This is a genomic window from Streptomyces sp. O3, from assembly GCF_054788135.1.
Genome location: NZ_JBTVYK010000025.1, coordinates 1 through 94,188, shown reverse-complemented (window position 1 = coordinate 94,188; position 94,188 = coordinate 1). Strand labels below are relative to the sequence as shown.

Below are 94,188 nucleotides of genomic sequence, written 5' to 3'. Positions count from 1 at the left end.
CCCCCCCCGGGCCGCCCCGGGCCCCGGGGGGGGGCCCCGGGCCTCCCGCCCCCGGCCCCCACCGCTGTGGCCGTCCGGGCTCAGCCCTGCGTGTCGAACTCCGCCCGCAGCTCGTCTCTGAGCGAGCGTTGGAACGCGGTCACCAGCGCCTGCACCACCAGCGGCTGCATATGCGCGGACAGCGACTTCATCGCCTCCACATGGCGCGGGTCCGACTCCCGCTCCCGGTAGGGGGCCCAGACCTGGTCGCGGAACAGTCCGGCCAGCTCGTGCGCCGCCGACCGGGCGTGCTCCAGCAGGACCGTACGCGAAGCGAGGAGCGTCTCCTGCGCGATCGGCACGTCAAGCAGCTGCACTCCCAGCCGCAGCAGCCCCGGATCGACCCGGAAGGCGTCCGGGTCGTCCGTCCGGGTGATCGCGTCCATCGCGGCGAGCCGGTCCAGATCCTCGTCCGTCAGCGTGCGCCCGGCACGGCGGTCGAGCTCCGCGCGGCTCGCGTCCTCCACCGCGTCCGGGGCCCAGGCCGCCACCAGAGCCCGGTGGATGGCCAGGTCATGCGCGCTCAGATCGGGCGGCAGCCGCTCCATGTACCGCTCGATCGCCGCCAGGGTCATGCCCTGGTGCTGGAGCTCCTCTATCAGCGCCAGCCGGGACAGATGGTCCTGGCCGTAGCGCCCGACGCGGCGCGGGCCGATGTGCGGGGGCGGCAGCAGCCCCCGCGTGCCGTAGAAGCGGATCGTGCGGACGGTGACTCCGGCGCGCGCGGCCAGCTCGTCGACTGTGAGCGTCGGCTCCTCGATGTCCGTCGTCATGGCAGCGTGCGCCTCCCGGATCGTGCGTTCATACGGTGCAACAGTATTGCTGTCTCACCACTGTTGTGAAAGTGCCCCGGCTGCCGGCCGGGAGTGCCGGGCAGCCGGGGCGGGGCGCGCGACGCCGTGACTACCGCACCGAACCGATCACCGGGTAGTGATCACTGAGGTTGGTGTACGTGTAGTCCTTGCCCCAGCTGGAGACCGTCCAGGGCGCGGACTCCTCCTTGATCACCTCGTTGTTCCAGCCCGCCGGGCGCGCGTGCCCGGCGCGGTGCAGGACGTAGTCCAGGTCCTCGCTCGGCTCGTCCGGGTAGCGCTCGGCGGAGATCGAGTTGTCCAGGGTGTCGAAGGAGTACGGGACCCCGGTGCGGGAGTCCGGGTCGGCGAAGCCGCCGTCGGCCAGCATCGAGGCGTACTCGGCGCTGTGCGAGTCCACATTGAGGTCGCCCGCGACGATGACCTGCTCGCTCGCCGGGATGTTCTTGCCGTCCAGGAAGGCGTCCATCGCCTTGAACTGGCGGCTGCGCATCTCGGCCGCCTCGCCCGCGTCGCAGCCGGGGTCGGTGGACTGCGCGTGGGTGCCGACCACGTGCACCCGGCTGCCGTTCACGTCGAGCACCGCGTAGGCGAAGCCCTTGTTGGACCACCAGTCCGCGCCGCACGCGTCCTTGTAGACGTACTGCTCCTTGTGCACGATCGGCCACTTGCTGAGAATCGTCACGCCGCCGTCCTCGGGCGTCATGGACGAGTAGGAGCCGCCCGTGGCGTCCCAGCCGGACTTGCTGCGGCCGACGACCGGCGTCTGGTGCGGGTACGCGCCCGACGCGTTGTCCATCAGCGCGTCCGACGAGGAGTTGTCGAACAGCTCCTGGAGCACGACCACGTCGTTGCCGCCGAAGAAGCCGGTCTTGGGTATCTCCGCCGCCCGGTGGTCCTGGCCCCAGTTCGGGTACAGCGACTTGCTGAACAGGAAGGCGTTGTACGTCAGAACCTTCAGCTCCGGGGTCGCGTCGGCGGCCGCCTGGGCGGGGGCCGCGCCGACGAGGGCGGCCCCGGCGACCGTGAGCGCGACAGCGGAACCGCAGACGCGGCGAAGGACGGAATGGGACACGGATGCTCTCCCGATCATTCGGTGGGGGACGGATGCGAGCACATCAAACCAGCCAGAGTTACTTCCTGGTAGCCCTTGGGTGCCGCGGACCGAACGCCAGGTGTCCGGCGGGCGACGCTATGGGGTGTCGCATACTGGAGGTCCCCGTATGCGACTGTTTTCGGCCTTTTCTCGCGCATCGGGTACGGCGAAGGGGACGCACCCCGTGAACGGCAGCCAGCCCCGCGCCGCGGGGCCCGCCCCGCCCCCGCCCGGCGGCCTCCTGTGGGACCGCGCCGGGGACATCCGGGTCCTGCTCACGCTGCCCGCCGCGTTCGTCCTCCAGGTCGCCCACCCGGCCGTCGGCGCGGGCGTGGACGCCCACTCGGCCTTCCGTGCCGACCCGTGGGGGCGCGGCGAGCGCTCCCTGCGCTCGCTCCAGCTGTGGGTGTACGGCGGCGAGGCCGCGGCCGCGGAGGGGCGGCGGCTGCGCGCCCTGCACCGCACCGTCCGGGGCGTCGACAGCCGGGGCCGCCGCTACCACGCGCTGGGGCCCGCGCCCTACGCCTGGGTGCACGCCACCGGCTTCCCCGTCGCCCGGCACGCCTACGGCTATCTGTACCGTCCCCTCCGCACGGCGGCGGCCGACGAGCGGCAGCTGTACGCGGAGTGGCTGCGGGTCGGCCGGATACTCGGCATCCGCGACCGGGACCTGCCGCAGACGGTCGAGGAGTTCTGGCCGTACTACCGCAGGACGCTCGCCGACGAGCTCGAAGCGACCCCGGTGGTCCGCGAACTGCTGGCCGTCGACCGGCCGGTGCCCCCGCCGGACCGCGGGCCGTGGGCGCTGCGGCTGCCGCTGCGCGCGCTCTGGCCGCTGCTGTGGCCAGCGCTGGCGCGGCTGCGGCGGTTCCTCGCGGTGGGACTGCTGCCGCCCGACGCGCGCGAGGTGATCGGCCTGGCCTGGACGGACCGCCAGGAGCGTCGGCTGCGCCGCTTCGGGCGGGTGGTGCGGACTCTGGTGCCGCTGCTCCCGGAGCGGCTGCGCTACCTGCCGCTGGCCCGCGCCGCGCGGGCCCGCCACCGCGCGAGCCAGCCCCCGCCCACCGGCTGAGGCGCTTAGGGTCTGTCCGGCGGATCAGGCCGCCCCTTGCCTGGCGGTGCGCTTCTCCGCTCACCAGGCGTGATCCGCCGGACAGGGCCTAGCGGGCGGCCTCCCCGCTCTCCGCGGGCCTGCGACGCCGCGGTGAGGTCCCGTACGGGGGCGACGGCCGGGCCGTCGGCGGGCCGCTCGCCCCGTCGGGGTGGCTCACCTGCCCCGCTTGGGGTCGACGAGGCCCGCCTTGCGCAGCGCGTCCGCCATCGCGCTGTTCGCCGGAGCCGCCGCCTGGCGGCCGCCGCCGCGGGACGCGTCCCCGGAGCCGCCGCCACGACGGCCCCCGCCGCGCTGGGCGGGCGGACGGCCGCCGCCCCCGCCGCCGCCACGCTCCCGGCGCTGACCGCCCTTGGCGGACCGAGCGCCCTTCTGCCCGTCGCCGCCGGACGCGGCCCGGTCCGCCGCCTCGTCGTCCAGCCGCAGCGTCAGCGAGATCCGCTTACGCGGGATGTCGACGTCCAGCACCTTCACCTTCACGATGTCTCCGGGCTTCACCACGTCCCGCGGATCCTTCACGAACGTCCTGGACATCGCCGAGACGTGCACCAGGCCGTCCTGGTGCACCCCGACGTCCACGAACGCGCCGAACGCGGCCACGTTCGTGACCACGCCCTCCAGCACCATCCCGGCCGCCAGGTCGCCGATCTTCTCCACGCCCTCCTTGAAGGACGCCGTCCTGAACGCGGGCCGCGGGTCCCGTCCCGGCTTCTCCAGCTCCCGCAGGATGTCCGTCACCGTCGGCAGGCCGAACGTGTCGTCCACGAAGTCCCGCGGCTCCAGCGCGCGCAGCGCCGCCGTATCGCCGATCAGCGAGCCGACCGCACCGCCCGTCGCCCGCGCCATCCGCCGCACCACCGGGTACGCCTCGGGGTGCACGCTCGAGTAGTCCAGCGGATCGTCCCCGCCGCGGATGCGCAGGAAGCCCGCGCACTGCTCGTACGCCTTCGGACCCAGCCGCGCCACGTCCTTGAGCGCCTTGCGCGCCGTGAACGGGCCGTTGGCGTCGCGGTGCGCCACGATGTTCTCGGCGAGTCCCGCGCCGATGCCCGACACCCGCGCGAGCAGCGGCGCGGACGCGGTGTTCACATCCACCCCGACGCCGTTCACACAGTCCTCGACGACCGCGTCCAGGGAGCGGGACAGCTTCACCTCGGACAGGTCGTGCTGGTACTGGCCGACCCCGATCGACTTGGGGTCGATCTTCACCAGCTCGGCCAGCGGGTCCTGGAGCCGCCGCGCGATGGACACCGCGCCGCGCAGCGACACATCCAGCTCCGGCAGCTCCTGGGAGGCGAACGCCGAGGCCGAGTACACCGAGGCGCCCGCCTCCGAGACCATGACCTTGGTCAGCTTCAACTCGGGGTGCTTGCCGATCAGTTCACCGGCGAGCTTGTCCGTCTCGCGCGAGCCCGTGCCGTTGCCGATGGCGATCAGCTCGACCCCGTGCTCCTTGGCGAGCCGCGCCAGCGTGCCCAGCGCCTCGTCCCACTTGTTGGCCGGGACGTGCGGGTAGATCGTGTCGGTGGCCACGACCTTGCCCGTCGCGTCGACCACGGCGACCTTCACGCCCGTACGCAGACCGGGGTCGAGCCCCAGCGTCGCGCGCGTGCCGGCCGGGGCGGCGAGCAGCAGATCCCGCAGGTTGGACGCGAAAACCCGGACCGCCTCGTCCTCGGCGGCCGTCCGCAGCCGCAGCCGCAGGTCGATGCCCAGATGCGTCAGGATCCGGGTGCGCCACGCCCAGCGCACGGTGTCCAGCAGCCAGGAGTCGGCCGGGCGGCCGCGGTCGGCGATCTGGAAGTGCCGGGCGATGACGTCCTCGTACGAGGAACGGCCCTCCGGCGCGGCGTCCGGCTCCTCGGGCTCCAGGACCAGGTCCAGGACGCCCTCCTTCTCGCCCCGGAGCATCGCGAGCACCCGGTGCGACGGCAGCTCGGTGAACGGCTCGGCGAAGTCGAAGTAGTCCGCGAACTTGGCGCCCTCGGTCTCCTTGCCGTCCTTCACCCTGGCCGCGAGCCGCCCGCGCGTCCACATCCGCTCGCGCACCTCGCCGATCAGGTCCGCGTCCTCGCTGAACCGCTCGGTGAGGATCGCCCGCGCGCCGTCCAGCGCGGCCTGCGGGTCCGGGACGCCCCGCTCGGCGTCCACGAACGCCGCCGCGGCGGCGAGCGGCTCCACGCCTGGATCGCCGAACAGCCCGTCGGCGAGCGGCTCAAGCCCCGCCTCGCGGGCGATCTGCGCCTTGGTGCGGCGCTTGGGCTTGTACGGGAGGTAGATGTCCTCCAGCCGAGCCTTGGTGTCGGCGGCCTCGATCCGGGCCCGCAGCTCGTCGGTCAGCTTGCCCTGCTCGCGCACCGATTCGAGGATCGCCGCACGCCGGTCCGCAAGCTCCCGCAGATAGCGCAGCCGCTCCTCGAGCGTGCGCAGCTGCGCGTCGTCGAGCAGCTCGGTCGCCTCCTTGCGGTAGCGCGCGATGAAGGGCACGGTCGACCCGCCGTCGAGCAGCTCGACCGCCGCCCGCACCTGCCGTTCCCGGACGCCGAGTTCCTCGGCGATCCTGCTCTCGATGGACGCCACGCTGGCTGGCAGTGCTGATGTCACGATTTCCGTACCGCCTTCTCGCTGGGCTTGCTGCGTCAGCATTGTGGCAGGTGGCACCGACAACGGGGGATCAGCCCCGTCGCCGGTGCGCCGGATCGGCCCTGCCAGCGCTGTCAGCCCGGTCAGCCCTTGCCGAGGAGATCCGCGGGGAACGCGCCCGCCTCCAGCGCGGTCCTGACGAACCCGGTGCCCAACGCGGTGAGCCGCTCGACGCCCGCCGCCCCCAGATGCTCGTACGGCGCCGCGTCCAGCCGGTCGGTCGTGAGCTCGACCTCCTCGCGCAGCTCGGCCCCCGCCACGGTCAACTCGCCGTCGGCGTCCAGCACACCACGCGCGCGAAGCCGCTCGGTGGCCGCGTCCCAGTCCCGCTGGGTCCAGCCGCGCGTGGCGAACACCCACTTGGGGGTGATGCCCTGGCCGGTCGCGGTGTGGGTCCGTATCGCCTCCAACGGGTCGAGCCCCGCCGTCAGCAGGGCCACCAGGTGTCCGTCGCCGCGGTGCTCACGCAGCAGCGTCGCGGCGTGCCAGTAGGCGAGGTGCGGCGCGTCGGGCACCGGCAGATCGGCGTGCGCGGCGTACAGCGGCCGGGCGTGGCGGGTGCACGCCTCGGCGGCGCGCAGGGCGAGCCGGGCGGCCTCGGCCATCTCGTCCGACGCGACGGTCTCCTCGCCGAGCAGACGCCGCAGCGTCGTGTCGGCGGCACGGAGCCGGGCGTCGATCACGGCCTCGGGCGAGGTGGTCCGCCACACCGCCGGGACGACCTTGGCGATCGTGTCGTAGGGGTAGTTGTAGAAGGCGGCCGTGACCGCGCCGGGGCCGACCTTGCCGAGCACGGCGGCCCGCCCGACGAACGCGGCGGCCCTGGGGTCCTCGACACCGGCCGAAGCCAGTTCCTTCTCGTAGTCGGGGGAGAAGTACACGAAGGCGTGCAGCGGGTTGAGCACGTGATGGCACCGACGCCCGGCGTAGGCGGGAAGTGAAGTCATACCCGCACGGTACCGACTGGTAGGTACGGCCGGAAGACCGCGGAGCGGCGGCCCGCCCGGATGGCAGGAAAGGTGGGGTACTCGTCATTGCGGCCATCCAGCGCACTCCCCAAGAATCGACGGCATGGCGAAGGCCCCGGCACCGCACACCGTTCTGATCGTCCTCTTCGACGACGTCCTGAGCCTCGACGTCACCGGCCCCATGGAGGTCTTCGCCGGTGCGGCGAGCGCCGTCGGCGACGCGGACGTCCCGTACCGCGTCCGCACCGCCACACTCGACGGCGCTCCGGTCCGCGCCTCCAACCGCCTCACCCTGGCCCCCGACCACCGACTCGCCGACGCGCCCGCCGCGGACACCCTGCTGGTGCCCGGCGGTCCGGGCTCGCTCGACCCGGACCCCCGGCTGGTGGACTGGCTGCGCGCGCACGGGCCCGAGGCGACCCGCCTGGTGTCGGTCTGCACCGGAGCCGTCCCGCTGGCCGCCGCCGGTCTGCTCGACGGGCGCCGGGTGACCACCCACTGGGCGTACAGCGACCAGCTCGCCCGCGCGCACCCCGAGGTCCACGTCGACCCGGACCCGATCTACGTGCGGGACGGGCACCTTGCGACCTCGGCCGGAGTCACCGCGGGCATCGACCTCGCGCTGGCCCTGGTCGAGGAGGACCTGGGGCGCGACGTGGCGCTCACCGTCGCCCGCTACCTGGTCGTCTTCCTGCGCCGACCGGGCAACCAGGCCCAGTTCAGCGCCCAGCTCGCCGCGCAGACCGCGCGGCGCGAGCCGCTGCGCGAGGTCCAGCGGTGGATCGCCGAGCACCCCGCAGCCGATCTGTCGGTCGAGTCCCTGGCCGCCCGCGCCCGGCTCTCGCCCCGGCACTTCGCCCGCGCCTTCCAGGCCGAGAGCGGCATGACACCGGGCCGGTACGTCGAGCGCGTACGCCTGGAACAGGCCCGCCGTCTCCTGGAGGACTCCACGGACGGCGTCGAGCGGATCTCCCGCTCCTGCGGCTACGGCACGCCTGAGGCGATGCGCCGTGCCTTCGTCAAGACGCTGGGTTCGTCCCCGGCCGAGTACCGCCGCCGCTTCCGCCCGGCGGACTGACGCCCCACGAAAAACCCACGAAAGACCCACGAAAGACCCACGAAAGGAAGTCATGCAGATCGCGATCGTCCTCTACGACGGCTTCACCGCCCTGGACGCCGTCGGCCCCTACCAGACGCTCAACCCCCTGCCGGACGCCGAGACCCTGTTCGTCGCCGAGCAGGCGGGCCCCGTCAGGGACGACAGCGGGCGGCTCAGCCTCATGGCCGAGAAGTCGCTCGCCGAGGTGCCGCGGCCCGACATCGTGGTCGTTCCCGGCGGCCCGGACGCGCCGGTCGGCGACGAAGCGCTCCTCGACTGGCTGCGGGCCGTCGACGCCACCACGACCTGGACGACATCGGTGTGCACCGGCTCGCTGCTGCTCGCGGCCGCCGGGCTGCTCAAGGGCCGTCAGGCCACATCGCACTGGCTGGCGCTCGACGCCATCGCGGCGTACGGCGTCGCCCCGACCGGGCAGCGGGTCGTCTTCGACGGCAAGTACGTCACCGCGGCCGGAGTCTCGTCCGGCATCGACATGGGCCTGACCCTGGCCGGGAAGATCGCGGGCGACCAGCACGCCCAGGGCGTCCAGCTCATGATCGAGTACGACCCGGAGCCGCCGTACGACGCGGGCTCACCCGAGAAGGCCCCCGCGGCCCTGGTGGAGCGGTTCCGCGGGGAAGGCGCGGCCGTCTCCTAGGCCCTGTCGACGGGGTCGGCCGGGCCCGCGGTCCACTGGAACCGCGGGTTCCTGCGCTCCAGGAACGCGGCGACCCCCTCCGCGGTGTCGCCGCTGCCGCGCGCCTGCTCGGCCCAGTGCGCCGCCCGGTCCGCGCGGCCCGCCGCGAACTCCTTGGCGGCGGCCTGGGTCAGCCGGGAGCGGCTGAGCAGCGCCTTCGCGAACTCGCCCACCCGCTTGTCCAGTTCGCCCACCGGCAGCACCTCGTCTACGAGACCGGTGCGCAGCGCGCGTTCGGTGCCGATCAACTCGGCCGAGAACAGCAGGTACTTGGCGGTGGCGGGGCCCACCAGGGACACCAGCCGCCGGGTGGAGGACGCCCCGTACACGATGCCGAGCTTCGCCGGGGTGACCCCGAACGACGCCCCCTCCTCGGCGAACCGCAGATCGCACGCCGCGGCGAGCTGGCACCCGCCGCCCACACAGAAGCCCCGCACCGCGGCCAGCGTCGGCTTCGGGAACGCCGCCAGCGCCTCCTCGGCCCGTACGGCCAGGTCCTGCGCCTCGTCCGCCGACGCGCGCAGCCCGGAGATGTCCGCGCCCGCGCAGAACGTGCCGCCCGCACCGGTCAGCACGAGCACCCCGACGGACGGGTCGGCGGCCAGCCCGGTCAGCAGCGCGGGCAGCGCCCGCCACATGTCCGCGGTCATCGCGTTCCGCCGGGCCGGGTGGTCGATCACGACGGTGGCGATCCCGCCGTCGACGGTGTGCCGCAGTCGCGGTCCGGTGAGCTCCGTGTGCGCCATGCGCGGGATGCTATCCGCACGCCCCGAACGTACGATCAACAAGGGGCCGCACTCCAGGTACCGCGAGGAGGCGCTATGACCGGGCGCACCGCTCCGGGCGTGAAACTGCGGCGAAGTTTCGGGCGGCTCACGCTGCTGGGCGTCATCCTGGCCCTGGCCGGGCTCGTCGGCCTCGGCTATGCCGCCTTCGCCACCTTGACCTCGATGCTGCTGTTCGGCTGGCTGCTGCTGGCAGGCGGCGCCGTCGGCCTGCTGCACGCCGTCCAGTCCCGCGGCACCAGCTTCTTCTGGCTGGGCGTGGTGGTCGCCGCGCTGAACCTGGCCGCCGGTGTGGTGCTCATCAGACACCCCGAGGGGTCGGCGGAGGCGCTGACCATGTTCGCGGCGCTGCTCTTCCTCACCGGCGGCGCCTTCCGGCTGGTCGGCAGCGCGGTGGTGCGCGGCCCGCAGTTCGGCCTGACCCTGGGCCAGGGCGCCTTCGGGCTGCTGCTCGGACTGCTGGTGCTGTTCGACTGGCCGGACAGCAGCCGCTATGTGATCGGCGTCTTCTTCTCGCTGGCGCTGCTCTTCGACGGGCTGGGCCTGATCGCCACCGGCGCGCTGGGGCGGCGCGTGGTCGACCAGCTCACCGAGGAAGCCGAGCAGGCCGGGGAACCCGAGGAACCCGAGGAACCCGAGGAACCCGAGGAAAACACAGAACCGGCAAAGCCCGTGAATCCGGAACAAGACGAGCAGGATGAGTCGCGCCCCTGACGCTGCCACACAGCGGCGATCAGAAGGCGTCGATAGTCAACGAGTTCCGGTCACTTCCGTGGTGCGCGCCCGCACGTTCTCAGACTCGACGGTGTGGTGACTATCGAGCGTAGAGGCGGCGACCGGACGATGGACAACGGCGGTGGAGTCCCAACCGAGGCCCCAACCGGCCAGACCGCGCGAGGGCAGACGGTCGCGGCCCGGCCCGCGCCGGGGCCGCTGCCGTACGAAGGCGTCTGGAGGTTCACCGCGCCCGCCGTCGAAGCCTCCGTGCCGCAGGCCCGGCACGCCGTACGCGACCTGCTCAGCCGCCAGGGCGTACCGGCCCGCGCCGACGTCGTCCACGGACTGCTGCTGATCGTCTCGGAGCTGGTCACCAACGCCGTACGGCACGCGGCCCTGCTGTCCCCGACGATCGCCGTCGAGGTGGCGGTGGGCGCGGAGTGGGTGCGGGTCGCGGTCGAGGACGACCACCCTTACCGGCCCAAGGCCCTGGAGGCGGACCAGGGCCAGACCGGAGGGCGCGGGCTGCTGCTGGTCCTGGAGATCACCAAGGAGGCCGGCGGGGTCTGCGACGCCGAGCACACGGCGAGCGGCGGCAAGGTGATCTGGGCCGCCCTGCCCCTCGAACCGCGCCAGTGAACCACCGAACCTGAACCGCCGCCGCCAGGCCGCCGGCCGGCCCGCCGCCAGCCCCGCTACCAGCCCGCCGACGGGCCCGTCAGCTCCTTGATCGCGGGCCGGGCCGAGTCGAGCACCGTCATGAACCACGCCGAGAACGGCCCCGTCTCGTGCCGGACGGCGAGCTCATCCGGCGTCACGAACGCCGTCTCGCCGACCTCTTCCGGGTCGGGCCGCAGCGGAGACTGCACCATCCCCACGAAGAGGTGGTTGAACTCCTGCTCCACCAGACCCGAACGCGGGTCCGGGTGGTTGTAGCGCACCGTGCCCGCCTCGGCCAGCAGCGAGGGCGAGACCCCCAGCTCCTCGTACGTCCGCCGCGCGGCCGCCGCGAACGGCGCCTCGCCCGGATAGGGGTGCCCACAGCAGGTGTTCGACCAGACGCCGGGGGAGTGGTACTTGCCCAGCGCGCGCCGCTGGAGCAGCAGCCGCCCCCGCTCGTCGAAGAGGAACACGGAGAAGGCCCGGTGCAACTGGCCGGGCGCCTGGTGGGCGGCGACCTTCTCCGCGGTGCCGATGGTGTTGCCATCCTCGTCGACCAGTTCGAGCAGGATCGTGTCCGCGGACCCGCTGGCCTCGGTGTTCGCAGCGGTGGCTGGTGTGATCGGCATACCCATCCTTCGCGTTGGTCGTCGAGCCTCAAGTCTGCCGTACGAATCCGGAGCTTTCGGCACCTTCGGCCACCCGCGTGTACCCGTCCACGACGGCGGGCCGGTACCGCGGGCCACCCCGTCAACGCCGAAGGCCGCCGGATGACTGATCATGCCCCGCGGAGCCCCTCCGGAACCGTCGAACACCGGCGCGAGCACGGCCCCGTACGGGGCGCGGGGGGACGCGCGGGACACGGCGGACGTGGGGGGGGGACACCGTCAGTGGCACAGCCCCGGCTCGTGCTCGGCGTGACCGCCGGGCTCCAGCTGGAAGGTGCAGTGCTCGACGTCGAAGTGGTCCCCGAGGCAGCCCTGGAGCTCGTGCAGCATCTTCTCGTGACCGACCGAGTCCAGTACCTCGGCGCTGACGACCACATGCGCCGAGAGCACCGGCATACCGGAGGTGATCGTCCAGGCGTGCAGATCGTGGACGTCCTCGACGCCGGGAAGCGCCACTATGTGCGCCCGCACCTCGGCCATGTCGACACCCTTGGGAGCGGCCTCCAGCAGGACGTTCAGCGTCTCCCGCAGCAGCTTGACGGTACGCGGCACGATCATCAGGCCGATCACCAGCGAGGCGATCGGGTCGGCCGCCTGCCAGCCGGTCAGGATGATCACGGTCGCCGAGATGATCACGGCGGCCGAGCCCAGCGCGTCCGCCAGCACCTCCAGGAAGGCCCCCCGTACGTTGAGGCTCTCCCGCTGGCCGCGCATCAGCAGCGTCAGCGAGACGATGTTCGCGACCAGGCCGATGGCGCCGAAGACGATCGCGAGGCCGCCCTTGGTCTCGGCCGGGGTGATGAACCGCTCGATCGCCTCGTACAGCACATAGCCGCCGACGCCGAGCAGCAGCAGACAGTTGGCGAGCGCCGCGAGGATCTCCGCGCGGGCGAAGCCGAAGGTGCGGTTGCGGCTCGGCGGCCGGTTGGCGAAGTGGATCGCCAGCAGCGCCATGCTCAGACCGACCGCGTCCGTGGCCATGTGCGCCGCGTCTGCGACCAGGGCCAGCGAGTCCGCCATGATCCCGCCGACGATCTCCACGACCATCACGGTGAGCGTGATCGACAGTGCGATGCGCAGCCGCCCCCGGTAGCGGGCGGCGGCCGTGCCCGACGTGGGTGGTGCGGCGTGGCCGTGATCGTGGCCGGCTCCCATGAATGCCCCTTCGGTCCCGTTTTCCGGTCTGGTGATTCCTCGGGTGACTCCTCGTGCGTGTGAGCCAGTGAACTACGGGGTGGGGGTATTGGCAACACGGCACTGAACACCGTTGTCATGTGCCCTGACCTGCGGAAATGCCCGCAGGTCAGGGCCTCGTGGAGATCACCGGCCAAGGCCCCGCCGCAGGGCGCGGTTTGTGGTGCGCGCTCTTGATCCACGATGATGGCCGGGCATCGTGCCGGAGCAGGCGCAGATGGTCAGGGCGTAAACGGCCGGTGAACGCGGGCGTCCGAACATCCGATAGCCTCTGCCGAAGCCTCTGCTGACGTGCCGCCCGGCCGACCGACGCCGGGGCACGCCCCCTCGCGCACGTCCGACGCCGCCGCACGCGTGTCGGCCCTCCAAGGAGTGAGTTCGACTGTCGACCGCCATCCTCACCGGTACTCCGGTCTCCGGCTCGCCGCTCGAGGGTGACCTGCGGGACCTGGGCTTCGACGTGCGGGTCGCCGCCACCGCCGAGGACACCGCGGCCCTGGTCGCCGCGGCCCCGGCGAACGAACGCGTCGCGGTCGTCGACGCCGCGTTCGTCGGACACACCCACGCGCTGCGGCTCGGACTCACCGACCCCCGCTTCCCCGCGTCCGCCATCCCCGGCGCGGTGACCGTCCAGCCCGCGGCCCGCCAGGCGCTCACGCGCGCGGTACGCGCCGCCACGGGCGAGGGCGCGCGCGACGGCGGCGCCATAGCGGTGCGCACCCTCGCCGACCGCCTCGCCCAGGAGCTGGCCGCCGACGGCACCGAGGTGCACCGCCCCGAGCTCGGCGCCCTGGTCGCCACGGTCCCCGCCGACCCACAGGCCCTGGACGAGGCTCAGCGGGCCGTCGCCGCCGTCGACGACGAGGCGGTACGGCTGCGCGGCGCGGTCAAGTCCAGGGACGGCTTCTTCACGACCCACTGCGTCAGCCCCTACTCGCGCTATCTCGCGCGCTGGTGCGCCCGCCGCGGCCTCACCCCGAACCAGGTCACCACCGCCTCGCTGCTCACCGCGCTGATCGCGGCCGGATGCGCGGCGACCGGCACCAGGACGGGCTTCGTCGCGGCCGGTGCGCTGTTGCTCCTCTCCTTCGTCCTGGACTGCACCGACGGGCAGCTCGCCCGCTACTCGCTCCAGTACTCCACACTGGGCGCCTGGCTGGACGCCACCTTCGACCGCGCCAAGGAGTACGCCTACTACGCGGGCCTCGCACTCGGCGCCGCCCGCGCGGGCGACGACGTATGGGCACTCGCCCTGGGCGCGATGGTGCTGCAGACCTGCCGCCACATCGTGGACTTCTCCTTCAACGAGGCCCACCACGACGCCACCGGCGCCGGTGAATCCGTCACGGGCAGCCCCACCGCGGCGCTCTCCGACCGGCTCGACAGCATCGGCTGGACCGTGTGGCTGCGCCGCATGATCGTGCTGCCGATCGGCGAGCGCTGGGCGCTGCTCGCCGTGCTGACCGCCCTCACCACCCCGCGCATCACCTTCGTCGCCTTGCTGATCGGCTGCGCGTTCGCCGCCTGCTACACCACGGCCGGACGGCTGCTGCGCTCGCTGACCCGCCGGGCGACCCGCACCGACCGGGCCGCCGCCGCTCTGGCCGATCTCGCCGACAGCGGCCCGCTCGCCCAGCTCTGCGCCGCACGGCTCGGCGCGCTCGCCCGCGCGCTGCCCGCCTTCACGGCCCCCGCCGTCGCGCTGCTCGGCGGCGGCGTCCTGGTCGCCGTCGCCGCCTTCACCGACTTCGGCGGGCCCTGGCCGGTGCTCGCGGCGCTCGGCTACGCCCTCGCCTCGGGCCTCGCGGTCGCCGCGCCCCTCAAGGGGGCGCTGGACTGGCTGGTCCCGCCGCTGTTCCGGGCCGCCGAGTACGGCGCCGTCCTGGTGCTCGCGGCCAGGGCCGAGGTGAACGGGGCCTTGCCAGCGGCTTTCGGACTGGTGGCCGCGGTCGCCTACCATCACTACGACACGGTGTACCGCATTCGCGGCGGCGCCGGCGCGCCCCCGCGGTGGCTGGTGCGCGCGATCGGCGGGCACGAAGGCAGGACGCTCGCGGTCGCGGTCGCCGCCGCCCTGTTGCCCGCACAGGACTTCCCCGTCGCGCTCACGGCTTACGCCGTGGCCGTGGCACTGCTGGTGCTCGTCGAGAGCATCCGCTTCTGGGTGACCGCCCACAGGCGCGGAGCACCCGCCGTACACGATGAAGGAGAACCCGCATGATCGGCCTCGTCCTTGCGGCAGGCGCCGGACGGCGTCTGCGTCCGTACACGGACACCCTGCCCAAGGCCCTGGTGCCCGTCGACGGCGACACCACCATCCTCGACCTGACCCTCGGCAACTTCGCCGAGATCGGTCTCACCGAGGTCGCGATCATCGTGGGCTACCGGAAGGAGGCCGTCTACGAGCGCAAGGCGGCCCTGGAGGCGAAGTACGGCCTCAAGCTCACCCTCATCGACAACGACAAGGCCGAGGAGTGGAACAACGCCTACTCCCTGTGGTGCGGCCGTGACGCCATCGCGCACGACGTGATCCTCGCCAACGGCGACACCGTGCACCCGGTCTCCGTCGAGAAGACCCTGCTCGCCGCGCGCGGCGACGGCCAGAAGATCATCCTCGCCCTGGACACCGTGAAGCGGCTCGCGGACGAGGAGATGAAGGTCGTCGTGGACCCCGAGAAGGGCGTCCAGAAGATCACCAAGCTGATGGACCCGGCCGAGGCCACCGGCGAGTACATCGGCGTCACGCTCATCGAGGGCACCGCCGCCGCCGAGCTCGCCGACGCGCTGAAGGCCACCTTCGAGCGCGACCCCGACCTCTACTACGAGGACGGCTACCAGGAGCTCGTGAACCGCGGCTTCAAGGTCGACGTCGCGCCGATCGGCGACGTCAAGTGGGTCGAGATCGACAACCACGACGACCTCGCCAAGGGCCGGGAGATCGCGTGCCAGTACTGACGAGGCTCATCCCCTCGCCGGTCGTCGTCGACATCAACGCGGGCGCCCTGGACGGCCTGGCGAACGTGCTGGCCGACCAGCGCATCTCCGCCGCGGGCAAGCTGGCGATCGCCATCAGCGGCGGCTCGGGCCGGGCCCTGCGCGAGAAGCTCGCGCCGTCCCTGCCCGGCGCCGACTGGTACCCGGTCGCCGACGGAACCATCGACTCGGCGGTGCGGCTCGCCGACGACATCAAGGGCAAGCGGCGCTACGACGCCGTGGTCGGCCTGGGCGGCGGCAAGATCATCGACGTGGCGAAGTACGCCGCGGCGCGGGTCGGCCTGCCCATGGTCGCCGTGGCGACCAACCTCTCCCACGACGGCCTCTGCTCGCCCGTGTCCATCCTGGACAACGACAACGGCCGCGGCTCCTACGGCGTCCCGACGCCGATCGCGATGGTCATCGACCTCGACGTCATCCGGGACGCCCCGGTGCGGTTCGTGCGCTCCGGCGTCGGCGACGCGATCTCCAACATCTCGGCGATCGCCGACTGGGAGCTGTCCCACCAGGTGAACGGCGAGTCCGTGGACGGCCTGGCCGCCGCCATGGCCAGGACCGCCGGTGAGTCCGTGCTGCGCCATCCGGGCGGCGCGGGCGACGACGAGTTCCTCACGGTGCTCGCCGAGGCGCTGGTGCTCTCGGGCATCGCGATGTCGATCAGCGGGGACACCCGCCCCTCGTCCGGCGCCTGCCACGAGATCAGCCACGCCTTCGACCTGCTCTACCCCAAGCGGGCCGCGAGCCACGGCGAGCAGGTCGGCCTCGGCGCGGCCTTCGCCATGCACCTGCGCGGGGCTCGCGAGGAGTCCGGCCTCTTCGCCGACGTACTGCGTCGCCACGGGCTGCCGGTGCTGCCGCAGGAGATCGGCTTCAGCCCGGACGAATTCGTCAAGGCGGTGGAGTACGCCCCCCAGACCCGCCCCGGCCGCTTCACCATCCTCGAACACCTCGACCTGTCCACCGACCAGATCAGGGACGCATACGCCGACTATGCACAAGCCATCGGTAGCTGAGCTCCGCCCGGTCGTTCACCCGCCGGGTGTGAAGGACCGGCGCAGCGGCGAACACTGGGCCGGACGCCTCTACATGCGCGAGCTGTCGCTGCGCGTGGACCGGCACCTGGTGAACACCCGGATCACGCCCAACCAGCTGACCTACGTGATGACCCTCGCGGGCGTGCTCGCGGCCCCGGCCCTGCTGGTGCCGGGCATCGCGGGCGCCCTGCTCGGCGTGCTGATGGTGCAGCTCTATCTGCTGCTCGACTGCGTGGACGGCGAGGTCGCCCGCTGGAAGCAGCAGTTCTCCCTCGGCGGGGTGTACCTGGACCGGGTCGGCGCGTACCTGTGCGACGCCGCGGTCCTGGTCGGCTTCGGGCTGCGCGCGGCCGACCTGTGGGGCGAGGGCCGCATCGACTGGCTCTGGGCGTTCCTCGGCACCCTGGCCGCGCTCGGCGCCATCCTGATCAAGGCCGAGACCGACCTCGTCGGCGTCGCACGCCACCAGGGCGGGCTGCCGCCCGTCAAGGAGGCGGCGTCCGAGCCGCGCTCCTCCGGGATGGCGCTGGCCCGCAAGGCCGCCGCAGCGCTGAAGTTCCACCGCCTCGTCCTGGGCGTCGAGGCGTCCCTGCTCATCCTCTTCCTGGCGGTCCTGGACACGGTCAGGGGCGACCTGTTCTTCTCCCGGCTCGGCGTCGCCGTGCTGGCGGGCATCGCCCTGCTGCAGACCGTGCTGCACCTCGTGTCCATCCTCGCCTCGAGCAGGCTCAAGTAAGGACGGAGCACCCGTGAGTACGGACCAGCCCGTGAGTACGGACCAGCCGCTGAAGGTCGGCGCGGTGATCATCACCATGGGCAACCGCCCCGAGGAGCTGCGCGCCCTGCTCGACTCGGTCGCCAAACAGGACGGCGACCGGATCGAGGCAGTCGTGGTCGGCAACGGCTCCCCGGTCCCCGAGGTGCCCGCGGGCGTACGCACCGTCGAGCTGCCGGAGAACCTCGGCATCCCCAGCGGCCGTAACGTCGGCATCGAGGCCTTCGGCCACGCTGGCCAGGACGTGGACGTGCTGCTCTTCCTGGACGACGACGGGCTGCTGGCGAACACCGACACCGCCGAGCTCTGCCGCGAGGCGTTCACGGCCGACCCGCGGCTTGGCATCATCACCTTCCGCATCGCCGACCCGGACACCGGCGAGACCCAGCGCAGGCACGTCCCGCGCCTCGGGGCGTCCGACCCGATGCGCTCCTCGCGGGTCACCACCTTCCTGGGCGGCGCCAACGCCGTGCGGACTCGGGTGTTCGCCGAGGTCGGCGGGCTGCCCGACGACTTCTTCTACGCGCACGAGGAGACCGACCTGGCCTGGCGGGCCCTGGACGCCGGCTGGCTGATCGACTACCGCTCCGACATGGTGCTGCACCACCCGACGACCGCCCCGTCCCGGCACGCGGTCTACCACCGGATGGTCGCCCGCAACCGCGTCTGGCTCGCCCGCCGCAACCTGCCCGCGCCGCTGGTCCCCGTGTACCTCGGGGTCTGGGTGCTGCTCACCCTCGCCAGGCGTCCCTCACGGCCCGCGCTCAGGGCGTGGTTCGGCGGTTTCAAGGAAGGCTGGACCACTCCGTGCGGGCCCCGGCGCCCCATGAAGTGGCGTACGGTGTGGCGTCTGACCAGACTGGGGCGACCTCCTGTCGTCTGACAAGCTCGTGTCTGAGAGCATTCGGGCCACCACCCCTTGGCCCCGGTTCGCCGCGCGCGAACCGGCAGCGCATCTGAAGACGAAAGTTTCCACTTGTGAGTGAGACAACGCATGACGGCGGTGTCGCGGTGACCATGCCACCGTCGCCCGATGACGGGCTCTCCGGCGCCGAGCTGGCCGCCAAGTACGGGCTGAGCCAGAGCGGCGCCCGACCCGGTCTGCTCGACTACGTCCGCCAGCTGTGGGGGCGTCGCCATTTCATCCTCGCGTTCTCGCAGGCGAAGCTCACCGCCCAGTACAGCCAGGCCAAGCTCGGCCAGCTGTGGCAGGTGGCGACCCCGCTGCTGAACGCCGCCGTCTACTTCTTCATCTTCGGCCTGCTGCTCAACGCCCGCAGAGGCATCCCGCACGATATCTATGTGCCGTTCCTGGTGACCGGCGTCTTCGTCTTCACGTTCACCCAGTCTTCCGTGCTGGCCGGTGTCCGGGCGATCTCCGGAAACCTCGGTCTGGTGCGCGCGCTGCACTTCCCGCGGGCCGCGCTGCCGATCTCGTTCTCGATCCAGCAGCTCCAGCAGACGCTGGTCTCCATGGGCGTGCTCGTCGCGATCATGATCGGGTTCGGCATCTACCCCGCCTGGTCGTGGCTCCTGGTGGTGCCCGCCCTCGTGCTGCTGCTCGTCTTCAACACCGGACTCGCGCTGGTCTTCGCCCGGATGGGCAGCAAGACGCCCGACCTGGCGCAGCTGATGCCGTTCGTGCTGCGTACCTGGATGTACGCGTCGGGCGTGATGTACTCCATCCCCGCGATGCTCGCGGAGAAGGAGAGCGTGCCCGGCTGGGCCGTGGACGTCCTGCAGTGGAATCCGGCCGCGGTCTACATAGACCTGGTCCGGTTCGCGATGATCGGCGACTACGGCGCCGAGTACCTGCCGCCGCACGTCTGGACCGTCGCGGTGGCCTGGGCGTTGCTGGTCGGCGTGCTGGGCTTCGTGTACTTCTGGAAGGCAGAGGAGCGGTACGGCCGTGGCTGAGCAGACAGCGGGCGCGCGCGTCCCGACCGTCATCGCGGACGGTCTGCACATCGTCTACCGGGTGAACGCGGGGCGCGGCGGCAAGGGCAGCGCCACCGCGGCGCTGCACCGCATCATCCGGCGCGGCGAGTCCCCCGGCGTGCGCCAGGTGCACGCGGTCAGAGGGGTCTCCTTCACCGCCTACCGCGGCGAGGCGATCGGTCTGATCGGGTCGAACGGCTCCGGAAAGTCCACGCTGCTGCGGGCCATCGCCGGGCTGCTGCCCGCCGAGAAGGGCAAGGTCTACACCGACGGCCAGCCCTCGCTGCTTGGCGTGAACGCGGCCCTGATGAACGACCTGACCGGCGAGCGGAACGTCATCCTCGGCGGGCTCGCGATGGGCATGACACGCGAGCAGATCAAGGCGCGCTACCAGGACATCGTCGACTTCTCCGGGATCAACGAGAAGGGCGACTTCATCACCCTGCCCATGCGCACCTACTCCTCCGGCATGGCCGCCCGCCTGCGCTTCTCCATCGCGGCCGCCAAGGATCACGACGTCCTCATGATCGACGAGGCGCTGGCCACCGGCGACCGCAAGTTCCAAAGGCGCTCCGAGGACCGGATCCGCGAGCTGCGCAAGCAGGCCGGAACGGTCTTCCTGGTCAGCCACAACAACAAGTCGATCCGGGACACCTGTGACCGGGTGCTGTGGCTGGAACACGGCGAACTGAGGATGGACGGCGCCACCGACGAGGTGCTCAAGGAGTACGAGAAGTTCACCGCGAAATAGGCGGGCCTGGGACAGGCCGCCGCCACCGCCCCGCCGGTTAACCACTAGCGGGGCTTTTCCTTGGTCAACTACGCTCCGTGCGGGGAATGTTGGCATCACTGGGGGTGTTGTCGTGACGCGTGGAGCGACCCCGTCACACCGGCCGGGGCTGGACAACGTAAGCTGGATCAGTCAGCGGCGTGTCCGAAATGGGGCGTATTAGGTGGACGGTGTAGAACGGGAGACATGACGGCAATGGCTACGGAAGACTCCCAGCTCCGCGAGGCTTTCGCCGTCCGCGGCCCAGGCAGCGCACGGTGACGGGGAGCCGAGTGGCGGGCTCCGGCGTCCAACCGCGCGCGACGCTCGACAAGGCAGCCGACGAGAACTTCCCGGTGGCCCCCTTCTTTCTGCCGCGCGCCTGGCGTGCCGATCTGATCGCCGTATACGGCTTCGCCCGCCTGGTCGACGACATCGGCGACGGCGATCTCGCCCCCGGCGATGCCGACGCCCGCGCGCTGGGAGTGTCCCTCCAGGTCGCACAGGGTGCGGCGGGCGTCACGGCCGCCGAGAGCGGGGCGGACCGGCTGGCGATGCTGGACGCTTTCGAGACCGACCTGCTCCGCGTCTTCGACGGCGCGGACGACTCCGGCGGCCCGAGCGACTCCGGCGGCCCAAGCGGCGGGGCGCCCCGCCACCCCCTGCTGCGAGCCCTGCGGCCGACCGTGCGACGGCACGGACTGACCCCCGAGCCCTTCCTCGCCCTGATCGCGGCCAACCGCCAGGACCAGCTGGTCAGCCGCTACGAGACCTACGACGACCTGCTGGCGTACTGCGAGCTCTCCGCCAACCCGATCGGCAGGCTCGTCCTGGCGATCACCGGCGCCGAGAGCCCCGAGCGGACGCGCCGCTCCGACGCGATCTGCACCGCCCTGCAGATCGTGGAGCACCTCCAGGACGTCAGCGAGGACCTGGCCAGAGACCGCGTCTACCTTCCGGCCGAGGACATGAAACGCTTCTCGGTCACCGAGGCCGACCTCGCCGCCCGCACCGCGAACGCGTCGGTGCGCGCACTGGTCGCCTACGAGGCGGAACGCGCCTGGCGCCTCCTGAATGAAGGGACCCCGCTGGTGGGTAGCGTGCACGGCAGGCTCAGACTGCTGCTCGGCGGATTCGTGGGCGGGGGGCGCGCGGCCCTGCGAGCGATCGAGGCCGCGGGACACGACGTACTTCCCGGACCGCCGAAGTCCAGCAAGGCACGGCGGCTGCGGGAAGTGGGCGCGGCGCTGCGAGGAGAGGGGTGAGCGACGCAGTGGACGGCAGGACCCAGGTGTCCGCGCCGGTGCAGGCCGCGTACCGCTACTGCGAGGCCGTGACCGGGCAGCAGGCCCGTAACTTCGCGTACGGCGTCAGACTGCTGCCCCCGGCCAAGCGGCGCGCGATGTCGGCGCTGTACGCCTTCTCGCGGCGGGTGGACGACATCGGCGACGGCGTCCTGGAACCCGAGGTCAAGGCCGCCCGCCTGGGCGACGCCCGTGCGCTGCTCGGGCGGGTGCGCGCGGGCGCCGTGGAAGAGGACGACACGGACCCGGTGGCGGTCGCCCTCAGCCATGCCGCGCGGCGGTTTCCGCTGCCGCTCGGCGGACTGGACGAACTCATCGACGGCGTCCTGATGGACGTACACGGCCGTACCTACGAGACCTGGGACGACCTCAAGGACTACTGCCGCTGCGTCGCGGGCTCCATCGGACGCCTCTCGCTCGGCGTGTTCGGTACGGAGCCGGGCGCGCGGGACGTCGAACGCGCCTCCGAGTACGCCGATACGCTCGGCCTGGCCCTCCAGCTCACGAACATCCTCCGGGACGTCCGCGAGGACGCCGACGGCGGACGCACCTATCTGCCCGCCGACGACCTCGCCAAGTTCGGCTGCTCCGCCGGGTTCTCGGGCGCCGAGCCGCCGCCCGGCGCGGACTTCGCGGGCCTGGTGCACTTCGAGGCGCGCCGGGCCCGTGCCCTGTTCGCCGAGGGCTACCGGCTGCTGCCCATGCTGGACCGGCGCAGCGGCGCCTGCGTCGCCGCCATGGCCGGGATCTACCGCCGCCTGCTCGACCGGATCGAGCGCGAGCCCGAGGCCGTGCTCAGCGGCCGGGTCTCGCTGCCGGGCCGCGAGAAGGCGTACGTCGCCGTGCGCGGCCTCACCGGCTTCGACGCCCGGCACGTCTCCCGGCTCTCCGCCCGGAGGGCGTCATGACCCGCCCCGAGACGCGCGGCCGCCCCGACAAGCGGCGGGCAACCCTCCGCCGCCCGACCGCGTCCCCCACTGCGACGGCCCGCCCCGTGATCTTCGGCGGCGGGGCCGAAGGGGAGGGCGTATGACCGCGTACGAGAACCCGTCGCGCGCCCCACGACGTGAGCCTGCCCGCACGACGTCCGCCGTGGTCGTCGGCGGCGGGCTCGCGGGGATCACCGCGGCGCTCGCGCTGGCCGACGCGGGGGTCCGGGTGACGCTGCTCGAAGGGCGGCCGCGGCTCGGCGGACTCGCCTTCTCCTTCCAGCGCGGCGAACTCACCGTCGACAACGGCCAGCACGTCTATCTGCGCTGCTGCACGGCCTACCGCTGGTTCCTGGACCGCGTGGACGGCGCCGCGCTCGCCCCGCTGCAGCACCGCCTCGACGTGCCCGTACTCGACCCCGAAAGCCCGGTCACCACGGCGAACGGCCGCGGGCCGCGGCTCGGACGGCTGCGCAGGACCGGGCTCCCGGTGCCGCTGCACCTGGCCGCGAGCCTGTCGACGTACCCGCACCTCTCGCTCGCCGAGCGGGCGGGCGTGGGACGCGCCGCCCTCGCCCTCAAGAACCTCGACCCGGCCGACCCCGCCCTGGACGACCAGGACTTCGGGAGCTGGCTGGCCCGCCACGGCCAGTCGCCGCGCGCCATCGAGTCCGTATGGGACCTGGTCGGCGTCGCCACGATGAACGCCACCGCGGACGGCTGTTCGCTGGGCCTGGCCGCCATGGTCTTCAAGACCGGACTGCTCTCCCAGCCCGGCGCCGCCGACATCGGCTGGGCCCGTGTGCCGCTCGGCGACCTGCACGACACCCTCGCCCGCAAGGCGCTGGACCGGGCCGGGGTACGGACCGAGACCCGCGCCCGCGTCACCCGCGTCGGCCGCGGCGACGACGGGCGCTGGCGCGTGGACACCACCGCCGAGCGCCTCGACGCCGACGCGGTGGTGCTCGCCGTACCGCAGCGCGAGACGCACGACCTGCTCCCCGACGGCGCGCTCGACCACCCCGGCGCGCTCCTCGACATCGGCACCGCGCCGATCCTGAACGTTCACGTCGTCTACGACCGCACGGTACTCAGGCGGCCCTTCTTCGCCGCGGTCGGCAGCCCCGTCCAGTGGGTCTTCGACCGCACCGACACCTCCGGACTGCGCGGCGGCGGCCAGTACCTCGCGCTGTCCCAGTCCGCCGCCCAGGACGAGATCGACGCACCGGTCGCCGCGCTGCGCCAGCGCTACCTCCCGGAGCTGGAGCGGCTGCTGCCCGCCGCCCGCGGCGCCGGCGTACGCGACTTCTTCGTCACCCGAGAGCGGACGGCGACGTTCGCCCCCACGCCCGGCGTGGGCCGGCTCAGGCCCGGCGCCCGCACTCGGGCTCCGGGCCTGTACCTGGCCGGCGCGTGGACGGCCACCGGCTGGCCCGCGACCATGGAGGGCGCGGTACGCAGCGGCAGCGAAGCCGCCCGAGCCGCCCTCCTCGCACTCGGTCGCCCCCATGACCATCTTTTCCAGGAGGCGGCATGAGCAGCAGCACCCGTACCGGACCAACCGGACCAAGAGGATCCAGAGGAGAGAGTGTGCCGCCAGTGCCTTCGGCCCCCACGGCTACCGACGCCGCAGAGGTGACCGCGCTTCTCGAGCGTGGCCGGACCATGGCCACGCCGGTCCTGCGCGCCGCCGTCGACCGGCTCGCGCCTCCCATGGACACCGTCGCGGCCTACCACTTCGGCTGGATCGACGCCGAGGGGCGGCCGTCCGCGGGCGACGGCGGCAAGGCCGTACGCCCCGCACTCGCCCTGCTCTCCGCCGAGGCGGCCGGAGCGGCTCCGGAGGTCGGCGTACCCGGCGCGGTCGCCGTGGAGCTCGTGCACAACTTCTCGCTGCTGCACGACGACCTGATGGACGGCGACGAACAGCGCCGCCACCGGGACACCGTCTGGAAGGTGCACGGACCCGCCCAGGCGATCCTGGTCGGCGACGCCCTGTTCGCCCTCGCCAACGAGATCCTGCTGGAGATCGGCACCGTCGAGGCGGGCCGCGCGACCCGCAGGCTCACCACCGCGACCCGCTCCCTGATCGACGGCCAGGCCCAGGACATCTCCTACGAACACCGCGAGCGGGTCTCCGTCCTGGAGTGCCTGGAGATGGAGGGCAACAAGACCGGCGCCCTGCTGGCCTGCGCGGTGTCCATCGGCGCGGTGCTCGGCGGCGCCGACGACCGCACGGCGGACGTGCTGGAGAAGTACGGCTACCACCTCGGCCTCGCCTTCCAGGCCGTGGACGACCTGCTGGGCATCTGGGGCGACCCGGAGGCCACCGGCAAACAGACCTGGAGCGACCTGCGCCAGCGCAAGAAGTCGCTGCCCGTGGTGGCCGCGCTCGACGCGGGCGGCCCGGCCTCCGAGCGGCTCGCCGAGCTGCTCGCGGCCGACGCCAAGAGCCCGGACTTCGACTCCTTCTCGGAGGAGGAGTTCGCCGCCCGCGCCGCCCTGATCGAGGAGGCCGGCGGCCGCGACTGGACCGCCCAGGAGGCCCGCAGGCAGCACACCGTCGCCCTGGAGGCGCTGGACGCCGTGGACATGCCGGACCGGGTGCGGGCCCAGCTGACGGCACTCGCCGACTTCGTCGTCGTACGGAAGAGATGATCGCCATCCACCTCATATGCGCTTCTTCAGGGGGTGACCGCACGCCCCCCTAGCAGTCGCCGCCTACGCCGTCCGCGTCAGCCGGTCGACCGCACACCCAGCAGCACGCCAACTGCACGAAGGGGAAGCCATGACAGCGACGACCGACGGAAGCACCGGAGCCCCGCCGCACCGGGCGCCATCGGCCAGCGAGACCACGACGGCGCCCGCCGCCGACGAGCAGGCGCGGCGGGCCGCCGAGCGGGCGATCGACTTTCTCCTCACCCGGCAGGACACCGCGGGGTGGTGGAAGGGCGACCTGGAGACCAACGTCACCATGGACGCCGAAGACCTGCTGCTGCGCCAGTTCCTCGGCATCCGGGACGAGCGGACCACCCGCGCCGCCGCGCTCTTCATCCGCGGCGAGCAGCGCCCGGACGGCGCCTGGGCCACCTTCTACGGCGGCCCCGGCGAACTCTCCGCCACCGTCGAGGCCTATGTGGCGCTCCGGCTGGCCGGTGACGCGCCGGACGCCGCGCACATGGCGAAGGCCTCCGCCTGGATCAGGGCGAACGGCGGCATCGCCGCCAGCCGGGTCTTCACCCGGATCTGGCTGGCCCTGTTCGGCTGGTGGAAGTGGGACGACCTGCCCGAACTGCCGCCGGAGCTGATCTACCTGCCCGCCTGGGCGCCGCTCAACATCTACGACTTCGGCTGCTGGGCGCGCCAGACCATCGTGCCGCTCACCATCGTCTCGGCCAAGCGCCCGGTACGCCCCGCGCCCTTCCCGCTCGACGAACTCCACACCGACGCCCGTACCCCCAACCCGGCCAAGCCCCTCGCCCCGATGGGCAGTTGGGAAGGCCTCTTTCAGCGGCTCGACAAGATCCTGCACGGCTACCACCGGGTCGCGGTGCGCCCGCTGCGCAAGGCCGCCATGCGGTCCGCCGCCCGCTGGATCATCGAGCGGCAGGAGAACGACGGCTGCTGGGGCGGCATCCAGCCGCCCGCCGTGTACTCGGTGATCGCCCTGCATCTGCTCGGCTACGACCTGGACCACCCCGTACTGCGCGAGGGACTCGCCTCGCTGGACCGGTTCGCCGTATGGCGCGAGGACGGCGCCCGCATGATCGAGGCCTGCCAGTCCCCGGTCTGGGACACCTGTCTGGCCACCATCGCGCTGGCCGACGCCGGGGTGCCCGCCGACCATCCGCAACTGGTGCGGGCCGCCGACTGGATGCTGGGCGAGCAGATCGACCGGCCGGGCGACTGGTCGGTGCGCAGGCCGGGACTGGAGCCAGGCGGCTGGGCGTTCGAGTTCCACAACGACAACTACCCGGACATCGACGACACCGCCGAGGTGCTGCTGGCGCTGCGTCGGGTCAAGCACCCCGACCGCGCACGCGTCGAGGCGGCCATCGGCCGCGGCGTCCGCTGGACCGCGCACATGCAGTCCAAGAACGGCGCCTGGGGCGCCTTCGACGCCGACAACACCAGCCGCTTCCCGAACCGCCTGCCGTTCTGCGACTTCGGCGAGGTCGTCGACCCGCCGTCGGCCGACGTCACCGCGCACGTCGTGGAGATGCTCGCCCACGAGGGCCAGGCCCACCACCCGCGCGCCCGCCGCGGCGTCGAGTGGCTGCTGGCCGAACAGGAGGCGGACGGCTCCTGGTTCGGCCGCTGGGGCGTCAACTACCTCTACGGGACCGGGTCCGTGGTGCCCGCCCTGACGGCCGCGGGGCTGCCCGCCGCGCACCCGGCGATCCGGCGCGCGGTCGGCTGGCTGGAGTCCGTACAGAACGACGACGGCGGCTGGGGCGAGGACCTGCGCTCCTACCGCGACCCCGACTGGGTCGCGCGCGGCGAGTCCACGGCCTCGCAGACCGGCTGGGCGCTGCTCGCGCTGCTCGCGGCGGGGGAGCGGGACGCGCCGAGCGTACGGCGGGCCGTCGACTGGCTCGCCAGCACCCAGCGCGCGGACGGCTCCTGGGACGAGCCGTACTTCACCGGCACCGGCTTCCCCTGGGACTTCTCCATCAACTACCACCTCTACCGCCAGGTCTTCCCGCTCACCGCGCTGGGCCGGTATCTGCACGGGACCGACCGCCGGGGGGAGTGATGACCGCCATCGAAGAGCCCGCCGCCGGGCCCGTGCGCCCGCTGCTGGTCGCCTGCGCGCTCGGCATCGAGCGGCTCGCCCTGCGCGGCGGCGACCGCGGCGGCGCACCCGGCCCGGTCACCCTGCTGCGTACCGGCATGGGACCCAAGGCGGCCGAGCGCAGCGTCACCCGCGCGCTCGGCGACCCCGCCCTGCGGCACGCGGCGGTCATCGCCACCGGCTTCTGCGCGGGCCTGGCGCCCGGCATGCATCCGGGCGACCTGGTGGTCGCCGACGAGACCCGCTCGCCCGACGGCGCGGCCGTCCCCTGCGTCGGCACCGGGCCGCTGCTGCGGGAGCTGGTCCGGGCGGTGCCCGGACACACCGTGCACACCGGCCCGATGACCGGCTCCGACCATGTCGTACGCGGCCAGGAGCGCGCACAGCTGCTGGCCGACGGCGCGATCGCGGTGGACATGGAGTCCGCGGCGACGCTGCACAGCGCGATCCGCTCGGGGCCGCGCCCGGTTGCGGCCGTACGGGTGATCGTGGACGCTCCAGAACATGAACTGGTCCGTATCAGCACGGTACGCGGTGGAATATCAGCCTTCCGCGTTCTTCGTGCCGTACTTCCCGCTTTCTCTGAATGGCACCGTTCTTTGCTGCTCCCCCGGAGGTGAGCCAGATGGCCATGCCGATTCGTCAGTCCATCAAGGTCGCGACATATCTCGCTGAACAGAAGCTCCGCAAGCGGGACAAGTTCCCGCTGATCGTCGAGCTGGAACCGCTCTTCGCCTGCAACCTCGCCTGTGAGGGCTGCGGGAAGATCCAGCACCCGGCCGGAGTGCTCAAGCAGCGGATGCCCGTCGCACAGGCTGTGGGCGCGGTGCTCGAGTCCGGAGCGCCGATGGTGTCCATCGCCGGCGGCGAGCCGTTGATGCACCCTCAGATCGACGAGATCGTCCGGCAGTTGGTGGCCAGGAAGAAATACGTGTTCCTCTGCACCAATGCCATGCTGCTGCGTAAGAAGATCGAGAAGTTCACTCCCTCCCCGTACTTCGCGTTCGCCGTGCACATCGACGGGATGCGGGAGCGGCACGACGAGTCCGTGGCGAAGGAAGGGGTCTTCGACGAGGCGGTGGCGGCCATCAAGGAGGCCAAGCGGCGCGGCTTCCGCGTCACCACCAACTCGACGTTCTTCAACACCGACACCCCGCAGACCATCATCGAGGTGCTCAACTTCCTCAACGACGACCTCCAGGTCGACGAGATGATGCTGTCGCCCGCCTACGCGTACGAGAAGGCCCCGGACCAGGACCATTTCCTCGGCGTCGAGCAGACCCGCGAGCTGTTCCGGAAGGCCTTCGCCGGGGGCAACCGGCGGCGCTGGCGGCTCAACCACTCGCCGCTTTTCCTCGACTTCCTCGAGGGCAAGGTCGACTTCCCGTGCACCGCGTGGGCCATCCCCAACTACTCGCTGTTCGGCTGGCAGCGGCCCTGCTACCTGATGAGCGACGGATACGTGCCCACCTACCGGGAGTTGGTCGAGGAGACCGACTGGGACAAGTACGGCCGCGGCCGGGACCCGCGCTGTGACAACTGCATGGCGCACTGCGGATACGAGCCGACCGCCGTGCTCGCCACCATGGGCTCCCTCAAGGAGTCGCTGCGCGCGGCCCGCGAGACCGCCGGAGGAATCCGCGGGTGACGTCGGCGGTACGGGGCCGACGGGCCCGCGGTGACGCGGGCCGGACACCGGGAGAGATCCCGGAGCACCGGGAGAGCGACGAGGGGGCCGAGCATGACGCTGCTGGAGACCATCCGCGGGCCACGTGACCTGAAGACGCTGAGCGACGAACAACTCGGCGAACTCGCCGAGGACATCCGGGAGTTCCTGGTGCGGGCGGTCGCCCGCACCGGCGGGCACCTGGGACCCAACCTCGGCGTGGTGGAGCTGACCATCGCCCTGCACCGGGCCTTCGACTCACCGGCCGACCGCCTGGTCTGGGACACCGGGCACCAGAGCTATGTGCACAAACTGCTCACCGGACGGCAGGACTTCTCCAAACTGCGCGGCAAGGGCGGCCTGTCCGGCTACCCGTCGCGTGCGGAGTCCGGCCACGACATCGTCGAGAACAGCCACGCCTCCACCGCGCTCGGCTGGGCGGACGGCCTGGCCAAGGCCCGCCAGGTACGGGGCGAGGCGGGCCATGTCGTCGCCGTCGTCGGCGACGGCGCGCTGACCGGCGGCATGGCCTGGGAGGCGCTGAACAACATCGCCGCCGCCGAGGACCGGCCGCTGATCATCGTCGTCAACGACAACGAACGCTCCTACGCCCCCACCATCGGCGGCCTGGCCGACCACCTGGCCACCCTGCGCACCACCGACGGCTACGAGCGGGTACTGGCCTGGGGCAAGGACGTACTGCAACGCACCCCCGTGGTCGGACAGCCGCTGTACGAGTCACTGCACGGCGCGAAGAAGGGGTTCAAGGACGCGTTCGCGCCGCAGGGCATGTTCGAGGACCTGGGGCTGAAGTACGTGGGACCCGTCGACGGGCACGACATCGGCGCCGTCGAGTCGGCGCTGCGCCGCGCCAGACGCTTCCACGGCCCGGTCCTGGTGCACTGCCGCACCGAGAAGGGCCGCGGCTACCAGCCCGCGCTCGCCGACGACGCCGACCGGTTCCACACGGTCGGCGCGATGGACCCGCTGACCTGCGAGCCGCTGGCCCCGTCGGGCGGTCCCTCGTGGACCTCGGTGTTCGGCGACGAGATCACGGCGATCGCCGAGGAGCGCCCGGACGTCGTGGCGATCACGGCGGCCATGCTGCACCCGGTGGGGCTCACCGGGTTCGCCGAGCGGTTCCCGGACCGGATCTGGGACGTCGGGATCGCCGAACAGCACGCCGCCGTGTCCGCCGCGGGACTCGCCACCGGCGGACTGCACCCGGTGGTCGCGCTCTACGCGACCTTCCTGAACCGCGCCTTCGACCAGCTGCTCATGGACGTCGCCCTGCACCGGTGCCCGGTCACCTTCGTCCTGGACCGGGCCGGTGTCACCGGAGTCGACGGGCCCTCGCACAACGGCATGTGGGACCTGTCGCTGCTCCAGGCAGTGCCCGGACTGCGGATCGCGGCGCCACGCGACGCCGCGCAGCTGCGGGCGCAGCTGCGCGAGGCGGTCGACGTACACGACGCACCGACCCTGATCCGGTACCCCAAGGAGTCCGTGGGGCCCGAGATCCCGGCCGTCGACCGGGTCGGCGGCATGGACGTCCTGCACCGGGCGGCCGATCCGCGGGTGCTGCTGGTCGGGGTCGGGGTGATGGCGCCGGTGTGCCTGCAGGCGGCCGAGCTGCTGGAGTCGCGGGGGATCGGCTGCACCGTCGTCGACCCGCGCTGGGCCAAGCCCGTCGACGCCGAGCTGCCCCGGCTGGCCGGGCGGCACCGCCTGGTGGCGGTCGTCGAGGACAACTGCCGTACGTCCGGAGTGGGCGCGGCGGTCGGCCAGGCGCTGTCCGACGCGGAAGTGGATCTGCCGCTGCGGACCTTCGGCATCCCCGAGCGGTTCCTGGAACACGCCAAGCGGGGCGAGGTGCTGGCCGACATCGGGCTCACCCCGGTGGACATCGCCGGGCGGATCGGCGCGAGCATCGCGCGCGCGGACGCGAACCGGGCGAGCGACGCGGGTACGGAGAGCGACGCCAGTATGGAGGGCGACTCCAGTATGGAGGGCGACGCCAGCATGGAGAGCGACGCGGGTAAGGAGAGGGTCGTATGACGACTGCCGAGTCGGCGAGGCCGTCCGGGCACGAGGAGTTCGACCTGGGCAGGCTGCTGGCCGAGCGCGGGTCGGAGCGGTACGAGCTGCACGCACGGCACCTCAACCACCAGCTGCCGCGCATGCTGCACACCATCGGCTTCGACAAGGTCTACGAGCGGGCCGAGGGCGCGCACTTCTGGGACGCGGAGGGCAACGACTACCTGGACATGCTCGCCGGGTTCGGGGTGATGGGCCTCGGCCGCCACCACCCCGTCGTCCGCCAGGCGCTGCACGACGTCCTGGACGCCTCGCTCGCCGACCTCACCCGCTTCGACTGCCAGCCCCTGCCGGGCCTGCTCGCCGAGCGGCTGCTGAGCCACAGCCCGCACCTGGACCGGGTGTTCTTCGGCAACAGCGGCACCGAGGCCGTGGAGACCGCGCTGAAGTTCGCCCGGTACGCGACCGGCAGGCCCAGGATCCTGTACTGCGCGCACGCCTTCCACGGGCTGACCACCGGCTCCCTCTCGGTGAACGGCGAGGCCGGGTTCCGCGACGGCTTCGCGCCGCTGCTGCCGGACACGGCCGTGCGGCTCGGCGACCTGGCGGCGCTGGAGCGGGAGCTGAAGCGCGGGGACGTCGCGGGTCTGATCGTCGAGCCGATCCAGGGCAAGGGCGTGCACACGCCGCCCCCCGGCTATCTGCGCGCCGCCCAGGAACTGCTGCACCAAAACCGGGCGCTGCTGATCGCCGACGAGGTGCAGACCGGCATCGGCAGGACCGGTGACTTCTACGCCTACCAGCACGAGGACGGCGTGGAACCCGACCTGGTCTGCGTGGCGAAGGCGCTCTCGGGCGGCTACGTACCGGTGGGAGCGACCCTCGGCAAGGACTGGATCTTCAAGAAGGTCTACTCGTCCATGGACCGGGTGCTGGTGCACTCGGCGAGCTTCGGCGCCAACGCCCAGGCGATGGCGGCGGGGCTCGCGGTGCTGTCCGTCATGGCGAACGCGGACGTCGTCGCACACGCCCGCGCCATGGGCGAGCTGCTGACGTCGCGGCTCGCCGCGCTCGTCGACCGGTACGAGCTGCTGCACGAGGTACGCGGGCGCGGGCTGATGATCGGCATCGAGTTCGGGAAGCCCTCGTCGCTGAAGCTGCGCACCCGGTGGGCGGCGCTCCAGGCCGCGCGCAAGGGGCTGTTCGCGCAGATGGTGGTCGTACCGCTGCTCCAGAAGCACCGGATCCTCACCCAGGTCTCCGGCGACCACCTGGAGGTGATCAAGCTGATCCCGCCGCTGATCATCGACGAGGCGGACGTGGACCGCTTCGTCACGGCCTTCACCGCGGTCATGGACGAGGCGCACGGCGGCGGGCTCATGTGGGACTTCGGCAGGACCCTGGTGAAGCAGGCGGTCGCCCAGCGCTGACGGCTTGCTCGGCCTGCTTGCGCGTGATTTGCCTCTGGGGCAAGAAAATTGCCTGAAGGGTAAGAGTCTGGCTCAATCGGCTGCATGAGTCCCGCCGACCCCGCTGACCCCGCCGAACCCGCCGAACCCGCTGAACCTTCCGAGCCCGCCAGACCCGCCGGGCCCGCCGGGCTTTCCGCGCCCAGCGGTGCGGGGGGCGAGCTGCCCGCCGTGGCCCCGCAGCTCCACGCCCTGCGGCGGCGCGCCTCGCTCACGCTGGAGGCCGCGGCCGCCGCGGCCCAGCTCTCACCCGCGCATCTCTCCCGGCTGGAGACCGGGCAGCGCCAGCCGTCCCTGCCGACGCTGCTCGTGCTCGCCCGTACGTACGGGACGACGGTCTCGGAGCTGCTCGGGGAACGCGTCACCGACCGGGACGCGGTGCTGCGCGGGGACGCGCAGGAGGCGACCGTCGCGGGCGGCTGGAGCTACCGGCAGGCCGGGGCGCCCGGCCGGGGCATGCAGGCGCTGCGGGTGCGGGTGCCGCACGGGGCGCAGGGCGACATCGTGCGGGTGCATCCGGGGGAGGAGTGGCTGTACGTGCTGGCCGGGACGCTGCGGCTGCGGCTCGGGGACTCGGCGCACGTGCTGCGGCCCGGCGACAGCGCCCACTTCGACTCGCTCACCCCGCACCGGATCGCCGCCGCCGACCGGGGCGGCGCCGAGCTGCTGTTCGTCCACACCCTGCTGCAGAGCCCGACGGACGCGCTGTGCCTCGGCGCGGCCACGGGTCACCGGATCACCGGAGACGCGACATGACCGAGCCCGAGCGGCCCGCCCACACGTCCGATGCCGTGGCCAGCCCTGGGCCCAGGCCCAGGCCCAGGCCCAGACCCAGGTCCATGGAAGAGAAGTTCCCCCGCGCGCTCTGGGTCCGGCTGATCGTCTATGTGGCCGTCGGCCATGTGTTCGCGGCGTTCGTCTACCTGCTGTTCGTACTGGGCGCACAGAACCAGTAGCCCGGAGCGGCGGCCGCCCGAAGCCGTGGCCGACGGTCAGTCCAGGAGCTGCTCGCGCAGGCGCTCGCGCGTGTCGGGCGTCAGCCGCAGCCCCTCTTCGAGGTAGCGGTCGACGGAGCCCCAGGTCTCCTCGATCGTGTCGAACGCCGCCTGAAGGTACTCGGCGCGCGCGTCGAACAGCGGGCTGAGCAGCTCCATGACCTCGGGCGACATCGCGCTCGCACCGCCGTCGCCGCGCTGTACCTTGTAGCGGCGGTGGGCGGCGTTCGACGCCAGGTAGTCGGTGAGGACGGCGGAGCGCTCGACGCCCACGGCGAGCAAGGTGACGGCGATCGACAGGCCCGCGCGGTCCTTGCCCGCCGCGCAGTGCATCAGCGCGGGCACGCTGTCGTCGGCCAGGGCGTGCAGCACCCGGCTGTGCTCGGCGGTCCGCTCCTTGATGATCATGCGGTACGTGGTGAGCATCCGGTCCGCGGCCTGTCCGTCGGCCAGGGCCGCGCGCAGCTCCGCTATCTCGCCGTCCCGGACCATCTTCCAGAACTCCGCGCCGTCGGCTGGGTCGGTCAGCGGCAGGTTCACGTTCCGCACGCCGGGGAGTGCGATGTCGGGGCCCTCGAGCCGCTGGTCCGCGGCGTTGCGGAAGTCGAAGATCGTATGCAGTCCGAGCGAGGCCAGGAACGCGGCGTCGGTCTCGGTGGCGTGCGCGAGGTGGCCGCTGCGGAAGAGCCGCCCGGCCCGTACCCGCCTGCCGTCCACGGTCGGCAGCCCGGCGACATCGCGGAAATTGCGCACTCCGGCCAGCTCGGGCTCGGTCGACGGGACCTGCTGCGTCACGGGGGCTCCTCCCAGTAAGCCGCCGGCGCTGCTCGCCCGCGGGGCGCGTCTTCGACGATACGACATCGGTATGACATCGATGCCTGCGTCAACCACCTGTCCCGACGTGACACCGATGAGACCTCATGCGCCCTAAGGGTCAAATGCCCGATTCAGACTGTTCGCGGTAACTAGCCCTGGAATAACGGGCTATGGCGTCTCGCTGGTGAGCGGGATCATATTCGTGACGGTCTGTTGCCTACGCCCCGCCTCAACTCCCCACGGATGCGCGGATGGTGGGAGTGACCCATCAACGGAGCGTCACGGGAGGCGCATAGCCGCAGCGGCTGTGGCCCGTGGGGCTGGAACCAACTGCTTGTCTCCGCGGTTCCCACTCGCTTACGGTCGCCGACGTCCGGGTGGACGCCCAATCCTGCCGCCGTCCGGACTCCGCACACCCACCCGTCCACGGCAGGAGCGGGGGACCCACGGTAGAACGCCGTTCCGGGACTCCGGAGCGGCTTGGGGTGAAGCCGCGTGAGAGCGCGGCCGGGCAGCTCCAGCCCGAACCCGACAGCTCACCTCGCAGGCGCCGGAGAGGAACTCGCCATGCCCGCGAAGGGTAAGCACCGCCGACCCAAGTCCACACGGATCAGCCGCCAGTTCGCCGCCGTCGGCACCGGTGGCGCCGCGCTCGCGCTGCCGCTGTTCGCCGCCAACAGCGCGCAGGCCGCGCCCGCCGCGGCTACGGCCACCATGCCCCAGAGCACCCCCGAGGCCGCACCGGCCACGGTGGCGCGGACCGCGCCCGCCGCCGCTCCGCAGGCCGCCGCGACCGCCGCCCCCGACGCCGCGCAGCGGGCCTCCGCGCGCACCTACTCCGTGGTGCCGGGCGACTCCCTGTCCCGTATCGCCTACCAGGAGCGCGTCGACGGTGGCTGGCAGCAGCTCTACCAGGACAACCGCTCGGTCATCGGCGACGATCCGGGGCTGATCTTCCCCGGTACGGAGCTGAAGCTCGACGCGGAGGCCTCCGCCCCGGCGAGCGCCCCGGCCAAGACGCAGGCCAAGCCGAAGAGCCACGCCAAGCCGAAGAGCCACGCGAAGCCCAAGGCCAAGGCCGGGAGCCACGCCAAGCCGAAGTCCAAGACCGAGGCCAAGTCCAAGACCGAGGCCAAGTCCAAGACCGAGGCCAAGTCCAAGTCCAAGTCCAAGACCGCCACGTCGCGCAGCACCGCGTCCCGGTCCACGAAGCCCGCCGCCACCACCACGGGCTTCACCGCCCCGGTCGCCGCGGGCATCTCCACCCAGTACCGCACCGCCGGCGCCATGTGGTCCAGCGGCTACCACACCGGCACCGACTTCGCCGCCCCCACGGGCACGCCCATCAAGGCGGTCGGCGCGGGCACCGTGGTGTCCGCGGGCTGGAGCGGCTCGTACGGCAACGAGGTCGTCATCCGGCACGCCGACGGCCACTACTCGCAGTACGCCCACATGTCCTCGCTCGGCGTCTCCGCGGGACAGCGGGTGTCCGGCGGCCAGCAGATCGGCCTGGTCGGCTCCACCGGCAACTCCACCGGACCGCACCTGCACTTCGAGATCCGCACCGGCCCCGGCTACGGCTCGGACGTCGACCCGCTCGCGTACCTGCGCTCGCACGGCGTCTCCATCTGACGCCACGGCGCCGCCCACGGCGGAACGCGACGGCCGGAACCCCGCCACGGGGTCCCGGCCGTCGCGCGTATGACGTACCCGCCCTGTTCCCGTCTTCCGTCTCCCCGTCTATTCCTGCACGCGCGCGTCGATGTCGGTGGCATATCTCACCCGCCGTCAAGACCTGGCTACGGTCGCGTAAGTCACACCGATAGGTGAAAGATAAGGCGACGTGGACCACGATTCGACATCCCCCATCCGCAGTGACGCGACTGACGTATTCGGGTCGTACGTGGCTGTCGGCGACAGCTTCACCGAAGGCGTCGGCGACCCCGGCCCCGACGGCGCCTACGTCGGCTGGGCCGACCGGCTCGCCGTCCTGCTCGCCGACCGCCACCCCGAGCACTCCTTCCGCTACGCCAACCTCGCCGTACGCGGCAAACTCCTCGACCAGATCGTCGACGACCAGGTGCCGCGCGCCAAGGAGCTCGCCCCTGAGCTGGTGAGCTTCTGCGCGGGCGGCAACGACATCATCCGGCCCGGCAGCGACCCCGACGACGTCGCCGAACGCTTCGAGCGGGCGGTCGCCGACCTCACGAACTCGGTCGAGACCGTCATGGTGACGACCGGGTTCGACACGCGGGGCGTCCCCGTGCTGCGCCATCTGCGGGGCAAGGTCGCCACCTACACCGCGCACGTCCGGGCCATCGCGGACCGCTACGGCTGCCCGGTGCTCGACCTGTGGTCGCTGAAGTCCGTACAGGACCGTCGGGCCTGGGACGACGACCGGCTGCATCTCTCGGCCGAAGGGCACACGCGGGTCGCCCTGCGCGCCGGTCAGGTGCTCGGCCTCGAGGTTCCGGCCGACCCCGACCAGGAATGGCCGCCGCTGCCGCCGCGCGGGGCCCTGGAGGACCGGCGCGACGACATCCAGTGGGCGCGCGAGTACCTGGTGCCCTGGATCGGGCGGCGACTGCGCGGCGAGTCCTCCGGCGACCACGTGTCGGCGAAGCGGCCGCACCTGACACCCGTGCGGGACACGAGCAGCGCGTAGGTCTGGATCACCGGCAGCGGAATCCCTGAGCCGCCCCGCACGTTGAGCAGGCATGGGACCGGTGTCTCGCGTGGCGGCGGTCGCCCGGCTGGCCGCGCTGTGTCCGTGTGCGTGGCCATAATGAAACTCTGAGCGACCCACCAGGAGGTCTCGTGACGGCCAAGCAATCCCTGCGCTCCGGACTCCGCGCGCGGCGGCCCGAGGCCTTCGGCGCGGACGCGACGGGCGAGCGGCTCGCCCGTATCCGACGATCGCCGCATTTCGCCCGAGGGCAGTTCCAGAACCCGGTCGGGGTGTCCGTACGGCCCACCGGTTCCGCGGTGGAGCTCGCGAGGCGGTACTTCCGCAAGGAGGAGCGCGCCCGCCGCGCGCCCGCCGGGCCGGTCCCCGTGCACGCCACCACCCTCGCCGACCTGGCCCGCCCACCGGCCAGCGGACTGCGGCTGACCTGGATGGGCCACTCCAGCGTGCTGGCCGAGATCGACGGCAGGAGGGTGCTTTTCGACCCGGTGTGGGGCGAGCGCTGCTCGCCCTTCTCCTTCGTCGGCCCCAAGCGGCTGCACCCGGTGCCGCTGCCGCTGGCCGCGCTGGGCCCCGTCGACGCCGTCGTCATCTCGCACGACCACTACGACCATCTGGATCTCCCCACGATCAAGGCCCTGGCGGGCACGGACACGGTCTTCGCGGTGCCGCTCGGCGTCGGCGCCCACCTGGAACGCTGGGGCGTCGGCACGGACCGGCTGCGCGAGCTCGACTGGCACGAGAACACCAAGATCGCGGGGCTCGAACTGACCGCGACCCCGGCCCGGCACTTCTGCGGCCGTGGCCTGCGCAACCAGCAGCACACCCTGTGGGCCTCCTGGGTCGTCGCGGGCGACAGCCACCGGATCTACCACAGCGGGGACACCGGCTACTTCCCCGGCTTCGCGGACATCGGCGCCGGGCACGGCCCGTTCGACGCCACGATGATCCAGATCGGCGCCTACAGCGACTACTGGCCGGACATCCACATGACGCCCGACGAAGGCGTACGCGCGCACCTCGACCTCCAGGGCGGGCCGCACGGCACCCTGCTGCCGATCCACTGGGCCACCTTCAACCTGGCCCCGCACCCGTGGGCCGAGCCGGGCGAGGGCACCCTCGCCGCGACCCGCCGCGCGGGCGTCGACATCGCGCTGCCCCGGCCGGGCGAGCCCTTCGAGCCCGGTTCGGACACCATGCCGTGCACGCCGTGGTGGCGCGGCGTCGCACCACCGGCCGACACGGCGTCACCGGCCACCGGAGACACGACGCCAGCCGGTTCCCCGCGCACACCCGAAGGCACCGGCGAGCCCGAGCCGACACCGGCGGCGTAGCAGCCGCCCACGGCCCTGGTCGCCTCCGCCCCCGTCACCTTCGACCTAAGTTTCACTCTCTGTATTGACGCGCTCGGGCGCGAGCCGGGCACCCGACCGGGTGCCGGCCGGGTGCCCCCAGGGTCCGGGTGGGGCCGTGTCGAGGAGTGGGGGAGGGGTGCGGGGTGCGGGACCGGGGACGTGGGCCCGCTCTCGTACTGGCTGAAAACCGCAGGAGAACAGACGTTTCTCGGCCATGCGCGCGAGCCCCCTGAGGGATTCGTTCGGCCGTGCGGGGCCTCATACCAGAGTGGGACGCTCTTCGCTGGACTTTGCCAACTGACTCTCGCGCACGACATGTTGGCGACTACTGTGTGTGCTCGCTGAGGCGACGCCGAGACGCCTTCCGACGCTCGGCATGCCTTCGCGCGCGATGCCGTATGCCTTCACGTCGTCATGCCTCCATGGCGTCGTTCACCAACGAAAGCCGAGCCCTACGCACCCTCCCCGCCGACCCAGGCGAGAGGAACCCCCATCCGAGGACGCTGATGTCTCACCCTCGTGAACCGGCCGCACGCGCAGACCGCCGTGAGGGCGGGCGGCACGGCAGACCGGGACCCCGCAGCACGGCCCAGCCGCCACCCGAGGCCCAGATACGCCGCCAACTCCTGCGCAGCGCGGTCCTCCCGGCCGTCGCGGTGGCTCTGTGCGGAGCGGGCGCGGTGCTGTTCGCCCTCCGCCTGACGGACGCCCGGCCGACCGCCACCCAGTGGGCGGTGCTCATCGCCGCCGCGGCCGTCGCCGTCGCCGCGATCGCGGCCGCCGCAGTCGCCGCGGGCCGCGCCGCGCAGACCGTGCTCGACCGCCTCGCCGCTCTGCGCCGCACCAGCGCCCGCGGCCAGTCCGAACTGCGCGGCGTCGTCGAAGGGCTGCGCCGGGGCGAACGCCCACCGGCCCGCACCGCCGCCGCGCCCCCCAGCGCGGCGGCCGACGAGTTCGACCTGCTCGCCGACGAGCTGAGCCGTGCCCAGGACATGGCGGTGGCCTCGGTGGTCCAGGCCGCCCAGCTGTCCAGCCACGCGGGCAGCGAACAGAAGGTCGAGGTCTTCGTCAACCTCGCCCGCAGGCTCCAGTCCCTGGTGCACCGCGAGATCCAGCTCCTGGACGAGCTGGAGAACGAGGTCGAGGACCCGGAGCTGCTCAAGGGCCTGTTCCACGTCGACCACCTGGCCACCCGCATCCGCCGCCACGCCGAGAACCTCGCCGTGCTCGGCGGCGCCATCTCCCGCAGGCAGTGGTCCAACCCGGTCACCATGACCGAGGTACTGCGCTCCGCCATCGCCGAGGTCGAGCAGTACTCACGGGTCAAGCTGGTGCCCCCCATCGACGGCACCCTGCGCGGGCACGCCGTCGCCGACGTCATCCACCTGGTGGCCGAACTGGTCGAGAACGCCTCGGTGTTCTCGGCCCCGCACACCCAGGTACTGCTGCGCGCCAGCCATGTCACGGCCGGGCTCGCGATCGAGGTCGAGGACCGCGGGCTCGGCATGTCCGTCACCGAACAGAACAAGATGAACACCCTGCTCAGCGACCCCGACCAGGTCAACGTCGCCAGCCTGCTCTCGGACGGGCGCATCGGGCTGTTCGTGGTGGCCGCGCTGGCTCGCAGGCACGGTGTCGCGGTGCGCTTGCAGGCCAACATCTACGGCGGTGTGCAGGCCGTCGTCGTGCTGCCCCAGGGAGTGCTCGGCGCCGAACAGCCCCAGCAGGGTCAGCAAACTCAACAGGGCCAGCAAGTCCAGCAAGTCCAGCAAGTCCAGCAGATCCAGCGGCAGGCCGAACGGCAGCAGCCGCCCCAGCCGACCCAGCAGCCCACGGCGACCCAGCAGCCCACGGCGGCCCAGCAGCCCACGGCGGCCCCGCCCGCCGGGATCGCGCCCGAGCGGAGCCAGCAGCCCACCCACGTCAGCAGCCTGCCGGAACCCTCGCGGCTGGCCGTGCCGCCGCCCCCGCCCCCGCAGCCCCACACCGCGGTGCACCTCCCGCAGCAGCCGCGCCGGGACGACGCCCCGGCGGCCAACGGCGCCAAGGCGACCCCGCCCCCCGCGGGCGGCACTCCGCTGCCGGTACGCGCGACCTACGAGGAGCGGCCGACCCCCGCCGACGCCGTACCCGGCATCCGCACCGAGGACCGCGCCGCCGCCACAGAGCACGGGCTGGCCGGACCGCCGGCCGACGGTCCGGGGCACGCCGAACAGCGGGGCCGCCCCCGGCTCCCCAAGCGGCGCGCGCAGGAGCACATGGTGCCGGAGCTGCGGAACGGCCCTGTCGCGCCAGCGCAGGACAGCGCGCACCTGGTCGGGCACGATCCGGGCCTGATGGCCGCCTTCCAGCGGGGCATAGGCCTCGCGGAAGACCAAGACCAGTACCAGGACCAACACCAGCCCCCACACGAGCACGAGCGCGAGCACCAAGACCAGTACCAGTATCAGGACCGGGCCGCCGAGCAGGTCCCTCAGGACAGGAGCGAACCGGCCGGATGACCTCCATATGACCTCCCGAACCCCCTCGCCCTTACCCGACCGCCGTATCCCCCAAGGAGTCTGATCCACGATGGCGAGCGATGTGCCCCACGGCCACGCATCCGACCTTGACTGGCTGTTGAGCGGGCTGGTGCAGCGCGTGCCGCACACCCGCAGCGCGGTCCTGCTCTCCTGCGACGGACTGGTCAAGTCCGTGCACGGCCTGGAACCCGACAGCGCCGACCACATGGCCGCCCTGGCCTCCGGCCTCTACTCACTGGCCCGCAGCGCGGGCGCCAGGTTCGGCGAAGGCGGCGAGGTGCGCCAGGTCGTGGTCGAACTCGCCGACACCCTGCTGTTCGTGTCCACCGCGGGCTCCGGCACCTGCCTGGCCGTGCTCGCCGGACGCGAAGCCGACGCGGCCGTACTCGGCTACGAGATGGCCATGCTGGTCAAGAGCGTACGTCCCTATCTGGTCACTCCGGCCAGGCAACCGGCCCAGACCCCGGTGGCGCACTCCGCCCCAGGGGCCTGAGCGTGGCGGCCCCGCAGGACGGGCCGTGGCTGGACGACGCGGCCGGCCGACTGGTCCGCCCCTACACGGTCAGCAACGGCCGGACCACGCCGTCGGCACCACTGGACCTGCTGTCCCTGGTGATGCCCACCGGGACGCTGCCCGCAGGGCAGTTGGGGCCCGAGCACAGCCAGGCGCTCGGGCTGTGCGGCGGCCGCCCCACATCGGTCGCCGAGATCGCGGCGCAGCTGAGACTGCCCGCGGTCGTGACCAAGGTGCTGCTGGCCGATCTCGTCGACTGCGGGGCGCTCACCGCCAAGGCGCCCGGATTCCGTCACCATCCCACCGACCGGTCCCTTTTGGAGGCAGTGCTCGATGGTCTACGACGAAGGCTCTGAGCCCTTCCCCAACGCGCTGAAGATCCTCATCGCGGGCGGCTTCGGAGTCGGCAAAACCACCTTCGTGGGCGCGGTCAGCGAGATCGAGCCGCTGAACACGGAGGAGTTGCTCACCACGGTCAGCGTGGCCACCGACAGCCTGGACGGCGTCGAGCACAAGACCACCACGACCGTGGCCATGGACTTCGGCCGGATCACACTCGACGCCCGGCATGTGCTGTATCTCTTCGGCACTCCGGGCCAGGAGCGGTTCTGGTTCATGTGGGACGAACTGTCCGACGGCGCCCTCGGCGCGATCATCCTCGCCGACACCCGGCGACTCGAGGACTGCTTCGCGGCCGTCGACTTCTTCGAGCACCGGGACATCCGATTCGTCGTCGCCGTCAACGAGTTCGACGGCGCCTACCGCTACACGCCCGACGAGGTGCGCGCGGCCATAGACCTGGGCCCCGAGGTGCCGGTGATGCTCTGTGACGCCCGCATCTCCAGTTCCGGTGTCCAGACCCTGCTCACCCTGGTCGAGCACCTGCTCAACCCCACCCCGGCATCGAGTAACGGAGCGCGCACATGATGTACGACCCGACAGGGCACCTACTGCTCACCCCCGTCGACAAGGACGCGCCCGACAGGGTGCGGCGACTGCGGCGGCTCGGCCTCGGCGAGCACGCGGACCCGGCCTTCGACGCGTTCGCCGACCGGCTGGCCGACGTCACCGGAGCGCCGTACTCGATGGTCAACTTCATCGACGAGAACCGGCAGTTCTTCGCGGGCCTGCACACCCCGGCGGGCAGCCAGACCGGCGCCGACCTCGGGGCGGCGGCGGCCAGCACCGGCGTGGGCCGCTACATGGCCAGGGACCACGGCTACTGCCCGCATGTGGTGGTACGCCGCAAGGCGCTGGTGCTCGAGGACGTCTGTGACTACCCCCGGTTCGCCGGAAACCCGGTGGTCGACGAGATCGGCATCCGCTCGTACCTGGGCGCCCCGCTCATCGACCGTACCGGTATCGCGCTCGGCACCATCTGCGTCGTCGACACCGAGCCCCGCCCATGGGGCCGGGCGGGGCTTGAGACGATCAAGTCGCTGGCCGCGGAACTGGTCGGGCAGATCCACCGCCGCGAGGAAGGCTCCCGCTGAAGCCGAAGCCGAAGCCGAAGCCGAAGCCGTCGCGGTCGTCACACAGCCGGTTCCATATCAGTGCGCACCAGGTCGGCCAGCCGCTGTGACCAGCTGCCCTTGGCCCTGCCCAACGCGTCCTCGGCCAGCCGCAGCAGCTGGACGTCCGAGGTTCCGGCGGGCGCGAAGATATGGTGCGCGTCGCGCAGATAGCGCTCGACGGGCCGGTCCGTGAAGAGGCCCGCCGCGGCGTGCACCTCCATGGCGGTGCGCGCCGAGTCCAGCGCCGACTCGACGTTGACCAGCTTGGCGTTCATCAGCTCGGCGTCGCACGGCTGACCCTGGTCCAGCAGATGCGCCGCGTGGTACGCGGCGAGCCGTGCCGTCATCAGCCGGGACCGCATCTGGCCCAGCTTGAGCCTGATGTTGGTGAGCTCGTGCAGCGGCCTGCCGTACCGATGGCGTTCCGTGCTGAACCGTACGGTCTCCTCCAGCAGCGCCTGGTGGATGCCGAGCGAGACCGCCGTGAGGTTCGGCCGCCCGTACAGCACGCTGGAGGAGTACGCGACGGCCAGCCCGTCCCCCTCCTCACCGAGCCGGTTGGCCGCCGGGACCCGGCAGTCATCGAAGACCAGCTCGCCGAAGCTGAAGCCGTGCAGACCCATCGTGGGCCGCTCGTCCGCCACCGAGAATCCGGGTCGCCCCGACTCGACCAGCAGGGCGGTGAGACCCTGGGAACCGGGCCCGGTACGCACCACGACACCATGGAGGTCGCCGACATGGCTGTTGCCCACGTACACCTTCCGGCCGTTGAGCACGTAGTCGTCGCCGTCCCGTACGGCGCTGGCCGTCATGCCGAGCACATGACCGCCCGACTCCGGCTCCGTGACGGCGATCGTCGGCAGACACTCACCGGCCGCCACGGCGGGCAGCCAGGTCTTCTTCTGCGCGTCGCTCCCGAAGTGGACGATCTTGGCTACGCCCAGCTGGGAGGCCTGCGCCATGGCGCCCATGGCGCCGCTGACGCGGGACAGCTCCTCGATGACGATGGTCTTGGCGAGATGCCCGGCCGCCATGCCCCCGTGCTCCCTCGGGACGGTCACACCGATCCAGCCCTGCCGCGCGAGCAGCCAGGACAGCTCGTGCTGAACGGTGCGGGCGGCCTCCATGTCGGCTATCCGCGGGCGGATCTCCCTTTCGGCGAAGCCCCGCACTTCCTCCCGGAGCTGATCGTGACGCCGATTGGTGAAGTAGCTGTCCATCGCGAGCCCTCCTCCGCGCAACGCCTGCTCGCATAGTTGTTCGAGCAGGTAGTGCCTTCGCAGTGACCCCGTCCCGGACAGACCACCCCCCTGGCGTCCGGCCACCCCCCAGACATGCCCACCGGACATCCGACTGCCACATGCCTTCGGCAAAGCTTTCCCGGACAGTTGGCCGACAGGGGTCGTTATTACGGACACCAGCGCGCGAACTGTCACCAACAAGAGAGGGAATTCGGACAACATCGGCGCACTCCGGCGTCCCGCCCGCCCCACGGGCCGCGGCTCGCCGTCCGCCCGCACCGCGCGGGGCGGTTCGTCCGGTACGCGACGGGTGGCCGGAAGTCGCGCGTGAATCCGGGTGCATCCGGGTGCATCCGGGCTCGCGCCGCTGCACATCGACGTCCGACCCGTCGACGGCGCGTGGATGCGTTCGACGGCGCACACGCGGCGTGCGGCGGCGCCGACCGGCGCGGTACGAGGCGGGCGCGGCACCGCTGCCGCCGCCACTGCCCGGCGATTGTCAGTGCGGTGTCCTACCGTCATGCCATGACCACGTCCGACGATGTCCGTACGTACGCGCTCGCCCTGCCGGAGACCACCGAGAAGATCGCCTGGTCCATGCCCACCTTCCGCGTCGCCGGGAAGATGTTCGCCACACTCCCGGAGGACGAGACCTCGATAGCGGTCCGCTGCCCCAAGGAGGAGCGCGACGAACTGGTGCTGGCCGAGCCGGACAAGTTCTGGATCGCCGACCACGAGGCGATGTTCGCCTGGGTCCGAGTGCGCCTGTCCGCCCTGGAGGACACCGCCGAGCTGCGTGACATCCTCGCCGACTCCTGGCGGCAGGCCGCACCGGGCAGACTCGTCGAGGCCCACCCGGAGCTGGGCCCGCCGACCGTGGCCTGACATCCGTACCGAAATCGGGTTCACGACCACCGCCCCGAGTGCGGTATTGTTTCCGTGCGCGTTCGGCCGGGGAAACCCCAGGCCACACGGGCACCGGGACGTGGCGCAGCTTGGTAGCGCACTTGACTGGGGGTCAAGGGGTCGCAGGTTCAAATCCTGTCGTCCCGACTCTGCTTTTCGCAGGTCGGAAGCCGTTCTCTCCATTATGGGGGAACGGCTTTCTCCGTACTCCGCCCCGGAGGGGTTACGCGGTCCGCGGGGCGCGGCGCATCAGGATGGCGTACGCCGCCGCCGCGACGACGATGCCGACGGGCAGGGCGAGGTCGACGCCGTCCAGGGCTCTGGCGAGCGGGCCGGTGTACAGGGTGTTCACGCACAGCGCGGCCGCGGTGACGCCCGCCGCCATGGCCGCGGCGCCCGCCCAGTTCACGCCCGCGGTGTACCAGAACGGGCTGGCCGGGGTCTCGTCGGTGAGGGCGCGGCCGTCGTAGCGGCCCCGGCGGAGCAGGATGTCCGTGGCGTAGACGGCCATGCTGGGGCCGAGCAGGACGACGGTCAGCTGGAGGACGTTGCTGACGGTGTCGAGGAAGCTGGAGACGAGCAGCCCGTACAGGGTCAGGGCGACGGCCGAGACGCCGTCGATCAGGACGCTGCGGGAGCGGCGGACGCGCAGGCCGACGGCCTGGATGGCCAGACCGGCGCTGTAGGCGGTCAGGGCGTTGATGGAGATCGTGCCGAGGATCAGCGCGAGCAGGAAGACCGGGATGAACCAGCCGGGCAGCATCGACTCGAGCGCGCTCTGCGGGTCGGTCATGTCCACCGCGGTCGCGGCGAGCACGCCCAGGCCGCCGACGACCATGCTGGGCAGGAAGGCGCCGAAGGCGGTCCAGCCCGCGATCGCCGTACGCGAGGCCGTACGGGGCAGATAGCGCGAGAAGTCCGCGCTGGTGGTGTACGACAGCGGGCCCGAGGCGATCAGGGTGATCCCGGCGATCACGGTCGCCCACAGATCCACGCCGGTCAGCGGCTCGGCGGGCGCGTACCCGAAGTCGGTGTGCCCGATGACGCCGTACGCGACGACCGCGAAGGCCGCGCCGAGTGCCAGCGTGATCGGAAGGTACAGCTTCATGATCATGCCGTGCCCGTAGACGCTGATGGTCAGCGTGAGTGCGGCGATGATCACGATGACGGCGGCCTTGACGCCGATGGTCGTCGTGATGCCGATCCGTTCGACCAGGGAGAACGCGGCGACCGCGGCGGCCGACAGATTGAGCGCGAAGTAGCAGACGGAGATCATCCAGCCGACGATCGCGTTGTTCACGCGGTTGCCGAGTATCCCGTATACGGCCCGTGTGATCACTTCGCTCGGCGCGCCCGCGGCCGGGCCCGAGATCGCGAGCAGCCCGGTGAGCGCCCAGAACAGATTGCCCGCCAGGAGTACCGCGAGGGCCTGCCACAGGGTGAGGCCCATCAGGATCAGCGCGCCGCCGACCACCAGGTTGAGGTAGTTGACGTTCGCCGCCGCCCAGACGGCGAACAGGTCTCGGGGATGCCCCCGGCGTTCCCGGTCGGGAATGTGGTCGATGCCGTGGGCCTCGACGCGGCCCGGCTGGTGCGCGGACTGGTGCGCGGGCGGCGGCGTGCCAGCCGAGCTCTCCGCCGCTGGCTGTGGATCGGGAATCGTGGACGCCATGGGGCCCTCCGCGTGGTGGTCGTACGCACCTGCTTGCTTATTGGTCGCACACTCAATAACATCGCCGGTATGTCGTCAAGCGTTCAACGCAAACGAGTTCGGAAATCTCCAGCCGCCCGACGTGCGGAAATCGTGGGAGCGGCGGCCCGTGTCGCGCTGACAGAGGGGCTGGAGTGCGTGACCCTGCGGCGGATCGGCGACGATCTCGACGTGCGCCCCGGACTGATCAGCCACTACTTCCCGTCGGTCGACGACCTGGTCGCGGAGGCGTTCGGCAGCGCCGCGAGCGCCGAGCTCGACGTGCTCCTGCCGGACGACGAGCCCGGAGTGACTCCCACGGAGCGGTTGGCGCGGTTCTTCGCACACGCGATGGGGGAGTCGTACGACGACATCAGCCGCCTCTGGATCAACGCCCGCCATCTCAGCCGCTACCGGCCCGCCCTGCGCGACCGGGTCGCCGAGCAGGAGGCCGCCTGGCGTGAGCGGCTGACCGGTGTCATCCGGCGGGGCGTCGAGTGCGGTGCGTTCCACACGGACGCCCCGGACGTGACGGCCATCCAGATCCTGGTCGTACTCGACGGCCTCGGCGCCCACGCCAACACCGACACGAGCAACCGCCCCGAAGCCGTGACGCGCATGGCGGTCACCACGGCGGAGCGCGAACTCGCCCTGGCCGACGGCACACTCACCCGCGCCGCGACGATATCCGGCCCTACGCCGTGACGGCGTCCGCGCCCACACCGTGGCGCGTCTGTCCTTACGTCGTGGCGGCGTCTGCGCCCCCGTCGTGGCGGTGCCCGTGCCCCCGCCGTGGCGGTGTCCGGCCCCCGCGGCGACGGCGTTAGGCCTCACATCGTGGTGGCGTCCGGGCCCCGCCGTGGCGGCGTTCGGCCTCGCGTGGTGAAGGTGCCCGCGCCCCCGCGGTGACGGGCGTGACGGGCGTTCGGCCTCACACCGCGGCGTCCACGGCCGTGGACGCCGTCAACCGACCTACTCTCCCGCGCTCTCCAAGGAGGCACTGTGCACAACGGTCTCGTCCTGCTCTCCGCCCGCCTGCTCGACCCGGTGACCGGCGCGTTCCTGCCGGACACCGCGCTCGCCGTGTCCGGCGGGAGGATCTCCGCCCTGGGCGACGACCGGGCCGTACGCGCCCTCGCCGACGCGTCCACGACGGTGATCGACCTCAAGGGCGCCGTGCTGACCCCCGGCCTGGTCGACGGGCACCTGCACCCGGTCTCCGGGGCCGAACTGACCCACGGCCTCGACCTGTCGGGCTGCCCCGACCTGGCCGCCGTGCGCGAGGCGCTGGCTCGCGAGGCCCGCGGGCTCGCGCCCGGCGCCTGGCTGCACGCCTGGGGCCTGGACCCGAACGCCTTCGCGGGCCAGCCCGTCGGGACGGCCCCCTTCGACGCCGTACTCGACGGCATCCCGGCCCTCCTGCTGCTGTTCGACGCGCACTCCGCGCTGGCCAGCCGCCGCGCCCTGGAACTCGCGGGCGTGGACGGGCCGCGCACCTTCGACCAGGCGTCGGCCGAAGTGGTCTGCGACGCCGACGGCCGTCCCACCGGGCTGCTCCTGGAGGACGCGGCCTGCGAACTCGTGGAGCGGGTCGCGCCACAGCCCACCCGCCGGGAGCGCCGCGACCGGCTCGCCGCCGCCCTGCGCGCCATGGCCGCCACCGGCCTCACCGGAGGTCACGCCATGGACGCCAACGGCGACAGCCTCGCCTTCTACTCCGAGCTCGACGCGGCGGGCGAACTGCCGCTGCGTCTGCGGGTCGCGCCCTGGTGCCAGCCCGGCGCCGACGCCGACGGGGTGCGCGCGCTCATCGCGGGGCAGGGCGTCGGAGGCGTGCTGTGGCGGACCGACGGCGTCAAGATCTTCATGGACGGCACCATCGACAACGGCACCGCGTGGCTGGAGCGCCCGGACTGCCAGGGCGAGTCCCGGCACGCCTTCTGGCCGGACCCCGAGCGCTACACCGAGATCATCGGCGAGCTGCACCGGGCCGGGGTGCCCACCGCGACCCACGCCATCGGCGACGCGGCCGTCCGGCACGTGCTCGACTCCGTGGAGAAGGCCCAGGCCAGCGGCGTACGAGGGGTACGGCACCGGGTCGAGCACATCGAGACCGTGCCCGACGACACCCTGCGCCGCTTCGCCGAACTCGGCGTCGTCGCCTCCATGCAGCCCACCCACTGCTGCGACTTCACCCGCGCCGACCACACCGACAACTGGTCGCGGCGCCTCGGCGAGGAGCGCGCAGCGCGCGCCTGGCGCTGCCGTGATCTGTGGGACTCCGGTGCCGAGGTCGTCCTCGGCTCCGACTGGCCCATCGCCCCCTACCCGCCGCTCGGCGTCATGGCGGGCGCCCGCCACCGTCGGCCCAGCCGTGATCTCAGCCAGCCCCCGCACGGGCCCGAGCAGGCGCTGACGGCCCTGGAGGCCCTCCAGGCGATGACTGTGAACGCGGCGCGCGCGGCGGGCGACGCGCACGAGGCCGGACGGCTCGCCGTCGGCTACCGGGCCGACCTCGCGGTGCTGGCCGAGAGCCCGCTCACCACGCCCGCCACCGACCTGGCGGACCTGCCCGTGCTGCTCACGGTCCTCGACGGCCGCCCCACCCATCGCGACGCGTCCTTGTGAGCGGCCCGGCTACGCTCGGGTGGCGACCACGAGGCGGCAGCGCGGGCTGCCGTCGGGGCGTCGGTCGAGCTCTTCCAGCGCGTACGACTCCACCGTGAATCCGGCCCGCGTCAGCTCCCGGCGTACGTCCGCGAGGCCGAACCGCCGGTAGTACATGACGAAACGCGGCCGCCAGAGCGCGTTGCGCACCCGCATCGCCGCGTCGAAGCCCAGCAGCGTCCAGTACGCCGGTGAGCCCGGCCGCGGTGGAGCCGCGACCGGGAAGGCGAACCGCCCGCCGGGCCTGAGCGCCGCGTGCACCCCGGCGAACAGTCCGGGCCGCTCGCGGGGCAGGAAGTGCCCGAACGCCCCGAAGCTCACCACCAGGTCGAAGGCCGAACGGAAGGGCAGGGCCCGCGCGTCGGCCCGTACGAGATCGACCCGTACGAGACCGGCCGGTACGGCATCGGCTGACACCAGGTCAGGCCGTACCGGGCCGGGCGGTGCGTGCTCGGTTCGCTGGCGGGACACGCGGGCCACCGCGAGCATGCCCGCGCTGTTGTCCACGCCGGTCACCCGCCCCCGGCACACCCGCCGCAGGACGCCCAGACCCGCGCCCGTACCGCAGCACAGATCGAGTCCGCTGTCGAACGGGCCCAGCTGACGCAGGAGTTCGGCGGTGGAGTCCAGCACCGCATCCGGGGTGCGGAACGGCGTGTGGTCGAACTTCGGGGCCAGCAGGTCGTAGCCGCGCTCGACGGACGACAGCGCCTGGACGGCGAGTTCGCGGACGGTGGGGCCCTCGGGGGTGAACACCGGCCCCAGCATAGGCGGCGGCCGCGCGAGAGCGGCTCAGGAGTGCCAGGGCTCCCCGGTGACCTGGTGGTCGGCGTGGCTCAGGGCTTCGACGACCAGGCGGCGCAGATGCCCGTCGGTCAGCGCGTACACCGCGCGGCGGCCTTCTCTGCGGGCGTGTACGAGCCCGGCGAGCCGCAGTTTGGCCAGGTGCTGGCTGACCGCGGTGCGCGCGGCCCCGCTCGCGGCGGTGAGCGCGGTGACGTCCGCCTCGTCCTCGGCCAGCAGCCACAGGAGATGCAGCCGGGTCGGGTCCGCGAGCAGCGCGAAGACCGACGACGCGGTCTGGAGCTGCGCGGGTCCCGGAGTGCGCTGATGCGTATGGGTGGCAACTGGGGTCCGTTCGCGTCCGGGCATGGGCCCATCGTAGACCGGGCGAACCGTCAGTTGCATACGTGCGCAGGTGCGCACCTATCGCTAAGGTGGGGAGGTCCGAGGTCATCGAACGAGGGGCGTGCCATGCTGTCCGTCCTGCGCGGCCGCACCTATCGCACCTATCGCCAGCTGTTCGCGGCCCAGGTCGTCGCGCTGGTGGGCACGGGTCTGGCGACGGTGGCGCTGAGCCTGCTGGCCTACGACATCGCGGGCGCGGACGCGTCGGCGGTGCTCGGCACCGCGCTGGCCGTGAAGATGGTCGCCTATGTGACCGTCGCGCCGGTGGTCGGCGCGCTCGCGGACCGGATACCGCGGCGCGCGCTGATGGTCGCGATGGACGTCACGCGCGCGGGCGTCGCGCTGACCTTGCCGTTCGTCACCCAGGTCTGGCAGATCTACGTTCTGATCCTCCTGCTCCAGGCGGCCTCCGCGGCGTTCACGCCGACGTTCCAGGCCGTCATCCCCGCCGTGCTGCCCGCCGAGCGCGACTACACGCGCGCGCTGTCGCTGTCCCGGCTGGCCTACGACCTGGAGAGCCTGTTCAGCCCCGCGCTGGCCGCGGCCCTGCTCTACGCGGTCGCCTTCGACTGGCTGTTCGTCGGCACCGCGGTCGGATTCGCGGCCTCGGCCGCGCTGGTCGCCTCCTGCGCGCTGCCCGGCCGCGCGCCGGTACGGGGGCCAGCGCGCATCGCGGACCACCACACCCGGTCCGGCGAGGCGGCCTTCGGCAAGGCGGCCTTCGGCGTCCGGCTGTTCTGGGCGACCCCGCGCCTGCGCGCGCTGCTCGCGCTGGATCTCGCGGTCGCCGCGGCGGGCGCGATGGTCATCGTCCACACCGTCGTGCTGGTACGCGACCGACTCGGCCGTGGCGCGGGGGACGTCTCCCTCGCGCTCGGCGCCTACGGGGCCGGGTCGATGGTGGTCGCGCTGCTGCTGCCGCGGCTGCTCGACCGGCTCGGCGACCGCGCCGTGATGCTCCCCGCGGGCCTCGCCCTGCCCGCCGTCTTCGTCGCGTACGGGACGCTCACCGCCTCGGGGCCGTCCTGGCCCGCCCTGCTCGGCGCGTGGTGCGCCTTCGGGGCCGCGTGTTCGGCGGTGCTCACCCCGGCGGGGCGGCTGGTCCGCCGTTCGGCGGGGCCGGACGACCTGCCCGCCGCGTTCGCCGCCCAGTTCTCGCTGGCCCACTGCTGCTGGCTGCTCACCTATCCGCTGGCCGGGTGGCTCGCCGTGGCCGTGGGGGCGGCGGGGGCTTCCTGGACGCTGGGGGCCGTCGCGCTGGCGGGCGCGCTCGCCGCCGTACTGACCTGGCCCGCCCGTGACCCGGAGCGGCTCGACCACGACCACCGCGGTCTGCCACCCGACCATCCGCATCTCGCCGACGCGCACGCCACACCCGTGTCCACGCCAGCGCCCACGCCCACGCCCGCCTCCATGTCCGCGGCCGCGTCCACGCCCGCCGCGCACGGCTGCCGGCACAGCCACCCGTACGTCATCGACCGGCTGCACCCGCACTGGCCGCGGCCGCGCCGGACGGCCCGCTGATCATGCGGTGCAGCCGCTCGGCCGCGGCCCGCCCGAAGGACGGGTCGTTGATGTCGGCGTCGACGTCGACCAGGTCCACCGCGCTGCCGCTGAGCCCCGAACGCACCGCCGTGAACAGGGCGTCGTCGGCGGCCGCGTCGTGGTACGGCCCGCCCGGCGAGCCGAGCGTGGACAGCCCGCGCAGCGGCAGGCACACGGCCGTCGGGCCCTTGGCCGTCCGCAGCTTGGCCGCGACCCGGCGGCCGAGCTCCGCGCACTCGTCCACGGTGGTGCGGACGACGGTTATCGACGGGTTGTGGACCCGGACCAGCCGGTCCCGGAACCGCTCGGGCAGCGTGTCCAGCGGCCCGAACTTCACCATGTCCAGGGCGCCGAGACCGACCACCTGCGGAACTCCCCTGGCCCCGGCGGCCAGCAGCCGGTCGGGCCCCGCGGTCAGGATGCCGCCCACCAGGTCGTCGGCGAGCTCGCTGAGCGTCAGGTCCAGTACGCCGACGAACACCCCCTGCGCGGCCAGCGCCTCCAGGGACCGGCCGCCGGCGCCGCTGCTGTGGAACACCAGGACCTCGTAGCCGAGTTCGGTGAGCCGCTCGCGCGCCGCGTCGACGCCGGGTGTGGTCACTCCGGCCATGCTGGCGGCCACCAGCGGCCTGCCGCGCGCGCCGAGTTCGGCCGCCCGCACGGCCCGTGGGGCGGCGGCGAAACCCTTGGCCATCCCGGCGATCGCGTCCGCGGCGTTGGCCAGTATCGGCTCGGTCACCGTGTTGATCCCCGCGATGTCGACGACGCTGTACATCATCGCGATGTCCGTGGCGCCGACGTACGGCGCCACGTCGCCGGAGGCCATCGAGGACACCAGCAGCTTGGGCAGCCCGAGCGGCAGCGCGCGCATCGCCCGGCTCGCGATCGAGGTGCCGCCGCTGCCGCCGACGGCCAGCACCCCGTCCATCCGCCCCTCGGCGTACAGCCGCCCCGCGATCTCGGCCGCGCCGCGGGCCATCGCCGTCACGGCGGCCCCGCGGTCCCCGGCCGCCCGTAACGCGTCCAGGTCGGCGCCCGCCGCGCGAGCCACCTCGCCGCGCGTGACGTCGGGGCGTCCGCGGGGTTCCCCGATGACGCCCGTGTCGATGAGCAGGACGTCGACACCGGCCCCGCGGAGCCGGTCGCGCAGCCAGTCGTATTCCTCGCCTTTGGTGTCCAGAGTTCCCATCAGGGCAACGGTCGCCATGGCACGTAAATGTCCAGGCCGACGGCTGGGCTGACAAGACCGCGCCAGCGCGCCGTGCGCCGCCGCCGCACTTAATAGACATGGGAATCATTGCCATTTACCATTCTGTGGTGAACGTACCGCGCTGACGATCTGGGGGTGAGCGGTGGGCGGCGCCGTGCACGGCCGAGTGGGACAGCGTCTGACGCGGCAGCGCGCCGCGGTCGCCGAAGTGCTGTCCAGGTGCGCCGACTTCGTCTCCGCGCAACAACTGCACGCCCGGCTCCTCGCGACCGGCCCGCCGGTCGGCCTGAGCACCGTCTACCGCACCCTGCGCGAACTCGAACGGGCCGGGCGGCTGGACGCCGTACGGGACACGGACGGCGGGCGCCGGTACCGGCCGCGGGTCGCGGACGAGCACCGGCACTACCTCATCTGCCGGGCCTGCGGCCGCAGTCAGGCGATCGACACCGAGGTCATCGAGCGCTGGGCCGACGGGGTGGGCGAGTCGACCGGCTTCACCGAAGTCGAGCACACCCTCGAACTCCACGGCGTCTGCGCCCACTGCCGCCCCGCGCCCCGTGAGGCCGTACGCCACCCCGGTCGCCGCGCCCGACGGGGCAGCCCGGCATGACCGGCCGCGATGCCGCGCGGGCCTGCCCGTATGATCGGTCCGGTCGCTCGGTAGGCGGCCCGCCCCCATCGCATCCCTCGCAGAGCGGAACCGGCTGTGACCTCACGCGCGTTCGTCCGGCCCATGGCGCGACGCCCCTGCACTCTGGTCGTGTGCCGGGGCTGCTGCTGTGGCAACCGCCGCAAGCTCCCGGCCGCCGACCACGCGTGGCAACTGGACCGGCTGCTGGCCGCGGCCGCGGACTCCGACGGCCGGATCGCCGTCCGCACCACCGACTGCCTCGGACCCTGCGAGTACGCCAACGTGGTGGTCGTCCAGCCGTCCGCCGACGGGCGGCGCAGGGGCGGCCGCCCCGCCTGGATAGGGCTCGCGCTGGACGACGGCTGCACGGACGAGATCATCGAGTGGGCGACGGCTGGCGGCCCCGGCGTCGCCGAGCCGCCGCCCGCCCTGGCCCTGCAGTTCGTCCGCCCGCCAGGCGCGGCCGCCCGCTCACGCGCGAGGCGTTGACGCGCGCGTTGACGTGCCCCGCGCCGCCGGGTCGCCGTCCGCTCGGTCTCCCCGGCAGCGACGCATCCTGGCGGCGCCCGCCGCCGGACCCGCGACCGCGCGCGACGCACCGCGCCGAAGCGCCTGAGCCGGACGCACCCGCGTACGCACCGGCGCACGCACCGTCACAAGCGTGCGCCGGGCGTACGCTGCCGCACGCGGTCTTGTGCGCGGCCGCTGGCCGGTTCAGGGTGGCTCCCAACCACAGTGCGGTACCGAGCGCGAAGGCGGGTGGGGCGACGTGGGGCGCGGCGACGGCTGGGAGTTCACCGACGACCGGGGCGTGACGACGCGCGCGAGGCGCGGGCCCGAACGGGTGCTGGCCTATGTGCGGGCCGGGGCGGCGCTGAGCGATCTGGGCGTGCCGCCCGTGGCGGTGTACGGCTCGGCCCACGACGGCCCGGTGCTGGACCAGGCCAAGGCGGCCACCCTGCGCGGCGATTCCGTCCGCTACCTCGGCCCCGGCGCGGCCTTGGACGCCGCCGCGCTCCAAGGCGCCCACGCCGACCTGCTGATCGACGTCACCTACGACGGCACCCGGCCGTACGCCGCCGACGAGACCGCCGCCCGCGCGGCGGACCTCCCTGTCATCGCCCTGTCGGTGGCCGGTGCGGAGCCGCTCACGCGCATCCTGGGGCGCTTCGCGGAACTCGCCACCGCCCTCGGCGCGACACCCGGCGACACCGGCACCGGCACCGGCACCGACGCCGAGTTGTCCGCCGCCGAGGAGACCGTACGCGCGGCGGCCGCGGGCGGGCCGCCGCTGACGGTGCTCGCCCTCTCGGCCGCGGCTTCCGGCGACGTCCACATCGCCCGCCCGGATGCCTGGCCGGAGCTGCGGCACCTCGCGGGCCTCGGCGTCCGATTCGTCACCCCGGACCCGGCGGGCGGCGTCAACTGGCACACCACGACCTGGGAGCGGGCGGGCGCCCTCGGCGCCGACCTGGTGCTGGCCGACTGCCGTGGCAACGCCGTACAGCCTCCCGCCCTGGAGACCGTGCCCGCCTGGCGCACCCTCACCACCGAGGCCCTGGTGGAGCCGTGGAACCCCGAACTGCCGTGCAGCGCCGCCGCCTGCGCCGCGTACCTGCGGGCCGTGGCGGACGCGCTGACCATCCTCCGGGACAAGCGGTCCGGATAACGCCCACCCGCACGGGACCCCGCGCTCTCCCGAGGGACGCCCCCCCCGGACCTCCGGCCGGACACGCGGGTCAGGCGCTGTGACGGCGCGGGCATCGTGCGGCGGCCTCCGCCGAGTACACTCTCCCGGATTCCCTGGCGCGGAGCGAGAAGAGACAACGTGGCGCACCTGCTGATCCTGGGCGGGACCACCGAGGCCCGGCGGCTGGCGTCCGCCGCCGCCCAGCGGCCCGGACTGCGGGTCACCAGTTCACTCGCGGGCCGGGTCTCCCGGCCCGGCGACCTGCCGGGCGAGGTCCGCGTCGGAGGATTCGGCGGCCCGGACGGGCTGGCCGACTGGCTGCGCACACACCGGGTGGACGCCCTGGTCGACGCGACCCACCCGTTCGCCGAGGCGATCAGCGCGCACGCCGCCGACGCGGCCGCGGCGACCGGCGTGCCCCTGCTCGCCCTGCGCCGCCCCGGCTGGCGGCCGGGCCCCGGCGACCGCTGGTACCCGGTGGCCTCGCTGGACGAAGCGGCCGCGCTGCTGCCGGAGTTGGGCAGGCGGATCTTCCTCACCACCGGACGGCTCGGCCTCGCCGCCTTCGCCGGGACCGCGCTGGACGGCCTCGACTTCCTCGTACGCTCGGTGGAACGCCCCGAGCCGCCCCTGCCGCGCCGCACGGAGATCCTCCTGGACCGGGGGCCCTTCACCGTCGACGGCGAGCGGGCGCTGCTGCGCGCACACCGGATCGACGTACTCGTCACCAAGGACAGCGGAGGCGCGGCCACGGTCGCCAAACTGGTCGCCGCCCGAGAACTGGGCATGCCGGTGGTGGTCGTCGGCCGCCCAGCGCCGCCCGCGGGCGTGCTGGTCGCCACGGAGGTCGCGGACGCACTGGCCTGGCTCGACGACGAGACGGCCTGATCCGCCGGGCAGGCCCTAGTCCCTCGGGTTGCGCCGCAGCAGATAGGTGTCCATGATCCACCCCTTGCGCTCGCGGGCCTCGGCCCGCAGCCGCTCGATGCGCGGCGCGGCCTCGGCGATCGGCCCGGAGACCAGGATCTCGTCCGGCGTGCCGATGTACGCGCCCCAGTGGATGTCCATGTCCTGGTCGGCGTAGCGCGTGAAGGCCTGGCGCGCGTCGAGCATCACCACCACGTCGTCCACGCCGTCCGGGAAGCCCTCCGCGAGCCGCCGCCCGGTGGTGATCTGCACCGGGCGCGCGACCCGGTTCAGGCCCGTACGGTGCCGGGCCACCAGGGCGGAGACACTGCTGATGCCGGGCACGACGTCGTACCCGAAGTCCACCCGCCCGCGCTCCAGGACCTCCTGGAGAATCCCGAGCGTGCTGTCGTACAGCGCGGGATCGCCCCAGACCAGGAACGCGCCGCTGCCGTCCTCGTCGAGCTCGTCGAGGATCAGCCGCTCGTAGACGTCGGCGCGGCGGGCGCGCCAGTCGCCGACGGCGGGGGAGTAGGCGGCGCCCTGGGCCGTGCGGTCCCGGTCCGGGTCACGCGCCTCGACCAGCCGGTAGGACCCCTCGGGTAGATGCGCGTCGAGGATGTCCCGGCGCAGCCGCACCAGGTCGGACTTCTCCTCCCCCTTGTCGAGGATGAAGAACACGTCGGTCGCCTGGAGCGCCTTGACGGCCTGCAGGGTCAGCTGGTCCGGGTCGCCCGCCCCGATACCGATCACATGAATCGTTCGCACCGGGCCAGTGTGCCGTACGCGCCCACCACGGCGATCTCCTGGCCCCCGGCCCTGCCTGTGCCCGGCCTGTGCCAGGCCGTCGTGTCCTGGTTGGGTGGACCGATGTTCCCCTTGCTGGCGTTCTTCCTCGCCCTGGTGGTCTTCGGGGTCGCCGTCGTCGGCGTGCTCGCCGCTCTGGTCGCGCTCCTGGCCATGCTGCTGCCGAACCGGCGGCAGCCATGGCCGCTGTCCCTGCTGCGCAGGGCGGCGCTGCTGGTCGGCTGCCTGGGAGCGGCCCTCTACGCCGTGTGCGTGATGTGGCTCGGGATGGCGGTGAGCGAATCCACACACGGGGCGTCTTCCTCGCCCTCGCCCTCCTGCCGGGGGAACGCCCCCGTGCCGCTGGAACGGGTCGTCGACTACGAGGTCTGGTACGTGCCGCTGGGGTTCGACTGCGTGCTCGACGACGGCACGACCTACCCGAGCGGGGAGATCGCGGACTGGTACAACGGGATCATCGCCCTGTGCGCCGTGGCCGTGGTCCTTCTCCTCGTCGGCGCGCACCAGGTGAGAGAGCGTTACGCCTCGCGCCCGGCCGTGTGAGGTCCCTCCGCGCGCAGCCGGGGCGCGCAGGACGCCGCGTCGACCGGCGTCGCGTCCCGCTCCAGGCGGTCCGCCAGCTCCCCGGCCCAGGCGACCAGCCCGCCGATGTCGATCCCGTACGGGCCCTGAGCATCGCCGCCCAGGCTGTTCGCGTACCCCTCGCCGACCGCGCCCGCGCCCCTGCGCAGCAGCCGCGCGCCGCCGGTGAGGTTCCCCCGCGCCGCGTGGGTGAGGCCGACGGCCAGCTGAGCCAGGCCGCGCCACAGGGCCCGCTCCCGCTCGGGGCCCGACTTCCAGGCGTCCTCGAACACCTCGTGCGCGTGGAACGGCCGCCCCGCGTCCAGCAGCGCCTGCGCCTCGGCGACCGTCTCGTCCGGCGTACGCACCACCCCCTCCGGCTGCCGCTCGACGCCTTCGGCGCCGTACGGCAACGGGCGGCCGAGCCCGTCCCTCGGGCGGGCGTTGCGCGCCCGGCCCTCGGTGTCACGGTCACGGTCATGGTCTGCGCTGCGGGGTCCGGTACTCACCCTCCGATTGTCGCCGCTCGGCGCGCAATCCGGCATCGAGCCAGGTCCGGGGGTGGGTTGGTGGGGATGGCGGGGGTCTGGGTGAGGTAGGGTTCTCACTGTGCGAGCGCGGGAAACCCCGCGGGGCCGCACATCGGGACGTGGCGCAGCTTGGTAGCGCACTTGACTGGGGGTCAAGGGGTCGCAGGTTCAAATCCTGTCGTCCCGACTTTGCTTTTTTCGCAGGTCGGAGGCCGTTCTCCCAACTATGGGAGGGCGGTCTTTCGTGCGTCCGGAGGCGTGGTGGTCGCCATGTGGCTGCACGCATGAGCCGGGGCTGGTTCGCCAGGGTGCTGGTGGCGGGTTGTGCGGGGGATCGCCTGGGTTTCGGCCGCCCGCGCGGCCAGTGCCCGCGCCAACTGCCCAGCCCGCTCGGTGCCCTGCTCCCACAGCGTCGGAGCGACCAGTACCGTGAGCTCAGCCCGGACATCCCGGCTGCTTCCACGCTCAGGCTGCTCGGTTCGATGATCCGGACTCCCGGATTCTGCGACATGCAGTTCGCGCTCCCTGAAGACCGCTGCCCGTAATGGGCACCGGCGATGAGGATCGCGAACAGAACGTATCCCGCTCGACACGCAACGCGTCAGCCCGGCACGCTGGGTCGGCAGACTGCTGGACAAGGCGGCTCTGCGAGCTTCAGACCGGGAAACAATACGTTGATGATCTGTAAGCCCTTAAGCACGATTTCAGCACCCTTGCCGATTTCACCAACTCTGTCGTCTTATGTGCCCAGCTATGTCATGCTCATGACCAATGCTGCCTGCACCCTATGGGTTTCGAGGTTGACAAATGGAGAGGTGACCGATCCGTTTCGCGTGTGGGAATTGCCACAACTTCCCCCGACGGGGCAGGCGTTACCTCATGATAACGTCACTCTGACCTTTCGAGACCTGAAAAAAGGGGGGATTTCCGTGGGGGACTCTAACGTTCTCGAGGCCCAGGAATGGGTCAATGGGACCTATAGCGGCGTCACCGGATACGCGCCGTGCAAAGAAGACGGTAAAACTGGATGGGCCACGGTGGACTGCCTCACTCAGGCCCTCCAGCATGAACTTGGAATATCCCCGGTCGTTAAAAATTTCGGGCCCGGAACCTATGAAAAGGTGAAGAACCGTTTCAAGTTCCCAGGTGACGAGTCGAACAAGAATATCGTCCGCATCTACAACTATGCATTGTGGTGCAAGGGATACTACGGATCGGAAGACGCCGCCACATGGACCGCGGAAGGGTCACTGAAGTCCCTGTACTCGGACATGGGTATCAGTGACCCGGCCGGTGACGCCGACCTGTGGGCGCGCGTCACCAAGTCCCTGCTGCGCATGGACCAGTTCCGGATGGTGCCCGGCGGCAACGGCACCACCCGAACGATCCAGCAACACCTCAACCGCAGGTACGTCGACTCCATCCGCATCCCCGCGATGAACATGGTGCCCACGGACGGCCATTACTCCCGTGACGTCCAGCAGGGCCTCATGCTCGCGGTGCAGTACGAACTCGGCCTCGACAAGAACACCATCAACGGCTACTTCGGTCCTGGTACCAAGCAGGCCCTCAAGACCGTCGGCTCCGGACGCCTCGGCAACTACCTGGAGTACCTGTTCCGTGCCGCCTGCTGGTTCAACTCCCCCACCTACGGGGGCAGCAGCGGCCAGGAAGCCGTCGGCTACCCGACCCCCAACCTGGCCAACCCCACCGTGGACATCGGCCACACTCAGTGGCTCGGCACGTTCCAGAAGTTCGCGCAGATCCCGGTCACCAAGACCAACGACTACACCACCTGGGCCCAGCTCCTCATATCCTCCGGCGACACCTCCCGTAACGCGGAAGGCGCCGACTGCATCACCGAGATCACCCCCGCTCGGGCGAAGCTGCTGTACAAGAACGGCTACCGGATCGTCGGCCGCTACCTCGACGAACACATAGACCCCGGCAGCCCGGACTACCTTGGTAAGGCCCTCAAGCCCGGCGAACTCTCCACGATCCTCGACGCCGGCCTACGGCTGTTCCCGCTGTTCCAGTACAACGGCACCCAGCTGTTCAACTTCACTGAGGCCAAAGGCTACGCGCAGGGCTCCACCGCGCACTTCAAGTCCAAGGAGTACGGCATCCCGGACGGGGCGTGCATCTACTTCTCGGTGGACTACGACGCCCAGGACCACCACATCAGCAGCAACATCATCCCGTACTTCAAAGGCGTGAAGAAGGCCCTCGAAGACCGGGGCGGTGACTACGCGTTCGGTGTGTACGGTACCCGGAATGTGTGTGCCCGTGTCTCCGAGGCCACCGGGGCGAAATGGTCGTTCGTGTCCGGTATGTCGTGGGGCTACTCGGGTAACCTCGGCTACCCGCTGCCGAAGAACTGGTCGTTCAACCAGATCCTCGAATACAACTTCCAGTCCGACTGGGGGCTCGACCACAACATTTGGCGGAACAACTCCGACCGTGGTGTGTCCTCCAAGCAGCAGCCGAAGAAGTACTCTGCCGAGGCGATCGTGGAGTTCGTCCGCAAACTCGAAGACGCAGCGGCCGATTATCGGGGTGTCGGGCCCGGATCATCCGGTAAGCAGAGCGTGCGGCAGTTGGTCCCCCAATTCTTCCGGCAGGATAGCAACTACCAGGGGGCTTCCTGGGCTGCGCTCACTTTCCCGCTGAACAAAGTATGGCTCGGCCATTGTCGTGACGCGGGTCTGACGCTCAAGGACCAGTACAAGAACCTCACCGACCCCGCGACCGGGGTGACGCTCAGCTTCCAGCACATCATGGCCGGACTCGAAGGCCACCTCGTCCACCACACGAACCCGGACAGCAACCGTTCCGACACCGGGGACATGTTCGGCTGGGGCGGTGACCTCGCCCAGTTCTACCAGAACTGGCGGACAGCCAACGCCGAGTCGACGGTCAGCGGAAAGAAGTTCGTGGAGCAGAACTTCGCCAAGACGTCGGTCTACTCATACTTCATGGACGCCAACCTGAAGGAAGACGCCGACGTCTTCCATCTGTTCCACTTCCTGGACAAGTACCCGTCCATGAAGATATCCGAGGCCCTGTGGGCGATCTACGTACAGGGCGAACCGAACAACGCTGACCGGCAGTTCGTGCACCAGCGCATGACCCATTTCTACGAACGGCGGTTCGGGGGCAGCAAGAGCAGTCTCCGCAGCATCCTGAAGGACGCGCTCACCGGGGAATGGTGGCAGATCACCAGTCTCGTGGAAATGATCCTGCTGGACGGCGTCAAGGGCAACAAGATCCCTGACGGGGAGATGCCGGAAGAGATCCCGGCCTCCGATCTCAACGAGTTCGTCAACGCCATCGCCGACGACATTATCTCGCGTGTCGGACGCGAGAGCTGAAAGAAAGGGGGGAACACGAGACATGACACTGACCCGTAGAACCGTCCTCGCCGCCGCCGCGGCCACCGCTGGTGTCTCCGCACTCACCATCACCGGGACCGGCGCTGCAGCCGTCGGCCGTGACACCACATGGGGAAAGGGCAAGTCCGCGAACGGCTGGACCATCGACCCCGACAAGATCAGCACCCACCAGGTAGAGGGCTCGGCGGCGTCGGTGGACCTCCGTGATGGCGACGCGGCGGTGGTACTGCTGCACGTAGCGCGGCGCTGGCACTACGAGATCGCCCCGCTCGACACCGGCCAGGGCGGCGGTATCAGCGGCCACACCACCAGCCGCACCATCGCCGCCGGGTTCGAGTCGAACTACCTGTCCGGCACCGCCCTCACCGTCCACCCCACCGCCTACCCTCTCGACGGGTCGGAGGGGTTGTGGCCGCACCAGGAGCTGATCGTGCGGGACATCCTCCTGGACTGCGAAGGCGCCGTCGTATGGGGCGGCGACCTCACCCCGGTCAAGTACAGCCACTTCCACATCGCGGCCAAGCCGGGCAGCAAGACCCTGGCCAGTCTCGCCGAACGCCTCTCCCGCCAGCCCAGTGTGATGGAGAAAGCTCGCGGCGCGGGAGAGGTCGAAGACCCCGCCCACCCCTCCAGGCGCGTCAAGGCCAAACGCCTTGAGCGCGCCCAGAACAAGTAACATCCGAGCACCACAGAAACAGGAACATCATGCGTACACGTCATACCGTCCTCGCGGCTGGCACAGTAGCCTTCGCGGTCCTCGCCACCACCGCGACCGCCGCAGAGGCTGCCAGCTCGACTATCAGGAGCTGCAAGTCCGGGAAGGTTTGCTACTACGACTACAACTGGGGTCCGGGCAGCGCCTCCAACTTCCTGAAGAAGTCGTCCTCCGGGGACATCAACGCCGATACCTACGGCACCGCGATCTTCAACAACGGCAACAAGTACCCCGGAGGCGACCACATCTGGTTCTCCGGCCGGGCCGTCGACCAGGGCACCAGCGACACCAGCAGCAGCACCGTACTGTTCCGTGGCTGCCTCCACTACAACACCAACCGCTCCAGCGCCAACAAGGCATCGTGGGCTGACCTGCGGCATGTTCAGGGCGTGCTCAACAACAGGAAGACCAACTACAAGATTTACGGTGCCTGGTGGGGCGGCGAATGCACCAGCGACCGCCCCGTGTTGGAACAGAAGCCGGTCGGCTTCGGAGGCAAGCGGCCCTGGGAGACCCTGGTCAACCACAGCGGCAACGTCGTGAAGTCCTACAAGTAGCCGTCTGGGCGACACAAGGAAGAACAGGATGCTGATACTCAAGCGTGCTCTGCGCGCCACCGCCGTCCTGGGCTCCGCCCTGGCCGCGGCAGTCGCCGTACCGGGAACCGCACAGGCCTACGGGTCGAGCGTGGTCGTCGGATTCTACGGCGACAACCACGAGGGCTACCAGTGGACCAGCGTCTGCAAGTGCGTGTGGGAAGACCCCTTCGACAACACGTACTTCCAGAAGGACGACGGCGGCAAGGGCTTCAAGATCCCCGTCTGGGACACCAAGAAGCCTGCCCCGTCCAACTACCTCGGGAAGGTCGAGTTCCACCCCTACGGCGAGAAGCTCTGGCTGTATGACACGGCGAACGACGGCGACACGTACTACGCTCGTATCAACTTCACCCGGAACGGCAAGTGGCAGCGCGCCCAGACCCTCCACCCGCCGGGCACGGGATCGAAGGTCGACAAGCGGGTCTTCGACTTCGACATTCCCGAGGGAGAGAAGTTCACGCTCCGGTTGTATGACGACTCGGGGCTGAAAGATCGCATGACCTCTACGAGTTGGACCGGCATCACGTGACGGAATCCTCATCATCTTTACCGAAGCTGGTCCGCCCAATATGTTGGGTGGACCAGCTTCTTTATCGGTTGAGGGAGCCGTTTCTAACCTGACGGCGCTGGCTGCGTGTTGGGTGGATCTGCGGAACGACGAAGCTCCTGGTAGCGGGTTCGACCAAGATCCACCGTCCGCCAGGAGCTTCGTGTGCTTGTCTACCCGTCGTCGATCGACCTGTCCAGTCGCACCCTGCGGTATCTGACCGGACTACTCGTTGCCCGGCGAGGGGAGGTCGGGACCCGGTGGCGGCGTCTGACCGTCGGCCGTCAGGCTCTCCTTGCCTGGCCCATCTGCGGTGCGGTGACACCTACGCCCAGCTCGCCGCCGGGTTCGGTATCGGCATCGCGACCGCATACCGCTAGCGCCACGGCATGAACGTCCAAGTCCTCACCGACCCGTTCGGCCGCCTGCTGTGGGCCTCTCCCGCGTTGCCCGGCTCCACCCACGCCCTGACCGCTGTCCGCACCCACGGCATCGTCGAAGCACTCACCGACACCGACCTCAAGTGCTGGGCCGACAAGGCATACCAGGGCGCCGACGGCTCTATCCGGGCGCCCTTCCGCGGCCGTCGCCTCAAGCGGTGGTGGTGCCGCCACAACAGCACACACGCCAAGATCCGCTGCCCCGGCGAGCAGGCCATGGCCGCCCTGAAGAGCTGGCGTCTCCTACGGAAACTCCGCTGCAGCACCAACCGCATCACAGCGACGTTCGGAGGTGTTCAGGACAGCGCGGTGCCGGTGTAGTTCTCCGCGAGCTCGGCGGCGGCGTGCGGTGAACGGACGATGCGGTCCAGCTGGGCGAGTTGCAGGCGGGAGTCGAACGAGGAGTCGCCGGGCGCGGTGTGCAGGGTGGTCGTCATGGCGTACGAGAAGTGCTCGGCCCGCCAGACCCGGCGCAGGCAGGTGTCCGAGTACGCGTCCAGCGGTGCGGTGGCGCCGTTCCCGTACAGCTCCCTGAAGGCGTCGGCCAGCACGGTGACGTCGGAGGCGGCGAGGTTGAGGCCCTTGGCTCCGGTCGGCGGCACGATGTGGGCCGCGTCACCGGCCAGCAGGACGCGGCCGTAGCGCATCGGCTCGGTGACGGAACTGCGCATGGGCAGCACGGACTTGGCCGTGATGGGGCCGCGGTGGAGCCGCCAGTCGGCGTCGGCGCCCAGCCTGCGGTCCAGCTCGTCCCAGATCCGCTGGTCCGGCCAGGCCGCCGGGTCTTCGCCGTTGGGGACTTGCAGGTAGAGGCGGCTGACCTCGGGTGAGCGCATGCTGGCGAGAGCGAAGCCGTGCTCGGAGTGGGCGTATATCAGCTCGTCGTAGACGGGTGGGGCGTCGGCGAGTACGCCCAGCCACGAGTACGGGTAGGTCCGTTCGTGGACACGGGTGGCGCCTGCGGGGACGGCTCGGCGGACCACGCCGTGGTAGCCGTCGCACCCGACGACGTAGTCACAGGTGAGGACGCGGTCCTGGCCCTGGTGGGTGTAGTGGACGGCGGGGCGGTCGGTGTCGGCGTGCTCGACCGCGCGGACCGGTGCGTCGAAGTACAGCGGCGGGCCGTCCTTGAGCTGGAGCGCGATGAGGTCCTTGACGACCTCGGTCTGGGCGTACACCCACACCCGGCGGCCGCCGGTCAGGGAGGGGAAGTCGACGCGGTGGCGGCGGCCGTCGAAGCGGAGTTCGATCCCGTCGTGCGCGATGCCCTCGCGGTGCAGCCGGTCGGCGGCTCCGGCCGTACGGAGGGTGTCGACGGTGCTCTGCTCCAGGATGCCCGCGCGCTGGCGCTGTTCGACGTAGGCGCGGTCGCGGCTCTCCAGGACGGCGCAGTCGATTCCGGCCCGGTGCAGCAGGCGGGCGAGGAGCAGCCCGGAAGGGCCCGCGCCGACGATGGCGATCCGGGTGTGGCGGGGGAGGGGGAGGGGCATGGGTGGGTCACTCCTTGGGGAGGGCGGGGAGGGCGTCGCCCAGGACCCGCTGGGCGACGGCGAAGGCGGAGTTGGCGGCCGGGACACCGCAGTAGACGGCCGTCTGGAGGAGCACCTCACCGATCTCGTCCGGGGTCAGGCCGTTGGTGAGGGCGGCGCGGATGTGCAGGGCCAGCTCGTCGTGGTGGCCGTGGGCGACCAGAGCGGTGAGGGTGACGCAGCTGCGGGTGCGCCGGTCGAGGCCGGGGCGGGTCCAGATCTCCCCCCACGCGTAGCGGGTGATGAACTCCTGGAACGCGGCGGTGAACGACGTGGTGCGGGCGGCGGACCGGTCGACGTGGGCGTCGCCGAGCACGGCCCGCCGGACCGACTCGCCCGCCGCGCGGGTTCCTTCGCCGCCGAAGTGGGTCAGCAGGGCCGCCGCCACGGCGTCGGGCCGGTCGACGCCCGCGAGGTGTGCGGCGCCGGGAAGCTCCGTGAGCGCGGCGCCGGGGATGCCGTCGGCGAGTTCCCGGCCGTGGGCAGGCGGCGTGGCGGGGTCCTCGCGGCCCGCGATGACCAGGGTGGGTGCGGTGACCTTGGACAGCTCCGCGCGCAGGTCGTACGTGGCGAGCGCGTCGCAGCAGGCGGCGTAGCCGTCCGGGTCGGCGTCGGCGAGATCGCCCAGGAGCGCCTTGCCGGCGAGCGTCCCGGCGCGGGACGGGTCCGCGAACCAGCGTTGTGCCGAGGCGCCCACGAGGTGGGCGGTGCCCTCCGCCCGTACCCGGTCGGCGCGCTGCCGCCAGGCGGCCGGGTCACCGAAGCGGGCGGATGAGCAGACCAGCGCCAGCGAGGAGACCCGCTCGGGACGGTGTGCGGCGAGGTGGGCGCCGATCGCGCCGCCCAGCGAGATGCCCGCATAGCGGAAGGTGTCCCAGCCATGGCGGTCGGCGAGGTCGAGCACGAGTGACGCCAGCTCGCCGACCGTGGTGCCGTCGGCGGACTCGGTGACCGTGGTCGTACGGTCGCCGGGGCCGGGGCCGGGGCCGGGGGCGGGAGCGGGGGCGGGGGCCGGGGAGGCTCCGTGGCCGGGCAGATCGAAGCGGAGCACGCGGTGCTGGCGGGTGAGCGCGCTCAGTTGGGGCTCCCACACGGCCAGCGAGGTGCCGAGTGAGGGGCCGAGGATCAGCGGCGTGCCGTGGTCCGGGCCGTCGAGCCGGTGATGGAGCTGGATCATGGGTGTTCCTGGGCGGGGTCGGTGAGCGCGCGGTCGACGAGGAGCCGGGCGCAGCCCGGATAGCGGGCCGGGTCGGCGAGATCGAGCCAGACCGGCCGCGGGATACGGGACAGTTCGGGCAGGTCGCGCAGGCGGCCGGTGAGCGGGGTGTTCCCGTCCGCGGCCGGTGCCGCGGCCTCGGTGACGATCGCGGGTGCGCTCGCCGCCGCGGCGGCTTGGGTGACGAGGGAGCGTGCTCGCGCCTGTCCGATGTGGGGTGCGAGGGCGACGGCGACGCGTTCCGAGACGATCAGGTCGCCGGTGCGCGCGAGGTTGGCGCGCATCCGGGCGGGATCCGGGCGCAGGCCCGCCGTCAGCGCGGCGGCGCAGCGGGCCGCGCCGCCGGTCAGACGCAGGGCCTCGCGAAGGGGCGCCCACTCGGCGTGCCAGGCCCCCGCGGGGCGTTCGTCCTCGGCGGCGAGCGACCCGAACAGCACGGAGGCCAGGGCGGGAACCTGGCGCGCGGCCGACGCGATCAGCGTCGCGGAGACGGGGTTGCCCTTGTGCGGCATCGCCGACGATCCGCCGCCCGCCGCCTCGCGTACCTCTCCGATCTCGGTGCGGGCCATGACGAGCACGTCGGCGGCGAGCTTGCCGAGCGCCCCGGCGGTGAAGGCGAGTGCTCCGGCGATGTCGGCCACCGGGGTGCGCAGGGTGTGCCACGGCAGTGCGGGTTCGGCCAGGCCGGTCTCGTCGGCGTAGGCGGTCAGGAGTTCCAGGGCGGTGTCGGCGGTGGACTGCTCGGCGAACGCGGCGAGGGTGCCGCCCGCGCCGCCCAGCTGGGCCGGGAGACCGTCCCGTACGGCGGTGAGCCTGCGCACGGCGTCGGCGACGAGGCGGTACCAGCCCGCCGCCTTGAGCCCGAACGTCGTGGGCACCGCGTGCTGGGTGAGGGTACGGGCGGGCATCGGGGTGCCCCGGTGCGCCTGTGCCAGGGCGGCCAGCGCGGCGGCGGTGCGGTCCAGGTCGGCCAGCACGACGGCGAGGGTACGGCGGGCGACCAGCATGGCGGCGGTGTCGAGGATGTCCTGGCTGGTGGCGCCGCGGTGCACATGGTCGGCCGCCGCCGGGCCCACCGCCGCTCGGAGCGCGGTGACCAGGGGGATGACCGGGTTGCCGCCCTGGCGGGCCTGCGCCGCGAGGTCCCCGAGGCGGTAACGCGAGGCGTCGGCGGCCGCGTCGGCGGCCGACGCGGCCGCCGCGGGCGCGAGGCCGAGCCGGGCCTGGGCACGGGTGAGCGCGGCTTCGGCGTCCAGCATGGCCTGGAGGAACGCGAGGTCTCCGGTGGCGCGCTCGGCGGGGGAATCCGCTCGTACCGGGGCGAGCAGCCCGACGTCGGCGCCGTCCAACGGGTCGGCGAACGCGGTGGAGTCGCAGGAACCAGCGGAGTTCGCGGCGGAGTCGTCGGCGGAGTTCTCAGCGGGGTGCTCAGCGGAGTTCAAGGAAGACCGTCTCCTCTTCGCCCTGCAGCCGGATGTCGAACCGGTGGAGCCGGTCCCCTTCCCGCGCGGCGAGCAGCGTCGCACGCCGCTCCGGCGGCAGGGCGCCCAGCACCGGATCGGCGGCGAGCGCGGCGGCCTGCTCGGGCAGGTGGATGCGGGTGTGCAGGTGGTGGAGCAGACCACGGGCGAACACGACGACCGCCAGGTACGGGGTGGCGCCCTCCGCGTGCGCGCCGGGGGCGAGCGTCCGGACGGACCAGTGCCCGTCGGCGCCCGTCGCCACCCGGCCGTACCCGGTGAAGCGGACGCCGTCCCGGCCCGCCGCCCTGCCGGTGACCGGGTCGTGCCGCAGTGAACCGGGCGCCCCGGCGGTCGAGCCGGTCGGGTCGGCCTGCCATATCTCGACGAGCGCGTCGGGCACCGGTGCTCCGGCGCCGTCGTACACATAGCCGTGGACGGTGATCGCCTCCGGGTGTCCGGGCGGTGCGATGTCACCACCGCCGGGGAACGGCAGGGCGTAGCCGTAGAAGGGACCGACGGTCTGGGAGGGCGTGGGGGGCAGGAGTGCGGTCATCAGTCGCGTCCTTCCTCGCACCAGGTGGCCGACGGCCCGTCGAGGACGATGTCCCAGCGGTAGCCGAGCGACCATTGAGGGCTGGACAGGTCGTGGTCGTAGGAGGCGACCAGCCGGTCGCGCGCGGACTGCTCGGTGACGGACTGCAGGATCGGGTCGTAGGGGAACAGCGGATCGCCGGGGAAGTACATCTGGGTGACCAGCCGCTGGGCGAACGCCTCACCGAACAGGGAGAAGTGGATGTGCGCGGGCCGCCAGGCGTTGACGTGGTTGCGCCAGGGGTAGGCGCCGGGCCTGACGGTGGTGAAGGAGTAGCCGCCGTCGTCGTCGGTCAGGCAGCGGCCGAAGCCGGTGAAGTTCCGGTCGAGCGGCGCCGGGTGCTGGTCGAGCTGGTGCGCGTACCGGCCGGAGGCGTTGGCCTGCCATATCTCCACCAGCTGGCCGCGGACGGGGCGGCCCCGGCGGTCGAGTACCCGTCCGGTGACGGTGATGCGTTCGCCGAGCGGTTCGCCCGGATGCTGCCTGGTGAGATCCCGGTCCAGGGCCGTCACGTCGGCGTTCCCGAAGACGGGTCCGGTCAGCTCCACCGCTTCCGGGTCCTGGAGCGGGACGGGCGGCCGCTGGGGGTGGCGGAGCGCGCTGCCGCGGTACGGGGGGAAGTCGCGCGGCGGGTGGTCGGGGGACGCGGCCGCTGCCTGGGCGTGGGACACAGCGGCGTCGATCTCCCGCTGTGTCATGTTCTCCGGGAGGGGTTTCGTCATATCTCACTCAGCTTTCATCGGCTGCACTGGCTTTCATCGGGCCTTCGCCGGTCGGTCGGGGGTCAGCGTTCGAGTACGAGGGCGAGGCCCTGGCCGACGCCGACGCACAGGGCGGCTACTCCCGTGCCCGAGCCTCTGCGGGCCAGCTGGTGGGCGACCGTCCCGACGAGACGGGCGCCGGAGGCCCCGAGCGGGTGGCCGAGGGCGAGGGCGCCGCCGAGGGGGTTGAGCACGTCCGGGTCGAACTCGGGCCATTCGGCGACACAGCCGAGCACCTGGGCGGCGAACGCCTCGTTGAGCTCCAGGACGTCGAGGTCGTCGAACCCGCGGTCCGCCTTGCCCAGGGCCCGGTTGACGGCCTCGACGGGGCCGAGCCCGAAGTAGTGCGGTGCGAGCGCGGTGACCGCGCTGGCGCTGATCCGGGCGAGGGGCTCGCGTCCGCAGTGCTTCAGCCCCTGCTCGTCGGTGAGGAGCAGGGCGGCGGCGCCGTCGTTGAGGGGCGAGGCGTTTCCGGCCGTGACTGTGCCCGTGTCGGCGCGGAACGACGGCTTGAGCCTGGCCAGGGCGGCGGCGGACGCGTCCTCGCGGACGCACTCGTCGTCGGTGACCAGGGCGGATTCGCCGGTGCGTCCCGGTACGGGGACGGGGATGATCTCGGCGTCGAACAGTCCAGCGGCTCGGGCGGCGCTCGCCTTGCGGTGCGAGGAGAGCGCGAAGGCGTCCTGCCGCTCGCGTGTGATGCCGTGCTTGTCGGCGATGAGTTCGGCCGACTCGCCGAGCGGGACGGTCCATTGCGGTTCCATCGCGGGATTGACCATCCGCCAGCCGAGGGTGGTGGAGTACATCTCGGTGTGTCCCGCCGGAAAGGCGCGGTCCGGCTTCGGCAGGACCCAGGGGGCGCGGGACATGGATTCCACGCCGCCCGCCACGGCGATGGAGGCGTCCGAGCAGGCGATGGCCCTGGCGGCCTGGATCACGGCCTCCAGGCCGCTGGCGCACAGCCGGTTCACCGTGACGCCGGGGACCGTCACCGGCCATCCGGCGAGGAGTGCGGCCATCCGGCCGACATCGCGGTTCTCCTCACCGGCGCCGTTGGCGTTCCCGAGGAACACGTCGTCGATCCGCGAGACGTCCAGGCCCGGTGTCCGTGCGGCCAGTTCCCGCAGCGTGTGGGCCGCGAGGTCGTCGGGGCGCACGGCGGCCAGGGCGCCCCCGTACCGGCCGGCCGGGGTGCGGACGGCGTCGACGACGTAGACGGTACGCGTGGTCATCGCAGCTCCTCGGGTACGTGGACCTCGGCGGCGGTGGCCGCCAGGATCCGCGCCGTGCTCACACCGGGGGCGCACTCGACCAGCGCCAGTCCGTCGGCGGTCACGTCCAGGACGCCGAGGTCGGTGATGACGCGCTGCACGCAGGCCCGGCCGGTCAGCGGGAGGTCGCATGCGGTCACGATCTTCGGGCTGCCGTCCTTGGCCGTGTGGGACATGGTCACGATGACCCTGCGCGCCCCGTGTACGAGGTCCATCGCGCCGCCGATCCCGGTGACCATCTTGCCGGGGACGGACCAGTTGGCCAGGTCTCCGCGTGCGGAGACCTGCATGGCGCCGAGCACCGCCGTGTCGATGTGGCCGCCGCGGATCACGCTGAAGGACAGCGCGGAGTCGAAGTACGAGGCTCCGGGCAGGACGGTGACCGTCTCCTTGCCCGCGTTGATCAGATCCGGGTCGACATCCTCGTCGGACGGATAAGGGCCGGTGCCCAGAATCCCGTTCTCGGAGTGCAGCACCACCTCGACACCGGCGGGCAGGTGGTCGGGGATCAGCGTCGGCAGGCCGATCCCGAGGTTGACGTACTCGCCGTCGCGCAGCTCACGGGCCGCGCGCGCGGCCATCTCCTCGCGTGTCCAGGCCATCAGGGGTGCGCCTTTCGTGTGGTGCGCTTCTCGATGCCCTTGGCGGCGGCCTGGTCCGGGGTGAGCGCGATGACGCGCTGGACGAAGACGCCGGGGACGTGCACGGCGTCCGGGTCGAGCTCGCCGGGTTCGACGAGCTTCTCGACCTCGGCGAGCGTGACGCGGCCCGCCTGGGCGGCGAGGGGGTTGAAGTTGCGGGCGGACTTGGCGAAGACGAGGTTGCCGTGCCGGTCGCCGACGGCGGCGCGCACCAGTGCGAAGTCGGTGCGGATGGCGTGTTCGAGCACGTACTCGACACCGTCGAAGACCCGCACCTCCTTGGCGGGCGAGGCCGCCGCGACGCCGCCCGCGCCGTCGTAGCGCCAGGGCAGCCCGCCGTCGGCCACCAGGGTGCCGATGCCCGCCGGAGTGTAGAAGGCGGGGATCCCGGCGCCTCCGGCCCGCAGGCGCTCGGCGAGAGTGCCCTGGGGGATCAGCTCCAACTCCAGTTCACCGGCCAGGTACTGGCGGGCGAACTCCTTGTTCGCGCCGACGTACGAGCCGGTGACGCGGGCGATCCGGCCGTCCGCCAGCAGCACGGCGAGGCCCTCGCCGTTCGCGCCGCAGTTGTTGGACACGACACGCAACCCGCTCGTCCCCTGCTCGGCCAGCGCCTGGATGAGGACCTTCGGCACTCCGCTGAGCCCGAAGCCGCCCACCGCGACGGAGGCGCCGTCGGGTATGTCCGCCACCGCCTGTGCGGCGGTGGCCACGACCTTGTCCATGGTGTCCCCTCAGGCGTAGTGGCGGTAGACCGCCTGCGCCACGCAGGCCGGTTTGTCGCTGCCCTCGACCTCGACGGTGAACGTGAGCGGCATCTGCACGCCGTTGCCCTTGATCTTCTCCACGGCGCCGACGGCGCCGTGCAGGCGGATCTTCGCGCCGACCCGGACGGGGCTGGGGAAACGGACCTTGTCCAGGCCGTAGTTGACGCTCATGGAGACGCCGGTGATGTCCAGGAGCTCGCCGAACATCGGAATGATGAGGGAGAGGGTGAGGTAGCCGTGCGCGATGGGGCCGCCGAAGGGGCCGGTCCTGGCCTTCTCGGGGTCGGTGTGGATCCACTGGTGGTCGTCGGTGGCGTCGGCGAAGGTGTTCACCCGTTCCTGGGTGATCTCCCGCCAGGCGGTGTGGCCGAGGTCGGCTCCGCTGAGGGACGTGAGGGCGTCGAGGCCGTCGGCGGTGGCAGGCATGGTGATGTGGTCCTTTCGGTGGCAGAGGGTGCTAACGGGCTAACGGGCTTACGTGCGGGGCGGGTTGGCGGGGCCGCCGCCCGCGTAGCGGTCGCGTACGGCGGGTTTGACGATCTTTCCGGAGGCCGTGCGAGGCAGGGCGTCCGCGAAGACCACGGACTTGGGGATCTTGTACTTGGCGAGCTGGCCTCGGAGATGGCCGAGGAGTTCACGCCCGTCAGCGCGCGCGCCGGGCCGGAGGACGACGACGGCACGGCCGACCTCGCCCCAGACCGGGTCCGGCACACCGATGACGGCGCACTCGTCGACGGCGGGGTGGCCGAGCAGCACATCCTCCACCTCGGCCGGATAGACGTTCTCGCCGCCCGAGACGAACATGTCCTTCACACGGTCGACGATGTAGGCGTAGCCGTCGGAGTCGAGCAGGGCGACGTCCCCCGTACGCAGCCAGCCGCCGTCGGCGAAGGCGGCCTCGGTGTCCTCGGGCCGGTCCCAGTAGCCGGTCATGAGGTGGGGGCCGTCGACGAGGATCTCGCCGCGCTCTCCGGGGCCGGCGTCGCGGCCGTCGGGCCGTACGACGCGGGTGTCGGTGAAGAAGTGCGGCACCCCGGCGGACCCGGCCTTGGCCGACGCCTCCTCCCTGCTCAGGAAGAGGACGCCGGGGGATGCCTCGGTCATGCCGTAACCCTGGCTGAACGCCAGGCCGCGGTCCAGGTACGCGGCGATGGTGCGGGCCGGGACCGGAGCGCCGCCGCAGTTGAGGGTGCGCAGGCTGGACAGGTCCGTGGTGGCCCAGCGGGGCAGGGCGGCCATCGCGTCGTACATCGTGGGCACGCCGAACATATAGGTGACGCGCCGCCGTTCGACGGTGTCCAGGACCCGCTCGGCGTCGAAGGCTCCGAGCAGCACCACCTGACCGCCCTTCAGGAGGGTCGGCAGGCAAGTCATGTTGAGACCGGCGGTGTGGAACAGCGGCGCCACGACGAGGGTCACCTCGTCTGTGGCGAGGTCGGTGTCGACGAGGACGTTGACGCTGTTCCAGACGATGCTGGCGTGGGAGAGTACGGCGCCCTTGGCGCGGCCCGTGGTCCCGGAGGTGTACATGATCATGCAGGGGTCTTCGGGGGCCACGGCCTCGTCCAGCGGCGCGGTCCCGCTGCAGGCGAGCAGCTCGTCGTAGCCGAGGGCGCCGTCACCGGGCCCGGCGAGCGCGATCCGGTGCCGCACCACCCCGGCCTCGTCGGCGGCGATCCGGGCGGCCTCGGCCTGTTCCGGCGCGTGGACCAGCAGGCCGCTGCCGGAATCGGCCAGGTGGTACGCCAGTTCCGGGGGCGCGAGCCGGGTGTTGAGCGGGACGAAGACCGCCCCGAGCGCACCGGCGGCGAACAGCGTCTCCAGGAACGCCGGATGGTTGGGGCCCAGGTACGCGATCCGGTCGCCGCGCCGCGCGCCGAGCGCGCGCAGGGCGTGGGCGAGGCGCAGGACGCGCTGGTGCAGCTCGCGGTAGGTCCAGACGCGGTCCTCGTGGACGAGGGCGGTACGGTCGGGCGTCCTGCGGGCCCGGCGCGCGGGCCAGGAGCCGATGCCTTGGTTGAACACGACGGCTCCTTCAGTCAGTGCGCAGGCCGAGCAGCCGGGCGGCGTTCTCCTTGAGGATCTTCGGCCGGACCTCGGGCTTGATGTCGAGCTCGGCGAAGTCGGCGAGCCACCGGTCGGGCGTGATGACCGGGTAGTCGGAGCCGAACAGGACCTTGTCCTTGAGCAGGGTGTTGGCGTACCGCACGAGCTGCGGCGGGAAGTACTTCGGCGACCAGCCGGACAGGTCGATGTACACGTGAGGCTTGTGGGTGGCCACCGCCAGGGCCTCGTCCTGCCAGGGGAACGACGGATGGGCGAGGACGATCCGCAACTCCGGGAAGTCCACGGCGACATCGTCGACCAGCATGGGGTTCGAGTACCGCAGCCGGATGCCGCCGCCGCCCGGTACGCCCGCGCCGATGCCGGTCTGGCCGGTGTGGAACAGCGCGGGCACGCCGAGCTCCTCGATGGCCTCGTACAGCGGGTAGGCGAGGGGGTCGTTCGGGGAGAAGGCCTGGATGCTGGGGTGGAACTTGAACCCGCGCACCCCGTACTCCTCCACCAGGCGGCGGGCCTCCCGCACGCCCGCGCGGCCCTTGTGCGGGTCGACGCTGGCGAACGGGATCAGCACGTCGGCGTGGGCGGCGCAGCTCTCCGCGATCTCCTCGTTGGAGATCCGCGGGTGGCCGGTGGCGTGTTCCGCGTCGACGGTGAACACCACCGCCGCCATGGCGCGCTCCCGGTAGTGGTCGGCCATCTCCTCGATGGTCGGCTGCCGGTGGCCGTGGGCCTTGAAGTACGTCTCGGAGGCCCCGAACAGCTCGGGGCTCAGCGCGCCGTGGCCGTCCTTGGACACCTCGGCGTGCGTGTGCGTGTCGATGGCGGTCAACCGGTCGAGGTCGAGCGCGAGTTCGTAGACCCGGTCGCTCATCTCACGCCTCCGGGGCCTGGGGCGCGGGGATGCCGTAGGTCTCGGGCTCGGCGCCGACGCCGCCGGGCCACTGGGCGGCGATCGCCTCGGAGCTCCAGCCGCCGTCGGCGAAGGCGACCGCCTTCTCCTTGGGGTGCGCCCACAGGGCCAGCCGGTCGCCGCCGACGCCGATGGCCTGTCCGGTCACGTCCTCGGACGCGTCGGAGGCCAGGAAGGCGATGAGTCCGGCGACGTCCTCGACGGTGCCGAGACCCTCGTCCTTGCGCAGCCAGTCCGGCAGCGGGGCGCCGGTGCGCTCGGACTCCTCGATGGCCGGGGCGAAGGCCGGAACGGTCTTGGTCATCTCGGTGGCGGCGACCGGGACGACGGCGTTGACGGTGATGCCCGCGCGGCCCAGTTCCATGGCCCAGGTGCGGGCCATGGCGACGATTCCGGCCTTGGCGGCGGCGTAGTTGGTCTGGCCGAAGTTGCCGCGCTGCCCGGCGGGCGAAGAGATGAGGACGAGCCGGCCGCCGGCGCCCTGTTCCCGCATGCGGATCGCGGCCGCCCGGGCGCAGGTGAAGGTGCCGCGCAGGTGGACGCGGACGACGTCGTCGAAGTCGTCGTCGGTCATCTTCCACAGCACGCGGTCGCGCAGGACGCCCGCGTTGGTGACGAGCACGTCCAGCCGCCCGAACTCCCGCACGGCCGTGTCGACCAGGTGCTGGGCCGCCGCGCTGTCGCCGACGGCCGCGACGGCCCCGGTCGCCGTGCCCCCCGCGGACCGGATGGCGGCGACGGCCGCGTCGACCGTGTCCTGGTCGACGTCGTTGACGACGACGGCGGCGCCGGCGGCGGCGAGGGCGCGGGCGTATCCGAGGCCGAGGCCGCGTCCGCTGCCGGTGACGACGGCGACTTTCCCGTGCAGGTCCATGGAGGGTGCCTCTCGTGAGTGAGGGGTGGGTGGGGTGGGGTGGGGTGGAGGGGATGCCGAGAGCATCGGCACACGGCCGAGATCGACAGGAATCCTGATGAATGACAGTCTCGACGATCAACAGGATTCCTGTCAATGACCTAGGGTGTACCTGCCATCCACCTGCCATCCACCCGCCATCCATCCGGCGTCACCACAGGAGGACGAACGTGAGCACCTCGCTGCTCTACCTGGTCAAGCGGACCGAACTGGCGGTGCGCGCCCGCCTGGAGGAGCTCGTCAAGCCCGCGGGCATCACCGCCCTGCAGTACACCGCGCTCACCGTCCTGGAGCGGCACGACGGGATCTCCGCCGCCCAGCTGGCCCGCGACTCCTTCGTCACCGCCCAGACCATGGCGGACATGGTCCGCGCGCTGGAGAGCCGTGGCCTGATCCGCCGCGAGCCGAACCCGGACAACCGCCGGGAGCGCCTCATTCTGCTGGCTGACGCGGGGCGGCGACTGCTCGACGCGTACGCCGAACCGGCCCGCGGGCTTGAGGAACGCATGGTCGCCGACCTGGACCCGGCGGAAGTCGAGGCGTTCCGGCGGGCCTTGCAGCACACCTGGCGCGCCCTGTCCTGAGCGCGGGGACCTGACTGACGGCCACGCCCACCGGGCGCGGCCCTCAGCCGCCCGCGCCCGCCGGTGTCCACCCGCGCCTCGGCACCGAGTCGAGCAGCAGCCGGGTGTACGGGTGTTCCGGCGCGTCGAGCACCCGCTCCACGGGGCCGTACTCCAGCACCGTGCCCGACCTGAGGACCAGCACCTCGTCCGCGATGTGCCGTACGACCGCCAGGTCGTGGGTCACGAACACATAGCCGATCCCCGCCGCCGCGCGGATCTCGCGCAGCAGGTCGAGGATCTGCGCCTGGATCGACACGTCGAGCGCGGCCACCGCCTCATCCAGGACCAGCACCCGAGGCTCCACCGCGATCGCCCGCGCGATCGCCACGCGCTGGCGCTGCCCGCCGGACAGCCCGCGCGGCAGGGCCGCCGCCTCGCGGGCGCCGAGGCCCACCTGGTCGAGGAGTTCGGCGACCCGGACCCGGCGCGCGGACCCGTCGAGGCCGGTGTGCAGGCGCAGTACCTCGTCCAGACAGCCGCTCACCGTCACCCGCGGATCGAGGGACAGATAGGGGTCCTGGAAGACCATCTGAATCTCCCGTGCCCGTGCGAGCCGTTCGGCCCGGCCGCGGGCGCGGGCCGAGCGGTCCCGGCCGTCCAGGCGGACCGTGCCGCCGTCCGCGCGCTCCAGGCCCACGAGCATCCGGACCGTCGTCGTCTTGCCGCTGCCGGACTCTCCCACGAGCGCGAGCGAGCCGCCCGGCGGCAGCGCGAACGACACCCCGTCGACGGCCGTGTGATCCCCGTACCGCTTGCGCAGCCCCTCGACCACCAGTCCTTCGCTCGCAGTGTTCACAGCATTCACGGCGTTCCTAGCATTCACGGCGTTCCCGGCATTCACAGCGTTCGCGGCCTTCACAGCGTGATTCCTTCCTCGGCGCGGAGGCAGGCCGCCAGCCCGTCGCCGCACGGCGCCAGTTCGGGCCGCTCCCGCGCGCAGCGCGGCACCGCGTGGGCGCAGCGCGCGGCGAAGGCGCAGCCGGGCGGGGCCTCGGCCAGCGAGACGGGCAGGCCCGGAATCGGCCGGGGCGCGGGCGCGCCCGCCTCGATGCGCGGGGTGCAGGCCAGCAGTCCCGCCGTGTACGGGTGACGGGGGTTGTCGAAGAGCGCGTCCGTGGACCGGGTCTCGACGATCCGGCCCGCGTACATCACGTACACCCGGTCGCAGATCGCCGAGGCCAGCTCCAGGTCGTGGGTGACGAACAGCATGCCGGTGCCCCGCTCGGCCCGCAGCCGGGCCAGGATCGCGATGACCTCGGCCTGGGTGGTGACGTCGAGGGCGGTGGTCGGCTCGTCGGCGACGAGCAGGGCCGGTTCGGCGGCGAGGGCGGCGGCGATGACCACTCGCTGGAGCATGCCGCCGGAGAGCTGGTGCGGGTGGCGGCGCAGCGTCCCGCGCGGGTCGCGGACGCCGACGGCGTCGAGGAGTTCCCCGGCGCGGGCGGTGGCCCGGTCGGCGGGCGCGCCCGCGGCGCGCAGCCCCTCGGTGAGGAAGTCGCCGACGCGGCGCAGCGGGTTGACACAGGCGCGCGGGTCCTGGAAGACCATGGCCACCTCGCGGGCCCGCAGCGCGGCCAGTTCCCTCGGCGGCAGGGTCAGGACGTCCCGGCCCGAGACCCGGACCTGCCCGCTGGCGCGGGCGCCCCGTGGCAGCAGTCCGAGGACGCTGCGGCAGGCGACCGACTTGCCGGAGCCGGACTCGCCGACCAGGCCGACGGTCTCGCCGGGCCGTACGGTCAGGCTCACCCCGTCCAGGACGGGCCGGGCGGCCTGCCCGTCGGGGAGCCGTACGCCGAGCCCGTCGATCTCCAGGACGGGCGCGGTCGACGCCGTAGTCGACGCCGTGGTCGTTCTCGTGGTCATGGCGTTCACTTCTCCCGCCGCGCGATCCGGTCGGCGAGCCCCTCGCCGACGATGCCGAACGCCACCACCGCGAGCACGATGCACACGGAGGGCGCGAGCGCGGGCAGCATCGCGCCCTGCAGGACGGCCCCCTGCCCCTCGTTGATCATGGCGCCCCAGTCGGCGGTCGGCGGCTGCACGCCGAAGCCGAGATAGGACAGCGCCGCCAGGTCCATCAGCGCGTACCCGAAGTTCACCGCGGACTGGGCGAGCACGGTCGGCGCGATGTTCGGCAGCAGATGGCGCACGCAGACCGTCCAGCCGGACCAGCCCTGCACCCGGTACGCCTCGATGTACGGCCGCGCCTTCTCCTGCCGGGCGATCCCGCGCACCAGTCGGCCCGCGTACGGGGTGTACGCCACGGCCATGGCGATCACCGGCGCGGTCACACCCGGACCGACGACCGACACCAGCAGGATCGCGAGCAGCAGGCCCGGAATCGCGAAGACGAGGTCCATCGAGCGGGACAGGACCGCGTCCGCCCAACCGCCCCGCCAGGCGGCCACCACTCCGAGGAGGGTGCCGAGCAGGGTGGAGGCGGCGACCACGAGCAGCGGCCCGATCAGCCCGGTGCGGGCGCCGTGGAGCAGCCGGGACAGGATGTCGCGCCCCGACTGGTCGGTGCCGAGAAGGTGGTCGCCGGTGGTGCCGACGAGGCTCGCCGACAGGTCCACCGCCTCGGGGTCGTACGGGGCGAGCAGGGGCGCGAACACCGCGACCAGGACGAGCACGGCGAGCACCGTGACCGAGGCGGCGAACAGCGGCCCCTGGCTGAGCAGGCGCAGCCCGCGCAGCCCCGGCCTGCGGTACGCCGTCGTGCTGAGGGCAGTGGTCATGAGGGGTCCTCCCCTGGGGAGAGACGGGGGTCGATGACCGGGGCGAGCAGGTCGACCGCGAGGTTGACGAGGACGAAGGCCGCTACGCTGAGCAGGATGATCGCCTGGACCACGGCGAAGTCCTGGGCGGTGACCGACTGCACGAGCAGCGAGCCGAGCCCCGGCACGTCGAAGGCGGTCTCCACGATCGCGGTGTTGACGAGCAGGCCCGCGAGCAGGAGTCCGCCGACGGTGACGACCGGGCCCAGGGCGTTGCGCAGTACATGCCGGCGGACCACTGCCGACGCGGCCACGCCGCGGGCGCGCGCCGTCTCGACGTGCTCGCGGCCGAGTTCGTCGCGCATCGCGGAGCGGGTGACGCGGGCGAGCAGACCCGCGAAGGTCAGGGCGAGCGCGAGGGACGGCAGGGTCAGCTGGTGCAGCCGGGCGCCCAGGCCCTCCGCGGCGCCGCCGCCGGGCCCTGGGAACCAGCCGAACCGCACCGAGAACAGCGACACGAGAGCGATCGCGGTGACGAAGGGCGGGGTGGCGGTGGCCACGCCGGTGCCGATGAGCACGGCCCGGTCGAGCGGTCCGGGACGCAGCGCGGCGACGATGCCGGCGCTGACGCCGAGGACGGCGACGAGCAGCGCGGCGTAACCGATGAGGAGCGAGGTGCCGGGGAGCCGGGAGCCGAGGAGCGCGGTGACGTCCTGGTGGTACTGGGCGGAGCGGCCGAGGTCACCGCTCAGGACGTCGCCGAGCCACTTGGCGTACTGCACGGCGAGCGGGTCGTCGAGGTGGTGCTCGGCGCGCAGCGCGGCCACGGTCTCGGGGGTCGCGGGGCGGCCGTGCAGCAGGAAGGTCACCGGGTCGCCGGGGGCGAGGTGGAGGGCGCCGAAGACCGCGACGGAGGTCACCAGCAGCACCGTCACCAGTCCCAGGAGCCGTCCGGCGAGGAAGCGGGTCATTTCTGCGCGGCCCCGATCGTCGCGGCCCACGGGTAGTAGAGCTGGGCGATGCCGGTCGGCGCGCCGGTGATCCGCTTGCCGAGGAAGACCGAGTAGGGCGCCTCGTACACGGGGATGACGGGCAGTTCGTCGAGCGCGATCCGCTGGAGCTTCGCGGTGAGGTCGGCGCGCTTGGCCGCGTCGGGCTCGGCGTTGGCCCGGTCGAAGGCCGCGTCGAACTCGGCGTGGGACCAGTCGCCGTAGTTCCCGAAGTCCCCGGTGCGCAGATATTGGTAGAACTCCAGCGGGTCGGGGGTGTTGTCGTAGCCGTTGGTGATGACCAGGTCCAGGCCCTTGCGCGCGGCGGGGTCGACGAAGATGCCGCTGTACGCGTCCGGGGAGACGGGCTTCAGTCTGACGTCGAGGCCGATCCGGCGGCCCGCGGACTGCACCGCGTTGGCGACGACGCTGATCTCCGGGGAGAGCGAGCTGGTCGCGAGGGTGACGGTGCGCCCGGCGGCCCCGGCTTGCTCGACGAGTTTCTCAGCCTCGTCGACGTCGTAGGCGGGCTGCGGCAGCGTGTCGTACAGGGCTTCGGTCTTCTCGGGGGCGAGGGCCCAGGCGCCGCGGGCGGCGGGGGCCTTGGCGGGCACGCCGACCCCGCCGGCCGCGGCCTTGACGATGTTCTTCCGGTCGAGGGCCAGGGAGAGCGCCTCGCGGACCCGGAGGTCGCCGAGCGGGCCGTCGAAGTCGAGGACGGCGAGGTTCGCCGCGGCGGTGTTGGGGCCGAAGAGGACCGTGCCCTTGCCGCTGCCGCGGAGCTGGGCGAGGGCGGAGGGCGGCACCAGATAGCCGCCGTCGGCGGTGCCGGAGAGGAAGGCGTTGGAGCGGGCGGCCGGGTCCTCGATGAACGTGAACTTCACGGACCGTGACTTCGCCTCGAGTTCCTTGTCCCAGTAGGCGGTGTGCTTCTTCAGCGTGATGCTGTCGCCCTGGGTCCAGGTGTCCAGGGCGAACGGGCCGGTGCAGTTCAGCTCGCCCTTGGGGGTGCCGTAGTCCTTTCCGGCCGCGGCGAGCGAGGCGGCGCTGACGACGGTGCCGGGCGAGGCGGCCAGCAGCTCGTGGAAGAGGACGTCGGCCTCGCGGAGGCGGATCGTCACCTCCAGCGGCCCGGTCTTGTCGATGGAGTCGACGTTCTTGAAGGCGGAGCCCCAGGGGGAGCCGGTGGCCGGGTCCATCTGCCGCCTGAGGGAGGCGACCACGTCGTCCGCGGTCATCGTGGAGCCGTCGTGGAACGTGACGCCCGGCCGCAGGGTGTAGACGAGGGTGCGCGGGTCGGGCTGGGCCCACTTCTCCGCGAGGCCGGGCTCGATCCTCATGTCGGGGGTGACCCGCAGCAGCTGCTCGCAGACGTTGGCGAGGACGGTGTTGGGCGGGTAGTCGTACGCGAGGGCGTAGTCGAGGGTGTACGGCTCGGCGTACAGCGACCAGGTGAAGGAGTCCAGGGCCCCCTGGGCGGGCGGCGAGGTCGGGGTGACCTCGTAGTCGGCGCCGCCGGTGGCGCCGTCCTGGGGCTGGGCGGCCCCGGAGCAGGCGACGAGGGAGACAGCGAGCGTGGCCGTACCGGCGAATATGGCGAATCTGGGCATCAGCATGCAGACCCACCCCTTTACGGGTGTTGTGACGGGTGCTGGGGGATGGAGCGAGTATGGGTGCGGGAACGTTCCCGCACAAGGCTTCGGGATACTTTGCGGGAACGGTTTTGCAGAGGTGGGGAGGGTGACAGCATCGTTCCCATGACCGAAGCTTCAGAGCACAGCCCTTCAGCGCACGGCGCGACCGCGGAAGACGCGCCGCCTCCCGCACGACGGGGACGGCCCGCCCCGCCCGCCCCGCGGGTCCGCCTCGTCGACGTGGCCCGCGAGGCGGGCCTGTCCAAGACCACCGTGTCGGCCGCGCTCAACGGCACCGGCAGGCTCTCCCCGGCCGTACGGGAGCGGGCCCGCGAGACCGCGCGCCGCATGGGCTACCGGCCCAACGCCACCGCACGCCAACTGCGCGCGGGACGGGCCCGGCTGATCGGGTACGTGGTCGGCGAGCTGGCCGACGCCCCCTGGAGGTTCCTGGAGTCGCCGTACTTCGCCCGGCTCACCGGGGCCACCGCCGCCACCGCGCTCGAACGCGGCTACGCGCTGGTGCTGCTGCCCGCGGGCTCCCTGCACAGCGAGTGGGCCGCGCTGCCCCTCGACGCGGTGGTCGTCGCCGACCCCGTCGCCGACGACCGGATCGTCGAAGACCTGCTCGCGGCCCGCATCCCGGTCTTCAGCGACCGGACCGTGGCGGGCAGACCGGGGGCGCACTGGGTGGACGTCGACGCGGCCGCCGCCGTCCACCTGGCCCTGGACCACTTCCTGGCCCAGGGCGCACGGCGGCCCGCGCTGGTCGTTCCCGACAGCACCACCCGCTTCCACCGTGACGTGTTCGCCGCGCACCACGACTGGTGCGCCGCGCACGGGCTGCCCGAGCGGGCCGTACGGGCCGCCGAACCCGGCAACGGCCCGGCGATCCACGCCGTCGAGACCGCCCTGGCGGCCGGTCCTGAGCGCCCCGACGCCCTGCTGGTGGTCGCCGAGGCCAGCCCGCCGCTCGTCCTGGACGCGGCCCGCCGCCACGGCTACGACGTCCCCGGCGACCTGCTCGTCGCCTGTGTCAGCGAGGACGAGACCGCCGTGCACACCGATCCGCCGGTGACGACGCTGAGCCTGCGCCCGGACGCGGTCGCGGAAGCCGGGATCGAACTGCTGGTGGCCGTGCTGGAGCACGGCCGGCAGGAGACCGGCGGTGCGCTGGTGCCGGTCCGGCTCGACGTCCGCGCCTCCTCCCGGCGGTCGTCCCGGCGGTCTTCGTAGGACACGCTCACCTCTCGTGGACGAGCGCGCCGCCCACATAGGTGCGCTCCACCCGAGCCGCGGCGATCTCCTCCGGCGGCGCGGCCAGGATGTCCCGGTCGAGCACCACCAGATCGGCCAGCTGGCCGGGGCGCAGACTGCCGGCGTCGTCGCAGCCGTTCACATGCGCGGCACCGGCGGTGTAGGCGGCCAGGGCGGTCAGCGCGTCGATGCGCTGCTCGGGCAGGAAGACCCGCTCGTCGTCCCCGGCCTCCGGATCACGGCGGTTCACCGCGACGTGGATCCCCGCGAGCGGGTCGGGGCTGGAGACGGGCCAGTCGCTGCCCGCCGCCAGCGTGGCCCCGGCCCGCAGCAGACCGCCGAACGGGTACTGCCAGCGGGCGCGTTCGGGGCCCAGGAACGGGATGGTCAGCTCGTCCATCTGCGGCTCGTGCGCCGCCCACAGCGGCTGGATGTTCGCGATGGCCCCGAGCGCCGCGAACCGGGGCAGGTCATCGGGGTGCACCACCTGGAGATGGGCCAGGTGGTGGCGGTTGCCGCGCCGCCCGTTGGCGGCCACGGCGGCCTCGACCGCGTCCAGCGCCTCCCGTACGGCCCGGTCGCCGAGCGCGTGGAAATGCACCTGGAAGTCCAGCGCGTCCAGCTCGGCGACGTAACCGCGCAGCGCCCGGGGATCGACGAAGCTGAGCCCGGTATTGCCCGTGGCGCAGCCGCACGCGTCCAGATACGGGGCGGTCAGCGCGGCCGTGAAGTTCTCCGCGATCCCGTCCTGCATGATCTTCACCGACCCGGCCCGGAACCGCCCGCGCGTCAACTCCTCGCGGCGAGCGACGAGTCCGGGGATCTGCTCGCCGCCCCGGTCACGGTCCCACCACAGCGCTCCGGTCACCCGCGCGGTCAGCGAACCGTCCCGCGCCGCCGTCAGATAGGCGTCCGAGGGGTCGGGCATGCCGTTGAACGCGCCGAGCAGCGCGTCCTGCCAGCCCGTGACGCCCAGCGAGTGCAGCAGCCGCTGCGCCCGCAGCAGGCCCGCGAGCCGGTCCTCCGGCGTACTCGGCGGCACGAGACGGGAGATCAGCCCCGTCGCGCCCTCCTGGAGCATCCCGCTCGGAGCGCCGTCCGCCTCCCGCTCGATCCGCCCGTCGCCGGGGTCCGCGGTGCCCGCGGTGACCCCGGCGAGCTCCAGGGCCCGTGTGTTGGCCCAGGCGCCGTGGTGGTCCCGGTTCGACAGCAGCACCGGGCGGTCCGGCACGACCGAGTCGAGCAGCTGTCGGGTCGGCAGACCCCCGGCGAAGCACTCCATCGACCAGCCGCCCCCGGTGATCCACTCCCGGTCCGGGTGCGCGTCGGCGTAGGCGCGGACCCGCCGCAGGCAGTCCTCGACGTCGACCGCCTCGGAAAGGTCGCACTCCGCCAACTCGACGCCGCCGCCCACCGCGTGGATATGCGCGTCCTGGAAGCCGGGCAGCAGCATCCGGCCCGCCAGGTCCACGACCTCGGTGCCGGGGCCGATCAGCTCCCGCACCTCGTCGTGGCCGACGGCCGTGATCCGCCCGCCGGTGACCGCGAGCGAACTCGCCCGCGTCCGGGCCGGATCCATCGTGAGGACCGGGCCTCGGGTGAAGACCAGATCGGCGTGGGGCATGCGGCGGCTCCCTTGCGTACGGACGCGCCGGTGGGGCGCTGAGCGGGTGACGGGCGCCATCGAAGCCGCCCGCGCGTTTACACGTCAATGGTGTTGACGTAAGGTCCCGGCCATGTCAGCCACGCCGGAACGTGTCGTACCCGAAGGCCGCCGACGCCGCCGCCGACCGACCAAGCAGGGCGCCGTACTCTCCGAACGGCTCATCGTCGACACCGCGCTGCGCCTGGTCGCGGAACACGGCGCCGACGCCCTCTCGGTCAGGAGACTGGGCGCCGCGCTCGGCGCCGACCCCAGCGCTCTCTACCGCTACTTCCGCAACACCGACGCCCTGCTCCTCGCGCTCGCCGACGAGCTGATCGGCCGCGCCCAGGAGGGCTGGGCGGCCACCGGGGACTGGCGGGCGGACCTGCGCTCGATGGGCCTGCGCATCCACTCCTCGTACCTAGCCCAGCCGCAGGCGGCCCTGCTCGCCGCCCACCGCACCACCGGGCGTCCGCACGAGACCCGAGCCGTCGAGACGATCCTCGGGATCCTCCGCGACGGCGGCTTCCCCGACGCCCTCGCCGTGCGGATCTACCACGCCTTCGTCGACCAGGCGCTCGCCTTCGCCGCCCAGGACGCCGCGGCGGCGGCCCTGCCGCGCGCGGCGGCGTCGTCCGACGCCGAGGTCTGGCACGCGGTCTACGGGCGGCTCCCCGCGGACACCCACCCGAACATCGCGGCCACGTACGGGCTCCTCGCCGCCGACATGCGCGACAGCGGCTACCCCTTCGCCCTGGAACTGATGCTCACGGCGGTCGCGGCCCTGCATCCGGCGGCCGGACGGTAGGACCTCGGACCTCCGGCCTCGGCCTTCGAGGCTTATGTCAACACCATTGACCTTGCTGTCCGGGGCCGGTTCTGATGGGCGGCACCTCGGAGAAGCCCCGCGCCCGGACTTCTCCGCCACCTGAAGGAAGCCCCATGGACCCTCTGGACCCCCTGCTCTCGCTCCGGGACGCCGATCCGTCCCCGTTCTGGCTCGACGATCCGAGCCGCCCCCCGGCCACCCCCGCCCTGGTCGGCGCCACCGCCTGCGACCTGCTGGTCGTCGGCGGCGGCTACACGGGCCTGTGGACCGCCCTCGTCGCCAAGGAACGCGACCCCTCCGCCGACGTCGTCCTGGTCGAGGCCGACGAGTCCGGCGCCGCCGCCTCCGGCCGCAACGGCGGCTTCTGCGAGTCCAGCCTCACCCACGGGCTCGCGAACGGCCTCGCCCGCTGGCCCGACGAGATCGGCGCCCTGGAACGCCTCGGCCGCGAGAACCTCCAGGCCATCGAGGACACCCTGGCGCGCCACTCCATCGACTGCGACTGGGAGCGCACCGGCTCCCTCGTCGTCGCCACCGAGCCCCACCAGGTCGACTGGCTCGCCGACGAGGCCGAAACGGCCGCCCGGTACGGCGCCGACACCACGTTCCTCGACGCCGACGCCGTCCGCGCCGAGATCGACTCCCCGGCCTTCCTCGGCGCGGTCTGGAACAAGAGCGACATCGCCATGGTCAACCCGGCGCGGCTCGCCTGGGGCCTCAAGCGCGCCTGCCTCGACCTCGGCGTCCGCGTCCACGAGCACACCCCGGCCCTCTCCCTGGACGAGCACGGCCCGGCCGTCCGCGTCCGCACTCCCTACGGGCGGATCACCGCCCGCCGCGTCGCCCTCGCCACCAACGCGTACCCGTCCCTGATCCGCCGTCACCGCCGCTACACCGTGCCCGTGTACGACTACGCGCTCATGACCGAGCCGCTCAGCGAGCGGCAGCTCGCCTCGGTCGGCTGGCGCAACCGGCAGGGCTGGGCCGACCCCGCCCACCACTTCCACTATGTGCGGATCTCCGCCGACCACCGCATCCTGTGGGGCGGATACGACGTCGTGTACCACTACGGCGGCCGCGTCCGCGCCGAGCACGACCGACGCCCCGAGACGTATGCCACGCTCGCGCGCCGGTTCTTCGACGTCTTCCCGCAGCTGGCGGGCATCCGCTTCAGCCATGCGTGGGGCGGCGCCATCGACACCAGCACCCGCTTCTGCGTGTTCTTCGACACCTCCCACCGCGGCAAGGTCGCTTACGCCGCGGGCTTCACCGGGCTCGGCGTGGGCGCCACGCGTTTCGGGGCCGAGGTGATGCTCGACCTGCTGGCGGGCGACCGTACCGAGCGCACCGCCCTCGACCTGGTACGGCGTAAGCCGCTGCCCTTCCCGCCCGAGCCCGTGCGGTCCCTCGGCATCGGCATCACCCAGCGCTCCCTCGCCCGCGCCGACCGCGACGAGGGCCGCCGCGACCTGTGGCTGCGGTCCCTCGACCGCCTCGGCCTCGGCTTCGGCAGCTGAACTCCGGGCTCCTGGGATCTCGGAGCACCGCCCCGCCGCCCTAGGCCAGGTCCGAGCTCCGGCGCCCACCGCGTGTGCATCCGGCCGAACGCTTGAAGTTCTCCCCTCCCTTCGCGAGCTCAGGAAGGGGATTCCCGTCTACCTCGCGGCGACGGGCTTGACGGTTTCACCCGCCCTGCGACCGCGCCTTCCGGCGGCCGGGACCTCCACGATGATGTGGCCGATCCGGTACAGGTGCAGGATGTTCCGGGCCGCGTTCCAGTCGGCGTTGCACTGGAAGCCGCAGGCTGAGCATCGCTGGGAGGTGTACGGGGCGGGGACCTTGACGAGCTGGCCGCCATAACGGGCGGTCTTGTACGTCAGCGTCGTCACGGTCCTTCCCCACGCCTCCTGGACGATGGAGCGGCTCGTTCCGGCCTTCGCCTTGGCCCCGTTACGCAGGTAGTCGAGTGCTCGTCGCGTGGCTTTTGCTCGGACCGCTTGAAAGCCATACCCGGAGTCTCTGGGCCTCTGGACCTTACGACAGCCCGTCCAACCCACGATCAAGGTAGGACCAGCTTGAGTGATCAAAGTGAGGTGGGGTTAGCATATGAGCGCCGCCTAGCTCGAAAGATAAATCCTGTGACTGTCAAAGACGACTCGTTCACCAACTGGAAGAACCGCGAGGAGATCGCGGAGTCGATGATCCCGATCATCGGGAAGCTGCACCGGGAGCGGGACGTCACCGTCCTGCTTCACAGCCGCTCCTTGGTGAACAAGTCGGTGGTCAGCATCCTCAAGACGCACCGGTTCGCCCGGCAGATCGCGGGCGAGGAGCTCTCGGTCACCGAGACGCTGCCGTTCCTCCAGGCCCTCACCACGCTCGACCTCGGCCCGTCCCAGATCGACCTCGGCATGCTCGCCGCGACGTACAAGGCCGACGACCGCGGCCTGTCGGTGGCGGAGTTCACCGCCGAGGCAGTCGCGGGCGCCACGGGCCCCAACAAGATCGAGCGTGGCGAGGGGCGCGACGTCGTCCTCTACGGCTTCGGCCGCATCGGCCGCCTCGTCGCCCGGCTGCTGATCGAGAAGGCCGGGTCCGGCAACGGCCTGCGGCTGCGCGCGATCGTCGTCCGTCCGGGTGGCGGGCGGGCCGCCGACGATCTCGTCAAGCGCGCCTCGCTGCTGCGCCGCGACTCCATCCACGGCCAGTTCCAGGGCACCATCACCGTTGACGAGGCGAACAGCACCATCGTCGCCAACGGCAACGAGATCAAGGTGATCTACGCGAACGACCCGTCGGAGATCGATTACACGGCGTACGGCGTCAAGGACGCCATCCTCATCGACAACACCGGCAAGTGGCGCGACCGCGAGGGCCTGTCCACGCACCTGCGTCCGGGCATCGACAAGGTCGTCCTGACCGCGCCCGGCAAGGGCGACGTCCCCAACATCGTGCACGGCGTCAACCACGACACGATCAAGCCGGACGAGCGGATCCTGTCCTGCGCCTCCTGCACCACCAACGCGATCGTCCCGCCGCTGAAGGCCATGGCCGACGAGTACGGCGTGCTGCGCGGCCACGTGGAGACCGTCCACTCGTTCACCAACGACCAGAACCTGCTGGACAACTACCACAAGGCCGACCGCCGCGGCCGCTCCGCGCCGCTCAACATGGTCATCACCGAGACCGGCGCCGCGTCCGCCGTCGCCAAGGCGCTGCCGGACCTCAAGGCGCCGATCACCGGCAGCTCGATCCGGGTTCCGGTGCCGGACGTGTCGATCGCGATCCTCAGCCTGCGGCTCGGCCGCGAGACCGACCGCGACGAGGTCCTCGACTACCTGCGCAACGTGTCGCTGACCTCGCCGCTCAAGCGGCAGATCGACTTCACCACCGCGCCCGACGCGGTCTCGAACGACTTCATCGGCTCGCGGCACGCCTCGATCGTCGACGCGGGCGCCACCAAGGTCGACGGCGACAACGCGATCCTCTACCTCTGGTACGACAACGAGTTCGGCTACTCGTGCCAGGTGATCCGGGTCGTCCAGCACGTCTCCGGGGTCGAGTACCCGACCTACCCGGTGCCGACCGCCTGACCGGGGCCTGCGCACAGGACTGAACCGGGGCGTACGCACAGGACTGAGGGAGCCGTCGGATGACGGCCCCCTCAGCCATGCGTCGGGCGGTCCCGGCCAGGCCCCGGTTCCGGTTCCGGTCCCGCGCCGCGCCCCGGCGGTCGTGCGCCGGGGACGCGGTCAGCCGACCGGTACGGACTCCTTCTCACGCGGGGCGTCGGGCTCCGCGACGCCGGTCGCCCGCTGGAGCCGCTCGCCCTCGACGTCCACGTTGGGCAGGATCCGGTCCAGCCACTTCGGCAGCCACCAGGCACGGTGGCCGAGCAGGGCCAGTACCGCCGGGACGATGGCCATCCGGACCACGAAGGCGTCGAAGAGCACCGCGACGGCGAGACCGAAGCCCATCATCTTGATCATGTCGTCGCTCTCCAGGATGAAGCCGGAGAAGACGCTGATCATGATGATCGCGGCGGCCGACACCACCCGCCCGCCGTGCGTGAAGCCGGTGGTGATCGCCTCCTCGGGAGCGGCCCCGTGCACATGCGCCTCGCGCATCCGGGTCACCAGGAAGACCTCGTAGTCCATGGCGAGCCCGAACACCACACCGATCATGAAGATCGGCATCATGCTCATGATCGGGCCCGGCTGCTCCACGCCCACCAGGTCGGCCAGCCAGCCCCACTGGAAGACCGCGACGACCGCGCCGAGCGCGGCGGCCACCGACAGCAGGAACCCGAGCGCGGCCTTGAGCGGCACCAGGACCGAGCGGAAGACCACCATCAGCAGCAGGAAGGCCAGCCCCACGACCAGCCCCAGGTAGGGCAGCAGGGCGTCGTCCAGCGTCTGCGAGAAGTCGATGGTCATCGCAGTCATACCGGTGACCAGCAACTCGACGCCGGTGTCGGCCTGAACGCCGCCGGACAGGTCCCGGATGGACTTCACCAGGTCTTCGGTGGCGTGGTCGCTGGGTCCTGTCCTGGGCATCACCGTCATGATCGCGGTGTCGCCCGCCTCGTTGAACTGCGCGGGCGTCACGGCGGCCGCGTCGCCCTGCTCGGTGACGGCCTTCTCCACCGCGGCGGCGGCCGCCTCGATGTCGCCGCCGTCCCCCCGGTCGAAGGTGAGCATCAGCGGTCCGTTGAAGCCCGGCCCGAACGACTCCGACAGCATGTCGTAGGCCTTGCGCTGAGTGGAGTCCGGGGCCGCCGAGCCCTCGTCGGGCAGCCCGAGCTCCAGGCTCGCCGCGGGCACCGCGATCAGGCCGAGGCTCAGTACGGCCGTGACGAGCACGCCGAGCGGGCGGCGGATCACGAACCGCGCCCAACGGGTGCCGAGCTTCGGCCTGGCATCGGCGGCCGCCGATGCCAGGCCCGCGCCGCCCCGGTCCTGGAGCTTGCGCTGCGCGCGGCTGAGCGCGCGCCGCCCCGCGAAGCCCAGCAGCGCCGGAGTCATGGTCAGCGCGATCAGCACGGCGATCGCGACGGTGGCCGCGGCGGCCAGGCCCATCTTGGTGAGGATCGGGATGTTGACCACGGCGAGACCGGACAGGGCCACGATCACGGTCAGACCGGCGAAGACCACAGCCGAGCCCGCCGTGCCCACGGCACGCCCCGCGGCCTCCTCGGGGGCGCGCCCCTCGGCGATCTCCGCGCGGTAGCGGGAGACGATGAACAAGGCGTAGTCGATGGCGACCGCGAGACCGATCATCATCGCCAGCGTCGACGTGGTGCCCGACAGGTCCAGCGCACTGCCGAGCGCCCCGATCCCGGAGACCCCGATGCCGACGCCGACGATCGCGGACAGCAGCGGCATCCCCGCCGCCACCAGCGAACCGAACGTGAGCAGCAGCACCACGGCCGCGACACCGATGCCGATCAGCTCGGCGGTGCCGCCGAGCTCTGTCTCGGCCTCCATGGCGTCGCCGCCCGTCTCGACGGTGTAACCCCCGCCGCGCGCCGCGTCGGCGGCCGCGGCCAGCGCGTCCCGCGCGCCGTCGGTCAGCTCCATCGCGGGGACCTCGTACGTCACCGACGCGTACGCCGTCGTGCCGTCCTGGCTGACCGCGTCGGCCTCGAAGGGGTCGGCGACGCTGACCACCTGCGGGCCGGCCGCCAGATCCTCGACCAGCTTGCCCACCTCGGACCTGCCCGCCGCGTCGGAGATCTTCTCGCCGCCCGGCGCGCGGATCACGACACGGGCCTGCGCGCCCTCCGCGCTGGCCGCGGGGAACCGCTCGTCGAGGAGGTCGAAGGCCTTCTGTGACTCCGTCCCCGGCATCGCGAAGGAGTCGGCGGGAGGCGCGGGCGCGGTGGCGGCCGCCACACCGGCGCCCACCAGGGCCGCCACCCAGATCAGAGCGACCAGGCCGCGACGCCGGAAGGCGCGTCGGCCCAGCGCGTACAGGAACGTAGCCACGACGAATCAAGCCCCCGTAGGAAGGAAGTGAGAAGAAAAGGAAGTGAGAAGAAGGTGAGAGGTGTCTCCATCGTCGCCGTGCCCCTGGGGCCAGGCGTCGCCCCCAATGACCGTTCCGCCGTACTGCCCCGGCAGTAGGCCCGTCTCCTCCCCGTCCTCCGCCAGCGTCACGGCCACCGGCCGGGTACTGCGCCTGAGGCACCCCGGATCTCGGGCCCGCGCTCGGGTGTGAGGCACTCCACGGCAGGGCCCGGTTTCTCCGGGCGACGCCGGGATGCGTGCCTTATACCCTGATGAGCGCACAGATGTTCCATCAGGATGCGAATGATCGGGACACGAACGACCAGGTATGTCCGTCCCGCGCGGCAGCCTGCGACGAGGAGGTTCAGTGCTCCGCTCAGCGCGCCGAGACGGATCGGCTCATCCGGACGAAGGAGGCCGCCGCCGCTGGATACGCCCGGCCGCTCTGACGGCCGGGGCGGCCGGCGCCGCGTTCCTCGGGCTGTACGGGGTCGGCCTGCTCGTGGACGGCGACGACATACCCTCCGGCACGCGGGTACGTGGCGTGGACATCGGCGGCATGGACCGCGCCGAGGCCCGCTCCGTCCTGGACCGGGCGGCCGAGCGTGGCGCCTGGGCAGAACCGGTACGGGTGCGGATAGGCGACGAGGACGGCGCCGTCGACCCGCGGGCGGCCGGGCTCTCCGTGGACAGCGCGAAGACCGCCGACCTCGCCGCCCGCGCGGGCGGCGACCCCGTGACGGTCATCGGCCGCCTGCTGACCCGCGGCGAGCGGGACGTCGACCCGGTGGTCCGGGTCGACGAGGACACCGCCCGCACGGCCCTGGCCAAGACGGCCGAGACCTACGACCGCCCCGTCCGCGACGGCGCGATCTCGTTCGAGAAGGGCGCACCGGTACCGGTGCGGGCGCGCGAAGGACAGCGCCTCGACACCGACGGCGCACTCACCGCCCTGCGGTCCGCCTATCCCGTGACGGCCGATCCCACGACGCCCGCCGCACCGGTCGAGCTTCCGGCACGGACCACGAAGCCCCGCGTCACCCAGGCCGAAGTGACCCGAGCCCTCCGGGAGTTCGCCACCCCCGCGATGTCCGCGCCGGTCACGCTCACCGTACGCGGCAGCGAGGTCGAGATCAGCCCGCGGACGCTCGGCGCGCACCTCAGCATGAAGGCCGACCAGAAGACGGGCCGCCTGAAGCCGACGCTCGACAGCGAGGGCCTGCGACGCGACCCGGCCCTGACCCGCCCGCTCGACCAGGCGACCGGACCGGCCCGCCCGGTCCCGGCGAAGCTGCGGCTCGACGGCGAGCGCGTGGTGGTGGACTCCGACGGCCAGGCCGGGCACCGGGTCTCCGCCAAGGCGCTCGGCGACGCCGTACTGCCCCTGCTCACCCGGAGCGGCGCGGACCGCACCGGCGCACTGGCGACCGAGCAGACCCCGCCCGCGCTCACCCGGAAGACGGTCGACGAACTCGGCATCAAGGAGCGGATGTCCACCTTCACCGTCGACTTCGCCCCCGCCGCCTACCGCACCACCAACATCGGCCGCGCGGCGGAACTGATCAACGGCTCGCTGGTCAAGCCGGGCGAGACCTGGAGCTTCAACGAGACGGTGGGGGAGCGCACCAAGGCGAACGGCTTCGTCGAAGGCACCTGGATCAACGGCGGCCAGTACGCGAAGGGACTCGGCGGCGGGGTCTCGGCCGTCGCCACCACCATGTTCAACGCCGTGTTCTTCGCCGGGGTGAAACCCGTCGAGTACGGCGCGCACTCGTTCTACATCGAACGCTACCCCGAAGGCCGCGAGGCGACGGTGGCCTGGGGCTCGCTGGACCTGAAGTTCCTGAACGACTCCGGCAGCGGCATCTACATCCAGGCCAGCGCCACCGACACCTCCATCACCGTCACCTTCCTCGGCACCCGCAAGTACGACGCGGTCGAGTCGGTCACCGGACCGCGCACCAACGTGACCGAGCCTGAGGAACGCACCGGCAGCGGCGACGCCTGCGTGCCCCAGCCGCCGCTCGAAGGCTTCGACGTCACCGTCGACCGGGTGTTCCGCGACGACGGCGAGGAGGTCGGGCGGGAGACCTTCACGACCCACTACACCCCGCGGGACAAGGTCACCTGCGAGGCGGACCCCGCGCCCCGCACGCGCTAGGCTACGCACGTCCCGTGGGGGAAGTCCGGTCGAAGTCCGGCGCTGACCCGCAACGGTAGGCGGAACGAGAGCCCCGATCCGGCCCCTCGTCCCGTGAGCCCGATCACCCACGGCGGCAGCAGCTCCTGACAACTCGCCGTGGTCTGCGAGAGGGTGCAGCGCGGGCGCGGTGCGTCCCGCGCCGGTCCTTGGTACGCAGGTGAACGGCCCGAGACGAAGGCGATACCCGCTCGTGGCCCCACCGCTCGAACCCCCCGGCGCCGACGCCGAGTACCGACCCCACCACGCCGAGCAGCAGCGCCTCCACCAGCACCGAGCGGTTGACCTGC

General features: G+C 72.2%; 86 protein-coding genes, 2 tRNA genes, 1 pseudogene and 1 riboswitch. Of the genes and pseudogenes, 54 read left to right on the top strand and 35 right to left on the bottom strand.

The window, feature by feature from the left end:
* Positions 1-80: 80 nt before the first annotated feature.
* A complete protein-coding gene (locus ACX6XY_RS14950; protein ID WP_460330335.1) occupies positions 81-812 on the bottom strand; it encodes a MerR family transcriptional regulator in 732 nt (243 codons plus the stop codon).
* Positions 813-942: 130 nt separating this feature from the next.
* Complete coding sequence (gene sph, locus ACX6XY_RS14945; protein WP_460330333.1) at positions 943-1,926, bottom strand: sphingomyelin phosphodiesterase; 984 nt, start codon at positions 1,924-1,926, stop codon at positions 943-945.
* A 205-nt stretch (positions 1,927-2,131) separates the two neighbouring features.
* Between sph and ACX6XY_RS14940 the strand changes: the two genes are divergently transcribed.
* Entirely contained in the window at positions 2,132-3,019 is an 888-nt protein-coding gene (locus ACX6XY_RS14940) for an oxygenase MpaB family protein (protein WP_460330331.1), read from the top strand.
* Between the two features lie 195 nt (positions 3,020-3,214).
* Here ACX6XY_RS14940 and ACX6XY_RS14935 read toward each other — a convergent pair whose 3' ends face one another.
* Together ACX6XY_RS14935 and ACX6XY_RS14930 are read right to left on the bottom strand one after the other, a co-directional pair.
* The gene (locus tag ACX6XY_RS14935; protein ID WP_460330329.1) at positions 3,215-5,704 is read right to left on the bottom strand and encodes a Tex family protein; all 2,490 of its coding nucleotides are present in this window, start codon (positions 5,702-5,704) and stop codon (positions 3,215-3,217) included.
* An 80-nt stretch (positions 5,705-5,784) separates the two neighbouring features.
* On the bottom strand, positions 5,785-6,648 hold the full coding sequence (locus ACX6XY_RS14930) for an SCO6745 family protein (protein WP_460330327.1): 864 nt from the start codon (positions 6,646-6,648) through the stop codon (positions 5,785-5,787).
* Between the two features lie 124 nt (positions 6,649-6,772).
* Between ACX6XY_RS14930 and ACX6XY_RS14925 the strand changes: the two genes are divergently transcribed.
* Positions 6,773-7,747, top strand: coding sequence for a GlxA family transcriptional regulator (locus tag ACX6XY_RS14925; protein WP_460330324.1), 975 nt, complete (start codon positions 6,773-6,775; stop codon positions 7,745-7,747).
* Between the two features lie 52 nt (positions 7,748-7,799).
* Positions 7,800-8,426, top strand: a complete 627-nt coding sequence (locus tag ACX6XY_RS14920) for a DJ-1/PfpI family protein (protein WP_460330321.1) — start codon at positions 7,800-7,802, stop codon at positions 8,424-8,426.
* On the opposite strand, the gene ACX6XY_RS14915 is transcribed toward ACX6XY_RS14920, so the two are convergent.
* Positions 8,423-9,211, bottom strand: a complete 789-nt coding sequence (locus tag ACX6XY_RS14915; RefSeq protein WP_460330318.1) for an enoyl-CoA hydratase/isomerase family protein — start codon at positions 9,209-9,211, stop codon at positions 8,423-8,425. The two genes, ACX6XY_RS14920 and ACX6XY_RS14915, sit on opposite strands and share 4 nt — an antisense overlap.
* A gap of 75 nt (positions 9,212-9,286) precedes the next feature.
* Here ACX6XY_RS14915 and ACX6XY_RS14910 point away from each other — a divergent pair, with 75 nt between their 5' ends.
* Together ACX6XY_RS14910 and ACX6XY_RS14905 are read left to right on the top strand one after the other, a co-directional pair.
* Positions 9,287-9,964 (top strand): HdeD family acid-resistance protein, encoded by a 678-nt coding sequence (locus ACX6XY_RS14910; RefSeq protein ID WP_460330316.1) that lies wholly within the window; start codon positions 9,287-9,289, stop codon positions 9,962-9,964.
* A 93-nt stretch (positions 9,965-10,057) separates the two neighbouring features.
* On the top strand, positions 10,058-10,606 hold the full coding sequence (locus ACX6XY_RS14905) for an ATP-binding protein (protein WP_460330313.1): 549 nt from the start codon (positions 10,058-10,060) through the stop codon (positions 10,604-10,606).
* Positions 10,607-10,662: 56 nt separating this feature from the next.
* On the opposite strand, the gene idi is transcribed toward ACX6XY_RS14905, so the two are convergent.
* Together idi and ACX6XY_RS14895 are read right to left on the bottom strand one after the other, a co-directional pair.
* Positions 10,663-11,256: an isopentenyl-diphosphate Delta-isomerase gene (gene idi, locus ACX6XY_RS14900; protein ID WP_460330310.1), complete on the bottom strand. Its 594-nt coding sequence runs from the start codon at positions 11,254-11,256 to the stop codon at positions 10,663-10,665.
* 258 nt (positions 11,257-11,514) lie between these two features.
* On the bottom strand, positions 11,515-12,450 hold the full coding sequence (locus ACX6XY_RS14895) for a cation diffusion facilitator family transporter (protein WP_460330308.1): 936 nt from the start codon (positions 12,448-12,450) through the stop codon (positions 11,515-11,517).
* A gap of 421 nt (positions 12,451-12,871) precedes the next feature.
* On the opposite strand from ACX6XY_RS14895, the gene ACX6XY_RS14890 reads away from it, so the two are divergent.
* The 18 genes from ACX6XY_RS14890 to ACX6XY_RS14805 all read left to right on the top strand — a co-directional run bounded on the left by ACX6XY_RS14890 (position 12,872) and on the right by ACX6XY_RS14805 (position 33,155).
* Positions 12,872-14,710, top strand: a complete 1,839-nt coding sequence (locus ACX6XY_RS14890; RefSeq protein ID WP_460330343.1) for a DUF5941 domain-containing protein — start codon at positions 12,872-12,874, stop codon at positions 14,708-14,710.
* Positions 14,707-15,444, top strand: a complete 738-nt coding sequence (locus tag ACX6XY_RS14885) for a phosphocholine cytidylyltransferase family protein (protein ID WP_460330306.1) — start codon at positions 14,707-14,709, stop codon at positions 15,442-15,444. Before ACX6XY_RS14890 ends, ACX6XY_RS14885 begins: the two co-directional genes overlap by 4 nt.
* Entirely contained in the window at positions 15,432-16,496 is a 1,065-nt protein-coding gene (locus ACX6XY_RS14880; RefSeq protein ID WP_460330303.1) for an iron-containing alcohol dehydrogenase family protein, read from the top strand. Before ACX6XY_RS14885 ends, ACX6XY_RS14880 begins: the two co-directional genes overlap by 13 nt.
* Positions 16,474-17,253, top strand: coding sequence for a CDP-alcohol phosphatidyltransferase family protein (locus tag ACX6XY_RS14875; RefSeq protein WP_460330300.1), 780 nt, complete (start codon positions 16,474-16,476; stop codon positions 17,251-17,253). The genes ACX6XY_RS14880 and ACX6XY_RS14875 overlap by 23 nt, the downstream gene beginning before the upstream one ends.
* Positions 17,254-17,302: 49 nt before the next feature.
* Positions 17,303-18,175: a glycosyltransferase family 2 protein gene (locus tag ACX6XY_RS14870; protein WP_460330340.1), complete on the top strand. Its 873-nt coding sequence runs from the start codon at positions 17,303-17,305 to the stop codon at positions 18,173-18,175.
* Between the two features lie 95 nt (positions 18,176-18,270).
* Complete coding sequence (locus tag ACX6XY_RS14865) at positions 18,271-19,209, top strand: ABC transporter permease (protein ID WP_460330297.1); 939 nt, start codon at positions 18,271-18,273, stop codon at positions 19,207-19,209.
* On the top strand, positions 19,202-19,981 hold the full coding sequence (locus ACX6XY_RS14860) for an ABC transporter ATP-binding protein (RefSeq protein ID WP_460330295.1): 780 nt from the start codon (positions 19,202-19,204) through the stop codon (positions 19,979-19,981). The genes ACX6XY_RS14865 and ACX6XY_RS14860 overlap by 8 nt, the downstream gene beginning before the upstream one ends.
* 296 nt (positions 19,982-20,277) lie before the next feature.
* Entirely contained in the window at positions 20,278-21,264 is a 987-nt protein-coding gene (gene hpnC / locus ACX6XY_RS14855; RefSeq protein WP_460330293.1) for a squalene synthase HpnC, read from the top strand.
* Positions 21,261-22,211 carry a presqualene diphosphate synthase HpnD gene (hpnD, locus tag ACX6XY_RS14850; RefSeq protein ID WP_460330291.1) on the top strand — a complete coding sequence of 317 codons (951 nt, stop codon included), beginning with the start codon at positions 21,261-21,263 and terminating at the stop codon, positions 22,209-22,211. Before hpnC ends, hpnD begins: the two co-directional genes overlap by 4 nt.
* A gap of 121 nt (positions 22,212-22,332) precedes the next feature.
* Positions 22,333-23,769, top strand: coding sequence for a hydroxysqualene dehydroxylase HpnE (gene hpnE, locus ACX6XY_RS14845; RefSeq protein ID WP_460330288.1), 1,437 nt, complete (start codon positions 22,333-22,335; stop codon positions 23,767-23,769).
* A complete protein-coding gene (locus tag ACX6XY_RS14840; RefSeq protein WP_460330285.1) occupies positions 23,766-24,890 on the top strand; it encodes a polyprenyl synthetase family protein in 1,125 nt (374 codons plus the stop codon). Before hpnE ends, ACX6XY_RS14840 begins: the two co-directional genes overlap by 4 nt.
* Before the next feature lie 130 nt (positions 24,891-25,020).
* Entirely contained in the window at positions 25,021-26,988 is a 1,968-nt protein-coding gene (gene shc, locus ACX6XY_RS14835; RefSeq protein ID WP_460330283.1) for a squalene--hopene cyclase, read from the top strand.
* Positions 26,988-27,647, top strand: coding sequence for a phosphorylase family protein (locus tag ACX6XY_RS14830; RefSeq protein WP_460330280.1), 660 nt, complete (start codon positions 26,988-26,990; stop codon positions 27,645-27,647). The genes shc and ACX6XY_RS14830 overlap by 1 nt, the downstream gene beginning before the upstream one ends.
* 5 nt (positions 27,648-27,652) lie before the next feature.
* Positions 27,653-28,675: an adenosyl-hopene transferase HpnH gene (hpnH, locus tag ACX6XY_RS14825; RefSeq protein WP_460330277.1), complete on the top strand. Its 1,023-nt coding sequence runs from the start codon at positions 27,653-27,655 to the stop codon at positions 28,673-28,675.
* Positions 28,676-28,768: 93 nt separating this feature from the next.
* A complete protein-coding gene (gene dxs / locus ACX6XY_RS14820) occupies positions 28,769-30,751 on the top strand; it encodes a 1-deoxy-D-xylulose-5-phosphate synthase (protein ID WP_460330274.1) in 1,983 nt (660 codons plus the stop codon).
* Complete coding sequence (locus ACX6XY_RS14815; RefSeq protein ID WP_460330271.1) at positions 30,748-32,160, top strand: aspartate aminotransferase family protein; 1,413 nt, start codon at positions 30,748-30,750, stop codon at positions 32,158-32,160. The genes dxs and ACX6XY_RS14815 overlap by 4 nt, the downstream gene beginning before the upstream one ends.
* 84 nt (positions 32,161-32,244) lie before the next feature.
* Complete coding sequence (locus ACX6XY_RS14810; protein WP_460330268.1) at positions 32,245-32,955, top strand: helix-turn-helix domain-containing protein; 711 nt, start codon at positions 32,245-32,247, stop codon at positions 32,953-32,955.
* Positions 32,956-33,038: 83 nt separating this feature from the next.
* Complete coding sequence (locus ACX6XY_RS14805) at positions 33,039-33,155, top strand: DUF6126 family protein (protein ID WP_460330266.1); 117 nt, start codon at positions 33,039-33,041, stop codon at positions 33,153-33,155.
* 36 nt (positions 33,156-33,191) lie between these two features.
* Here the strand turns inward: ACX6XY_RS14805 and ACX6XY_RS14800 are convergent, their stop codons facing one another.
* The gene (locus ACX6XY_RS14800; RefSeq protein WP_460330263.1) at positions 33,192-33,989 is read right to left on the bottom strand and encodes a tyrosine-protein phosphatase; all 798 of its coding nucleotides are present in this window, start codon (positions 33,987-33,989) and stop codon (positions 33,192-33,194) included.
* 428 nt (positions 33,990-34,417) lie between these two features.
* Positions 34,418-34,573: riboswitch (cyclic di-AMP (ydaO/yuaA leader) on the top strand.
* 4 nt (positions 34,574-34,577) lie between these two features.
* On the opposite strand from ACX6XY_RS14800, the gene ACX6XY_RS14795 reads away from it, so the two are divergent.
* The 8 genes from ACX6XY_RS14795 to ACX6XY_RS14760 all read left to right on the top strand — a co-directional run bounded on the left by ACX6XY_RS14795 (position 34,578) and on the right by ACX6XY_RS14760 (position 42,580).
* Positions 34,578-35,642, top strand: a complete 1,065-nt coding sequence (locus ACX6XY_RS14795) for a M23 family metallopeptidase (RefSeq protein ID WP_460330260.1) — start codon at positions 34,578-34,580, stop codon at positions 35,640-35,642.
* Between the two features lie 211 nt (positions 35,643-35,853).
* Positions 35,854-36,675 carry an SGNH/GDSL hydrolase family protein gene (locus ACX6XY_RS14790; RefSeq protein ID WP_460330258.1) on the top strand — a complete coding sequence of 274 codons (822 nt, stop codon included), beginning with the start codon at positions 35,854-35,856 and terminating at the stop codon, positions 36,673-36,675.
* Positions 36,676-36,827: 152 nt separating this feature from the next.
* Complete coding sequence (locus tag ACX6XY_RS14785) at positions 36,828-38,030, top strand: MBL fold metallo-hydrolase (RefSeq protein WP_460330256.1); 1,203 nt, start codon at positions 36,828-36,830, stop codon at positions 38,028-38,030.
* Positions 38,031-38,557: 527 nt separating this feature from the next.
* Positions 38,558-40,552, top strand: coding sequence for an ATP-binding protein (locus ACX6XY_RS14780; protein WP_460330253.1), 1,995 nt, complete (start codon positions 38,558-38,560; stop codon positions 40,550-40,552).
* 70 nt (positions 40,553-40,622) lie between these two features.
* The gene (locus tag ACX6XY_RS14775) at positions 40,623-41,066 is read left to right on the top strand and encodes a roadblock/LC7 domain-containing protein (protein ID WP_460330250.1); all 444 of its coding nucleotides are present in this window, start codon (positions 40,623-40,625) and stop codon (positions 41,064-41,066) included.
* Positions 41,067-41,068: 2 nt separating this feature from the next.
* A complete protein-coding gene (locus tag ACX6XY_RS14770) occupies positions 41,069-41,443 on the top strand; it encodes a DUF742 domain-containing protein (protein WP_460330247.1) in 375 nt (124 codons plus the stop codon).
* Positions 41,421-42,014 (top strand): GTP-binding protein, encoded by a 594-nt coding sequence (locus ACX6XY_RS14765; protein WP_460330245.1) that lies wholly within the window; start codon positions 41,421-41,423, stop codon positions 42,012-42,014. The genes ACX6XY_RS14770 and ACX6XY_RS14765 overlap by 23 nt, the downstream gene beginning before the upstream one ends.
* Entirely contained in the window at positions 42,011-42,580 is a 570-nt protein-coding gene (locus ACX6XY_RS14760) for a GAF domain-containing protein (RefSeq protein ID WP_460330242.1), read from the top strand. The genes ACX6XY_RS14765 and ACX6XY_RS14760 overlap by 4 nt, the downstream gene beginning before the upstream one ends.
* A 38-nt stretch (positions 42,581-42,618) precedes the next feature.
* Here ACX6XY_RS14760 and ACX6XY_RS14755 read toward each other — a convergent pair whose 3' ends face one another.
* Positions 42,619-43,821, bottom strand: coding sequence for an acyl-CoA dehydrogenase family protein (locus ACX6XY_RS14755; RefSeq protein WP_460330240.1), 1,203 nt, complete (start codon positions 43,819-43,821; stop codon positions 42,619-42,621).
* 546 nt (positions 43,822-44,367) lie between these two features.
* On the opposite strand from ACX6XY_RS14755, the gene ACX6XY_RS14750 reads away from it, so the two are divergent.
* Positions 44,368-44,727, top strand: a complete 360-nt coding sequence (locus tag ACX6XY_RS14750; protein WP_460330237.1) for an MmcQ/YjbR family DNA-binding protein — start codon at positions 44,368-44,370, stop codon at positions 44,725-44,727.
* Positions 44,728-44,821: 94 nt separating this feature from the next.
* Positions 44,822-44,895 (top strand) — tRNA-Pro (locus tag ACX6XY_RS14745).
* A 76-nt stretch (positions 44,896-44,971) separates the two neighbouring features.
* On the opposite strand, the gene ACX6XY_RS14740 is transcribed toward ACX6XY_RS14745, so the two are convergent.
* Positions 44,972-46,420, bottom strand: coding sequence for a purine-cytosine permease family protein (locus tag ACX6XY_RS14740; protein ID WP_460330235.1), 1,449 nt, complete (start codon positions 46,418-46,420; stop codon positions 44,972-44,974).
* Between the two features lie 69 nt (positions 46,421-46,489).
* On the opposite strand from ACX6XY_RS14740, the gene ACX6XY_RS14735 reads away from it, so the two are divergent.
* Both ACX6XY_RS14735 and ACX6XY_RS14730 read left to right on the top strand, forming a co-directional pair.
* Positions 46,490-47,143: a TetR/AcrR family transcriptional regulator gene (locus ACX6XY_RS14735; RefSeq protein ID WP_460330232.1), complete on the top strand. Its 654-nt coding sequence runs from the start codon at positions 46,490-46,492 to the stop codon at positions 47,141-47,143.
* A gap of 297 nt (positions 47,144-47,440) precedes the next feature.
* Positions 47,441-49,066 carry an amidohydrolase gene (locus ACX6XY_RS14730; protein WP_460330229.1) on the top strand — a complete coding sequence of 542 codons (1,626 nt, stop codon included), beginning with the start codon at positions 47,441-47,443 and terminating at the stop codon, positions 49,064-49,066.
* Positions 49,067-49,075: 9 nt separating this feature from the next.
* Here ACX6XY_RS14730 and ACX6XY_RS14725 read toward each other — a convergent pair whose 3' ends face one another.
* Both ACX6XY_RS14725 and ACX6XY_RS14720 read right to left on the bottom strand, forming a co-directional pair.
* The gene (locus tag ACX6XY_RS14725; RefSeq protein ID WP_460330227.1) at positions 49,076-49,861 is read right to left on the bottom strand and encodes a class I SAM-dependent methyltransferase; all 786 of its coding nucleotides are present in this window, start codon (positions 49,859-49,861) and stop codon (positions 49,076-49,078) included.
* A gap of 36 nt (positions 49,862-49,897) precedes the next feature.
* Complete coding sequence (locus ACX6XY_RS14720) at positions 49,898-50,257, bottom strand: ArsR/SmtB family transcription factor (RefSeq protein ID WP_460330225.1); 360 nt, start codon at positions 50,255-50,257, stop codon at positions 49,898-49,900.
* A gap of 102 nt (positions 50,258-50,359) precedes the next feature.
* Between ACX6XY_RS14720 and ACX6XY_RS14715 the strand changes: the two genes are divergently transcribed.
* Positions 50,360-51,817: an MFS transporter gene (locus ACX6XY_RS14715; RefSeq protein WP_460330223.1), complete on the top strand. Its 1,458-nt coding sequence runs from the start codon at positions 50,360-50,362 to the stop codon at positions 51,815-51,817.
* Here the strand turns inward: ACX6XY_RS14715 and ACX6XY_RS14710 are convergent.
* Positions 51,765-53,045, bottom strand: a complete 1,281-nt coding sequence (locus ACX6XY_RS14710) for a Tm-1-like ATP-binding domain-containing protein (protein WP_460330222.1) — start codon at positions 53,043-53,045, stop codon at positions 51,765-51,767. The two genes, ACX6XY_RS14715 and ACX6XY_RS14710, sit on opposite strands and share 53 nt — an antisense overlap.
* A 157-nt stretch (positions 53,046-53,202) precedes the next feature.
* On the opposite strand from ACX6XY_RS14710, the gene ACX6XY_RS14705 reads away from it, so the two are divergent.
* The 4 genes from ACX6XY_RS14705 (at position 53,203) to ACX6XY_RS14690 (ending at position 56,257) form a co-directional block, all read left to right on the top strand.
* Positions 53,203-53,658: a Fur family transcriptional regulator gene (locus ACX6XY_RS14705; protein ID WP_460330220.1), complete on the top strand. Its 456-nt coding sequence runs from the start codon at positions 53,203-53,205 to the stop codon at positions 53,656-53,658.
* 123 nt (positions 53,659-53,781) lie between these two features.
* Complete coding sequence (locus ACX6XY_RS14700; RefSeq protein WP_460330218.1) at positions 53,782-54,168, top strand: (2Fe-2S) ferredoxin domain-containing protein; 387 nt, start codon at positions 53,782-53,784, stop codon at positions 54,166-54,168.
* Positions 54,169-54,448: 280 nt separating this feature from the next.
* Positions 54,449-55,348 carry an ABC transporter substrate-binding protein gene (locus tag ACX6XY_RS14695; protein ID WP_460330216.1) on the top strand — a complete coding sequence of 300 codons (900 nt, stop codon included), beginning with the start codon at positions 54,449-54,451 and terminating at the stop codon, positions 55,346-55,348.
* Positions 55,349-55,507: 159 nt separating this feature from the next.
* A complete protein-coding gene (locus ACX6XY_RS14690) occupies positions 55,508-56,257 on the top strand; it encodes a cobalt-precorrin-6A reductase (protein ID WP_460330214.1) in 750 nt (249 codons plus the stop codon).
* A 15-nt stretch (positions 56,258-56,272) separates the two neighbouring features.
* On the opposite strand, the gene cobF is transcribed toward ACX6XY_RS14690, so the two are convergent.
* A complete protein-coding gene (gene cobF, locus ACX6XY_RS14685; protein WP_460330212.1) occupies positions 56,273-57,043 on the bottom strand; it encodes a precorrin-6A synthase (deacetylating) in 771 nt (256 codons plus the stop codon).
* On the opposite strand from cobF, the gene ACX6XY_RS14680 reads away from it, so the two are divergent.
* Positions 57,029-57,625 carry a hypothetical protein gene (locus ACX6XY_RS14680; protein WP_460330210.1) on the top strand — a complete coding sequence of 199 codons (597 nt, stop codon included), beginning with the start codon at positions 57,029-57,031 and terminating at the stop codon, positions 57,623-57,625. The two genes, cobF and ACX6XY_RS14680, sit on opposite strands and share 15 nt — an antisense overlap.
* Here the strand turns inward: ACX6XY_RS14680 and ACX6XY_RS14675 are convergent.
* A complete protein-coding gene (locus tag ACX6XY_RS14675) occupies positions 57,601-58,188 on the bottom strand; it encodes a DUF309 domain-containing protein (protein ID WP_460330208.1) in 588 nt (195 codons plus the stop codon). The genes ACX6XY_RS14680 and ACX6XY_RS14675 overlap by 25 nt on opposite strands.
* Positions 58,189-58,286: 98 nt before the next feature.
* On the opposite strand from ACX6XY_RS14675, the gene ACX6XY_RS14670 reads away from it, so the two are divergent.
* The 7 genes and pseudogenes from ACX6XY_RS14670 (at position 58,287) to ACX6XY_RS14640 (ending at position 64,187) form a co-directional block, all read left to right on the top strand.
* Positions 58,287-58,360 (top strand) — tRNA-Pro (locus ACX6XY_RS14670).
* An 85-nt stretch (positions 58,361-58,445) separates the two neighbouring features.
* Positions 58,446-58,718, top strand: a complete 273-nt coding sequence (locus ACX6XY_RS14665; RefSeq protein ID WP_460330206.1) for a hypothetical protein — start codon at positions 58,446-58,448, stop codon at positions 58,716-58,718.
* 726 nt (positions 58,719-59,444) lie between these two features.
* Positions 59,445-61,544 carry a glycoside hydrolase domain-containing protein gene (locus tag ACX6XY_RS14660; RefSeq protein WP_460330204.1) on the top strand — a complete coding sequence of 700 codons (2,100 nt, stop codon included), beginning with the start codon at positions 59,445-59,447 and terminating at the stop codon, positions 61,542-61,544.
* Between the two features lie 22 nt (positions 61,545-61,566).
* Positions 61,567-62,241 (top strand): hypothetical protein, encoded by a 675-nt coding sequence (locus ACX6XY_RS14655; protein ID WP_460330203.1) that lies wholly within the window; start codon positions 61,567-61,569, stop codon positions 62,239-62,241.
* A gap of 29 nt (positions 62,242-62,270) precedes the next feature.
* Entirely contained in the window at positions 62,271-62,837 is a 567-nt protein-coding gene (locus ACX6XY_RS14650; RefSeq protein ID WP_460330201.1) for a hypothetical protein, read from the top strand.
* 28 nt (positions 62,838-62,865) lie between these two features.
* Entirely contained in the window at positions 62,866-63,408 is a 543-nt protein-coding gene (locus tag ACX6XY_RS14645) for a hypothetical protein (RefSeq protein WP_460330199.1), read from the top strand.
* A gap of 183 nt (positions 63,409-63,591) precedes the next feature.
* A pseudogene (locus ACX6XY_RS14640) lies at positions 63,592-64,187 on the top strand (transposase family protein).
* On the opposite strand, the gene ACX6XY_RS14635 reads toward ACX6XY_RS14640, so the two are convergent.
* The 12 genes from ACX6XY_RS14635 to ACX6XY_RS14580 all read right to left on the bottom strand — a co-directional run bounded on the left by ACX6XY_RS14635 (position 64,163) and on the right by ACX6XY_RS14580 (position 75,954).
* Complete coding sequence (locus tag ACX6XY_RS14635; RefSeq protein ID WP_460330197.1) at positions 64,163-65,356, bottom strand: 4-hydroxybenzoate 3-monooxygenase; 1,194 nt, start codon at positions 65,354-65,356, stop codon at positions 64,163-64,165. The pseudogene ACX6XY_RS14640 and the gene ACX6XY_RS14635 sit on opposite strands and share 25 nt — an antisense overlap.
* Before the next feature lie 7 nt (positions 65,357-65,363).
* Complete coding sequence (pcaDC, locus tag ACX6XY_RS14630; RefSeq protein WP_460330195.1) at positions 65,364-66,572, bottom strand: bifunctional 3-oxoadipate enol-lactonase/4-carboxymuconolactone decarboxylase PcaDC; 1,209 nt, start codon at positions 66,570-66,572, stop codon at positions 65,364-65,366.
* Positions 66,569-67,960, bottom strand: coding sequence for a 3-carboxy-cis,cis-muconate cycloisomerase (gene pcaB, locus ACX6XY_RS14625; protein ID WP_460330337.1), 1,392 nt, complete (start codon positions 67,958-67,960; stop codon positions 66,569-66,571). Before pcaB ends, pcaDC begins: the two co-directional genes overlap by 4 nt.
* 79 nt (positions 67,961-68,039) lie before the next feature.
* A complete protein-coding gene (gene pcaG, locus ACX6XY_RS14620; RefSeq protein ID WP_460330193.1) occupies positions 68,040-68,627 on the bottom strand; it encodes a protocatechuate 3,4-dioxygenase subunit alpha in 588 nt (195 codons plus the stop codon).
* Complete coding sequence (pcaH, locus tag ACX6XY_RS14615; RefSeq protein WP_460330191.1) at positions 68,627-69,388, bottom strand: protocatechuate 3,4-dioxygenase subunit beta; 762 nt, start codon at positions 69,386-69,388, stop codon at positions 68,627-68,629. The genes pcaG and pcaH overlap by 1 nt, the downstream gene beginning before the upstream one ends.
* Before the next feature lie 62 nt (positions 69,389-69,450).
* Positions 69,451-70,659 carry a thiolase family protein gene (locus ACX6XY_RS14610; RefSeq protein WP_460330189.1) on the bottom strand — a complete coding sequence of 403 codons (1,209 nt, stop codon included), beginning with the start codon at positions 70,657-70,659 and terminating at the stop codon, positions 69,451-69,453.
* Positions 70,656-71,300 (bottom strand): 3-oxoacid CoA-transferase subunit B, encoded by a 645-nt coding sequence (locus tag ACX6XY_RS14605; protein ID WP_460330187.1) that lies wholly within the window; start codon positions 71,298-71,300, stop codon positions 70,656-70,658. Before ACX6XY_RS14605 ends, ACX6XY_RS14610 begins: the two co-directional genes overlap by 4 nt.
* Positions 71,300-72,064 (bottom strand): CoA transferase subunit A, encoded by a 765-nt coding sequence (locus ACX6XY_RS14600; protein ID WP_460330185.1) that lies wholly within the window; start codon positions 72,062-72,064, stop codon positions 71,300-71,302. The genes ACX6XY_RS14605 and ACX6XY_RS14600 overlap by 1 nt, the downstream gene beginning before the upstream one ends.
* Positions 72,065-72,073: 9 nt before the next feature.
* Positions 72,074-72,532 carry a MaoC family dehydratase gene (locus ACX6XY_RS14595; RefSeq protein WP_460330183.1) on the bottom strand — a complete coding sequence of 153 codons (459 nt, stop codon included), beginning with the start codon at positions 72,530-72,532 and terminating at the stop codon, positions 72,074-72,076.
* Positions 72,533-72,580: 48 nt separating this feature from the next.
* A complete protein-coding gene (locus ACX6XY_RS14590; protein ID WP_460330181.1) occupies positions 72,581-74,131 on the bottom strand; it encodes an acyl-CoA synthetase in 1,551 nt (516 codons plus the stop codon).
* Between the two features lie 10 nt (positions 74,132-74,141).
* Positions 74,142-75,041, bottom strand: coding sequence for an amidohydrolase family protein (locus tag ACX6XY_RS14585; RefSeq protein ID WP_460330179.1), 900 nt, complete (start codon positions 75,039-75,041; stop codon positions 74,142-74,144).
* A gap of 1 nt (position 75,042) precedes the next feature.
* The gene (locus ACX6XY_RS14580) at positions 75,043-75,954 is read right to left on the bottom strand and encodes an SDR family oxidoreductase (RefSeq protein WP_460330177.1); all 912 of its coding nucleotides are present in this window, start codon (positions 75,952-75,954) and stop codon (positions 75,043-75,045) included.
* Positions 75,955-76,163: 209 nt separating this feature from the next.
* Here ACX6XY_RS14580 and ACX6XY_RS14575 point away from each other — a divergent pair, with 209 nt between their 5' ends.
* Positions 76,164-76,577: a MarR family winged helix-turn-helix transcriptional regulator gene (locus ACX6XY_RS14575; protein WP_460330175.1), complete on the top strand. Its 414-nt coding sequence runs from the start codon at positions 76,164-76,166 to the stop codon at positions 76,575-76,577.
* A 43-nt stretch (positions 76,578-76,620) separates the two neighbouring features.
* Here ACX6XY_RS14575 and ACX6XY_RS14570 read toward each other — a convergent pair whose 3' ends face one another.
* Genes ACX6XY_RS14570 through ACX6XY_RS14550 form a run of 5 tightly spaced genes read right to left on the bottom strand, consistent with a single transcriptional unit; the run spans position 76,621 to position 81,941 of the window.
* Positions 76,621-77,415 (bottom strand): ABC transporter ATP-binding protein, encoded by a 795-nt coding sequence (locus ACX6XY_RS14570; RefSeq protein WP_460330173.1) that lies wholly within the window; start codon positions 77,413-77,415, stop codon positions 76,621-76,623.
* A gap of 59 nt (positions 77,416-77,474) precedes the next feature.
* The gene (locus tag ACX6XY_RS14565; RefSeq protein WP_460330171.1) at positions 77,475-78,482 is read right to left on the bottom strand and encodes an ABC transporter ATP-binding protein; all 1,008 of its coding nucleotides are present in this window, start codon (positions 78,480-78,482) and stop codon (positions 77,475-77,477) included.
* 5 nt (positions 78,483-78,487) lie between these two features.
* Positions 78,488-79,357: an ABC transporter permease gene (locus tag ACX6XY_RS14560; RefSeq protein ID WP_460330169.1), complete on the bottom strand. Its 870-nt coding sequence runs from the start codon at positions 79,355-79,357 to the stop codon at positions 78,488-78,490.
* On the bottom strand, positions 79,354-80,307 hold the full coding sequence (locus tag ACX6XY_RS14555; protein WP_460330167.1) for an ABC transporter permease: 954 nt from the start codon (positions 80,305-80,307) through the stop codon (positions 79,354-79,356). The genes ACX6XY_RS14560 and ACX6XY_RS14555 overlap by 4 nt, the downstream gene beginning before the upstream one ends.
* Positions 80,304-81,941: an ABC transporter substrate-binding protein gene (locus ACX6XY_RS14550; RefSeq protein ID WP_460330165.1), complete on the bottom strand. Its 1,638-nt coding sequence runs from the start codon at positions 81,939-81,941 to the stop codon at positions 80,304-80,306. Before ACX6XY_RS14550 ends, ACX6XY_RS14555 begins: the two co-directional genes overlap by 4 nt.
* Before the next feature lie 141 nt (positions 81,942-82,082).
* Between ACX6XY_RS14550 and ACX6XY_RS14545 the strand changes: the two genes are divergently transcribed.
* Positions 82,083-83,195, top strand: coding sequence for a LacI family DNA-binding transcriptional regulator (locus ACX6XY_RS14545; protein ID WP_460330164.1), 1,113 nt, complete (start codon positions 82,083-82,085; stop codon positions 83,193-83,195).
* Between the two features lie 7 nt (positions 83,196-83,202).
* On the opposite strand, the gene ACX6XY_RS14540 is transcribed toward ACX6XY_RS14545, so the two are convergent.
* Positions 83,203-84,840, bottom strand: coding sequence for an amidohydrolase (locus ACX6XY_RS14540; RefSeq protein ID WP_460330162.1), 1,638 nt, complete (start codon positions 84,838-84,840; stop codon positions 83,203-83,205).
* Between the two features lie 112 nt (positions 84,841-84,952).
* On the opposite strand from ACX6XY_RS14540, the gene ACX6XY_RS14535 reads away from it, so the two are divergent.
* Positions 84,953-85,669: a TetR/AcrR family transcriptional regulator gene (locus tag ACX6XY_RS14535; protein WP_460330160.1), complete on the top strand. Its 717-nt coding sequence runs from the start codon at positions 84,953-84,955 to the stop codon at positions 85,667-85,669.
* A gap of 134 nt (positions 85,670-85,803) precedes the next feature.
* Positions 85,804-87,207 (top strand): NAD(P)/FAD-dependent oxidoreductase, encoded by a 1,404-nt coding sequence (locus tag ACX6XY_RS14530; protein WP_460330158.1) that lies wholly within the window; start codon positions 85,804-85,806, stop codon positions 87,205-87,207.
* A gap of 138 nt (positions 87,208-87,345) precedes the next feature.
* Here ACX6XY_RS14530 and ACX6XY_RS14525 read toward each other — a convergent pair whose 3' ends face one another.
* Positions 87,346-87,579: a zinc ribbon domain-containing protein gene (locus tag ACX6XY_RS14525; protein ID WP_460330156.1), complete on the bottom strand. Its 234-nt coding sequence runs from the start codon at positions 87,577-87,579 to the stop codon at positions 87,346-87,348.
* A 249-nt stretch (positions 87,580-87,828) separates the two neighbouring features.
* Here ACX6XY_RS14525 and ACX6XY_RS14520 point away from each other — a divergent pair, with 249 nt between their 5' ends.
* Positions 87,829-89,283, top strand: coding sequence for a glyceraldehyde-3-phosphate dehydrogenase (locus tag ACX6XY_RS14520; protein WP_460330154.1), 1,455 nt, complete (start codon positions 87,829-87,831; stop codon positions 89,281-89,283).
* Between the two features lie 159 nt (positions 89,284-89,442).
* On the opposite strand, the gene ACX6XY_RS14515 is transcribed toward ACX6XY_RS14520, so the two are convergent.
* Positions 89,443-91,677, bottom strand: a complete 2,235-nt coding sequence (locus ACX6XY_RS14515) for an MMPL family transporter (protein WP_460330153.1) — start codon at positions 91,675-91,677, stop codon at positions 89,443-89,445.
* A 388-nt stretch (positions 91,678-92,065) separates the two neighbouring features.
* Between ACX6XY_RS14515 and ACX6XY_RS14510 the strand changes: the two genes are divergently transcribed.
* Positions 92,066-93,859 (top strand): VanW family protein, encoded by a 1,794-nt coding sequence (locus tag ACX6XY_RS14510; RefSeq protein ID WP_460330151.1) that lies wholly within the window; start codon positions 92,066-92,068, stop codon positions 93,857-93,859.
* The last annotated feature ends 329 nt before the right edge of the window (positions 93,860-94,188 follow it).

What these genes read in the sequence shown, in the direction of transcription:
- ACX6XY_RS14530 (WP_460330158.1), top strand. Translation starts at nt 85,804, where the DNA reads ATGGACCCTCTGGACCCCCTGCTCTCGCTCCGGGACGCCGATCCGTCC.
- ACX6XY_RS14805 (WP_460330266.1), top strand. Translation starts at nt 33,039, where the DNA reads ATGGAAGAGAAGTTCCCCCGCGCGCTCTGGGTCCGGCTGATCGTCTAT.
- idi (WP_460330310.1), bottom strand. Translation starts at nt 11,256, where the DNA reads ATGCCGATCACACCAGCCACCGCTGCGAACACCGAGGCCAGCGGGTCC.
- ACX6XY_RS14735 (WP_460330232.1), top strand. Translation starts at nt 46,490, where the DNA reads ATGTCGTCAAGCGTTCAACGCAAACGAGTTCGGAAATCTCCAGCCGCC.
- ACX6XY_RS14740 (WP_460330235.1), bottom strand. Translation starts at nt 46,420, where the DNA reads ATGGCGTCCACGATTCCCGATCCACAGCCAGCGGCGGAGAGCTCGGCT.
- pcaDC (WP_460330195.1), bottom strand. Translation starts at nt 66,572, where the DNA reads ATGATCCAGCTCCATCACCGGCTCGACGGCCCGGACCACGGCACGCCG.
- ACX6XY_RS14565 (WP_460330171.1), bottom strand. Translation starts at nt 78,482, where the DNA reads ATGACCACGAGAACGACCACGGCGTCGACTACGGCGTCGACCGCGCCC.
- ACX6XY_RS14655 (WP_460330203.1), top strand. Translation starts at nt 61,567, where the DNA reads ATGACACTGACCCGTAGAACCGTCCTCGCCGCCGCCGCGGCCACCGCT.
- ACX6XY_RS14680 (WP_460330210.1), top strand. Translation starts at nt 57,029, where the DNA reads ATGAATCGTTCGCACCGGGCCAGTGTGCCGTACGCGCCCACCACGGCG.
- ACX6XY_RS14920 (WP_460330321.1), top strand. Translation starts at nt 7,800, where the DNA reads ATGCAGATCGCGATCGTCCTCTACGACGGCTTCACCGCCCTGGACGCC.
- ACX6XY_RS14755 (WP_460330240.1), bottom strand. Translation starts at nt 43,821, where the DNA reads ATGGACAGCTACTTCACCAATCGGCGTCACGATCAGCTCCGGGAGGAA.
- ACX6XY_RS14750 (WP_460330237.1), top strand. Translation starts at nt 44,368, where the DNA reads ATGACCACGTCCGACGATGTCCGTACGTACGCGCTCGCCCTGCCGGAG.
- ACX6XY_RS14550 (WP_460330165.1), bottom strand. Translation starts at nt 81,941, where the DNA reads ATGCTGATGCCCAGATTCGCCATATTCGCCGGTACGGCCACGCTCGCT.
- ACX6XY_RS14710 (WP_460330222.1), bottom strand. Translation starts at nt 53,045, where the DNA reads ATGGCGACCGTTGCCCTGATGGGAACTCTGGACACCAAAGGCGAGGAA.
- ACX6XY_RS14605 (WP_460330187.1), bottom strand. Translation starts at nt 71,300, where the DNA reads ATGGCCTGGACACGCGAGGAGATGGCCGCGCGCGCGGCCCGTGAGCTG.
- ACX6XY_RS14715 (WP_460330223.1), top strand. Translation starts at nt 50,360, where the DNA reads ATGCTGTCCGTCCTGCGCGGCCGCACCTATCGCACCTATCGCCAGCTG.
- hpnE (WP_460330288.1), top strand. Translation starts at nt 22,333, where the DNA reads ATGACCGCGTACGAGAACCCGTCGCGCGCCCCACGACGTGAGCCTGCC.
- ACX6XY_RS14765 (WP_460330245.1), top strand. Translation starts at nt 41,421, where the DNA reads ATGGTCTACGACGAAGGCTCTGAGCCCTTCCCCAACGCGCTGAAGATC.
- pcaH (WP_460330191.1), bottom strand. Translation starts at nt 69,388, where the DNA reads ATGACGAAACCCCTCCCGGAGAACATGACACAGCGGGAGATCGACGCC.
- ACX6XY_RS14555 (WP_460330167.1), bottom strand. Translation starts at nt 80,307, where the DNA reads ATGACCCGCTTCCTCGCCGGACGGCTCCTGGGACTGGTGACGGTGCTG.
- ACX6XY_RS14610 (WP_460330189.1), bottom strand. Translation starts at nt 70,659, where the DNA reads ATGACCACGCGTACCGTCTACGTCGTCGACGCCGTCCGCACCCCGGCC.
- ACX6XY_RS14885 (WP_460330306.1), top strand. Translation starts at nt 14,707, where the DNA reads ATGATCGGCCTCGTCCTTGCGGCAGGCGCCGGACGGCGTCTGCGTCCG.
- ACX6XY_RS14910 (WP_460330316.1), top strand. Translation starts at nt 9,287, where the DNA reads ATGACCGGGCGCACCGCTCCGGGCGTGAAACTGCGGCGAAGTTTCGGG.
- ACX6XY_RS14660 (WP_460330204.1), top strand. Translation starts at nt 59,445, where the DNA reads ATGGGTATCAGTGACCCGGCCGGTGACGCCGACCTGTGGGCGCGCGTC.
- pcaG (WP_460330193.1), bottom strand. Translation starts at nt 68,627, where the DNA reads ATGACCGCACTCCTGCCCCCCACGCCCTCCCAGACCGTCGGTCCCTTC.
- ACX6XY_RS14930 (WP_460330327.1), bottom strand. Translation starts at nt 6,648, where the DNA reads ATGACTTCACTTCCCGCCTACGCCGGGCGTCGGTGCCATCACGTGCTC.
- ACX6XY_RS14875 (WP_460330300.1), top strand. Translation starts at nt 16,474, where the DNA reads ATGCACAAGCCATCGGTAGCTGAGCTCCGCCCGGTCGTTCACCCGCCG.
- ACX6XY_RS14585 (WP_460330179.1), bottom strand. Translation starts at nt 75,041, where the DNA reads ATGAGCGACCGGGTCTACGAACTCGCGCTCGACCTCGACCGGTTGACC.
- ACX6XY_RS14775 (WP_460330250.1), top strand. Translation starts at nt 40,623, where the DNA reads ATGGCGAGCGATGTGCCCCACGGCCACGCATCCGACCTTGACTGGCTG.
- ACX6XY_RS14815 (WP_460330271.1), top strand. Translation starts at nt 30,748, where the DNA reads ATGACGACTGCCGAGTCGGCGAGGCCGTCCGGGCACGAGGAGTTCGAC.
- ACX6XY_RS14915 (WP_460330318.1), bottom strand. Translation starts at nt 9,211, where the DNA reads ATGGCGCACACGGAGCTCACCGGACCGCGACTGCGGCACACCGTCGAC.
- ACX6XY_RS14950 (WP_460330335.1), bottom strand. Translation starts at nt 812, where the DNA reads ATGACGACGGACATCGAGGAGCCGACGCTCACAGTCGACGAGCTGGCC.
- ACX6XY_RS14925 (WP_460330324.1), top strand. Translation starts at nt 6,773, where the DNA reads ATGGCGAAGGCCCCGGCACCGCACACCGTTCTGATCGTCCTCTTCGAC.
- ACX6XY_RS14675 (WP_460330208.1), bottom strand. Translation starts at nt 58,188, where the DNA reads ATGCCGGATTGCGCGCCGAGCGGCGACAATCGGAGGGTGAGTACCGGA.
- ACX6XY_RS14935 (WP_460330329.1), bottom strand. Translation starts at nt 5,704, where the DNA reads ATGCTGACGCAGCAAGCCCAGCGAGAAGGCGGTACGGAAATCGTGACA.
- ACX6XY_RS14760 (WP_460330242.1), top strand. Translation starts at nt 42,011, where the DNA reads ATGATGTACGACCCGACAGGGCACCTACTGCTCACCCCCGTCGACAAG.
- ACX6XY_RS14895 (WP_460330308.1), bottom strand. Translation starts at nt 12,450, where the DNA reads ATGGGAGCCGGCCACGATCACGGCCACGCCGCACCACCCACGTCGGGC.
- ACX6XY_RS14720 (WP_460330225.1), bottom strand. Translation starts at nt 50,257, where the DNA reads ATGCCCGGACGCGAACGGACCCCAGTTGCCACCCATACGCATCAGCGC.
- ACX6XY_RS14810 (WP_460330268.1), top strand. Translation starts at nt 32,245, where the DNA reads ATGAGTCCCGCCGACCCCGCTGACCCCGCCGAACCCGCCGAACCCGCT.
- ACX6XY_RS14535 (WP_460330160.1), top strand. Translation starts at nt 84,953, where the DNA reads ATGTCAGCCACGCCGGAACGTGTCGTACCCGAAGGCCGCCGACGCCGC.
- ACX6XY_RS14540 (WP_460330162.1), bottom strand. Translation starts at nt 84,840, where the DNA reads ATGCCCCACGCCGATCTGGTCTTCACCCGAGGCCCGGTCCTCACGATG.
- ACX6XY_RS14645 (WP_460330199.1), top strand. Translation starts at nt 62,866, where the DNA reads ATGCTGATACTCAAGCGTGCTCTGCGCGCCACCGCCGTCCTGGGCTCC.
- ACX6XY_RS14830 (WP_460330280.1), top strand. Translation starts at nt 26,988, where the DNA reads ATGACCGCCATCGAAGAGCCCGCCGCCGGGCCCGTGCGCCCGCTGCTG.
- dxs (WP_460330274.1), top strand. Translation starts at nt 28,769, where the DNA reads ATGACGCTGCTGGAGACCATCCGCGGGCCACGTGACCTGAAGACGCTG.
- ACX6XY_RS14700 (WP_460330218.1), top strand. Translation starts at nt 53,782, where the DNA reads ATGGCGCGACGCCCCTGCACTCTGGTCGTGTGCCGGGGCTGCTGCTGT.
- ACX6XY_RS14635 (WP_460330197.1), bottom strand. Translation starts at nt 65,356, where the DNA reads ATGCCCCTCCCCCTCCCCCGCCACACCCGGATCGCCATCGTCGGCGCG.
- hpnH (WP_460330277.1), top strand. Translation starts at nt 27,653, where the DNA reads ATGGCCATGCCGATTCGTCAGTCCATCAAGGTCGCGACATATCTCGCT.
- ACX6XY_RS14600 (WP_460330185.1), bottom strand. Translation starts at nt 72,064, where the DNA reads ATGGACAAGGTCGTGGCCACCGCCGCACAGGCGGTGGCGGACATACCC.
- shc (WP_460330283.1), top strand. Translation starts at nt 25,021, where the DNA reads ATGACAGCGACGACCGACGGAAGCACCGGAGCCCCGCCGCACCGGGCG.
- ACX6XY_RS14560 (WP_460330169.1), bottom strand. Translation starts at nt 79,357, where the DNA reads ATGACCACTGCCCTCAGCACGACGGCGTACCGCAGGCCGGGGCTGCGC.
- ACX6XY_RS14795 (WP_460330260.1), top strand. Translation starts at nt 34,578, where the DNA reads ATGCCCGCGAAGGGTAAGCACCGCCGACCCAAGTCCACACGGATCAGC.
- ACX6XY_RS14650 (WP_460330201.1), top strand. Translation starts at nt 62,271, where the DNA reads ATGCGTACACGTCATACCGTCCTCGCGGCTGGCACAGTAGCCTTCGCG.
- ACX6XY_RS14595 (WP_460330183.1), bottom strand. Translation starts at nt 72,532, where the DNA reads ATGCCTGCCACCGCCGACGGCCTCGACGCCCTCACGTCCCTCAGCGGA.
- ACX6XY_RS14545 (WP_460330164.1), top strand. Translation starts at nt 82,083, where the DNA reads ATGACCGAAGCTTCAGAGCACAGCCCTTCAGCGCACGGCGCGACCGCG.
- ACX6XY_RS14780 (WP_460330253.1), top strand. Translation starts at nt 38,558, where the DNA reads ATGTCTCACCCTCGTGAACCGGCCGCACGCGCAGACCGCCGTGAGGGC.
- ACX6XY_RS14840 (WP_460330285.1), top strand. Translation starts at nt 23,766, where the DNA reads ATGAGCAGCAGCACCCGTACCGGACCAACCGGACCAAGAGGATCCAGA.
- ACX6XY_RS14580 (WP_460330177.1), bottom strand. Translation starts at nt 75,954, where the DNA reads ATGGACCTGCACGGGAAAGTCGCCGTCGTCACCGGCAGCGGACGCGGC.